The sequence below is a fragment of the Prauserella sp. PE36 genome (assembly GCF_003311655.1).
GTDB classification, from domain to species: domain Bacteria; phylum Actinomycetota; class Actinomycetes; order Mycobacteriales; family Pseudonocardiaceae; genus Prauserella_A; species Prauserella_A endophytica.
This window is the reverse complement of sequence record NZ_QEQT01000110.1, coordinates 56246-169086: the sequence shown is the minus strand read 5'-3', so window position 1 is coordinate 169086 and position 112841 is coordinate 56246. Positions and strand designations below refer to the sequence as shown.

Annotated in this window: 109 protein-coding genes, 2 pseudogenes and 1 riboswitch (2 of these 112 running past the window's edge); of the genes and pseudogenes, 56 read left to right on the top strand and 55 right to left on the bottom strand. The window is 71.0% G+C overall.

The genetic code is table 11. The annotated features are described in order from the left end of the window. Nucleotides 1–394 carry the 5' portion of an Ig-like domain-containing protein gene (locus tag DI005_RS36100; RefSeq protein ID WP_233520435.1) on the bottom strand. The gene continues 1013 nt to the left of window position 1, outside the view, so 394 of the gene's 1407 nt are visible here — the first part of the coding sequence; its start codon is at nt 392–394; its stop codon lies off the left edge, out of view. A 264-nt stretch (nt 395–658) separates the two neighbouring features. On the opposite strand from DI005_RS36100, the gene DI005_RS36095 reads away from it, so the two are divergent. Continuing rightward, complete coding sequence (locus tag DI005_RS36095; RefSeq protein WP_112270795.1) at nt 659–1477, top strand: Bax inhibitor-1/YccA family protein; 819 nt, start codon at nt 659–661, stop codon at nt 1475–1477. Nucleotides 1478–1617: 140 nt separating this feature from the next. Beyond that, nucleotides 1618–2412 (top strand): hypothetical protein, encoded by a 795-nt coding sequence (locus DI005_RS36090; RefSeq protein WP_113645009.1) that lies wholly within the window; start codon nt 1618–1620, stop codon nt 2410–2412. Here DI005_RS36090 and DI005_RS36085 read toward each other — a convergent pair. Then, nucleotides 2409–3629 (bottom strand): acetyl-CoA C-acetyltransferase, encoded by a 1221-nt coding sequence (locus DI005_RS36085; protein WP_113645008.1) that lies wholly within the window; start codon nt 3627–3629, stop codon nt 2409–2411. The genes DI005_RS36090 and DI005_RS36085 overlap by 4 nt on opposite strands. A gap of 131 nt (nt 3630–3760) precedes the next feature. Further along, nucleotides 3761–5605, bottom strand: coding sequence for a bifunctional UDP-sugar hydrolase/5'-nucleotidase (locus tag DI005_RS36080; protein ID WP_113645007.1), 1845 nt, complete (start codon nt 5603–5605; stop codon nt 3761–3763). A gap of 125 nt (nt 5606–5730) precedes the next feature. Between DI005_RS36080 and DI005_RS36075 the strand changes: the two genes are divergently transcribed. The 4 genes from DI005_RS36075 (at nt 5731) to DI005_RS36060 (ending at nt 10399) form a co-directional block, all read left to right on the top strand. Then, the gene (locus tag DI005_RS36075) at nt 5731–7110 is read left to right on the top strand and encodes a cystathionine beta-synthase (RefSeq protein ID WP_113645006.1); all 1380 of its coding nucleotides are present in this window, start codon (nt 5731–5733) and stop codon (nt 7108–7110) included. 127 nt (nt 7111–7237) lie between these two features. After that, nucleotides 7238–8647 (top strand): hypothetical protein, encoded by a 1410-nt coding sequence (locus tag DI005_RS36070; protein WP_158559948.1) that lies wholly within the window; start codon nt 7238–7240, stop codon nt 8645–8647. Nucleotides 8648–8717: 70 nt separating this feature from the next. Further along, entirely contained in the window at nt 8718–9221 is a 504-nt protein-coding gene (locus DI005_RS36065; RefSeq protein WP_112270805.1) for a hypothetical protein, read from the top strand. A gap of 20 nt (nt 9222–9241) precedes the next feature. Next, entirely contained in the window at nt 9242–10399 is a 1158-nt protein-coding gene (locus DI005_RS36060) for a cystathionine gamma-synthase (protein WP_113645005.1), read from the top strand. On the opposite strand, the gene DI005_RS36055 is transcribed toward DI005_RS36060, so the two are convergent. Further along, the gene (locus tag DI005_RS36055) at nt 10396–10659 is read right to left on the bottom strand and encodes a hypothetical protein (RefSeq protein ID WP_112270809.1); all 264 of its coding nucleotides are present in this window, start codon (nt 10657–10659) and stop codon (nt 10396–10398) included. The genes DI005_RS36060 and DI005_RS36055 overlap by 4 nt on opposite strands. Before the next feature lie 108 nt (nt 10660–10767). Here DI005_RS36055 and ilvA point away from each other — a divergent pair, with 108 nt between their 5' ends. Further along, nucleotides 10768–11973, top strand: coding sequence for a threonine ammonia-lyase (gene ilvA / locus DI005_RS36050; RefSeq protein WP_112271278.1), 1206 nt, complete (start codon nt 10768–10770; stop codon nt 11971–11973). Between the two features lie 62 nt (nt 11974–12035). Here ilvA and hppD read toward each other — a convergent pair whose 3' ends face one another. Continuing rightward, nucleotides 12036–13223 (bottom strand): 4-hydroxyphenylpyruvate dioxygenase, encoded by a 1188-nt coding sequence (gene hppD / locus DI005_RS36045; protein WP_113645004.1) that lies wholly within the window; start codon nt 13221–13223, stop codon nt 12036–12038. Nucleotides 13224–13343: 120 nt separating this feature from the next. Between hppD and DI005_RS36040 the strand changes: the two genes are divergently transcribed. Further along, nucleotides 13344–13811, top strand: coding sequence for an Lrp/AsnC family transcriptional regulator (locus DI005_RS36040; RefSeq protein ID WP_112270813.1), 468 nt, complete (start codon nt 13344–13346; stop codon nt 13809–13811). Nucleotides 13812–13925: 114 nt separating this feature from the next. Here DI005_RS36040 and DI005_RS36035 read toward each other — a convergent pair whose 3' ends face one another. The 3 genes from DI005_RS36035 to DI005_RS36025 all read right to left on the bottom strand — a co-directional run bounded on the left by DI005_RS36035 (nt 13926) and on the right by DI005_RS36025 (nt 15937). Beyond that, complete coding sequence (locus DI005_RS36035) at nt 13926–14732, bottom strand: MBL fold metallo-hydrolase (RefSeq protein WP_112270814.1); 807 nt, start codon at nt 14730–14732, stop codon at nt 13926–13928. 66 nt (nt 14733–14798) lie between these two features. Then, entirely contained in the window at nt 14799–15293 is a 495-nt protein-coding gene (gene greA, locus DI005_RS36030) for a transcription elongation factor GreA (protein WP_112271280.1), read from the bottom strand. Between the two features lie 173 nt (nt 15294–15466). Then, entirely contained in the window at nt 15467–15937 is a 471-nt protein-coding gene (locus tag DI005_RS36025) for a DUF4307 domain-containing protein (protein ID WP_112270815.1), read from the bottom strand. A gap of 203 nt (nt 15938–16140) precedes the next feature. Here DI005_RS36025 and mca point away from each other — a divergent pair, with 203 nt between their 5' ends. From mca to DI005_RS36010, 3 genes are read left to right on the top strand one after another with little or no spacing between them, the layout of a single operon-like run. Beyond that, nucleotides 16141–17001, top strand: a complete 861-nt coding sequence (gene mca, locus DI005_RS36020; protein ID WP_199543527.1) for a mycothiol conjugate amidase Mca — start codon at nt 16141–16143, stop codon at nt 16999–17001. Beyond that, nucleotides 16998–17321, top strand: coding sequence for a hypothetical protein (locus DI005_RS36015; protein WP_113645002.1), 324 nt, complete (start codon nt 16998–17000; stop codon nt 17319–17321). The genes mca and DI005_RS36015 overlap by 4 nt, the downstream gene beginning before the upstream one ends. Before the next feature lie 23 nt (nt 17322–17344). Then, nucleotides 17345–19354, top strand: a complete 2010-nt coding sequence (locus DI005_RS36010) for a thioredoxin domain-containing protein (RefSeq protein WP_113645001.1) — start codon at nt 17345–17347, stop codon at nt 19352–19354. 104 nt (nt 19355–19458) lie between these two features. Here the strand turns inward: DI005_RS36010 and DI005_RS36005 are convergent, their stop codons facing one another. The 3 genes from DI005_RS36005 to DI005_RS35995 form a co-directional block, all read right to left on the bottom strand. Continuing rightward, complete coding sequence (locus DI005_RS36005) at nt 19459–20658, bottom strand: CdaR family transcriptional regulator (RefSeq protein WP_112270819.1); 1200 nt, start codon at nt 20656–20658, stop codon at nt 19459–19461. Between the two features lie 127 nt (nt 20659–20785). After that, on the bottom strand, nt 20786–21262 hold the full coding sequence (locus tag DI005_RS36000) for a (2Fe-2S)-binding protein (RefSeq protein ID WP_112270820.1): 477 nt from the start codon (nt 21260–21262) through the stop codon (nt 20786–20788). 10 nt (nt 21263–21272) lie between these two features. Beyond that, entirely contained in the window at nt 21273–23597 is a 2325-nt protein-coding gene (locus tag DI005_RS35995) for a molybdopterin cofactor-binding domain-containing protein (protein ID WP_112270821.1), read from the bottom strand. Between the two features lie 273 nt (nt 23598–23870). Between DI005_RS35995 and DI005_RS35990 the strand changes: the two genes are divergently transcribed. After that, on the top strand, nt 23871–24428 hold the full coding sequence (locus DI005_RS35990) for a hypothetical protein (RefSeq protein ID WP_112270822.1): 558 nt from the start codon (nt 23871–23873) through the stop codon (nt 24426–24428). A gap of 43 nt (nt 24429–24471) precedes the next feature. Then, nucleotides 24472–26358 (top strand): acyl-CoA dehydrogenase, encoded by a 1887-nt coding sequence (locus DI005_RS35985; RefSeq protein WP_113645000.1) that lies wholly within the window; start codon nt 24472–24474, stop codon nt 26356–26358. Between the two features lie 51 nt (nt 26359–26409). Here the strand turns inward: DI005_RS35985 and DI005_RS35980 are convergent, their stop codons facing one another. Beyond that, nucleotides 26410–27048 carry a hemolysin III family protein gene (locus DI005_RS35980; RefSeq protein ID WP_112271282.1) on the bottom strand — a complete coding sequence of 213 codons (639 nt, stop codon included), beginning with the start codon at nt 27046–27048 and terminating at the stop codon, nt 26410–26412. A gap of 306 nt (nt 27049–27354) precedes the next feature. Here DI005_RS35980 and DI005_RS35975 point away from each other — a divergent pair, with 306 nt between their 5' ends. Next, on the top strand, nt 27355–28134 hold the full coding sequence (locus tag DI005_RS35975) for an isoprenyl transferase (RefSeq protein WP_112270825.1): 780 nt from the start codon (nt 27355–27357) through the stop codon (nt 28132–28134). Between the two features lie 64 nt (nt 28135–28198). On the opposite strand, the gene DI005_RS35970 is transcribed toward DI005_RS35975, so the two are convergent. Then, nucleotides 28199–28450 (bottom strand): hypothetical protein, encoded by a 252-nt coding sequence (locus DI005_RS35970; RefSeq protein ID WP_112270827.1) that lies wholly within the window; start codon nt 28448–28450, stop codon nt 28199–28201. A gap of 587 nt (nt 28451–29037) precedes the next feature. On the opposite strand from DI005_RS35970, the gene DI005_RS35965 reads away from it, so the two are divergent. Beyond that, nucleotides 29038–30432 carry a PhoH family protein gene (locus DI005_RS35965; RefSeq protein ID WP_112270829.1) on the top strand — a complete coding sequence of 465 codons (1395 nt, stop codon included), beginning with the start codon at nt 29038–29040 and terminating at the stop codon, nt 30430–30432. Between the two features lie 26 nt (nt 30433–30458). Here DI005_RS35965 and DI005_RS35960 read toward each other — a convergent pair whose 3' ends face one another. Then, nucleotides 30459–31898, bottom strand: coding sequence for a GuaB1 family IMP dehydrogenase-related protein (locus DI005_RS35960; protein ID WP_112270831.1), 1440 nt, complete (start codon nt 31896–31898; stop codon nt 30459–30461). An 11-nt stretch (nt 31899–31909) separates the two neighbouring features. Next, nucleotides 31910–32332, bottom strand: a complete 423-nt coding sequence (locus tag DI005_RS35955) for a helix-turn-helix domain-containing protein (protein WP_199543516.1) — start codon at nt 32330–32332, stop codon at nt 31910–31912. On the opposite strand from DI005_RS35955, the gene DI005_RS35950 reads away from it, so the two are divergent. Continuing rightward, entirely contained in the window at nt 32318–32707 is a 390-nt protein-coding gene (locus tag DI005_RS35950) for a DUF4440 domain-containing protein (RefSeq protein WP_112270833.1), read from the top strand. The genes DI005_RS35955 and DI005_RS35950 overlap by 15 nt on opposite strands. Here DI005_RS35950 and DI005_RS35945 read toward each other — a convergent pair. From DI005_RS35945 to DI005_RS35935, 3 genes are read right to left on the bottom strand one after another with little or no spacing between them, the layout of a single operon-like run. Next, a complete protein-coding gene (locus tag DI005_RS35945) occupies nt 32685–33308 on the bottom strand; it encodes an MBL fold metallo-hydrolase (protein ID WP_113644998.1) in 624 nt (207 codons plus the stop codon). The genes DI005_RS35950 and DI005_RS35945 overlap by 23 nt on opposite strands. A gap of 9 nt (nt 33309–33317) precedes the next feature. Further along, nucleotides 33318–34832, bottom strand: coding sequence for an ATP-dependent DNA ligase (locus DI005_RS35940; RefSeq protein WP_113644997.1), 1515 nt, complete (start codon nt 34830–34832; stop codon nt 33318–33320). Beyond that, nucleotides 34793–35737, bottom strand: a complete 945-nt coding sequence (locus DI005_RS35935) for a DMT family transporter (RefSeq protein ID WP_112270839.1) — start codon at nt 35735–35737, stop codon at nt 34793–34795. The genes DI005_RS35940 and DI005_RS35935 overlap by 40 nt, the downstream gene beginning before the upstream one ends. A gap of 72 nt (nt 35738–35809) precedes the next feature. Here DI005_RS35935 and DI005_RS35930 point away from each other — a divergent pair, with 72 nt between their 5' ends. Beyond that, nucleotides 35810–36385: a TetR/AcrR family transcriptional regulator gene (locus DI005_RS35930; protein WP_113644996.1), complete on the top strand. Its 576-nt coding sequence runs from the start codon at nt 35810–35812 to the stop codon at nt 36383–36385. On the opposite strand, the gene DI005_RS35925 is transcribed toward DI005_RS35930, so the two are convergent. Next, entirely contained in the window at nt 36369–36911 is a 543-nt protein-coding gene (locus DI005_RS35925) for a sigma-70 family RNA polymerase sigma factor (RefSeq protein WP_199543514.1), read from the bottom strand. The two genes, DI005_RS35930 and DI005_RS35925, sit on opposite strands and share 17 nt — an antisense overlap. A gap of 68 nt (nt 36912–36979) precedes the next feature. Between DI005_RS35925 and DI005_RS35920 the strand changes: the two genes are divergently transcribed. Next, nucleotides 36980–37687: a zf-HC2 domain-containing protein gene (locus tag DI005_RS35920; RefSeq protein ID WP_112270845.1), complete on the top strand. Its 708-nt coding sequence runs from the start codon at nt 36980–36982 to the stop codon at nt 37685–37687. Here DI005_RS35920 and DI005_RS35915 read toward each other — a convergent pair. Then, nucleotides 37657–38526 (bottom strand): helix-turn-helix domain-containing protein, encoded by an 870-nt coding sequence (locus DI005_RS35915; RefSeq protein ID WP_113644995.1) that lies wholly within the window; start codon nt 38524–38526, stop codon nt 37657–37659. The genes DI005_RS35920 and DI005_RS35915 overlap by 31 nt on opposite strands. A gap of 119 nt (nt 38527–38645) precedes the next feature. Between DI005_RS35915 and DI005_RS35910 the strand changes: the two genes are divergently transcribed. Beyond that, nucleotides 38646–39674, top strand: coding sequence for an aldo/keto reductase (locus DI005_RS35910; protein ID WP_113644994.1), 1029 nt, complete (start codon nt 38646–38648; stop codon nt 39672–39674). A 10-nt stretch (nt 39675–39684) separates the two neighbouring features. Here the strand turns inward: DI005_RS35910 and DI005_RS35905 are convergent, their stop codons facing one another. The 3 genes from DI005_RS35905 to DI005_RS35890 form a co-directional block, all read right to left on the bottom strand. Beyond that, nucleotides 39685–39876 (bottom strand): hypothetical protein, encoded by a 192-nt coding sequence (locus DI005_RS35905; protein ID WP_113644993.1) that lies wholly within the window; start codon nt 39874–39876, stop codon nt 39685–39687. Beyond that, the gene (locus tag DI005_RS35900; protein WP_112270853.1) at nt 39873–40175 is read right to left on the bottom strand and encodes a hypothetical protein; all 303 of its coding nucleotides are present in this window, start codon (nt 40173–40175) and stop codon (nt 39873–39875) included. The genes DI005_RS35905 and DI005_RS35900 overlap by 4 nt, the downstream gene beginning before the upstream one ends. Before the next feature lie 365 nt (nt 40176–40540). Next, nucleotides 40541–41938, bottom strand: coding sequence for a class II fumarate hydratase (locus tag DI005_RS35890; protein WP_113644992.1), 1398 nt, complete (start codon nt 41936–41938; stop codon nt 40541–40543). Between the two features lie 101 nt (nt 41939–42039). Here DI005_RS35890 and DI005_RS35885 point away from each other — a divergent pair, with 101 nt between their 5' ends. Further along, nucleotides 42040–43026, top strand: a complete 987-nt coding sequence (locus DI005_RS35885; protein ID WP_113644991.1) for an NAD(P)/FAD-dependent oxidoreductase — start codon at nt 42040–42042, stop codon at nt 43024–43026. Between the two features lie 3 nt (nt 43027–43029). On the opposite strand, the gene DI005_RS35880 is transcribed toward DI005_RS35885, so the two are convergent. The 6 genes from DI005_RS35880 to DI005_RS35855 all read right to left on the bottom strand — a co-directional run bounded on the left by DI005_RS35880 (nt 43030) and on the right by DI005_RS35855 (nt 47549). Then, on the bottom strand, nt 43030–43827 hold the full coding sequence (locus DI005_RS35880; protein ID WP_112270858.1) for a trypsin-like serine protease: 798 nt from the start codon (nt 43825–43827) through the stop codon (nt 43030–43032). Further along, nucleotides 43827–44885, bottom strand: coding sequence for a class II fructose-bisphosphatase (gene glpX / locus DI005_RS35875; RefSeq protein ID WP_112270860.1), 1059 nt, complete (start codon nt 44883–44885; stop codon nt 43827–43829). The genes DI005_RS35880 and glpX overlap by 1 nt, the downstream gene beginning before the upstream one ends. 107 nt (nt 44886–44992) lie before the next feature. Further along, nucleotides 44993–45262, bottom strand: coding sequence for an exodeoxyribonuclease VII small subunit (locus DI005_RS35870; RefSeq protein ID WP_112270862.1), 270 nt, complete (start codon nt 45260–45262; stop codon nt 44993–44995). 9 nt (nt 45263–45271) lie between these two features. Continuing rightward, nucleotides 45272–45694 carry a hypothetical protein gene (locus DI005_RS35865; protein WP_112270864.1) on the bottom strand — a complete coding sequence of 141 codons (423 nt, stop codon included), beginning with the start codon at nt 45692–45694 and terminating at the stop codon, nt 45272–45274. 2 nt (nt 45695–45696) lie between these two features. Further along, nucleotides 45697–46959, bottom strand: a complete 1263-nt coding sequence (gene xseA / locus DI005_RS35860) for an exodeoxyribonuclease VII large subunit (RefSeq protein ID WP_113644990.1) — start codon at nt 46957–46959, stop codon at nt 45697–45699. After that, the gene (locus DI005_RS35855; RefSeq protein WP_112270868.1) at nt 46956–47549 is read right to left on the bottom strand and encodes a lipid droplet-associated protein; all 594 of its coding nucleotides are present in this window, start codon (nt 47547–47549) and stop codon (nt 46956–46958) included. The genes xseA and DI005_RS35855 overlap by 4 nt, the downstream gene beginning before the upstream one ends. Nucleotides 47550–47668: 119 nt before the next feature. On the opposite strand from DI005_RS35855, the gene DI005_RS35850 reads away from it, so the two are divergent. Next, complete coding sequence (locus DI005_RS35850) at nt 47669–48706, top strand: 4-hydroxy-3-methylbut-2-enyl diphosphate reductase (RefSeq protein ID WP_112270869.1); 1038 nt, start codon at nt 47669–47671, stop codon at nt 48704–48706. 599 nt (nt 48707–49305) lie between these two features. Here the strand turns inward: DI005_RS35850 and DI005_RS35845 are convergent. Continuing rightward, nucleotides 49306–50310 carry a DUF6542 domain-containing protein gene (locus tag DI005_RS35845; protein WP_113644989.1) on the bottom strand — a complete coding sequence of 335 codons (1005 nt, stop codon included), beginning with the start codon at nt 50308–50310 and terminating at the stop codon, nt 49306–49308. A 141-nt stretch (nt 50311–50451) separates the two neighbouring features. Continuing rightward, the gene (locus DI005_RS35840) at nt 50452–51369 is read right to left on the bottom strand and encodes a DNA recombination protein RmuC (RefSeq protein WP_112270873.1); all 918 of its coding nucleotides are present in this window, start codon (nt 51367–51369) and stop codon (nt 50452–50454) included. A 171-nt stretch (nt 51370–51540) separates the two neighbouring features. On the opposite strand from DI005_RS35840, the gene DI005_RS35835 reads away from it, so the two are divergent. Both DI005_RS35835 and DI005_RS35830 read left to right on the top strand, forming a co-directional pair. Next, nucleotides 51541–52707, top strand: a complete 1167-nt coding sequence (locus tag DI005_RS35835) for an exonuclease SbcCD subunit D (protein ID WP_199543512.1) — start codon at nt 51541–51543, stop codon at nt 52705–52707. Continuing rightward, nucleotides 52704–55679, top strand: coding sequence for an AAA family ATPase (locus DI005_RS35830; protein ID WP_113644987.1), 2976 nt, complete (start codon nt 52704–52706; stop codon nt 55677–55679). The genes DI005_RS35835 and DI005_RS35830 overlap by 4 nt, the downstream gene beginning before the upstream one ends. A 28-nt stretch (nt 55680–55707) precedes the next feature. Here the strand turns inward: DI005_RS35830 and DI005_RS35825 are convergent, their stop codons facing one another. Together DI005_RS35825 and DI005_RS35820 are read right to left on the bottom strand one after the other, a co-directional pair. Continuing rightward, nucleotides 55708–56214, bottom strand: coding sequence for a methylated-DNA--[protein]-cysteine S-methyltransferase (locus DI005_RS35825; RefSeq protein WP_112270879.1), 507 nt, complete (start codon nt 56212–56214; stop codon nt 55708–55710). After that, a complete protein-coding gene (locus DI005_RS35820) occupies nt 56211–57749 on the bottom strand; it encodes a DNA-3-methyladenine glycosylase 2 family protein (RefSeq protein WP_113644986.1) in 1539 nt (512 codons plus the stop codon). Before DI005_RS35820 ends, DI005_RS35825 begins: the two co-directional genes overlap by 4 nt. On the opposite strand from DI005_RS35820, the gene DI005_RS38805 reads away from it, so the two are divergent. The 3 genes from DI005_RS38805 to DI005_RS35800 are packed head-to-tail and all read left to right on the top strand — an operon-like array spanning nt 57748 to nt 59528. Then, nucleotides 57748–58149: a hypothetical protein gene (locus DI005_RS38805; RefSeq protein WP_199543509.1), complete on the top strand. Its 402-nt coding sequence runs from the start codon at nt 57748–57750 to the stop codon at nt 58147–58149. The genes DI005_RS35820 and DI005_RS38805 overlap by 2 nt on opposite strands. Before the next feature lie 36 nt (nt 58150–58185). Then, a complete protein-coding gene (gene ychF / locus DI005_RS35805; protein ID WP_113644985.1) occupies nt 58186–59268 on the top strand; it encodes a redox-regulated ATPase YchF in 1083 nt (360 codons plus the stop codon). Nucleotides 59269–59297: 29 nt separating this feature from the next. Next, complete coding sequence (locus DI005_RS35800; RefSeq protein WP_199543507.1) at nt 59298–59528, top strand: hypothetical protein; 231 nt, start codon at nt 59298–59300, stop codon at nt 59526–59528. Between the two features lie 44 nt (nt 59529–59572). Here the strand turns inward: DI005_RS35800 and DI005_RS35795 are convergent, their stop codons facing one another. Next, nucleotides 59573–60208 (bottom strand): TetR/AcrR family transcriptional regulator, encoded by a 636-nt coding sequence (locus DI005_RS35795; protein WP_113644984.1) that lies wholly within the window; start codon nt 60206–60208, stop codon nt 59573–59575. Nucleotides 60209–60312: 104 nt separating this feature from the next. On the opposite strand from DI005_RS35795, the gene DI005_RS35790 reads away from it, so the two are divergent. Beyond that, nucleotides 60313–60858 carry a dihydrofolate reductase family protein gene (locus DI005_RS35790; RefSeq protein WP_113644983.1) on the top strand — a complete coding sequence of 182 codons (546 nt, stop codon included), beginning with the start codon at nt 60313–60315 and terminating at the stop codon, nt 60856–60858. A 459-nt stretch (nt 60859–61317) separates the two neighbouring features. Here DI005_RS35790 and DI005_RS35785 read toward each other — a convergent pair whose 3' ends face one another. Both DI005_RS35785 and DI005_RS35780 read right to left on the bottom strand, forming a co-directional pair. Next, on the bottom strand, nt 61318–61584 hold the full coding sequence (locus tag DI005_RS35785) for a hypothetical protein (protein WP_323808391.1): 267 nt from the start codon (nt 61582–61584) through the stop codon (nt 61318–61320). A gap of 78 nt (nt 61585–61662) precedes the next feature. Continuing rightward, entirely contained in the window at nt 61663–61953 is a 291-nt protein-coding gene (locus tag DI005_RS35780) for a 4a-hydroxytetrahydrobiopterin dehydratase (protein ID WP_112270888.1), read from the bottom strand. 32 nt (nt 61954–61985) lie between these two features. Next, a riboswitch (TPP riboswitch) is annotated at nt 61986–62097 on the top strand. A gap of 30 nt (nt 62098–62127) precedes the next feature. Here DI005_RS35780 and DI005_RS35775 point away from each other — a divergent pair. The 3 genes from DI005_RS35775 to DI005_RS35765 are packed head-to-tail and all read left to right on the top strand — an operon-like array spanning nt 62128 to nt 65824. Beyond that, nucleotides 62128–63180: a thiamine ABC transporter substrate binding subunit gene (locus tag DI005_RS35775; RefSeq protein ID WP_113644982.1), complete on the top strand. Its 1053-nt coding sequence runs from the start codon at nt 62128–62130 to the stop codon at nt 63178–63180. Continuing rightward, complete coding sequence (locus tag DI005_RS35770) at nt 63156–64811, top strand: iron ABC transporter permease (protein WP_112270890.1); 1656 nt, start codon at nt 63156–63158, stop codon at nt 64809–64811. Before DI005_RS35775 ends, DI005_RS35770 begins: the two co-directional genes overlap by 25 nt. Then, nucleotides 64811–65824: an ABC transporter ATP-binding protein gene (locus tag DI005_RS35765; RefSeq protein ID WP_112270891.1), complete on the top strand. Its 1014-nt coding sequence runs from the start codon at nt 64811–64813 to the stop codon at nt 65822–65824. The genes DI005_RS35770 and DI005_RS35765 overlap by 1 nt, the downstream gene beginning before the upstream one ends. Before the next feature lie 195 nt (nt 65825–66019). Here the strand turns inward: DI005_RS35765 and DI005_RS35760 are convergent, their stop codons facing one another. Genes DI005_RS35760 through DI005_RS35750 form a run of 3 tightly spaced genes read right to left on the bottom strand, consistent with a single transcriptional unit; the run spans nt 66020 to nt 68924 of the window. Further along, the gene (locus DI005_RS35760) at nt 66020–66895 is read right to left on the bottom strand and encodes an ABC transporter permease subunit (RefSeq protein WP_113644981.1); all 876 of its coding nucleotides are present in this window, start codon (nt 66893–66895) and stop codon (nt 66020–66022) included. Beyond that, nucleotides 66892–67881, bottom strand: a complete 990-nt coding sequence (locus DI005_RS35755; RefSeq protein ID WP_113644980.1) for an ABC transporter ATP-binding protein — start codon at nt 67879–67881, stop codon at nt 66892–66894. The genes DI005_RS35760 and DI005_RS35755 overlap by 4 nt, the downstream gene beginning before the upstream one ends. After that, nucleotides 67878–68924, bottom strand: a complete 1047-nt coding sequence (locus DI005_RS35750) for an outer membrane lipoprotein carrier protein LolA (protein WP_113644979.1) — start codon at nt 68922–68924, stop codon at nt 67878–67880. The genes DI005_RS35755 and DI005_RS35750 overlap by 4 nt, the downstream gene beginning before the upstream one ends. Before the next feature lie 139 nt (nt 68925–69063). Between DI005_RS35750 and DI005_RS35745 the strand changes: the two genes are divergently transcribed. From DI005_RS35745 to DI005_RS35730, 4 genes are all read left to right on the top strand, one after another. Further along, the gene (locus tag DI005_RS35745) at nt 69064–69768 is read left to right on the top strand and encodes a response regulator transcription factor (RefSeq protein WP_112270895.1); all 705 of its coding nucleotides are present in this window, start codon (nt 69064–69066) and stop codon (nt 69766–69768) included. Further along, a complete protein-coding gene (locus DI005_RS35740) occupies nt 69765–71105 on the top strand; it encodes a cell wall metabolism sensor histidine kinase WalK (protein WP_113644978.1) in 1341 nt (446 codons plus the stop codon). Before DI005_RS35745 ends, DI005_RS35740 begins: the two co-directional genes overlap by 4 nt. Nucleotides 71106–71116: 11 nt before the next feature. After that, complete coding sequence (locus DI005_RS35735; protein WP_233520434.1) at nt 71117–71524, top strand: (deoxy)nucleoside triphosphate pyrophosphohydrolase; 408 nt, start codon at nt 71117–71119, stop codon at nt 71522–71524. Nucleotides 71525–71590: 66 nt separating this feature from the next. Then, nucleotides 71591–71890, top strand: coding sequence for a YciI family protein (locus tag DI005_RS35730; RefSeq protein WP_112270897.1), 300 nt, complete (start codon nt 71591–71593; stop codon nt 71888–71890). Between the two features lie 10 nt (nt 71891–71900). Here the strand turns inward: DI005_RS35730 and DI005_RS38800 are convergent, their stop codons facing one another. After that, nucleotides 71901–72065 (bottom strand): hypothetical protein, encoded by a 165-nt coding sequence (locus DI005_RS38800; RefSeq protein ID WP_199543505.1) that lies wholly within the window; start codon nt 72063–72065, stop codon nt 71901–71903. Nucleotides 72066–72230: 165 nt separating this feature from the next. Here DI005_RS38800 and typA point away from each other — a divergent pair, with 165 nt between their 5' ends. Further along, nucleotides 72231–74135, top strand: a complete 1905-nt coding sequence (gene typA, locus DI005_RS35725; protein WP_113644977.1) for a translational GTPase TypA — start codon at nt 72231–72233, stop codon at nt 74133–74135. A gap of 198 nt (nt 74136–74333) precedes the next feature. After that, complete coding sequence (locus tag DI005_RS35720; RefSeq protein WP_233520433.1) at nt 74334–76121, top strand: ABC transporter family substrate-binding protein; 1788 nt, start codon at nt 74334–74336, stop codon at nt 76119–76121. An 81-nt stretch (nt 76122–76202) separates the two neighbouring features. Here the strand turns inward: DI005_RS35720 and DI005_RS35715 are convergent, their stop codons facing one another. The 5 genes from DI005_RS35715 to DI005_RS35695 form a co-directional block, all read right to left on the bottom strand. Then, nucleotides 76203–77252: an ABC transporter ATP-binding protein gene (locus DI005_RS35715; RefSeq protein WP_113644976.1), complete on the bottom strand. Its 1050-nt coding sequence runs from the start codon at nt 77250–77252 to the stop codon at nt 76203–76205. Next, the gene (locus DI005_RS35710) at nt 77249–78331 is read right to left on the bottom strand and encodes an ABC transporter ATP-binding protein (protein WP_112270902.1); all 1083 of its coding nucleotides are present in this window, start codon (nt 78329–78331) and stop codon (nt 77249–77251) included. The genes DI005_RS35715 and DI005_RS35710 overlap by 4 nt, the downstream gene beginning before the upstream one ends. Beyond that, a complete protein-coding gene (locus tag DI005_RS35705) occupies nt 78328–79272 on the bottom strand; it encodes an ABC transporter permease (protein WP_112270904.1) in 945 nt (314 codons plus the stop codon). The genes DI005_RS35710 and DI005_RS35705 overlap by 4 nt, the downstream gene beginning before the upstream one ends. Then, entirely contained in the window at nt 79265–80245 is a 981-nt protein-coding gene (locus DI005_RS35700; RefSeq protein ID WP_113644975.1) for an ABC transporter permease, read from the bottom strand. The genes DI005_RS35705 and DI005_RS35700 overlap by 8 nt, the downstream gene beginning before the upstream one ends. A gap of 164 nt (nt 80246–80409) precedes the next feature. Then, complete coding sequence (locus DI005_RS35695) at nt 80410–82164, bottom strand: ABC transporter family substrate-binding protein (protein WP_112270908.1); 1755 nt, start codon at nt 82162–82164, stop codon at nt 80410–80412. Nucleotides 82165–82589: 425 nt separating this feature from the next. Here DI005_RS35695 and mshB point away from each other — a divergent pair, with 425 nt between their 5' ends. The 3 genes from mshB to DI005_RS35680 are packed head-to-tail and all read left to right on the top strand — an operon-like array spanning nt 82590 to nt 84594. Continuing rightward, nucleotides 82590–83399: an N-acetyl-1-D-myo-inositol-2-amino-2-deoxy-alpha-D-glucopyranoside deacetylase gene (gene mshB / locus DI005_RS35690; protein ID WP_112271292.1), complete on the top strand. Its 810-nt coding sequence runs from the start codon at nt 82590–82592 to the stop codon at nt 83397–83399. Beyond that, complete coding sequence (locus tag DI005_RS35685; RefSeq protein ID WP_112270909.1) at nt 83396–83806, top strand: hypothetical protein; 411 nt, start codon at nt 83396–83398, stop codon at nt 83804–83806. Before mshB ends, DI005_RS35685 begins: the two co-directional genes overlap by 4 nt. A gap of 2 nt (nt 83807–83808) precedes the next feature. Continuing rightward, entirely contained in the window at nt 83809–84594 is a 786-nt protein-coding gene (locus tag DI005_RS35680) for a hypothetical protein (protein WP_113644974.1), read from the top strand. Here the strand turns inward: DI005_RS35680 and DI005_RS35675 are convergent. Continuing rightward, complete coding sequence (locus DI005_RS35675; protein ID WP_112271294.1) at nt 84575–85360, bottom strand: site-2 protease family protein; 786 nt, start codon at nt 85358–85360, stop codon at nt 84575–84577. The genes DI005_RS35680 and DI005_RS35675 overlap by 20 nt on opposite strands. A 241-nt stretch (nt 85361–85601) precedes the next feature. Between DI005_RS35675 and DI005_RS35670 the strand changes: the two genes are divergently transcribed. Next, nucleotides 85602–85925 (top strand): WhiB family transcriptional regulator, encoded by a 324-nt coding sequence (locus tag DI005_RS35670; RefSeq protein WP_110338284.1) that lies wholly within the window; start codon nt 85602–85604, stop codon nt 85923–85925. Between the two features lie 148 nt (nt 85926–86073). Next, nucleotides 86074–89421, top strand: coding sequence for a glycosyltransferase family 2 protein (locus tag DI005_RS35665; protein ID WP_113644973.1), 3348 nt, complete (start codon nt 86074–86076; stop codon nt 89419–89421). Here the strand turns inward: DI005_RS35665 and DI005_RS35660 are convergent. Continuing rightward, on the bottom strand, nt 89382–89849 hold the full coding sequence (locus tag DI005_RS35660; protein WP_199543502.1) for a metallopeptidase family protein: 468 nt from the start codon (nt 89847–89849) through the stop codon (nt 89382–89384). The two genes, DI005_RS35665 and DI005_RS35660, sit on opposite strands and share 40 nt — an antisense overlap. 84 nt (nt 89850–89933) lie before the next feature. Between DI005_RS35660 and DI005_RS35655 the strand changes: the two genes are divergently transcribed. From DI005_RS35655 to DI005_RS35630, 6 genes are all read left to right on the top strand, one after another. Next, nucleotides 89934–90287, top strand: a complete 354-nt coding sequence (locus tag DI005_RS35655; protein WP_110337578.1) for a DUF3499 domain-containing protein — start codon at nt 89934–89936, stop codon at nt 90285–90287. A gap of 83 nt (nt 90288–90370) precedes the next feature. After that, a complete protein-coding gene (locus tag DI005_RS35650) occupies nt 90371–91726 on the top strand; it encodes a phosphomannomutase/phosphoglucomutase (RefSeq protein WP_112270915.1) in 1356 nt (451 codons plus the stop codon). 36 nt (nt 91727–91762) lie between these two features. Then, entirely contained in the window at nt 91763–91999 is a 237-nt protein-coding gene (locus DI005_RS35645) for a Trm112 family protein (protein ID WP_112270917.1), read from the top strand. Continuing rightward, entirely contained in the window at nt 91989–93080 is a 1092-nt protein-coding gene (locus DI005_RS35640; RefSeq protein WP_112270919.1) for a hypothetical protein, read from the top strand. The genes DI005_RS35645 and DI005_RS35640 overlap by 11 nt, the downstream gene beginning before the upstream one ends. A 58-nt stretch (nt 93081–93138) precedes the next feature. Next, nucleotides 93139–94368 carry a mannose-6-phosphate isomerase, class I gene (manA, locus tag DI005_RS35635; protein WP_112271297.1) on the top strand — a complete coding sequence of 410 codons (1230 nt, stop codon included), beginning with the start codon at nt 93139–93141 and terminating at the stop codon, nt 94366–94368. 105 nt (nt 94369–94473) lie between these two features. Continuing rightward, nucleotides 94474–94989, top strand: a complete 516-nt coding sequence (locus DI005_RS35630; RefSeq protein ID WP_112271299.1) for a hypothetical protein — start codon at nt 94474–94476, stop codon at nt 94987–94989. A 1-nt stretch (nt 94990) separates the two neighbouring features. On the opposite strand, the gene DI005_RS35625 is transcribed toward DI005_RS35630, so the two are convergent. Then, entirely contained in the window at nt 94991–98029 is a 3039-nt protein-coding gene (locus tag DI005_RS35625) for an AfsR/SARP family transcriptional regulator (protein WP_113644972.1), read from the bottom strand. 96 nt (nt 98030–98125) lie between these two features. Here DI005_RS35625 and DI005_RS35620 point away from each other — a divergent pair, with 96 nt between their 5' ends. The 3 genes from DI005_RS35620 to DI005_RS35610 all read left to right on the top strand — a co-directional run bounded on the left by DI005_RS35620 (nt 98126) and on the right by DI005_RS35610 (nt 101513). After that, nucleotides 98126–99040 (top strand): cation diffusion facilitator family transporter, encoded by a 915-nt coding sequence (locus tag DI005_RS35620; protein WP_112270921.1) that lies wholly within the window; start codon nt 98126–98128, stop codon nt 99038–99040. 67 nt (nt 99041–99107) lie between these two features. Beyond that, a complete protein-coding gene (locus DI005_RS35615; RefSeq protein WP_112270923.1) occupies nt 99108–100619 on the top strand; it encodes an amino acid permease in 1512 nt (503 codons plus the stop codon). A gap of 144 nt (nt 100620–100763) precedes the next feature. After that, nucleotides 100764–101513: a hypothetical protein gene (locus tag DI005_RS35610; protein WP_112270925.1), complete on the top strand. Its 750-nt coding sequence runs from the start codon at nt 100764–100766 to the stop codon at nt 101511–101513. A 98-nt stretch (nt 101514–101611) separates the two neighbouring features. Here DI005_RS35610 and DI005_RS35605 read toward each other — a convergent pair whose 3' ends face one another. Continuing rightward, complete coding sequence (locus DI005_RS35605) at nt 101612–103930, bottom strand: hypothetical protein (RefSeq protein ID WP_113644971.1); 2319 nt, start codon at nt 103928–103930, stop codon at nt 101612–101614. A gap of 110 nt (nt 103931–104040) precedes the next feature. Between DI005_RS35605 and ahcY the strand changes: the two genes are divergently transcribed. Both ahcY and DI005_RS35590 read left to right on the top strand, forming a co-directional pair. Beyond that, nucleotides 104041–105522, top strand: coding sequence for an adenosylhomocysteinase (gene ahcY / locus DI005_RS35600; RefSeq protein ID WP_112270929.1), 1482 nt, complete (start codon nt 104041–104043; stop codon nt 105520–105522). A 146-nt stretch (nt 105523–105668) separates the two neighbouring features. After that, a complete protein-coding gene (locus tag DI005_RS35590; RefSeq protein ID WP_113644970.1) occupies nt 105669–106319 on the top strand; it encodes a dTMP kinase in 651 nt (216 codons plus the stop codon). Here the strand turns inward: DI005_RS35590 and DI005_RS35585 are convergent. The 6 genes and pseudogenes from DI005_RS35585 to DI005_RS35565 form a co-directional block, all read right to left on the bottom strand. Further along, nucleotides 106300–106580: pseudogene (locus DI005_RS35585) on the bottom strand (SRPBCC family protein); the annotation flags it as partial. The gene DI005_RS35590 and the pseudogene DI005_RS35585 sit on opposite strands and share 20 nt — an antisense overlap. A 159-nt stretch (nt 106581–106739) precedes the next feature. After that, on the bottom strand, nt 106740–107786 hold the full coding sequence (locus DI005_RS35580; protein WP_199543501.1) for an FAD-dependent monooxygenase: 1047 nt from the start codon (nt 107784–107786) through the stop codon (nt 106740–106742). Next, nucleotides 107783–108256: a GbsR/MarR family transcriptional regulator gene (locus tag DI005_RS35575; RefSeq protein ID WP_113644969.1), complete on the bottom strand. Its 474-nt coding sequence runs from the start codon at nt 108254–108256 to the stop codon at nt 107783–107785. The genes DI005_RS35580 and DI005_RS35575 overlap by 4 nt, the downstream gene beginning before the upstream one ends. Nucleotides 108257–108295: 39 nt before the next feature. Then, nucleotides 108296–108568: a hypothetical protein gene (locus DI005_RS39845; RefSeq protein WP_323808401.1), complete on the bottom strand. Its 273-nt coding sequence runs from the start codon at nt 108566–108568 to the stop codon at nt 108296–108298. Then, nucleotides 108451–108837, bottom strand: coding sequence for a hypothetical protein (locus tag DI005_RS38795; protein ID WP_369973657.1), 387 nt, complete (start codon nt 108835–108837; stop codon nt 108451–108453). Before DI005_RS38795 ends, DI005_RS39845 begins: the two co-directional genes overlap by 118 nt. A gap of 42 nt (nt 108838–108879) precedes the next feature. Continuing rightward, nucleotides 108880–109665, bottom strand: a complete 786-nt coding sequence (locus tag DI005_RS35565) for an IclR family transcriptional regulator (RefSeq protein ID WP_113644968.1) — start codon at nt 109663–109665, stop codon at nt 108880–108882. Nucleotides 109666–109829: 164 nt separating this feature from the next. Here DI005_RS35565 and DI005_RS39345 point away from each other — a divergent pair. The 4 genes and pseudogenes from DI005_RS39345 to mtrB form a co-directional block, all read left to right on the top strand. Beyond that, nucleotides 109830–110003: pseudogene (locus DI005_RS39345) on the top strand (Rieske 2Fe-2S domain-containing protein); the annotation flags it as partial. Between the two features lie 167 nt (nt 110004–110170). Beyond that, entirely contained in the window at nt 110171–110752 is a 582-nt protein-coding gene (locus DI005_RS35555; RefSeq protein ID WP_369973659.1) for an FAD-dependent oxidoreductase, read from the top strand. 132 nt (nt 110753–110884) lie between these two features. Next, complete coding sequence (gene mtrA / locus DI005_RS35550; protein ID WP_112270940.1) at nt 110885–111562, top strand: MtrAB system response regulator MtrA; 678 nt, start codon at nt 110885–110887, stop codon at nt 111560–111562. 7 nt (nt 111563–111569) lie between these two features. Beyond that, a protein-coding gene (gene mtrB, locus DI005_RS35545; RefSeq protein WP_113644967.1) for an MtrAB system histidine kinase MtrB crosses the window boundary here: on the top strand, nt 111570–112841 show its 5' portion. The gene runs 426 nt beyond the window's last position; the window shows 1272 of its 1698 coding nt (coding positions 1–1272); it begins with the start codon at nt 111570–111572; its stop codon lies off the right edge, out of view.

The window sequence follows — 112841 nt, the reverse complement described above, 5'->3', positions numbered from 1 at the left end:
AGTGCAGCAGGTGCGCGAGCGCGGCGGCCTCGTCGGCGCTCCGCGTGTCGCCGTAGCGCAGCAGCAGGTAGGAGATGTTGGCCGCGACCTCGGGGGAGAGCTTCTCGCCCCACTTCGTCAGCAGCTCGTCGCCTGGCCGGTACACCTCGCCGCTGTCGGGCGCCTTCAGCGCGAACGACACGCAGAACACCTGCTTGCCGCCGACCCGGTAGGAGCCGACCCAGTCGTAGGCGCGGTCGCGGCCGCCCCAGGACTGCCCAGGCGTGGTCCGGTGGCCCGCGCCCTCCTCGACGGCCGCCGACGCGGCCGGAGCCACGACGACCAGTGACAACGCGGCCAGCGCGCACGCGATCAACAGGCGCACGACGGTAGCCCGGCGTGTCGTCGAACCCACCAGTTCCCCCTTTGTGTGATCCATCCCGACACGCCTTCGGGCAAGATCGGGACACTGCTGGTGAGAATGTCCCGAAACGGGTGAGCAGGGCAATCGGCCGAGCGGTGGACGTCGCCGGACGGTAAAAGGCACAGAACATTTACGGTGTGTGCACGCGGCACGATCTCGATTGTGGGTAAAGTCGCCTTTACTGACCTACGGGAACCGGCCGGCGCACGCGGTCGTTAAGCCCAATGCAAGTGCCAGGAGATCCAGGAGGATCAGGTGCGAACCTCAAGCAACCCGGCGTTCCGAAACCTGCCGACGAGCACCGCGGCAGCTGGACCGTACGCCGGCTTCAACCAGCCGCAGGGCGGTGTGCCCGGTTACGGCACGCCGCAGGCCCCTGCGGGGTCCGCCGACCGCCCGATGACCGTCGACGACGTGGTGATGAAGACCGGCGCGAGCCTGGGGGTCACCCTGCTCGTCGGCATCGTCACCGCGATCTGGGCGCAGGGCCAGGCCGCTGCCGACGCGATGGGCCCGATCATGGGCGCCATGATCGGCGGCATGCTGGTCGGCCTCGTGCTGTCGCTGATCATCATCTTCAAGCAGATCGCCAGCGCCCCCATGACGCTCGCCTACTCGGCGGCCGAGGGCGTGTTCCTCGGTGCGATCACCGGCGTCTTCGAGCTCATGTTCCCTGGCATCGCCCTGCAGGCGGTTCTGGGCACCGCGGCCGTGTTCGTGGTGATGCTGGTGGTCTACAAGACCGGCGCCGTCAAGGTCACGCCGAAGCTCACCAAGTGGATCATCGGCGCGCTGGGCGGCGTGCTCGTGCTCATGCTCGCCAACCTGGTGCTCGGGCTGTTCGGCGTGAACATGGGCCTCCGTGACGGCGGCACACTCGCGATCATCTTCAGCCTCGTCTGCATCGGCATCGCGGCGTTCAGCTTCCTGCTGGACTTCGACATGGCCGACAGGGCGATCCGCGAGGGCGTTCCCGCCAAGTTCGCGTGGTACGTCGCCTTCGGTCTGATGACCACGCTCGTGTGGCTGTACCTCGAGATCCTGCGGCTGCTCTCGTACCTGCAGAGCGAATAGCGCGGACTCGGCTCCTGGACGAAGGGGCGCCCGGCCGGATCGGCCGGGCGCCCCTCGTTTTTGTCACCTGATCGTGGCCGTGGTGATCACGCCGTGTTAGATGGATCCGTCCAGTTCACGTGTCCGCAGTGAGGTGCCCGGTGACGGTTCCGCCCTACCCTGGCCAGCCGGAGCCGGGCAGGCCCAACCCCTACGCCCCGCCGCCCCAGGGGCGGCCCCCGGCGTACGGCCAGCCACCGCAGTATCCGCAGCAACCGGGCCAGCCGTACCCGCGGCAGCCCGGTCAGCCGCCGCAGTATCCGCAGCAGCCCGGGTACGGGCAGTACCCGCCGCCGGGCCAGCCGGGGTACGGCCAGCAGCCGGGGGCCTACGGCAGCACGCCGCTCCCACCCGCCCCGTTCGGCGAACCGCCACCCCCGCGGAAGAGGCGCGGGCTCTGGCTCCGCATCGGCGTGCCCGCCGCCGTGCTGGTGCTGCTCGGGCTCGGCGCGTTGGTCCGGAACCTTCCGCTGGGCGGCTGGACCGCCGAGGAAGGCGAATGCCTCAGCGTTCCCGAGTTCTCCACGACGGCGCAGGAGGACCCGGAGAAGGTCGACTGCGGTGATCCGTCGGCCAATGTCAAGGTGGCCGTGCGGCTGAGCGACGGCGGGGAGAGCTGCCCGCAGGGCGACTACGACTACCTCGCCACCGAGGACACCAAGCTCTGCCTCATGCTCAACGCGAAGAACGGCGAGTGCTGGGCCAACGTGACCTCGAGCACGAAGGGCTACGCGCGGGTGCCCTGCACGGACCCGTCCGCCGAGATACAGGTCGTCAAGGTCGTCGAGGGACAGACGGACCCGGCGAAGGCGTGCTCGGGCACCGAGGCGGCCACGGGAGCGGTCTACACACGACCGCCCACCGTGGTCTGCCTGGCACAGCCCAAGACCGTCTAGTTCAGCCGCTCGAGCACCATCGCCATGCCCTGGCCGCCGCCGACGCACATCGTCTCGAGGCCGAACTGCTTGTCGTGGTGCTGCAGTGAGTTGATCAGCGTCGACGTGATCCGAGCACCGGTCATCCCGAAGGGGTGGCCGACCGCGATCGCGCCGCCGTTCACGTTCAGCCGCTCGATGTCGATGCCGAGGTCGCGGTAGGACGGGATCACCTGAGCGGCGAACGCCTCGTTGATCTCGACGAGGTCGATGTCGCCGATGCTCAGCCCCGCCCTCGCGAGCGCCTGCCTGGAGGCCTCGACCGGGCCGTAGCCCATGATCTCCGGCGACAGCCCGGAGACGCCCGTGGACACGATGCGGGCCAGCGGCGTGACACCAAGCTCCCTCGCCTTCGTGTCGCTCATGATCACCACCGCGGCGGCGCCGTCGTTGAGCGGGCAGCAGTTGCCCGCGGTGACGCGGCCGTCCGGCCGGAACACCGGCTTGAGGCCGGCCACGCCCTCCAGCGTCACGCCGGGACGCGGCCCGTCGTCCTTCGCCACGACCGTGCCGTCCGGCAGTGTCACCGGCGTGATGTCCTTGGCCCAGAAGCCGTCGGCGATGGCCTTCTCGGCGAGGTTCTGCGAGCGCACGCCGAACTCGTCCATCTCCTCGCGCGTGACGCCCTTGAGCCGCGCCAGGTTCTCGGCGGTCTGGCCCATCGCGATGTAGACGTCCGGGACGTCGCCGTTCTCGCGCGGATCGGACCAGGTGTCGGAACCCTGCTCGGCGACCTTCGCGGTGCGCGCCTCGGCGTCGGCGAAGAGCGGGTTGTGCGTGTCGGGCCACGAGTCGGAGCTGCCCTTCGCGAAGCGCGACACGGTCTCCACGCCCGCGGAGATGAACACGTCGCCCTCGCCTGCCTTGATGGCGTGCAGCGCCATGCGCGTGGTCTGCAGGCTCGACGAGCAGTAGCGGGTGATGGTGCAGCCGGGGAGGTGGTCGTAGCCGAGCTGCACGGCCACGACGCGGCCCATGTTGAACCCGGACTCACCGCCGGGCAGGCCGCAGCCGAGCATCAGGTCGTCGATGTCGGCGGGGTCGAGCTGCGGGACCTTGTCCAGCGCGGCCCGCACCATCTGCGTGGCGAGGTCGTCGGGCCGCAGGTCCACCAGCGAACCCTTGCCGGCCCTGCCGATGGGCGAGCGGGCGACAGAGACGATCACGGCTTCGGGCATGGTGCGTACTCCTTTGCACGACGACGACTAAGCGGGCGCTCAGCTCACTTCCTCATCCTGCATCCTGACAGCGGGGAAGGCCACCCTGACTGCGTGCTTGAACACACAGCGGGTGGCCTTCACCGCGTGAGCTACAGAGCGACGATCCGGCCCGTGCCGCCCACCGGATACTGCGCCGAGGTGACCGCGCCGCCGAGGCCGTCGGTCAGGTAGGCCTGCAGCGCCTGCTGGTACGTCATGCCGACCGGCGTGAACGGCAGACCCTCGAACGGGTAGCCGTCGCCGCCGCGGGCGGAGAAGTCGTTCGTGGCGATCGAGACGGGCGGACCGTCCACCACCACGCCGTCCCGCACGATCACCGTGCCGTCCTCCAGCACGACGTCGCGCACCTGGTCGCCTGGCGTGACGATCGTGTTGGTGCCCTCCCGCACCACCTGCGCCGTGCGCGTGACGTCGTAGGTGAACGACACCCCGGACACCTGCATGAACTGGCCAGCGGCGCCCGGTGCCGCGGCGACACCGCGCTCGAGGAGCTGGCGGAACACCGCCCGCGGCACGTCGGGCACCACGGCCACGAAGTTCGCGAACGGCGCTACCTCGTAGGTGTTCAGCGCCGTGATGTCCCCGGCGGGCAACGTCGAGTCGTTGCGGATGCCGCCGCCGTTCTGGATGCCCACCTGCGGCGGCGTCACGCCGTACTCCGCCGCGCGCTGCTGACCGGCCCAGCGCAGGCTGTCGGCCACGAGGTTCCCGAGGTTGGTCTCCCGCGAGCGCACGTCGTTGCGGACGCCGTTGAGCGGCACCTCGGTGTTGGCCACCACCGTCTCGGCCAGTGACTCCACGTGCTCCGCGACCGGCTTCTCCACCTCGGCGCGCACGCGCGGGTCGCCCGCCACCGCGTCGGGGCCGACGCCGGACACGCGCACCGGGCCGCTCTGCTGCTCGTCGACGCCGACGACCTCGCCGCGCCGGTTGAAGTTGAGCACCAGCCTGCCGATGTACTTGTAGTCGCCCGTCGTGGTCACCACGGGCACCGACCGGCCGGTCTTGTCGTTCGCGTACAGCGGGAAGCCCCGCTCGGCGACGTCACCGGGGATCAGCCGGTCCTCGGGCCCCGCGAGGATCTCGCCGCCGCCCGCGCCCACCACCGCGTCGACGCCCGACAGCTGCGGCACGAGGGCCAGCTCGTTGTCGATGTCCTGCAGGTGGCTCACGAGAATGACCTTGTCGATGCCCCGCCTGGCGAAGTCGGCGGCGAGGCCGTTCGTGATCCCGGCGAGGTCACCGCTCACCTCGACGTCGCGGGGGCTGGAGATCGCGGGCAGCTCCGGCGTGGTCAGCCCGATCACGCCGATGCGCTGGCCCGAGGAGCGAAGAACCTTGCTGCGCACGATCGTCCCGTCCTGCGCGTACGCGTCGAGCGCGGGCTCGCCGGAGACGTCCAGGTTGGCGCTGACGAAGTCGAGTGAACCGCCGAAGCTCTCGATGAACTGGCCGAACACGTCGGGCCCGAAGTCGAACTCGTGGTTGCCGATCGCGCTGACGTCGTAGCCGATGCCGTCCACCGCGAGCGCGTCGTAGAACGGCACGCCGTTCTCGAGGCTCGCCGAGAACTCGGGTCCGGCGAGGAAGTTGTCGCCGCCGGAGAGGGTCACCTCGCCCCGCCGCGGCGCCTGGCCAGGCTTCGGCTTGCCGGTGGTGGCCTCCTTGCGGAGGTCGTCCATGAGCGTCGCGACGCGCGAGGGGCTGCCGTACGGGTTCGCCCCGCCATCGAGGATCGGGCCCTCGTCGGTGCCGTCGCCCGCGACGCCGAGCAGCGCGGACTCCATGTCGTTGGTGAAGAGCACGCTGAGCGTGAAGACCGGGAGCCGGTCGGGGCGCTCGGCTGAGGCCGGCGCGCCCGTGGTGACGAGCAGTGCGCCTGCGAGCGCGGCGGTGACCGCCGCCCGCACGCGGTGTTTCCGTAGGGATCTCACGGTGTCGCTCCTCGCGAGTTCACTCGAACGTATGACCTTGAGGAGCTAAGCACAGCGGTCCTATTCGGACAATGCGCCTCGCCCGCGCCGGTGTCGGGACTTCGCGCACTGTTTACGCTGATGACATGGAATACGCCGAACACGTCATCGACCTCGTTGGCGACACCCCGCTGGTCAAGCTGGGCACCCTGACCGAGGGCCTGAGCCCGCTCGTGCTGGCCAAGGTCGAGTACCTCAACCCCGGCGGCAGCGTGAAGGACCGCATCGCGCTGCGCATGGTCGCAGCGGCCGAGGCCTCGGGAGAGCTGCGGCCCGGCGGCACGATCGTCGAGCCCACCTCCGGCAACACCGGTGTCGGCCTGGCGATGGTCGCCCAGCGCAAGGGCTACAAGTGCGTGTTCGTCTGCCCCGACAAGGTCAGCGAGGACAAGCGCAACGTCCTCAAGGCCTACGGGGCGGAGGTGGTGGTGTGCCCGACGGCCGTGCCGCCGGAGCACCCGGAGTCCTACTACAGCGTGTCCGACCGGCTCGTCACCGAGATCGAGGGCGCCTGGAAGCCCAACCAGTACGCCAACCCGCAGAACCCGGAGAGCCACTACCTCTCGACCGGGCCGGAGATCTGGCGGCAGACCGACGGGAAGATCACGCATTTCGTCGCCGGCGTCGGCACGGGCGGCACCATCTCGGGAACCGGGCGGTACCTCAAGGAGGTCTCCCAGGGCAAGGTGCAGATCGTGGGCGCCGACCCCGAGGGCTCGGTGTACTCGGGCGGCACCGGCAGGCCGTACCTGGTCGAGGGTGTCGGCGAGGACTTCTGGCCGACGACCTACGACCGCGACATCGCCGACGAGATCATCGCGATCTCCGACGCGGACTCGTTCCACACCACGCGACGCCTGGCCAGCGAGGAGGGCCTGCTCGTCGGCGGCTCGTGCGGCATGGCGGTGGCCGCGGCGCTCCGGCTCGCGAAGCGCCTCGGTCCCGACGCGAAGGACGCCGTGATCGTGGTGCTGCTGCCCGATGGCGGCCGGGGCTACCTGGGCAAGGTCTTCAACGACGCGTGGATGTCGTCCTACGGCCTGCTGCCGCCCGACTCCTCCGGCGCGACGGTCGGCGACGTGCTGCGCCGCAAGAGCGGCAGCCTGCCCGACCTGGTGCACACGCACCCGAACGAGACGGTGGCCGAGGCGGTGTCGATCCTGCGTGAGTTCGGCGTCAGCCAGATGCCCGTGGTGAGCGCGGAGCCGCCGGTGATGGCGGCCGAGGTGGTGGGCGCCGTCAACGAGCGGGACCTGCTCGACGCGCTGTTCACCGGCAAGGCGGCACTCGCCGACCGGCTCGAGGCGCACATGTCGCCTCCGCTGCCGACGATCGGCGCGGGGGAGCAGGTCAGCTCCGCCATGAAGGCGCTGACCTCGGCGGATGGTGCGCTCGTCCTCGAAGGTGGCAAGCCTGCCGGTGTGGTGACGCGTCAGGACCTGCTCGCGTTCCTTTCCGGGCATTAAGAAGTCGGACAAGTCTCATCGTGCGCCGGATCTGGGGCGTTACGAGCGGTCCGGGGGCGCATCCGATAGCGTGTGCGCGAGCGAAAAACATCAAGCAAGGTCCGTGTCAAGGGGGTTCAAGACCCACATGAGTGCTCCGCAGCCACCGAACCAGCCCTGGGGCGGCGGGCAGCAGCCGCCGCAGGGCCCTCCAAGTGGCCCTAACCCACAACAAGACAGCCCGTTCGGTTCCTCGGAGCCGACTCAGGTCGTGCAGCCGGGGCAGCAGCAGCCCCAGCAGCCGGCCCAGGGAGATCAGCAGTTCGGTGAAGGCCCGGAGCCGACTCAGGTCGTCCAGCCGGTCCAGCAGCAGGGCGAAGGCCCCGGTGCCGAGTCGACCCAGCTGGTGCCGCCCGGCTCGCAGCCCCCTCCCGCCATCCCGTACGCGCCCCCGCCGAGCGCGGCCGACAACCCCGCCGCGGTGAACCCGCAGCAGGGCTTCGGGCAGCAGCCCGGCGGCTTCGGCCAGCAGCCGCAGCAGCCGGGTGGCTTCGGCCAGCAGCCGCAGCAGGGCTTCGGCCAGCCCGGCGGGTTCGACCCCGCTCAGGGCCAGGGCGGTTTCGGCGGGCCCCCGCCGCCCGGACCTTTCGGAGCCCCTCCGCCCGGTGCCGCGCCGTTCGGCGCTCCCACCGGTGGCGGCGGTGGCGGCAACAAGATGTACGCGTGGATCGCGGGCGGCCTGGTCGCCGTCCTCGGTATCGTCACGGCGATCCTGGCGATCACGCTGCTCTCCGACCTCAGCGGCGGCGGTGGCTCCGAGGACGACCTGGTGTCGATGTGCGTCGAGCAGAGCGGCCAGAGCGAGGACCAGTGCCGGCAGTACATCGAGCAGGCCGGTGGCGCTGACGCCGTCAACGCGCAGATCGAGAGCGCGGCCGCCGAGGTGCCGGGCCACATCACGTTCTACCTGATCATGATGCTGGTCGGTGGCGTCGTGGCGCTCGCCGCGGGCGTGCTCCACGCGCTCGCCGACCGGGTCGGCGCGAGCCTGAGGAAGCTCATTCCGTACCTGGCGATCGCGGGCGGTTTCCTGGCGCTGCTCTTCTCCATTCTCCTGATGACCGAGGGCGGCGACCCGCCGACGCGGATCATCTTCACCCTGATCATGGGCATCCTCATCCTGGCCGTCGGCGTTGTCGCGGTGCTGCCGCAGACGGCGCAGTACGTGGGCCTCGGTGGCGGTCCGGGCGGCCCCGGCGGCTTCGGCGGTCCCGGTGGCCCCGGCGGCTTCGGCGGTCCCGGCGGCTTCGGCCAGCCCGGTGGGTTCGGCCCGCCGAGCCAGCCCGGCGGCTTCCCGCAGCAGGGCCCGCCCGGTGGCTTCGGCCAGCCCGGCGGTCCGAACCCGTCCAGCGGTGGCTTCCCGCAGCCGGGTCAGCAGCCCGGCGGCTACGGGCAGCCCCCGCAGCAGCCGGGTGGCTTCGGCCAGCCCCCGCAGGGCCCGCCCCCCGGGCAGCCCGGTGGTTACGGCCAGCCCGGCCAGCCGCCGCAGCAGTGGTGACGAACTGAACTGAGGTTGATGCCCCCGGTCTCTGGCCGGGGGCATCTCCTTTGTGCGACCTTGGTTCGCGATGAGCCAGCAGAGCCTGCCGCAGTATCCGGGGCCGTACCCGAACGAGCCGTACGGCGATCCGCCGCAGCCGCCCGCACACCGCGGCACGGCCGTCGCCGCCTCCGTGCTCGCCCTGGTCGGCGCCGCCGTGCACCTGCTTGGCGTCCTCGCGCTGTTCAGCCGCATCGACGTGGTGGCCCGGTCTCCGTTCGCGCTCACCAGCCTGGCCGCCAACCTGGTGGTCGCGGGGCTCCTGCTGCCCGGCGCGATCCTGCTGCTGCAGCGCAGGGTCGCCGGACAGGTGCTCGTCGCCACCGGCGCGGGCTTCGCCGTCGTGTACTTCGCGTTCATGGTGCTCGCCGGGTTCGCCGCGCGCCTTTCGTTGAACGGCGAGCTTGACAGCAGGAGCGTGGGCTACAGCTCCGCACGGGTGCTGGTCGTGTGCCTGCCCGCGATCGCGACTCTCGTGCTGGCGGTCATCGCCCCCACCCGCAGGTGGGTACGCCAGCGGCGGGCCTGGTGACGCGGTCGTAGGCTGAGGGCATGGTTCACGACCCCGCCGGACTCGGCTTCGAGACCCGCGCCATTCACGCAGGCCAAGAGCCGGACCCCCGCACGGGTTCGGTGATCGTGCCGATCTACCAGACCTCCACCTACGCGCAGGACGGCGTGGGCGGCACCCGCGAGGGCGACTACGAGTACTCGCGCACCGCCAACCCGACGCGGACCGCGCTGGAGGAGGCGCTCGCGGCGCTGGAGGGCGCGCGGCACACCCTCGCCTTCGGCTCCGGCATGGCCGCCAGCGACGCCGTGTTGCGCGCGACGCTGCGCCCCGGCGACCACCTCGTGCTCGGCAACGATGTGTACGGCGGCACGTTCCGGCTCATCGACAAGGTCCTCACGCAATGGGGTGTCACCTACAGCGTCGCGCACCTTTCCGACCTCGACGAGGTCCGCGCCGCGCTGCGGCCGGAGACCAAGCTCATCTGGTGCGAGTCGCCCACCAACCCGCTGCTCGGCGTCTCCGACATCCCCGCGCTCGCACAGATCGCCCACGTGGGCGGCGCGCGGCTGGTCGTCGACAACACGTTCGCGACGCCGTACCTGCAGACACCCATCGAACTGGGCGCCGACATCGTGGTGCACTCAACGACGAAGTACCTCGGCGGGCACTCCGATGTCGTCGGTGGCGCCGTGGTGACCAACTCGGACGAGCTGCGCGAGCAGCTGTTCTTCCTCCGCAACGCGTCCGGGGCGGTGCCGGGCGCGTTCGACGCGTGGCTGACGCTGCGTGGCCTCAAGACGCTGGCCGTGCGCATGGAGCGGCACTGCGACAACGCCGAGCGCGTGGTCGAGGCGCTCGTCCGGCACCCCAAGGTCAGCCGCGTGTACTACCCGGGCCTCACCGAGCACCCCGGTCACGACGTCGCGGCGAAGCAGATGCGGCGCTTCGGTGGCATGGTCTCGTTCGATCACGCCGACGGCGAGCAGGCCGCGCTGGACGCGGCGGCGCGTACGAAGCTGTTCATCCTCGCCGAGTCACTCGGTGGCGTCGAGTCGCTCATCGAGCACCCGGGCCGGATGACACACGCGAGCGTGGCGGGATCACTGCTGCAGGTGCCCGCGGAACTGGTGCGGCTCTCGGTGGGGATCGAGGACGCCCGCGACCTCGTCGCGGACCTCGAGCAAGCCCTGGGCTAGGGGCGGAAGTTGTTGAGTTGCTGCGCACCGTCGGCGGTGGACGACTTCGCCCCGCCGGTGGTGGGCAGCTCACCACCATCGACGCAGCCACCGACGAGCTCGATGTGGTTGTCGTGGCGGATGTAGCGACCGGGGTCCCCGCAGTTCGCCTGCCCGACCGTGTAGACAGCGGCTCCCGTGAGTGCGAGCGCCGACGTGAGGCCTGCGAGCAACGGCACGAAACCGGAGCGTGAGCCCCTCGGCGTCGTCCCACTGGCCATGCTGTCTCCTGCTCTCGAGGTCGCTGCGCGAAGACCAGGATACCCAATCGTGATGCACACCATGCACGAACGGCACTGACTGTGGCCGAGGCCGTATCCTCCCTGCTCATGCGACTGGTGAGCGTGGAACGGATCCGGCGGGCGGCGCAGCTCCTCGAGGGTGTGGTGCGGCGCACGCCGATGGAGCACGCTCGCGATCTCGAGAAGGCCCACGGCGGCCCGGTTTCTCTCAAGTGCGAGAACCTGCAGCGCACCGGTTCCTTCAAGATCCGGGGCGCCTACACGAGGTTGCACGCGTTGAGCGACGAGGAACGGGCGCGGGGCGTGGTCGCGGCGAGTGCGGGCAACCACGCGCAGGGCGTCGCCCTTGCGGCGTCGTTGCTGGGCATCAAGGCGACGGTGTTCATGCCGGAGCGGGCGCCGTTGCCGAAACTGGCCGCCACGAAGGCGTACGGCGCCGAGGTGCATCTGCACGGCGCTGTGCTGGAGGAGGCGCTGGCCGAGGCGGTCGCGTTCGGCGAGCGGACGGGCGCGGTGTTCATCCACCCCTTCGACCACCCCGACATCATCGCGGGCCAGGGCACCGTGGGCCTGGAGATCGTCGAGCAGCTGCCCGAGGTGGCGACCGTGCTCGTCTCCACCGGGGGCGGCGGACTTGTCGGCGGCGTCGCGAGCGCGGTGAAGGCGCTGCGGCCGGGAGCGCGGCTGGTCGGCGTGCAGGCGGAAGCGGCGGCCGCGTTCCCGCCGTCGCTCGCCGCCGGTGAGCCGGTGCGGCTCGCCAACATGCAGACGATGGCCGACGGGATCGCGGTCGGCAGGCCGGGTCCCCTGACGTTCGCCCACGTCTCGGAGCTCGTGGACGACGTGGTGACGGTGAGCGAGGAGGGGCTCTCGCGGGCGGTGCTGAACTGCCTGGAACGCAGGAAGCTCGTGGTGGAGCCGGCCGGCGCCGCCGCGGTGGCGGCGCTGCTGGAGCACCCGGGAGCGTTCGAGCCGCCGGTCGTGGCCGTGCTCTCCGGCGGCAACGTGGATCCGTTGCTGCTGCTGCAGATCATCCAGCACGGCATGACCGCGGCCGGCCGCTACCTGTACCTGCGCCTGTGCGTTCCGGACCGCCCCGGCTCCCTGGCCGGGGTGCTGACCAGGGTGAGCGAGCTGGGCGCGAACGTCATCGACATCGAGCACTCGCGCATCGCGGGCAGGCTCGCGATCGGCGAGGTGGAGATCGCGCTGAAGCTGGAGACCCGGGGTCCTGCCCACTGCGAAGAGGTGACCCAAGAACTCCAGCGAGCCGGCTACACCGTGATGCCCTGACTGCCCCCAAGGCCACCTTTGGTGCGTTCAACGCACCAAAGGTGGCCTTGGGGGACGGACGCTCAGAGGTTGCCGCGGCGCTCTTGTTCCCGCTCGATGGCCTCGAACAGGGCCTTGAAGTTGCCCTTGCCGAAGCCCAGCGAACCGTGCCGCTCGATCAGCTCGTAGAACACCGTCGGGCGGTCCCCGATCGGCTTGGTGAAGATCTGCAGCAGGTAGCCGTCCTCGTCGCGGTCCACGAGGATCCGGTGCTCCTTGAGCGTCTCGATCGGCACGCGCACCTCCCCGATCCGCGCGCGCAGCTCGGGGTCGTCGTAGTAGGAGTCCGGGGTGTCCAGGAACTCCACGCCCGCCGCGCGCATGGCCGTCACCGTCGCGATGATGTCGTTCGTCGCGAGCGCGATGTGCTGGCAGCCCGCGCCCTCGTAGAACTCCAGATATTCGTCGATCTGCGACTTCTTCTTCGCGACCGCCGGCTCGTTGAGCGGGAACTTGACGCGGTGGTTTCCGTTCGAAACCACCTTGCTCATGAGCGCGGAGTACTCGGTCGCGATGTCGTCACCGACGAACTCCGCCATGTTCACGAAGCCCATCACCCGGTGGTACCAGTCGACCCAGTAGTCCATCTTGCCGAGCTCGACGTTGCCGACGCAGTGGTCGATGGCCTGGAAGAGCCGCTTCGGCGCCCCCTCCGGCCGGGTCACCGTGCTCTGCTTCGCGACGTAGCCGGGGAGGTAGGGCCCGGAGTAGCGCGAGCGGTCGATGAGGGAGTGGCGTGTCTCGCCGTAGGTGGCGATCGCGGCCATTCGCACGGTGCCGTGTTCGTCGGAGACGTCGTGCGGTTCCTCGAGGATCGTCGCGCCCTGCGAGCGCGCGTGCTCGACGCACTTGTCCACATCGGACACCTCGAGGGCGAGGTCGATGACGCCGTCGCCGTGCCTGCGGTGGTGGTCGAGCAACGGCGAGCCGGGCCGCACACCGCCGTTGATCACGAACCGCGCGGAGCCTGACTTGAGCACGAACGACTTGCGGTCGGGCTCGCCGGTCTCCGGCCCCGAGCACGCGACGAGCTGCATGCCGAAGGCGACCTGGTAGAACCACGCCGTCTGCGTGGCGTTGCCCGCGATGAACACCACCGCGTCCATCGCCTTCACCGGGAACGGGTCGGAGGAGGCGTCGTGGTCGACCAGGCCGACGAGCTGGCGGAGCTGGTCGTAGCTGACGTCGTCGAGAGCTGGGTTCGTCGTCATGCCCGAAGGATGCGCGCGACCATGCACCCTGAGCAACAGTCTGTGTTTTTGCTGATCAATCTGTACAGTGTCAAGGGGATAATGCTGATCAGATCGAGCACTTTGTGTAGGAGGTTGTGCGTGGCTCTCGACGCGCTCGACGCCCGGCTGCTGTTGCTGCTCACCGACGTGCCAAGGCTCGGCGTGCTCGAATGCGCGCGCAGGCTCGGCGTCGCGAGGGGCACGGTGCAGGCACGGCTCGACAAGCTCACCGCCGACGGCGTGCTGACCGGCTTCCCGCCCGAGCTCGACCTGGCCGCGATGGGTTACGGGCTCACGGCGTTCGCGGTGCTGGAAATCGCACAGGGCCGCCGAACCGAGGTGGCCTCCGCGCTGGCCGCGATCGACGAGGTGTGCGAGGTGCACGCCACGACCGGTCAGGGTGACCTGTTCGTGCGCATGGTCGCCCGCTCGAACGACGACCTGCAGCGCGTGATCGACGAGGTGGTCGGGGTGCCGGGCGTGCGGAGGACGTCGACGTCGATCGCGCTGTCGACGCCCGTGCCGCAGCGCGTGCGGCCCCTGCTGGAGCGCACCGCCAACCGCTGATCCCCACGTGCCCCCAAGGCCACCTTTGTTGCGTTCAACGCAACAAAGGTGGCCTTGGGGGACGTTCAGCTCGGAGGGTGGCGCGGCGTGCCGTGCGCATGGGCGCCTACTCGGCTAGCCGCTGACCTGCTCCAGGTACCGCTCGACGGAGTGCCGCACGACCTTCTTGGCGCCACCGATGATCACCGCGTCCCACCACGCGCCGTAGATGTCGTCGAAGTCGAAGCGTTCCAGCAGCTCCGCCGCGTGCCGCACGACGCTCGGCCGCTCCGGGATGTGGTTCGGGTAGCTGTACATGAACGCGACCAGGCTCCGGTTGGGCACCACCTGCACGATGTCGCCGCTGAACAGCGCGCCCCTGCCCTCCGCGCCGTCGCGCCAGTGCAGCACGGTCCCGCCCGCGAAGTGCACGCCGAGGTTCACGAGCGTGAGGTCGTCGGCGAGCCGGTGGGTCTGCCCGCTCCACAGCTGGATCCGGTCGCTCGGCCTGCCGATCCACTCGCGGTCCTTCTCGTGCAGGTACACCGGCACGTCGAACGTCTCGGCCCACTCGACCATGGTCGTGTAGTAGTGCGGGTGGCTGATCGCGACGCCGGTGATGCCGCCCAGCTCGTTCACCCGGCGCACCACCTCGTCGTCGAGGTAGGCGAAGCAGTCCCACAGGAGGTTGCCGGACTTCGCGGGCACGAGCAGCGCACGCTGCCCGATGCCGGCGCCGGGCCGGGCGCCGATGCCGAGCACGCCGGGGGCCTGCTCGCGCACGAGCACGGAGTGGTCACCCTCGCGCAGCTCGGCCAGGCTCGTCCAGCGTTGTCCGGAGGAGGGCACGTATTGACGTTCGTCTTCGCAGACGGGGCAGTCGGGTCTCGCTGCGGCGTACTGCATGGCGCACGTGGCGCAGATGGGAAGGTCGGCGGTCATTCCGCCAACACTAGAGCGTGGTGTGCGCGCTCACACCCGAATCGGTGGAGCGCGCAACCGTCCGCGTCAGCCGCCGTAGGGCACTGCCTTCACGAGGGTGACCTTCTGGGTGTTGCCGTTGGGGAGGCTGTACTCCCTCGACTCACCTTCCTTGGCGCCGAGCAGCGCCTTGCCCAGCGGGGAGTCGGGCGAGTAGATCTCCAGTGCGCCCTCGCCGCCCTCCTCGCGGGTGGCGAGCAGGAACTGCTCCTCGTCGTCGTCGCCCGCGTAGCGGACGGTGAGCACCATGCCGGGCTCGGCGACGCCACTGTTGGCGGGCGCCTCGCCGACCTTGGCCGTTCGCAGCAGCTCCTGGAGGTGCCGGATGCGGGCTTCCTGCTGACCCTGCTCCTCACGGGCGGCGTGGTAGCCCCCGTTCTCCTTGAGGTCGCCTTCCTCGCGGCTGTCGTTGATCTTCGCGGCGATGACCGGACGATTCTCGATCAGCTCATCGAGTTCGCTCTTGAGCCTGTCGTAGGCATCCTGGGTCAGCCAGGTCACCTTGCTGTCGCTCACGGTCACCATCTCCTCCTAGGGCCTGCCGAGCTTGGGTATACAAGCCGGCCGCCACGCTTGCGTGGCTGAGATAAAGGAAAAACACGGCCCGCAGGGGGCCGTGCCGGTAGACCAGGGTAACACGTTCGGCGCCCTGAATGCCGCTCAGTTCTCCGCTAAGCGGACATTCAGCGCGTCATTCACCCCGTTGGCCGCTCAGGGGTTGACAAGTATACAGGAACGCTGTACGAGCACCCGTACACATCAGCCGTCACGGGCCTGGTGACGCTGCGGACGACGGTGGAGAGGCGCTCTTCACCGGGTGGGACGTAAATCTCTTTCCGCCCGCTCTCCGCGCCCGAGATGTCGCGCACGCGTACGATGCACACCCCCGGTCGCTGGCTGTCGTCCCTGGCCACGTCGATCGTGATCTCCATGGCGTTGCCGGGCCGCTCCGCGAATCCCACCCGTTGGGCCTCGATCGGCGCGCTGCCGATGTTGTTGTACCCGATGTACGCCGCGCCGCCGCCGAAGAGCAGCACGAACACGCCGAACAGCCACTTCTGCCAGCTGCGGGGCGCCCGGCCCGACGGGCGGGCGGAGCCGTAGCGGCCCTCGGGGAGGGAGGGACGGCCCGGCCCGGTCGCCGAAGTGGCCTGTCCGGTGCTCAAAACCAGGCCTCCCGATCGGTCTTGTCGCAGGCGCGAGGAAGATGGACGACGTGCTCCGCGTTATGAGTATCCGCGGAGTCCGACCCAGGTGGGCCATGGGGGTCCGCAAGTCAACGAGCAACGCAGGTGCGAGAGGGGCCTAGCCGGTCATGTCGGTAACTGACGGACGCACGGTGACCGAGGCGGAGGGGCGGCTCCGCCTGATGGCGGTGCACGCGCATCCGGACGACGAGTCCAGCAAGGGCGCCGCCACGATGGCGCGCTACGTCGCCGAGGGACACGAGGTCATGGTCGTCACCTGCACCGGTGGCGAGGCGGGCAGCGTGCTGAACCCCGCGATGGACCGGCCAGAGGTGCACGCCAACATGACCGAGTTGCGCCGGGAGGAGATGGCCCGCGCGGCCAAGATCCTCGGCGTCAAGCACCACTGGCTGGGTTTCGTCGACTCCGGGCTGCCGGAGGGGGAGCCTCTGCCGCCGCTGCCGGAGGGCTCGTTCGGCACGGTCCCGCTCGAGGAGCCCACCGAGGCGCTCGTGCGGGTCATCCGCGAGTTCCGGCCGCACGTCGTCATCACCTACGACGAGAACGGCGGGTACCCGCACCCGGATCACATCCGGTGCCACGAGGTCTCCGTCGCCGCCTACGACGCCGCGCCCGACCCCGCGCGGTTCCCCGGCACTGGCGAGCCGTGGCAGCCGCTGAAGCTCTACTACTCGCACGGCTTCTCGCGCGCGAAGATGACCGCGTTCCACGAGGCCCTGCTCGAGGCGGGGCTCGACTCGCCGTACGAGGAGTGGCTCGGCCGCTGGGACCCGGACAAGGCCGACGTCATGGAGCGGGTCACCACGCGCGTGGTGTGCGACGACTACTTCGAGGTGCGGGACGAGGCGCTCAAGGCGCACGCCACGCAGATCGACCCGAACAGCCGCTGGTTCGCGGTTCCGCTGGAGATGCAGCGCCGGGTGTGGCCGACGGAGGAGTACGAGCTCGTGCGCTCGCTTGTGGACACCACGTTGCCGGAGGACGATCTGTTCGCGGGGGTGCGAGAGAAGGTGACCACATGATGCTTCCGGCATTCGCGACGGTGCCCGTGCTGACGGGCGCCGCCGCGCTCGCGCAGCAGCCGGGCAGCGGGGACAACGGCGGCCAGGGGGAGGACTTCGGCAAGTCGTCGCCGGTCGGCCTGCTGCTCCTGCTGCTGTTCCTCATCGCCGTGGTCTTCCTGGTGCGGTCGATGACCAAGCACCTCAAGCGGGTGCCCGCCAGCTTCGACGAGCCCGGACAGCAGGCCGCGGACGCGGGCGAGGAGCCCGCCGACAGCGGGACCGCCGAGCAGGAGAAGGACGACCGGGCCGAGGCGACGCCGAGGGGCGAGCGCACGTAGGGAAGGCATGCCACCCTGGAGGCATGTCGAACCGACTGGCCGCCGCGACGAGCCCATATCTGCTCCAGCACGCCGACAACCCGGTGGACTGGTGGCCGTGGTGTGCCGAGGCGCTCGAGGAGGCCGAGCGGCGGGATGTGCCGATCCTCCTCTCCATCGGCTACGCCGCGTGCCACTGGTGCCACGTCATGGCACACGAGTCGTTCGAGGACGACGACACCGCGGCGCTCATGAACGCCAACTTCGTCAACATCAAGGTCGACCGTGAGGAGCGGCCGGACCTCGATGCCGTCTACATGACCGCGACGCAGGCGATGACCGGCCACGGCGGCTGGCCCATGACCTGCTTCCTCACCCCTGACGGCAAACCGTTCCACTGCGGGACCTACTACCCGCCCGTGCCCGGGCACGGCATGCCCTCGTTCAAGCAGCTCCTCGCCGCCGTGACGCAGGCGTGGCACGAGCGCCCCGACGAGCTGCGAAAGGGTGCCGGCCAGATCGTCGACCACATCGCCCAGCAGACCTCGCCGCTGCGTGAGCACGCGGTGACCGAGCAGACGCTCTCCTCGGCGGTGTCGAAGCTGCGGCACGACACCGATCCCGGTCACGGCGGATTCGGCGGGGCGCCGAAGTTCCCGCCGTCGATGGTGCTGGAGTTCCTGCTGCGCCACTACGAGCGCACCGGGGCGCCCGAGGCGTTGTCCATTGTGGAGCTGACGGCCGAGGGCATGGCGCGCGGCGGGCTCTTCGACCAGCTGGCGGGCGGCTTCGCCCGGTACTCGGTGGACGAGGCCTGGGTGGTGCCCCACTTCGAGAAGATGCTGTACGACAACGCGTTGCTGCTGCGCTGCTACGCGCACCTCGCGCGACGCACGGGGTCGGCGTTCGCGCTGCGCGTCGCCGGGGAGACGGCGGACTTCCTGCTGCGGGACCTGCGCACCCCAGAGGGCGGTTTCGCGGCCTCGCTGGACGCCGACACCGAGGGCGTCGAGGGCCTCACCTATGTCTGGACGCCCGAGCAGCTCACCGAGGTGCTCGGTCCGGAGGACGGGCGGTGGGCGGCGGAGCTGTTCCGCGTGACCGCGGACGGCACGTTCGAGAAGGGCGCCTCGACCCTGCAGCTGCCCAGCGATCCGGACGACCCCGCCCGGTGGGTGCGGGTGCGGTCGACGCTGCTGGAGGCACGCGCGCGGCGTCCGCAGCCCGCCAGGGACGACAAGGTGGTGGCCGCGTGGAACGGGCTCGCCATCACCGCGCTCGCCGAGGCCGGCGTCGCGCTGGAACGGCCAGACTGGGTCGAGGCTGCCGTGGGTGCGGCGAGCCTGCTGCTCGACAAGCACCTCGTGGACGGCAGGCTGCGGCGCAGTTCGCGCGACGGCGTGGTCGGCGACGCGGCCGGTGTGCTGGAGGACTACGCGTGTCTCGCCGAGGGGCTGCTCGCGCTGCACCAGGCCACCGGCGAGTCGTTGTGGCTGGTCGAGGCGACCACGCTGCTCGACACCGCGCTCGCCCGGTTCGCCTCGGACACCCCGGGCGCCTTCCACGACACGGCCGACGACGCGGAGGCGCTGGTGCACCGGCCGTCGGATCCGACCGACAACGCGAGCCCTTCGGGTGCGTCCGCGCTCGCGGCAGCGCTGCTCGCGGCCTCGGCGCTCGCCGGTCCGGAGCGGGCGAGCACCTACCGCGAGGCCTGTGAACAGGCATTGCGCCGGGCGGGAGCGCTCGTGGAGCAGGCGCCCCGGTTCGCGGGCAACTGGCTGAGTGTGGCCGAGGCACTGGTCGCAGGCCCGTTGCAGGTCGCGGTGGTGGGGCAGGACGCGGTGGCGCGGGCCGAGTTGCTCGTTGAGGCCGCGCGGCAGGTGCACGGCGGCGCCGTGGTGCTGGCCGGGCAGCCCGAGGCCGAGGGCGTTCCGCTGCTGAGCGACCGGCCGCTCGTCGACGGCGAGCCAGCCGCGTACGTCTGCCGCGGCTACGTGTGCGAGCGCCCGGTGACCACCACCGACGACCTGGCGGTGGTGCTCGCCTCCTAGCGGCCCCCAACCGCAGTGAAGGCCACCTTCACTGCGTTCAACGCAGGCATGGTGGCCTTCACTGCGGGCGGCATCGTTCGCCGTGGCCTGCCCCGCGCAACGCGTCAGCCGCTGACCGCGCGGCGGGTGCCCTCGCCGAACATCGCCAGCGCCCGCAGTGCCGTGCCGAGCTCGGCGATGTCGGCCGGGTCGGACAGCGAGCGGTCGAGCACGTCGGTGATCCGCTTGAGCCGGTGGCGGACCGTGTTGGGGTGGCAGAACATGCGCTCGGCGGTGAGCTTCGTGGAGCCGCCGCCGTCGAACCACGCGCGCAGCGTCAGCAGCAGCGCCTCGCTTTCGGAGTCCGGCAGCTCCAGGATCGGCCGCAGCACCTGGCTCGCCAGCTGGGCCGACGCGTGCGGGTCGCTCGCCACCAACCCGGCCAGCGGCGACTCGGTGAACTGCGCGACGCCCTTCGTGCCCGGCTCCAGGCTGGACAGCGCCACGCGCGCCAGATGCAGCGCGCGCGCCGTCTCGCCGAGGCCCGTGAACACCGGGCTGACGCCGACCCGGCCGCGCGGGTCCTCCCGCAGCAGCGCCAGCACCGGTTCGGGGTCGCGCAGTGACACGACGCCGATCTGCAGGTCCGGCGTCAGCCGCCACGCCGAGGCGTGGTTGTTCCTGCGCAGGCGGATCTCGATCAACGGCAGGGACTCCCGGCCGAGTCCGGGGGTCTCCGCCGCGATCACCACGAACGTGCCGTCGAGCGGGAGGTCGAGCATCCTCGCGATCTCCCACAGCGTGCTCTCGGTCGCCGTGCCCCCGGTGAACAGGGCCTCCACGAGTGCGAGCCTGCGGTTCTGCCTGGTCCGGCTGATCTCGGCCATCGTCTCGCGGTACGTGGTGGTGAGCTCCTCGATGTAGTCGTCCATGAGGTTCCAGATCGCCGTGGTCGCGGAGACGAGCGCGGCGACGTCCTGGGACGGTGTGGTCAGCTCGACGAACCGCTGCCACACCTCGGTGAAGCCGATCCGGAACGCCTTCAGCAGCTCCGGCAACGGGGCGCCGAGCAGGGCCCGCTCGCGGCCGGTCGCGCGGGCCTTGGAAAGGTCGGGGGTGCCGGGCTCGGCGAGGGAGCGGAGCAGGAACTGGAGGTTGTCCCGGCACGAGGCCCGCAGCTCCTGGTGCGAGACGAACCGTTCCTCGCGGTAGACCGGCATGTCCGCGATGATCTGTTCGAAGGTGGCCGTGGTCATCTCCGGCAGGCGCGGCAACGCCAGCCTGGCCATCTCGACCACCGCGGGTTCGGCGCCCGTGTATCGCATGAGATGTCCGTCCTCCCCGTCGAGGGCTCGCGAGCAGACATCTAACACGAACGGTTCCCCCACCGCCTGACCTGGCGGACAAGCCCCGCAACCGCGGGGGTCACGGGGCCTTCCCGCCGCAGGTGCGTCACATCTTGGCGGCGGCGGTCCGGACCGCGTCGCGGATCCGGGAGTAGGTGCCGCAGCGGCAGATGTTGCGGATCTCGTCGAAGTCGGCGTCGCTGATCTCACGGCCCTCCGAGCGGGCCTGCTTCACCTTCGCGATGGCAGCCATGATCTGCCCCGGCTGGCAGTAGCCGCACTGTGCGACGTCCTGCTCCAGCCACGCCTCCTGCATCGGGTGCAGCGCACCGGTGGCCGGGTCGGCGATCCCCTCGATGGTCGTGATCTCGTCGTCGGGGCCGATCGCGGAGACCGGCACCGAGCAGGGGTTGAACGCCTTGCCGTTGATGTGCGATGTGCACGCCTTGCAGACATTGATGCCGCAGCCGTACTTCGGGCCGGTGATGCCGAGCAGGTCGCGCAGCACCCACAGCAGCCGCACCTTGTCGTCGGTGTCGACGGTCACCTGCTTGCCGTTGACCGTGAAAGTGTGTTGGGACAACGAAGGCTCCTCAGAACGTGTAGGCCAGGCCGTCGACCGGCGATTCGGGCACCGGCGGCACCTTCGGCTTCGGCTCGAAGCTCAGGGTGCCGTGGTTGATCGGGAACCGGGTCGGCATCTGGCCAACCGCCCGGCCGTAGGCGCACGCCGCCGCGGCGAAGGAGCTGGCGACGGCCAGCTCGCCCGCGCCGCCGGGCTCCCCGGTCGTGGCGGGCATGACGACGACCTCCAGCTCCGGCGGGGTGTTCCACTGCCGGGTGTAGAAGTAGTTGTCCCAGCTCGCCTCCAGCGGCAGGCCGTTGTCGATGTGCAGGCTGGAGGTGAGCGCGAGCGCGATGCCGTCGTTGACGCAGCCGATGGTCTGGGCCTCGAGTCCCCTGGGGTTGATCGGCAGGCCCGCGTCCACCACGGCGACGGCCCTGGTGACACGCGGCCCCGCCACCGCGTCGCGGATCTTGCGGTTGACCGTCTCCGGGCGGCAGTCGATCTCCATGAGCACCGCGCTGGCGCTCTTGTACTCCCAGTGGAACGCGATGCCCTGCGCCATGCCGTCGGGCAGCTCGCGGCCCCACTCGCCGACCTCGGCGGCCTTGTCGAGCACGGCGCGGAACCGGTCCTCCTTGAGGAAGCCGCGCCGGAACGTCAGCGGGTCCTGTCCCATCTTCGCGGCGAGCTGGTCGATCACGAGCTCGCGTGCGCACACCACGTTGGGCGAGTAGACGTTGCGCATGCTGGCGGTGTGGAACTTGAGCGGCACCTCGTTGAGCAGCTGTGTGGTGGCGCCGAAGTTGTACGGCATCGACTGGGACAGCAGGAACACCGTCTGCGAGAACCCGACGTCGCCCACCGGCAGCTTCGCGGCCACCGCGGTGAGGATCTCGCCGAGGCCGTGGCCGAAGTCGGTGGTGACGCTGGTGTGCCGCTGCTCGTAGCTGACCACGTTGCCCAGGGCGTAGTTGGCCCTGATCCGCGAGATCGACATCGGGTGCGTGCGGCCGTGGCGGGAGTCGTCGGCGCGGTGCCACATCAGTTTCACCGGCTTGCCCATCGCCTTCGAGACCTCGGCGGCCTCCAGCGCGGCGTCGGAGAACAACTTGCGGCCGAAGGAACCGCCGCCGGTGACCACGTGCACCTTCACCGCGGGGATCGGCAGGCCCAGCATCGCCGCGATCTGCTCCTGCGCCACGATCGGTGACTTGAGGCCGGACCAGATCTCCGCGCCGTCCGGTCGTACGTCGGCGATGGCGCAGTTGGTCTCGAGCGCGCTGTTGCTGGCGAAGGCGAAGACGAACTCGGCGTCGATCGACTGCGTCAGCACGGGCGGAACGGCCAGCGGAAGCGTCGCGGCGCGCAGCTTCTCCTCCACGCTGGCGTCCGTCTCACCGTCCACTGTGCCTGGTCCCCAGTCGACTCGCAGCGCGCGCACGGCGTCGATGCACTGCCCGAACGTGGCCGCGCGCACGGCGACACCGGAGGACACGGTGACGACGTCGGTGACGCCCGGCATCGCCGTCACCTCGGCGAGGTTGGCCACCGACCGGACCGTGCCGTTGATCGTCGGCGGGCGGCAGATCATGGTGGGCAGCGCGTTCGGCACCTGCAGGTCCAACGTGAACTGCTTGCGCCCGGTGACCGCGTCCAGCGCGTCGATGCGGGTGGTCGGCCTGCCGATGAGGGTGAACTCGGACGGGTCCTTCAGCGTGGCCGAGACCTCTTCGGTGCGAGGGCTGGCCGCGGCCTCAGCGAGGGAGCCGTAGGACGCGGTGTGGCCGGAGCGCGACCGGATCACGCCCTCGCTCATCGTGAGTGTGGCCGGGTCGACCTTCCACTGCTCGGCGGCCGTCACGAGCAGCCGGGCGCGGGCGACCGCCGCGGCGGTGCGCACCGGGTGGAACAGCGAGCGGACCGAGTTGGAGCCGCCGGTGAGCTGGTTGAACACCAGCTCGGGGCGGGCGTCGGCGAGGTTCACGCCGACCTTGCTCAGCGGGAGGTCCAGCTCCTCGGCGATGAGCATCGCGATGGTGGTGGTGATGCCCTGGCCGACCTCGGCCCTCGGCACGGCGAACGACACGCTGCCATCGCGGTTGAGCTGGATCGCGATGAGCCCGGAGGTGGGCGCTGCCGCGAGGGTCAGCGCGTCGCCGAGGTCGATGATGTCCGCCGGTCCGGGGAGGCTGGGGATCGCGGCCGAGGCGGGAGCCGGAGCCGCGAGGTCTCCGCCGAGCCGGGCCGCGACCGCCAGCGTCGGAGCCGCCAGCAGGTAGCCGAGAAACCGGCGCCGTTCGAGGGCGGGGCTCTGCTCGCCGGGCCGGCGCGATCGCCGTTGATGCGCCATGGGAAGTCCTTCCGAGATCCGCGTTGATCGCGGACACGATAGGAACGTCGCCGAAAGGGGGTCAACGATCCGTAGCCGTGTGGGCCCATGTCTGTGACGGGATGACAGTCTCGTGCCACGAAACTGTGACGCGGTAACAGCCGAACGTCGTACGAGGTTGCTCCGAACGGCCGCAGTCGCCCTCTGCTCGCAGCGAACACCCCTTCCACTACGCCCCATTCGGCGTAGCGTCTGTAGTGGTGTAATCAAGTAATCAACGCATTGGAGGCAGCCATGCGACACGGATGGCGTGGCCGAGGTGGCTGGCAGCAGGCCGATGTCCCCGACGTGGACGACGCACCCGCCTGGCTCAGCGGCCGGCTGCCCGACGACTGGTTCGTCGGCGAACCCGAGATCACCATCGACCGTGAGGAGATCCTCATCGTCGGCGAACTGCCGCAGCTCACCGGCGACTACGCCGATGACGCCGCGCGCTCGGCGGCGGAGTCCGGCCGGATCAGCCGGTTCCGCGAGGACACCAGGGAAGCACGCATCGAGATCGCCCGGCAGGCCGAGCACCGCTACCGGCGCAAGGTCGCCTGGGGCGCACGGATCGGTGGCACGAAAGAGCTGTTCACCACACTCTCGGTGCCGGTGATGACCCGGCTTCGCCAACCGGAGCGCCAAGTGCTCGACACGCTCGTGGCGGCGGGTGTCGCGCGGTCGCGCTCGGAAGCCCTTGCGTGGGCGGTGAAACTGGTCGGTCAGCACGCCGAGCAGTGGCTCACCGAGCTGCGCGAGGCGATGTCCACAGTGGACGACCTGAGGGCGAAGGGTCCGGACCTGGCCTGAACCTCGTCCTGCGACGTCGTCGCGGTTCCGGCAGGCTTCTGGCATGAACTCGCTGACGGACGTGCTGGACGGGCGCTGGGGCGACATCCGGCGGGACATCAGGGCGCAGGTCGCCGACGCGAAGTTCCGGGAGCCGATCGGCCTCGGCGTCGAGGAGCACTGCGCGCAGGTGCTGGAGCAGCTGCAGGAGCTGGCGAAGACCGGCAGGCCGAGGCTCGGCTTCCCCGAGGAGTACGGCGGCAGCGGCGACATCGGCGGCTCGGTGGTGTCGTTCGAGATGCTCGGCCTCGGCGACCTGTCGCTGATGGTGAAGGCGGGCGTGCAGTGGGGGCTGTTCGGCGGCGCCGTCGAGCTGCTCGGCACGCGCGAGCACCACGAGCGCCTGCTGCGTCCGATCATGGACCTCGACCTGCCGGGGTGCTTCGCGATGACGGAGTCGGGCCACGGCTCCGACGTGCAGCACCTGCGCACCACGGCGACCTACGACCCGGACGCGCGCGAGTTCGTGGTGGAGACGCCCGATGCCGGGGCACGCAAGGACTACATCGGAAACGCCGCGCGCGACGGCCGGATGGCCGTGGTCTTCGCCCAGCTCGTGACCAAGGGCGAGAGCCGGGGCGTGCACGCGTTCCTGGTGCCCATCCGCGACGAGGACGGCAACCCGATGCCGGGCGTGCGCATCGAGGACTGCGGCCCCAAGGCCGGGCTGAACGGCGTCGACAACGGGCGCCTGTGGTTCGACCGCGTGCGCATCCCGAGGACGTCGCTGCTCAACCGCTACGGCGACGTCGCGGAGGACGGCACGTACTCCAGCCCGATCGAGAGCGACGGCCGCCGGTTCTTCACGATGCTGGGCACACTGGTGCGCGGCCGGATCAGCGTCGCCGGTAGCGCGGGCAGCGCCACCAAGCGCGCGCTGACGATCGCCGTCCGGTACGGGGAGAAGCGCAGGCAGTTCCGCCGCCCCGGAGAGACCGACGAGGTCGTGGTGCTGGACTACCTGGCTCACCAGCGCAAACTCCTGCCCGCGCTCGCGACGACGTACGCGCTGCACTTCGCGCAGGAGGAGCTGGTCGCGTCGCTGCACGAGCTGCAGAGCGGCGGCGAGCCCGACGAGATCCGGCAGCGCGAGCTGGAATCGCGAGCGGCCGGCCTCAAGGCTGTGTCGACGTGGCACGCGACGAGCACGATCCAGGCCGCGCGGGAGGCGTGCGGCGGCGCCGGCTACCTCGCGGAGAACATCCTGCCCGCGTTGAAGGCGGACACCGACGTGTTCACCACCTTCGAGGGCGACAACACCGTGCTGCTCCAGCTCGTGGCGAAGGGCCTGCTCACCAGCTACAAGGACCAGTTCCAGGACCTGAGCCCGCTCGCGACCGCGCGGTTCGTGGCCGAGCAGTTCGTCGGCGCGGTGATCGAGCGGACCGCTGCGCGCAAGGTGGTGGAGCGCATCATCGACGCAAGCCCTGGCCGCGACGATGACGACGTGCTGTTCGACCGCGCGTGGCAGCTGAAGCTGTTCGAGGACCGCGAGGCCCATGTGCTCGACGGCGTCGCCCGGCGCCTGCGGCAGGCGACCGAGGAGAACGCGTTCGAGGTCTTCAACGCCGCGCAGGACCACGTGCTGCGCGCGGGCCGTGTGCACGTGGACCGCATGGTGCTGGAGGCGTTCGTCGCGGCCGTGGACCGCTGCGAGGACGGCGAGACGAAGGACCTGCTGAGCCGCGTGTGCGACCTCTATGTGCTCGCCAACATCGAAGCCGATCGCGCGTGGTTCCTGGAACACGGCAGGCTCACCAGCCCGAGGGGGAAGGCCGTGGTGGCAGCGGTGAACGACCTGTGCCGCGAGCTGCGCCCGCACGCGCGCACCCTCGTCGACGCGTTCGCGATCCCGGAGCAGTTCCTGTCGGCGCCGATCATCAGCGAGTGAGGTAGTAACGACACGGGACCGCATCGCGGCCCTCGTGCGTGACAACGCCTGCTAGGCGTACATGACCAGCCAGATCGCGATGTAGTGCGAGATCGCCGCCAGCACCGTGCACGCGTGGAAGAACTCGTGGTAGCCGAAGGTGTTCGGCCAGTAGTTCGGCCAGCGCGTCGCGTAGAAGATCGAGCCGAGCGTGTAGAGGAAGCCGCCCACCAGCAGCAGCACCAGCGCCGCGACACCGCCCGTGCTCGCCAGCTCCGGCAGCACGAACACCGCCACCCAGCCCAGCGCGATGTAGATCGGCACGCCCAGCCAGCGCGGCGCCCCCGGCCACAGCATCTTGAGCGCCACGCCCGCGATCGCGCCGCCCCACACGATGCTCAGCACGATGTATCCCGTCGGCTGCGTCATCGCCAGCAGCGTGAACGGCGTGTACGTGCCCGCGATGAACAGGAAGATCATGGAGTGGTCCGCACGCTTCATCCACGCGTACGCGCGCGGGCTCCAGATGCGCCGGTGGTACAGGGCACTGACGCCGAACACGCCAAGCACCGTCGCGCCGTACACGGAGGTCGCCGCCGCGGCGAGTCCCGACACGGTCGAGGCGGCCAGCGCGACCAGGGTCGCGCCCGCCACGAGCGCGCCGAAGAAGCTCCAGAAATGAATGTGTCCACGGAGGCGAGGACGGTTCATCGCGGCGGTCGGGTCCGGGCGGCTGTCTGTCGCGAGGCTCACGTCTTCTAGGTTACGGTTCCGTAGGTTCGCACGCACTCCGCTGTGTCGTTGCGGACATCCACGGGCACTCGCGCACGCCCGGCCAATACGTTGGCAACGATTGAGCCGAACCGAGGAGATCACTCGTGAGCAAGTCCAGCCCGCGCCCGTGGCGGTCCCGTCCGCCCGCGCCGACGCGGCCGGGCAAGCCGCCGAGAACCGCCCGTCGCTCGGTCGGTGGACGGCGCGAATGTCACTTTGTCGCCAGGCGTACGCTGCCGTGACGTGAGTCTTCGGTCGTTCGTATCCAAGGTCGTCTACAGCGTCTACTCGTGGCGCCTCATCCAGCAGGCAGGCGGCCGGCACCCGCGCCACATCGGGGTCATCCTCGACGGCAACCGGCGCTGGGCCAGGGAGGCCGGTTTCACCGACGTCAACGGCGGTCACCGCATGGGGGCCAAGAAGATCGCCGACTTCCTCACCTGGTGCCGAGAGGCCGATGTCGAGGTCGTCACGCTCTGGCTGCTCTCAACGGACAACGTGCGCACGCGCTCCAACGAGGAGGTCGCGGCGCTGCTGGAGATCATTCGTGACGTCGTGGACGAACTGGCCAAACCGGGCAACCCGTGGCGGCTCTCGATCGTCGGCGCGCTCGACATGCTGCCGACGGACATCGCCGCCCGGCTCACCGCCGCCGCGCAGCGCACCGACGGCCGCAACGGCATGGTGGTCAACGTCGCCGTGGGATACGGCGGCAGGCAGGAGATCGCGGATGCGGTCCGCAAGTTGCTGAAACAGCACGCGGACGAGGGGACGACCATTCACGAGCTCGCGAAGATTCTGGACGTCGACCATATCTCCGAGCATTTGTACACTTCGGGCCAGCCGGACCCGGACCTGATTATTCGCACATCGGGCGAACAGCGGCTATCCGGTTTCCTGCTGTGGCAGTCGGCGCATTCCGAGTTCTGGTTCACGGAGGCGTACTGGCCCGCTTTCCGGCGTGTCGACTTCCTCCGCGCCCTGCGCGACTACGCCGTCCGGCACCGCCGCTACGGCGCCTGACCCCGGACACGACGGTGGCCCGCGGAGCAACTCCGCGGGCCACCGTCATGGCGCTTGCCGGTGCTCAGTCACCGTCGTGGCTGAGGATCAGCCACGGGGTGCGAGCGATACCGGTGTAGGCGCCCGCGACCAGGGAGGCAGCGCCGTAGCCGAGCGCGGCGCCACCGTCGATGAACTGGTAGTAGGCGTCATCGAACGTGATGTCTTCGCTTGCCGACCTGGGGGCCGAGGTCTCTGCAGGCGCAGCGAACGCGGTACCGCCGACCATCAGCAACGCCGCTGTTGCAGCGGTCACGAAACCAGCCTTCTTCAGCACTTCGCACACACTCCTAGTTCGACTTCAGAACTGGGACTCGCCGCACACACCCGGCTTGTCCCGCAGCTGAAGTTACTGCAAATGGCCTAGTTCCGTTGGTCCACTTACACCATTGTGTAGTTTATTTTTCACGGTTCCCCCTGGAAGGGGATTCGTGTTGCTAATGGGCCTTCGGTGTGGAAGCTGTGAGCTGATAAGCGCCCTTTTCCGGTGAAGGTAATTCGAATGGGCGTGACCGCGCAGGGTGATCAACTACTTACCGTGATGTGATGAGCCGCTCCGGTGACCCAGCACCAACGGTGAGATGACCAATCGGCGAATCACCTACCTGGCTGCCTGCACGAAACGGCGCGCGCAGGTAGCTTCCGAAGTGACGGGTCACGAACCGATGTGGACCGTCGCGGGAGGCCCTGGTCGTGGGAGTTGTGGAGCGAACGGCGAAGCCGTTCTCGAAACGCACGAGGGGGCCGGCACCGGGCCCTCGTGGCCGCACCTGACGTTCCGGCGTCAGGAGAGCGACCTACCAGGGCAGTGCCCGGCCCAGCGAGTGCGGGCGTGGTGTCAACGCCCACGAGGGAGATGCCGTCGTGACTGCGCAGCGTTTGCCCCGAAAGGCCTCCGGCCGCTCATCGACCAGTGCCTCCGGCACTGAGGGATCCTCCGGTCAATCCGGTTCCTCACAGCGATGCACCTACGTTCTCGACACTTCGGTGCTGCTGTCCGACCCCTGGGCGATGACAAGGTTCGCCGAGCACTCGGTGGTCTTGCCGCTCGTCGTGATCAGCGAGTTGGAAGCGAAGCGACACCACCCCGAGCTGGGCTGGTTCGCCAGGGAGGCACTTCGCCTGCTCGATGACCTCCGGCGCACCCACGGCCGCCTCGACGCCCCTGTGCCGATCGGTGACGAGGGCGGGACCGTGCACGTCGAGCTCAACCACTCGGACCCGACGGTGCTCCCGCCCGGGTTCCGCACCGACTCCAACGACCACCGCATCCTCGCGTGCGCGCTGAACCTCGCCACCGAGCTGTCGTCCGTGACTCTGGTCACCAAGGACATTCCGTTGCGGGTCAAGGCGGGTGCGGTCGGCCTCGACGCCGACGAGTACCGCGCGCAGGAGGTGACTCCCTCCGGCTGGACCGGCATGGCCGACCTGGACGTGCCGCAGGAGGCGATCGACGCGCTCTTCTCCGGCAATGTCGTCGACCTCTCCGACTATGGCGTGCCCGAGGCCGCCGAGCTGCCCTGCCACACCGGGCTGCGGCTGCTCGCCGGTACCACGAGCGCACTGGCCAGGGTCACGCCCGAGAAGCAGGCGCGGCTCGTGCGCGGTGACCGCGAGGCCTTCGGCCTGCACGGGCGCTCCGCCGAGCAGCGCATCGCGCTGGACCTCCTGCTCGACCCGGACGTCGGGATCGTCTCGCTCGGGGGAAGGGCGGGCACCGGCAAGTCGGCGCTCGCCCTGTGCGCGGGGCTGGAGTCGGTGCTCGAACGCGGCCAGCACCGCAAGGTGGTGGTGTTCCGCCCGGTGTACGCGGTGGGCGGGCAGGACCTCGGTTACCTGCCTGGCTCCGAGAGCGAGAAGATGCAGCCCTGGGCGCAGGCCGTGTTCGACACGCTCGGCGCGCTGGTCAGCCAGCACGTGCTCGACGAGGTCTTCGACCGGGGAATGCTCGAGGTCCTGCCGCTCACGCACATCCGGGGCCGCTCGCTGCACGACGCGTTCGTGATCGTCGACGAGGCCCAGTCACTCGAGCGCAACGTGCTGCTCACGGTGCTCTCGCGCCTCGGCACGGCGTCGCGGGTGGTGCTCACCCACGACGTCGCGCAGCGCGACAACCTGCGCGTCGGCAGGCACGACGGCGTGTCGGCGGTGATCGAGAAGCTCAAGGGGCACCCGCTGTTCGCGCACGTGACCCTCACGCGTTCGGAGCGCTCGCCGATCGCCGCGCTGGTCACCGAGATGCTGGAGCACCACGGCTGACGCGGGAACTCCTCGGCCGGGGGCCGTCACCAGCCTGCGGGCAGGGGGCGGCCCTCGGCGAACCCGGCGGCCGACTGCACGCCGAGCACGGCGCGCTCGTGGAACTCCTCCAGCGTGCGGGCGCCTGCGTACGTGCACGCGGAGCGGACGCCCGCCGTGATCGAGTCGAGCAGGTCCTCCACGCCGGGCCGGGCGGGGTCGAGCGCCATCCGTGAGGAGGAGATGCCCTCCTCGTACAGGGCCTTGCGGGCCCGCTCGTAGCTGTTGTCCGCACGCGTGCGGGCGCCCACGGCGCGCTTGGAGGCCATGCCGAAGGACTCCTTGTACGGCCTGCCGTGCTCGTCGTAGCGCAGGTCGCCGGGCGACTCGTGCGTGCCAGCGAACCAGGAGCCCACCATCGCGGCCGACGCGCCCGCGGCCAGCGCTAGCGCCACGTCCCTCGGGTGCCGCACGCCACCATCGGCCCACACGTGCTTGCCCAGCTCACGGGCCGCGGCGGCACAGTCGAGCACGGCCGACAGCTGGGGGCGGCCGACGCCGGTCATCATCCGCGTCGTGCACATCGCGCCGGGTCCGACGCCCACCTTCACCACATCGGCGCCCGCCTCGATGAGGTCGCGCGTGCCCTCGGCGGTCACCACGTTGCCTGCCACGACGGGCACCGTCGGCGACACCGAGCGGACCGCCTTGAGCGCGGCCAGCATCTTCTCCTGGTGCCCGTGCGCGGTGTCGACCACCAGCACGTCGACGCCCGCGCCGAGCACGGCCTCGGCCTTGGCGGCGACGTCACCGTTCACGCCGATCGCCGCGCCGACACGCAGGCGCCCTTCGGCGTCGGTGGCCGGGCGGTAGATGCCCGCCCGCAGCGCGCCGACCTGGGTCAGCACGCCGGCGAGCCTGCCCTCGTCGTCGACGCCGAGCGCGAGCCTGCCGCCGTGCTCGTGGAGCCGGTCGAAGACCTCGCGGGGCGGTGTGGCGATCGCGACCGTGAGCGCCGCCGTGTCCACCACCTCGCCGAGCCGGGCGAACCGGTCCACGCCCGTGCAGGCGGCCTCGTCGACGATGCCGACGGGCTTGCCGTTCGCGTCCACCACCACGACGGCGCCGTGCGCGCGCTTGCCGACGAGGTTGAGCGCGTCGGCGACGGCGTCACCCGGGGTGAGCACGAGCGGGGTGTCCCAGACCGGGTCGCGGTCCTTGACCCACGTGGTGATGTCGGCCACCGCCACCGGGTCGACGTCCTGCGGCAGCACGACGAGCCCGCCCCGCCTGGCGACGGTCTCCGCCATGCGCCTGCCCGCCACCGCGGTCATGTTGGCGACGACGATCGGGATGGACGTGCCGGTGCCGTCCACGGTGGAGAGGTCGACGTCGAAGCGCGACTCCACCGCCGAGCGGTTCGGCAGCAGGAAGACGTCGTCGTAGGTCAGGTCGTGAGGGGGCCGCTGGCCATCCAGGAACTGCACGAGATCTCAGCTTACGGGTTGAATCCGGACAACGCGGCCCCGGTGCGGTACAGCTCCGCAAGCAGCGGCCGCAGCCGCAGGCCCGCGGCGGTCAGCCGGTAGGTGGCCCGTGAAGGGAAGCCGGGACGCACCTCCCGTACCGCGAGCCCCCGGTCCGTCAGCCCGCCGAGCCGCTCGGTGAGGACCTTCGCCGACAGCGTGGGCAACGCCTCGCGCAGCTCGCCGAACGAACGCGGCCCGCCCATCAGCTCGCGCAGCACGAGCGTCGTCCAGCGGCCGGAGATCGCGGCCAGCGCGATCTCCACCGGGCAGTCCGGCTCCGGCCGGTCGGTGGCGCCCCTCGCGTCGGGCACCAGCTCCGGATCGAACGAGCGGCTTACCGTTTGGTGACCCTCGGGCGGGCCCGCTTGGCTGGTGACATGAGCATCGAGCACGAGCCCAGTGTCCACCTGACAACCGACGCGGCCGAGCACCCGTTCGTGTTCGCCGCGGCGTTCAACGCGGGAACGCCCGAGATCGTCTACGAGGACGGCGCGGTCTTCGTGCGGCCCGACGGCGTGAGTGTCACCGGCGCGGAGGTGCACAAGGCCAACGCCGAGCTGCTCGCGCTCGGGTTGCCGATGGTCGTGCGGCCGCGTCGCGTCGAGGTCGCGGGCGACATCGCGCTACTGATCGTCGACTGGTCCATCGACGGCGACGGCGTGCACCTGGAGGGCACCGCCACCGACGTCGCGCGCCGTGGTGCGGACGGCCACTGGCGCTACGTGATCGACAACCCCATGGGTGTCAGGGCTTCTCCCAACCGGTAGCGCCCTGCTTCTCGGCGCCGATCGTGGTGTGCTCACCGTGGCCGGTGTGCACCACCGTCTCCTCGGGCAGCGGGAACAGGCGTTCGGTGATGGAGCCGACGATGGTCGGGTAGTCCGAGTAGGACCGGCCGGTCGCGCCGGGTCCGCCGTGGAAGAGCGTGTCGCCCGTGAAGACCGCGCCGAGGTCGGGCGCGTAGAGACACACCGCGCCGGGCGCGTGCCCCGGTGTGTGCAGCACGCGCAGGTCGGTGCCCGCGATGGTGAGCGTCTGCCCGTCCGCCAGCTCGCCGTCGGGTGCGCGGTCGGGGTGCGTGAGGTCCCACAGCACGCGGTCGTCCGGGTGGAGGAGGATCGGTGCGCCGGTGAGCCGGGCCAGCTCGGGAGCGGCGTTGACGTGGTCGTTGTGCGCGTGCGTGCTCACGATGGCCCGCACGGCGCGTTCGCCGACGGCCTCCGCGATGCGGGCGGCGTCGTGGGCCGCGTCGATCACGATCACCTCGGCGTCGTCACCCACGATCCACACGTTGTTTTCGACGTCCCAGCTGCCGCCGTCCAGCTCGAAGACGCCGGACGTGACCACGTTCTGCACAGTCGCTGCCATGCGGGAACCCTAACCGCCGGGCAGCATGGCACGCACGGCGTCGATGGTGTCCGCGTCACCCGCCTCCTTGTCCGGCCGGTAGCGCAGCACGCGTGCGAACCGCAGCGCCACGCCGCCCGCGTACCGCGTGCTGGTCTGCACGCCGTCCAGCTCGATCTCCACCACCAGCTCGGGACGCACGTACACCGTCCAGTCGTCGCGGTGGGTCTCCAGCTCGGGCAGGCGCTCGGTCTGCCAGGTGAGCAGCTGGTCGGTGAGGCCCTTGAACGTCTTGCCGACCATGATCGGCGGCCCGCCGTCGGGGTCGCGGGCACCGAGGTGCAGGTTGGACAGGTAGCCGGTGCGCCTGCCGTGGCCCCACTCTGCGGCGAGCACCACCAGGTCGAGCGTGTGTACGGGCTTGACCTTCAGCCACGCCCTGCCGCGCCTGCCCGCCGCGTACGGCGAGTCGAGGTCCTTGACCACCACGCCCTCGTGCCCGTCGGCGAGCGAGGCCGCCAGCAGCGCGTCGGCGTCGGCGGGCTCGCTTTCGCCGGGGATCATGTGCTCGCCGGCGACCCGGCGCAGCGCCGTGTTGCGCTCGCGCAACGGCGCGTCGAGCAGGTCGGTGCCGTCGAGGTGCAGGCAGTCGAAGAAGTACGGCCGCAGCAGCAGCGCACGCACCTGTTCCTCTCGGGTGCTGCCGAAGCGCGACATCGTCTCCTGGAAGGGGCGTGGCCTGCCGTCATCGGCCAGCGCGAGCGTCTCGCCGTCGAGCACCACCGACTCGCACGGCAGCGCGCGCACCAGCTCGGCCAGCTCGCCGACGTGCGCGGTGATCTCCCGCAGAGTCCTGGTGTAGACGTGCACCTCGTCGCCGTCGCGGTGCACCTGGATCCGCGCACCGTCCATCTTGTACTCCACGACGGCGGAGCCGAGCTCGGCCAGCGCCTCGCCGAGCGACTCGGCGGGGGAGGCGAGCATCGGCCGGATCGGCCTGCCCAGCTCGAGCCGGAACGCCAGCAGCGCCTCGGTGCCGCCCGTCATCGCGGCCATAGCCGTGGCCGGCAGCCTGCCGGAAAGCATGAACGCGCGGCGCACCGTCTCGCCTGCCACACCGGCGGCCTCTGCGATCGCGTCGACCATCACGCCCTCCAGCGCGCCCTGCCGCAGCTCGCCGGTCAGCAGCCGGAACAGGAAGTCCTGTTCGGCCTTGGTGGCGCGGGCGAGCAGGTCGCCGAGTACCTGCGCGCGGCGTTTCGCCGAGCCGCTGCCGCTGGTGTCCGCCACCTCGCCCAGCGCGGAGTCGACCTCGGCGACCGTGAGCCCCGGCTCGGCGGCGGGCTCGGTGCGCAGCTCGGCGAGCGTGCGCCAGCCCGCGCCGATCCGGCCCTGTGTCGGCTGCCCGGTGAGGAACGCGACCGCGGCCGCCAGCTCTTCCGGCCGCGCGGCGGTGAGCAGCCTGGCGAGCACAGCGGTCTTGGCCTTGCGCGAGCGCGTGGCCGTCAGGTCCGCGGAGGCGCTGACGACGTCGTGGAGGAGCATGCCGCCATCATCTCCCCCGGCGCCGACACTTTGCGTGGTGAGCGTGGTGAGCGGGGCGAACGGAGCACCAGCAGCACCGCGACGACGCAGACCCCGAGCCCCAGCAGGCCGCCCGCGGTGACCTGCTCGCCGAACATCACGAACGCCAGCACCATCGTGGTCGGGGGCGTGAGGTACAGCAGCGTGGAGGCCCTTGTCACCGAGCCGCGCCGGACGTTGAGCCAGTAGAAGCCGTAGCCGCCGAACGTCGAGAGCACCACCACCCAGGCGACCGCGAACCAGAACGAGCCGTCCGTGGGCGGGGTGAGCCCGCCGGTCAGCGCGGCGACCGCGGTGAACACCACGGCGCTGGCCCCGGATTGGATCAGCAGCGAGTCGCCCAGCGGCAGCTCGGACGGCAGCCTCCGCTCGGTGAACGTGGCCGCCACCAGCCCGGCCATCGCCAGGAACGGCAGCGCGTAGGCCAGTGCCGGAGCGGCGCCCGGCCGGGCGAGGTCGCCCGCGACCACCAGCGCCACACCGCCGAGGCCGAGCACGAGGCCGAGCCACTGGGACGCGGACGTGCGCTCGCCGAGCAGCGGCCCCGCCAGCGCGGCGGCGGCGATCGGCTGCAGTGCGGCGATCAGCGCGGCGATCCCCGCCGGCACGCCCAGCTCGGCCGACCACACCACCCCGGAGAGGTACACGCCCTGCGACAACAACCCCACCAGCGCGTGCACCGCCACCTCGCGAGCGGGCAACCGCCTGCGCCGGGTCAGCGCCCACCACGCGCCGAGCACGAGCACGACGATGAGGAACCGCCACGCGAGCAGGGTCTCCGAACCCGCCGAGGCGGTGCCGAGCACGGCGCCCACGAAGCCGGAGCTCCACATGAGCACGAAGCCGACCGCGAGCAGTGCACTCATCGGACCTCCGTTGCAGTAAACCGACCGGTATGTTTACTAGACGTACTAAACCGATCGGTATACTGTCAAGGGGTGAGTGAGGAGACGACGTTGACGCCGGCCGCCGAGCGCGTGCTCGAGGTGGCCGGGAAACTGTTCTACGACAACGGCATTCACGCTGTCGGCGTCGAGACGATCGCCAGCGAGGCCGGGGTCACGAAGAAGACGCTCTACGACCGCTTCGGGTCCAAGGACGCGCTCATCGCGCACTACCTGCGGCGCCGCGACGAGCGCTGGCGCGAGCACGTGATCCGCGTCGTCGAGCAGCGCGGACGCATCGCCCCGGCGCGGCGCCTGCTGCTCGTGTTCGACGCGCTGGAGCAATGGATCGCCGAGGAGAACCCGCGCGGCTGCGCGTTCGTCAACGCGCACGCGGAGCTGCCCGACGCAGCGCACCCCGGCCGGGACGTGATCCGCGAGCAGAAGCAGTGGCTGCTGGAGTACCTGCGCACCCTCGCGAGGGAGGCGGGCGTGCGCAACCCGCGCAAGCTCGCCACATCCCTGCTCGTGCTCATCGAGGGCGCCAACGTGACCTCGACGCTCGGGGTGGTGCCCGGTGCGGTCGGCAACGCGAAGGAAGTGGCCAAACAGCTCATCGAGTCGAGCTGACGGCCTGGTCCTCTTCCCCGCCGACGGCGCGGGTGAGTTCGTCGCGCGCCCGGAACACTCGCGAGCGGATGGTGCCGACGGCGCACCCGCACACCTCCGCGGCCTCCGCGTAGCTCAGGCCGAGCAGCTGCGTGAGCACGAACGCCTCCCGCCGCTCGGCGTCGAGCCCCGCGACCAGCGCGTGCAGCGCCACCAGCCTGCCGTGGTCGGGGGCGGTCGCCGCCGATTCGGGGACCGCCGTCGCGCTGGTCGGCGGCCTGCGCTTGCGGGCCCGCAGGTGGTCGGCCGCGACGTTGCGGGCGATCGCGAAGAGCCACGTGCGCGCGGGCGAACGGCCCTCGTAGCCACGCAGCGAGCCGAACGCCCTCAGGTACGTCTCCTGCACCAGGTCCTCGGCGGAACCGGGATCGGAGAGGTACGTCAGCAGCCGGTGGAGCGGGCCCTTGGTCGTGGCGACGAACCGTTCCGCGGCGTGCCGGTCGCCGTCGGCGGCCCGCACCGCGTACTGCGTGATCTCGTCGTCCACGGCGATCGACCCTAGAGCAGGGGCAGGTTGCCGGGAACTTTCCGGGTCCGGATGGCAACCTGCAGGGTATGGACTGTGTGACCGCGCGCGAGGCGATCTCCGCGACCCTCGACGGGGAGGAGCCCGGCGTCGAGCCCGCTGAACTGGACCAACACGTCAGCGGGTGCCCGGACTGCGCGGCGTGGCGCGAGCGCGCCGCCGAGGTGACGCGGTTCGCCAGGCTCGCGCCCGCAGTCGACGTACCGGACGTCACCGAGCGTGCGCTCGCCGGCTTCCGTCCCTCCCGCCGGGCGCAGTGGCGCACCGGCCTGCGCTGGGCCCTCGCCGTCACGGCGCTGTGCCAGCTGGGCGTGGTGGCCGGCCAGTTCCTCATCTCGGACCCCGCACACGGCACCGGGCACCTGCTGAACGAGACGGCCGCGTTCAACCTTGCCGTCGGCGTGGCGCTGCTGTGGGTCGCGGCGCGGCCGGGCCGGGCCCGCAGCCAATGGCCGCTGCTGCTCACCTTGTCGGCGGCGCTGGTGCTGCTGTCCGTGGTCGACGTCGTGCAGGGCCACGTCACCTGGCACCGGCTCGGCACCCACCTGCCCCTGCTGGCCGGTGCGCTGCTCACCGTGCTGCTCGGCGCCGCCGAGCGCGGCAGCCCGTGGCCGGGCGGCCGAGGGGACGAACGCCGCCGGTGGTTCGCCGGGACCGGGCCGGACACCGAACGCGCCGAGCGGTCCGAAGGCTCGCGGGAGGAGTATCAGCCCCCCGCCGCGCGCAGGGCCGCCTGAGCGGGCCGCTCGGCCACCCAGCTCGCGAGCAGCCGCAGGTTACGTTCGGACTCCGAGCCGGGCTCGGCGGTGTAGGTGATCAGCGCCTGCGTCGGGTCGTCTGGCAGCAGCAGCGTCTCGTACCGCAGCACGAGATCGCCTGCCACCGGGTTGCGGATGCGCTTCACGCCGTTCGCCTTCTCCTGCACCGAATGCGAGTTCCACAGCCCGCGGAACACGGCGCTGTGCGCCGACAGCTCGCCGACGAGCCTCGCCAGCTCCGGGTCGTCGGGATCGTGCCCGGCGGCCGCGCGGAGGTTGCCGACGACCTCCTCGGCCAGCTGCTCCCACTCCGGGTGCAGGCCACGCGCGGTCGCCTCCTCCAGGAAGAACAGGCGCGCGACGTTGCGCTCCTGCGGCGGCACACTCGCGAAGTCGAACGCGATCGCGCCGCCGAGCGCGTTCCACGCGAGCACGTCGCAGCGCCTGCCGAACACCATCGCGGGCACGCCCCGCATCGCGTCCAAGAGCTGGAGGATCTCCGGACGGACCCGCTGCGGCCTGCGCACCGGACGGCGTCGTTGGGACCTGGCGAGGTTGCGGAGGTAGGTCGTCTCGTCGGCGGTGAGCCGCAGCGCGCGGGCGAGCGCGTCGAGCACGGCGTCCGACACGTTGCGGGCGCGGCCCTGCTCCAGCCGGGTGTAGTAGTCCACGCTCATGCCCGCGAGCTGGGCGAGCTCCTCCCGGCGCAGCCCCGCGACCCGCCGCCGCGTGGCGCCCTCCGGCAGGCCCAGGTCGCGGGGGTCCAGCGCCGCGCGCCGGGCCTTGAGGAACGAGCCCAGGTCCGCTGCCTCGGTCATGATTCGAGTATCCCGGCGCCCGCAACCTGGTACTGCCGGACCTAGGGTCACGCGGGTCCTGGCAGCCGCACTCCGGGGTCGTGAACGTGGGAGTACCGATCACGACAGGGAGAACAGACATGCGAAGGCGAATTCTCGGTGGTACCGGCATCTCCGTCAGCGAGTACTGCTTCGGCGCGATGATGCTCGGCGCGTGGGGCACGACCGACCACGACGAGGCCGTGCGGATCGTGCACACCGCGCTGGACGCGGGCATCAACTTCGTCGACACCGCCGACATGTACTCCGACGGCGAGAGCGAGGTGATCGTCGGCAAGGCGCTGAAGGGCCGCCGCGACGACGTGGTGCTCGCCTCGAAGGTGCACTTCCCGATGGGCCCCGACGCCAACAACGGCGGCAACTCCCGACGCTGGATCACCAGGGCCGTCGAGGACAGCCTGCGCAGGCTCGACACCGACTACCTCGACGTCTACCAGCTCCACCGCTTCGACCACACGACCGACCTCGAGGAGAGCCTGTCCGTGCTGTCGGACCTCGTGCGCGCGGGCAAGGTCCGCGTGATCGGCTCCTCGGTGTTCGCCGCCGAGCGCATCGTGGAGGCCCAGTGGGTCGCCGAGCGCAGGGGCCACGTGCGGCCGAGGACCGAACAGCCGCCGTACTCGATCTTCAACCGCTCGATCGAGACCGCGGTCCTGCCCACCGCCGCGCGCTACGGCCTCGGCGTGCTGACGTGGAGCCCGCTCGCGGGCGGCTGGCTCTCCGGCCGGTACGAGAAGGCCACCGACGTCGACCTCACCACGGGCAGGCGCACGGTGCAGCGGCACAAGTTCGACCCGGCGTTACCGGCGAACGCCCGGAAGCTGGAGGTGGTGGCCGAGCTGCGCAAGCTCGCCGCCGAGCTCGGCAGTTCCCTGACGCACCTGGCGCTGGCGTTCGTGCGGGCGCATCCGGCGGTGACGTCGGCGATCATCGGTCCGCGCACCCACGAGCAGCTTACCGACCTGCTGGCCGGTGTCGATCTGGTGCTGGAGGACGACGTGCTCGACCGGATCGACGAGATCGTGCCGCCGGGCACCGACCTCAACCCGCTCGACGCCGACTACCTGCCGCCCTCGCTCGCCGATTCGGCACTCCGCAGGCGCCGGTAGCCGGCCGGGCTCACCGGCCCGCGGATGCCGACGCGGCCGGCGGTGTGGGCCGCGCGTCCGCGAGGCGAAGGCCCCAGTCGACGAGCAGCCAGCCGAGCCGCTCGCGAAGGGTACGCCTTCGATGCCTGCGCCTGCTTGCCGAGCGTCGCAGGCTCGCGCGTCTCTGGTGGACGAGCGCGTCGAGGAAATCGGGGTGGGTCATCGGTTTCTCCCCGCTCGTTTCTCCGGTGCCGCGGTGAGCGCCGTGAACAGCCGGACCTCGCGCGAGCCCTCCGGCCGCCGTTCCGGGTCCGTGAGCCGGTGCCGGTAGCGTTCGACGATGGCCATGATCTCGTCGCGCACCCGCGCCGCCTCGTCGGCGGTGAGGAACGTGTTCGAAGTGACGATCCCGGTCGCGCTCCGCCAGTTCTCGGGCTCGAGGTCGTGCGCCCGAATTCGGCTCCGCAGCACGGTCATCTCGTGTTCGAGGAAGGCATCGGCCGCTGCCTCGCCTGCGAGCACACCTTCCTTGTCCAGTTCGGACAGCCGGAAGTCCCGCTTCGCGCTGGTGGCGCGCCACGGCTTTCCCGAGTTCCCCCGAGGCCTCCTCGACGGAGCCTTACTTGGCCAGCATGTTCAGGTGGTAGGAGCAGCTCGCCACGCTCTCGCCGAGCACCTGGGCACACCGCGTGGCCGTCGCCGAGCGCTCCACCGTGAGCAGGTCGATCAGCTCCCAGCGCAGGGGGGCGCCAGTGCACGCAAACGCTTGGAATCGCGGATCAGCTCGTCGTCGGCCATGCATAACAAGGTGTCTTTAGAAGGAATCCTTTAGCAAGGTTTCTTGTCATGTTGGCAGGCGGACGGAGGCTCCTTCCGCTGGTGGCCTCCTACCTGCCGCCGCGCGCCATCCGCAGCACGTCGAGCGCCTCGTCGAGCTGCTCCTCGGTGAGCTTGCCGTCCCTGACGTGACCGCGCTCCAGCACGACCTCCCTGATCGTCTTCAGCTCCTTCAGCGCCTGCTTCGCGACGGCCGCCGCCTCCTCGTACCCCAGATACCTGTTCAGCGGCGTGACGATCGACGGGGAGCCCTCGGCGTAGGCCCGCGTGCGCTCGGTGTTGACGGTCAGCCCAGCGAAGACCTTGTCCGCCAGCAGCCGCGACACCGCGGCGAGCAGCCGCGCCGATTCCAGCACGTTGCGCGCGATCACCGGCAGGTTGACGTTGAGCTGGAAGTTGCCCTGCGCGCCCGCGAACGCGACGGCCGCGTCGTTGCCGATCACCTGCGCCACCACCTGAAGCGTGGCCTCCGGAATCACCGGGTTGACCTTGCCCGGCATGATCGAGCTGCCCGGCTGCAGGTCCGGCAGCGCCAGCTCCGCGAGGCCGGTGCGCGGGCCCGAGCCCAGCCAGCGCAGGTCGTTTGCGATCTTGTTCAGCGACACCGCGACCGTGCGCAGGTGTCCCGACGTCTCCACGACGCCGTCCTGTGCCGCCTGCGCCTCGAAGTGGTCGCGCGCCTCCGTCAGCGGCAGCCCGGTGACCTTCGCCAGCTCCCCGGCCACGGCCGAGCCGAAGCCGTCCGGCGCGTTGAGCCCCGAGCCCACCGCCGTGCCGCCGATCGGCAGCTCGCCGAGCCTCGGCAGGCCGCTGCGCAGCCGCTCGATGCCGAACCGGACCTGCGCGGCCCACGCGCCCGCCTCCTGGCCCAGCGTGATCGGCACAGCGTCCATCAGGTGCGTGCGGCCCGACTTCACGACGTCCTGCCACTCGGCTGCCCGCTGCTCGATCACGGTCGCCAGGTGGTCCAGCGCGGGCACCACGTCGGTCAGCACGGCCTCCGTGGCCGCGACGTGGATGGTGGTCGGGAACGTGTCGTTGGACGACTGCGACGCGTTGACGTGATCGTTCGGGTGCACGTCACGGCCAAGGGAGCGCGAGGCGAGCGTCGCGATCACCTCGTTGGCGTTCATGTTCGACGACGTGCCGGAACCGGTCTGGAACACGTCGATCGGGAAGTGCTCGTCGTGGGCGCCCTCGGCGACCTCGTCGGCTGCCTTCGCGATGGCGGCGGCCACGTCGCCGTCCAGCACGCCGAGCCGGGCGTTGACGCGCGCGGCGGCGGCCTTGAGCAGGCCGAGCGCGCGGATCTGGGCACGCTCGAGGCCACGGCCGGAGATCGGGAAGTTCTCGACGGCGCGCTGCGTCTGCGCGCGGTACAGGGCGTCGGCGGGCACCTTGACCTCGCCCATCGTGTCGTGCTCGATCCGGTATCGCTGTTCAGCCATAGCGCCAGTCTGGCCTAGCGCAAACCCGACCGCCCGGTGTCCTCGCGCACTAAGATCGGTTACGAGACTGCCACCCACCACGGCGGAAGGGCGGTGAGCCAATGGGCTCGCCCATGGAGTCCGGCGTCGACGTGCTGATCGTCGGGGCGGGGCCGACCGGCTTGTTCGCGGCCTACTACGCGGGTTTCCGCGGCCTGTCGACGGCGATCGTCGACTCGCTGCCGGAAGCGGGCGGACAGGTCACCGCGATGTACCCGGAAAAGCTGATCTACGACGTCGGCGGGTTCCCCGCCGTGCGCGGGCGGGACCTCATCAAGGGGCTCGTGGAGCAGGCGGGGCAGTGGGATCCCACCTACCTGCTCGGGCGTAAGGCGGAGGCGCTGACCACCACGGACTCGGGCCTGGAGATGACGCTCGACGGCGGCGAGGTCGTGCGTGCCGGCGCCGTGCTGATCACCGCGGGCATCGGCGAGTTCACCCCGCGCCCACTGCCGGCCGGCGACGGGTGGCTCGGCAGGGGCCTCGTGCACTTCGTGCCCGCGCTCGACGCGCACGCCGGGCAGGACGTGGTCGTGGTCGGCGGCGGTGACTCGGCGTTCGACTGGGTGCTCGCTCTGCAGCCCATCGCCAACAGCGTCGCGCTCGTGCACCGGCGGGCGAGGTTCCGCGCCGCGGAGTCGATCGTGCGCCAGGCCCGTGAAGGCGGTGCCCGCATCATCACCGACGCCGAAGTGACCGCACTGCGCGACCGCGACGGTGAGCTGGCCGAGGTGGAACTGGAGCTCAAGGGCGGCGAGCGCGTCGTGCTGCCCGCCCAGACCGTCGTGGCCGCGCTCGGCTTCACCGCCGACCTCGGGCCCATCGAGAACTGGGGCCTGAAGATCGATCACCGCGCCATCGCGGTGGACTCCACGATGGCCACCGCGCGGGACCGCGTCTTCGCCGCAGGCGACGTGGCCGCCTATCCCGGCAAGGTCAAGCTCATCGCCACCGGCTTCGGTGAGGCCGCGACGGCGATCAACAACATCGCCGTGACCCTCAACCCCGATGCGCACCTGTTCCCCGGCCACTCCAGCAACGCGGAGTGAGCCTCACGGTGCCGGTTCCGGCTCCTGAGGCGGTGGTGGCGCGGTCCGCTCGTTGATCCACTGCGTGTAGGCCACCGCCGACGTGTAGATCGAAGGGCCGGTGGCGCACTTCGCGTCGTCGTTGCCTGGGCGGCTGGAAACGCCGACCAGCTGCCAGCGCTCCTCGACCCGCACGAGCTGCGGCCCGCCCGAGTCGCCGTAGCACGCGCCCTTCGTGCCGCCGGGGTTGCCGGTGCACAGCTCCACCGCCGCGTCGAAGCCCGTGCAGCCCTTGCCATCCACGATCGTGGTGTCCAGCTGCTTCAGCATCGCCGGGTTCGGTCCGCAGTTCTGCTCAGGGCACGTCTGGCCCCAGCCGAGCAGACGGGTGGGAGTGCCCGCCCCGGCCTGCGTGCCCAGCTCGACCGGCACCGCCTTGACCGGCGTGGCCAGCCGCACGAGCGCGATGTCACCGCCCGGACCGGCCGGGTCGTAGTCGGGATGCACCACGATCTCGGCCGGCTTGGCGACCTCGCCGCCCTGGGTGCGGTCGTTGCTGCCGACCCTGGCCGTGAATCCGTCGAGCGTCCTGCCCTGCACGCAGTGCGCCGCGGTGACCAGCCAGCCGGGCCGGACCAGGGAGGCACCGCACAGGTGCTCACCGGAGGGCAGCTCCAGCGCGGTCATGAACGGGTAGTTCTGGTCGGCGTCGACCCCTCCGACGAGCAGTGGCTGCACCGCCGACGCCGGAGCGGGCCACGAGCACAACAGGACGACGGCGGCCGCGAGCACAGCCGCGAGTCGGCGCCGGACCACCCGCATCAGGGAATCGGCGGGACGACGTCGTCGGCGCCGCTGCCGTCGAAGTCGACCGACGAGTACGAACGCAGCTTGGTCAGCCGGTGGTAGCCGTCGATCAACCGCACGGTGCCCGACTTGGAGCGCATCACGATCGACTGCGTCGTCGCGCCGCCTGAGCGGTAGTGCACGCCGCGCAGCAGGTCGCCGTCGGTGACGCCGGTGGCGCAGAAGAACACGTTGTCGCCGCGCACGAGGTCGTCGGTGCCGAGCACGCGGTCGAGGTCGTGGCCGGCCGCGACGGCCCTCTCCCGCTCGGCGTCGTCCTTCGGCCACAGCCTGCCCTGCAGCTCACCGCCGAGGCACTTCATGGCGCACGCCGCGATGATGCCCTCCGGCGTGCCGCCGATGCCGAGCAGCATGTCCACACCTGTGGTGGGCCGCGCCGCCGCGATCGCGCCGGCGACGTCGCCGTCGCTGATGAACCGGATGCGGGCGCCCGCCTCGCGGACCTCCTTGACGATCCCCTCGTGGCGCGGCCGGTCGAGGATGCACACCGTGACGTCGGAAACCCCGCTGTGCTTGGCCTTCGCCACACGCCGGATGTTCTCCGCGATCGGCGCCGAAAGGTCCACCGCGCCCGCGGCCTCGGGGCCCACGGCGAGCTTCTCCATGTAGAACACCGCGGAAGGGTCGAACATCGCGCCGCGCTCGGCGACCGCGAGCACCGCGAGCGCGTTGGGCATGCCCTTGGACATCAGCGTCGTGCCGTCGATGGGGTCCACGGCGACGTCGCAGTCGGGCCCGTCGCCGTTGCCGACCTCCTCGCCGTTGTACAGCATGGGCGCCTCGTCCTTCTCGCCCTCGCCGATCACGACGACACCGCGCATCGAGACCGTGCCGATGAGCTGGCGCATCGCGTCGACCGCCGCGCCGTCACCGCCGTTCTTGTCGCCCTTGCCGACCCAGCGGCCGGCGGCCATCGCCGCGGCCTCGGTGACCCGGACGAGTTCCATCGCGAGGTTGCGGTCCGGAGCCTCTACGCGTCTCGTCGAGCTCGAGGACGTGTTGTCGGCGGTCATCTGCTGCCTCCCGGATGGCGTTGTCGACGCTGGCGTCACCTGCATACGGCCCGCCTCACCTTAACCAGGCGGCGTGCCGAATCGGACGCTCACAGTTGTCGCGGACGTCACTCCGAGTCGCGGCCGGCGGAGCCTTCGGCATCCTCGGTGGTCTCGGTGTCCGGCGCGTCCTCCACGGTAGCCAGGGCAGCCTCGATCCGCTCACGGGCGCCCTCGAGGTGTTTCTCGCACAGCCGCGCCAGCCGCTCGCCCTTCTCCCAGAGCGCGAGCGACTCCTCAAGGGAGAGGCCACCGGCCTCGAGGCCGCGCACCACCTCGATGAGCTGGTCGCGGGCCTGCTCGTAGCCGAGTTCGGCCGTGCCGTCTGGTTCGCTCACGCTGTTGTCTCACGCTCTCGATCGTTGGCGGGTGGTGCTCGCAGCGCACACTACCGCGCTGGCCATGGCGTGGTCGTAGCCGACGAAGGCCCTGGCGAACTCCCCGCCGTCACCGTCCGCGATCGCGTCCTCGATGGAGGACTGGGCGCCCGCGACGCGCCTGCGGTGCACCGACCCGTCGGCGAACCACCAGCGGGTGCCCGTGTAGAGGGACGTGGCCTCCGAGAGCCTGCGCAGCCGCGGCCCCAGCTCCCACCTGCCCGCCGTGTCGCAGCCTGCGAGCAGCGCGGTCCAGCAGTGCGCCGCGGCGGTCTCGACCTCGGCGGCCCGGTGCCGGACGACCCTCGCCCTGCCGTGCCGCTCACCGGTCGTGCTCCGGCAGAGGCGGGCGGCGGCATCGGTCGTCAGCGGGAGGAACGTGCAGTGCTGCATCCTCACTCCTCGGGTGCGAGGGCGGTCGCTCGGATCGCGCCGTCGGCAACGCGCACGCGCAGTGCGGCTCCTTCGGCAATCTGAGAGACCGATCGGAGCACCCTGAGGTTGCCTTCCTCGTCCGAGAACTGCACGACCGCGTACCCGCGTTCGAGCGTCGCCGAAGGCCCGAGCGCGGTGAGCCGCGCGCGAGCTGAGGTCAGCGCGCTCTGCTCGTGCGCGAGTGTGGTCAAGATCGCCCGCCTTCCGCGCTCGACGTTCAGCTCGACCTCGTCGGCCCTGCGCTCGATCGGTCCGAGCGGATCGGCCAGCGAGGGGCGGCTGCGGAGCTGGTCGAGCAGACGGCATTGCGTGTCGACCCAGCCGTGGAGCGCCCTGCGGCCCCGGTCGCGCAGCTGGTGCACCCTGGCGGTCTCCTCGCGCACGTCCGGCACCACGCGCTTGGCGGCGTCGGTCGGCGTCGAGCAGCGCAGGTCGGCGACGTGGTCGAGCAGCGGAGAGTCGGGCTCGTGCCCGATCGCGCTGACCACCGGCGTGCCCGCCGCGGCGACGGCCCGGCACAGCGTCTCGTCCGAGAACGGCAGCAGGTCTTCAACGCTGCCGCCGCCGCGAGCGATCACGATCACGTCCACCTCGGGGTTGGCGTCCAAAGTGGAAAGTGCGCGGACGATCTGCGGCACCGCGTTCACGCCCTGGACGGCGGTGTTGACGACGTGGAACTTGACGGCGGGCCAGCGGGCCTGCGCGTTCACCAGCACGTCGTGCTCGGCGGCCGACGCCCGGCCGGTGATGAGGCCTACCCCCTTGGGCAGGAACGGCAGCCTGCGCTTGCGCTCGGGCGCGAAGAGCCCCTCCGCGCCGAGCAGCTTGCGCAGCCGCTCGATGCGCGCGAGCAGCTCGCCGATGCCGACCGCGCGGATCTCGTTGGCCCGCAGGCTCAGCGTTCCCCTGCCCAGGAAGAACGTCGGCTTGGCGTGCACGACCACGCTCGCGCCGTCGCGCAGCGGCGGATCGATGGAGCGCAGCAGGCGCATCGGGCAGGTCACCGACATCGAGACGTCGGCGGCCGGGTCGCGCAGCGTCAGGAATGCCGTCGACGTGCCCGGCCGCGCGGAGATCTGGGTGACCTGGCCCTCGACCCAGACCGTGCCGAGGCGGTGGATCCAGTCCGCGATCTTGCGGGCGACCGTGCGGACCGGCCAGGGGCTCTCCGCGGTGGAGGCCTGGCCGGACGGCCGGGTGACGGGTTCGGTGCCGCTGCTCACCGTTCGGTCGTGTCCTCGGAGTCGCCTTCGGCCTGCTCGGCCCGCACGTTGCCGATGCGGCGGGTCAGCATGCCGGTGAACGAGGGCCGGTTGGCGTGGTCGCGCTCGTAGGCGAGCAGCTCCTCCAGCTGGGTCAGCGTGTACCGGCGCAGGCGCGCTCTGAGCTGCGGCAGCGTGAGCGAGTCGTAGTCGGTGACGCCCGCCGGTCCCGCGCTGGGCGCTCCCGGGCTGTCGAACTCGCCCTCGGTGTGCTCCTCGGCGAGCGCGCGCTCCTCGGCGCCCCACGGGTCGTCGAACGCCGTGGCGGGGCGGTGCCCGTTGGGCGCGGGAGTGCTCGGCGGTTCCTCCAGGTCCTCGTCGAACGTCGCCCAGCTCGGCGCCTCCTCGGCGGGACGCAGCGAGGACAGCGCGTCGTCCCCCTTGATCGCCAGCTCGGTGACGTGCTGCTGCACGCGCATCGAGGCCTGCAGCACCTGGCTGGCGACCGTCACCGGAAGCTCCGTGAGCTGCTTGGGAAGGTCGCGAACCCGCTCGGCGGTCGTGACCGCGAGCCCCGCGGCCACCCGGACGGGGAACGGGAGTTGCTTCATGTCCCTAAGCCTGCCGCACATGGTTCATCCTGCCCAGCCGAATGGGTTAACGCGTGTCGCGCATCCCAGGAAAGCGTCTCCCGGCTTGCCGGGCCTGTCGCACCCGTACCCTGGGTGGCATGAGTGCAGCGAGTCCCGGAACAGAGCCTGCTACCAGCGTATCGGTGCCGTCTGCCGACGACGCGTCCGTCTCCGGTGGTAAGCGCGTTCTGCTGGCGAAGCCGCGCGGGTACTGCGCCGGTGTCGATCGTGCCGTGATCACCGTCGAGAAGGCGCTCGAGATGCACGGCCCGCCGGTGTACGTCCGGAAGGAGATCGTGCACAACCGTCACGTCGTGGACACTCTGCGTGAGCGCGGGGTCGTGTTCGTCGACGAGACGTCCGAGGTGCCCGAGGGCGGCCTCGTGGTCTTCTCCGCGCACGGCATCTCCCCGGCGGTGCGGGCCGAGGCGGAGGAGCGGAACCTGCGCACGATCGACGCGACCTGCCCTCTCGTGACCAAGGTCCACAAGGAGGTCAACCGGTTCGCGCGCGACGACTACGACATCATGCTGATCGGCCACGCCGGGCACGAGGAGGTCGAGGGCACCTCCGGTGAGGCGCCGGACCGCGTGCAGCTCGTCGACACCGAGGAAGACGTCGAGAAGGTCCAGGTGCGCGACCCGTCCAAGGTCGTGTGGCTCTCCCAGACCACGCTGAGCGTCGACGAGACCATGGAGCGCGTCGACCAGCTGCGCGAGCGTTTCCCCGAGATCTCGGACCCGCCCAGCGACGACATCTGCTACGCGACCTCGAATCGCCAGGTGGCCGTCAAGGCCATGGCCGCCGAATGCGATCTGGTGCTCGTGGTCGGCTCGGCCAACTCGTCGAACTCGCAGCGGCTCGTGGAAGTGGCGCTCCAGGCGGGCGCCCGCGACTCGCACCTGGTCGACTACGCGCACGAGGTGGACGAGGCCTGGCTGGACGGCGTCGAAACGGTCGGTGTCACCAGCGGCGCCTCGGTGCCGGACGTGCTCGTGATGGAGCTCCTGGAGTGGCTCGCCGAGCGCGGCTGGGCCGATGTGCAGGAGGTCACCACGGCGAACGAGAAGATCTCCTTCGCCCTGCCGAGGGAGCTCCGGTCCGGCTCGGAGACCGCGCGCAGCAGCGTGCGCTGACCCCTCCGCCGGACCGCCGAGGCGGCTCGGCCGTGCTTGTTCCGAAGGTCCCCTTCGCCGCGGCGGAGGGGACCTTCGCGTTGGTGCCGGACCGTTGGCTCCGTGGTCCGGGGCGATCGGAGCCTCCGCGTCGGCGACGGTCCATGGTCCGAGCCCCGGCCGTGGTCCAGGCTTGCCCGTGCCGTGCCGTGCCGTGCCGTGCCGTGTTGGGCCATGTTGGGCTGGCCTTGCTGTGCCGTGCCTGCCGTGTTGGGCCGTGTTGGGTTGGGCTGGCCGTGCGTGGCTGCCGTGTTGGGCCGTGCCGGGCCCTGCCGCTCTGGGCCCGGCCGTGCCGTGCCGGGCCCTGCCGTGCCGGGCCCTGCCTTGCTGTGACCGGTTCATCGGCGCGAACGGAGTGGCCGCGCCGTCGGTGTGAACGGTGCCTTTCCGCCACATTCGAATGGATCTGCGGGGCGGCCGTGTGTACGGAGCCTCCACACCGTCGGCGCGAGCGGAGCTTCCCCGCCGGAAGCGAGCGGATCCTCCGGGGTGGCGCTGCGAACGGAACCTCCCGTCGTCAGCGCCAACGGAGCTTTCGCGTCGGAGACGCGAGTGCGGCGTCAGCCCCGGTCGCCGTCCCAGGGACGGTTGCGGCGGGGTGGCCGTTCGTCGCGCCCCGGCTCACGCCGGGGACCGCGGCCCCGGCCCGGCGGCTCGTCCGAAGGCGGCGGTGTGCGCCGTGGCCGCTTGGGGCCACGAATCGAGTCCGGCCACTCCTCGACGCGGCGTTTGCGCTCGGCGGCGTCCGGAGGAACGCGCGGCTGCCTCGGCCGCCCCGTCTGGTCCCGCGGCGGCTTGCCGCCCGGGCCCGCGTCGCGGTCGGCGGCCCTCTCCCGGCCACGTCGGGGCGCGTCCTCAGGACGCTGCCTGCGGCCACCCGCCGCGCCGGCAGCGGGACCGCCCTGTCCCGGTCCACGCCGCGGCGGTTCGCCACGGCCCTCGGGTGGCCGCTTGCCGGCCCGGTCCGCTCGTTCCGGACGATCGAGATGGTCGCCGTCTGTCTCTTTCGCACGCTTCGCCAGGCCGCGCTTGCGACCCGGGTCGCCCGCGCGCTTGTCCTCCGCCCGCGTGCCCTTGGCACGCACCTTCTCTGGCGCGTCGGGATCCCGCTCGCGGTACATGCGATAGAAGCCGAGCGCCACGGTCAGCCCGGTGGTGATCGCCATCATCGGGAACGCGTTGATCAGCGGGGTGCTGATCGCGAGCACCTTGGCCAGCGTGTCGCTGCTCGAGGGCAGTCCGGACGCCGTCAGCACCAGCACCGGGACCGTGAAGGCCAGGATCAGTGGCGGCTGCACCATCGGCCCGAACAGGTTCCGCCGCTGCACGGCGGCGACGGCCGCGAGCGAGCCGATCAGGAACATCACCTGGAACAGCACGCCCAGGTCGTCAGAGACCTGCAGGTCCACGATGGCGCCCACCACTGCCAAGCCGAGGGTGAGCAGCACCGCTCCCCACCAAGGCAGACCGCGCCGGGCGCCGAGGACGGCACGCTCATCCCACGGGATCTGCGCATCGTCATCTGCGGCGTCAGGATCGCTCCGGCGATCGCGTATGGCGGTCACGAGGCAACACCGTATCCCGTTTAGCCCCGAAACCCGCTACCACTCCGCGCCCTCGCCGCTCGCAACACCTGAGAGCGTGAGTTCAAGCACATCAGGGCGGTCACGGCCGGTAATGGTATGAACCAGCAGTTGAGAACTTCGTCAGGTTGTCGCTATTTCGTCCCCTTTCCGGATAGCGGGTACCGGAGCCGGGCTCGCTGCGGCCTCGGTGAGCGGTCCTACGCTCGCCCGGAAGCTCTCGAGCGCGTCCAGCTCCCGTCGCCGAGCCGACAGGAACCGTTGCAGGTGAGTGCTCGAGAGGTTGACCGCGTCGACGGCGTTGCCCGCCGCCCGGTGTGCCGACGCCGCGGACGAGCGCACCCGCTCGACGTCGTCGACGAGCGTCCGTTCCGTCGCCGCGAACATCGCGGCGGAGGCGATCACCGCGAAACCGGTTGGACCGCACAGGAACACGCGACGGTCGAGCATCCACCGCAGCAGCTCCGGGTCGGTGTCGAGTGCCGCGACCACGGCCGCGTCGGACGGCACGAACATGACCGTGCCGTAGATCGCGTCGGCCCACCGCTGGTAGCCCTTCGCCGCGAGTTCGGCCGCCCTCGACCGCAGGTTGCGGACGTGGACCCGCAACGCGTCGAGCCGCTCCTCGGGGTCGTCGGTCTCTACGGCCTCCGCCCAGCACGCCATGCTCGCCTTGGCGTCGACGGGGACGGACCGGTCCCCACCGACCCGCAGGACCATGTCCGGCTTCGCGGCTCCGCCGCCCGCGAGGTCGGTCTGCAGGGTGAAGTGGAGGCCCTCGCGCAGTCCGAGCGCGCGGGCGGTCTCGATCAGCACCTGCTCGCCCAGCTCGCCACGACCGCTGATCGAGGCGAACGCGACCTCGTAGCGGCGCAATGCCGTCTGCTGTTCGTCCACTCGCGCCCGTTCGACGTCGACCTGCCGCGCGGCCGCGTCGGCCCGGCGCATGCCGTCCTGGTACAGCCGCCACAACATGACGACCGCTCCCGCCAGCAGCAGGGCGACCACCACTGCCGCCGTGGCGAGCACCGTCGAACCCACGGGCGCGCTCCCTTCCTTCTCGTCGGGCCGATCCCGGCTCGTGATCGACTGAACGCATCATGGCGCACGCCACCGACAAAACCGGCCACGACCCGACTCGAACACACGTTCGAGTGACACGCCGGTCGTTTGTACCCCGTTCTGTCGGCCTGGCGTCCTAGCTTTGATCGCGTGCGGATGCTGCATACCTCGGACTGGCACGTCGGACGGACTTTCCACGGTGCCGACCTGCTCGCCGAGCAGGAGACGGTCCTGACTCACCTCGCCGACCTGGTGGCCGGCGAGGCGGTCGACGTCGTCCTCGTCTCGGGTGACGTCTACGACCGTGCGGTGCCGTCCGCCGAGGCTGTGCGCGTGGCCACTCGTGCGATGAAGCGGATCAGGGAAGCGGGCGCGCAGCTCGTCATCACGCCCGGCAACCACGATTCGGCGGCGCGGCTCGGTGCGTTCGCCGACTTCGCCGCGGCCGGTGGTCTGCACCTGCGCACGACGGCGGCCGAGCTGGCCGAACCGGTGGTGCTCGAAGACGACCACGGACCGGTCGCGCTCTACGGAATTCCTTATCTGGAACCGGAAATCGTCCGCCATGCACTCGGGGTGCCGCAGGCGCGCGGGCACACCGGCGTGCTCACCGAGGCGATGCGCCGGGTCACCGAGGATCTGGCAGGCAGGGAGCCCGGAACGCGATCGGTCGTGTTGGCGCATGCCTTCGTCACGGGCGGCGTCGGCAGCGACTCCGAACGCACCATCGCGGTCGGTGGTGTCGAACAGGTCCCCGGCTCCGTCTTCGACGGTGTCGACTACGTCGCACTCGGACACCTGCACGGAGCGCAGACGCTCGCGGAACACCTGCGTTACTCGGGAAGCCCGCTCGCGTACTCGTTTTCCGAGACGGCGCAACGGAAATCGGTGTGGCTCGTCGACCTCGACGCCGACGGACTCGCCGGAGTCGAACGGCGCGACCTTCCGGTGCCGAGGCGGCTTGCGACGATGCGGGGCCTGCTCGCCGACCTTCTCGAAGCCCCGGAGTACGCCGGGCTCGTGGACTGCTTCGTCTCCGCGACGCTCACCGACCGCGTGCGGCCGGTGGACGCCATGCGCAGGCTGCGAGAGCGGTTTCCCCATGCGGTGCACCTGGATTGGCAACCGGAAGGCGGCCAGGCGACCGTGCTCCGCTACGCCGAGGCCGTGCGCGGGCGGTCGGACTCCGAGATCGCGAGCGGCTTCCTCGACGACTGCCGGGGCGCCCCGCCGAGCGAGCGCGAACACGCACTGCTCACCGCGGCACTCGAAGCCGCGGGCAAGCGTGATCCCGAACAGGACGGTGATTCCCGATGAGACTCCATCGGCTCGAGGTCACGGCTTTCGGCCCGTACGCGCGGCGCGAGGTCGTCGACTTCGACGCACTCGGCGCGGACGGGCTCTTCCTGTTGCACGGCGACACGGGCGCGGGCAAGACCACGTTGCTCGACGCCGTCGCCTTCGCTCTCTTCGGCGCGGTGCCCGGAGCCAGGGGGGAGGTCAAGCGGCTGCGCTGCGACATCGCCGACAACGACACGGGTACCGAGGTGGTGCTCGAGCTGAGTGTGCAGGGATACCGGCTCCGGCTGGTGCGCAGCCCCGAATACCAGCGTCCGAAGCGGCGTGGTGACGGCTTCACCACCCAGCAGGCCACGGCGTCGCTGACGTGGCTCGGGGAGGCGCCGCACGGGCAGCCCGCCGAGGGCATCACGCGCATCGACGAGGTGTCCCGCACCGTGCAGCGCCTGCTCGGGATGAACGCCGAGCAGTTCTTCCAGGTCGTGCTGTTGCCGCAAGGAGAGTTCGCACGGTTCCTGCGGGCCGACACCACCGAGCGGGAACAGTTGCTGGAGCGGCTGTTCGGCACCCAGCGCTTCGCCGACGCCGAACGTTGGTTCCGCGAACTGCGCACGGCACGGGGACGGGAGCTCGACCGGCGCAGGCAATCCGTGCGCGAATGGCTCGCCCGCCTCGCGCAGGCGGCGCGCGAGGAGCCACCCGAGGGCGCGGGCGAGGAATGGGCGAACGTGCTCAGGCGGCGCGCGGCCGAGGCGGTCGCGGCAGCCCGCGAGGAGGAGCGGCTGGCGAGTGCGGCGCGCGAGCGCGCCGAGGCGAAGCTGCACGAGCGCAGGACCGCGGCGGAGCGCGTGCGCCGGGTGCGGGCGGCGCGGCAGCGGATCGCCGCGCTGGACGAGCAGGCGAACGAACGCGCGCGGTGGGCCGCCGAGCTGGCCTCGGCGCGGCGCGCCGTCACCGTCACGGGGCCCGCGGCCGAGGCCGACCGGCAGAACCAGCGGTTCGAGCGAGCCCGCGCCGCCGAGGCCACCGCGCGCGAGGCGCTGGTGGCCACCGGGTTCGCCGAACCGGACAGCCCCGTGGCGGTGTTGCGCGAGCGGGCGGGGTCGCTGCGGGAGGAGGCGGGCGCGCTGGCGGGGCTCGTCGCCGAGGCCGAGCAGCAGGAGCGGGACCGCAAGCGATTGCGGGACCTCGTGGAGACGGCGACCTACGCCACCGCGCAGGCCACGGCGCTCGGCGAGAAGCTGCAGGGCCTGCCCGAGCGCGCCCGGGAACTGCGGCTGCAGCGTGAGCAGGCGGCCGAGGCCGAGGTGCGGCTCGACGGCGTTCGGGCACGCGAGTCCGAGCTGGTCGGCGCCCTCGCCGATGCGAAGGAGGTTCCCGCGCTCGAGCGAGCCGCCGCGGGGGCCGTCCGCGCGGAACAGGAGGCCACCGACGCCTACAACACGGCCAGGACGGTGCTGCTGGACCTGCGGGAGCGGCGGCTCGCCGGGATGGCGGCCGAGCTGGCGACACGGCTCGGCGATGGCGAGCCCTGCCCCGTGTGCGGGTCCGCCGAGCACCCCGAACCGGCTACGGCGACGGCGGACTCCGTCGGCGAGGCGGACGAGGCCGCCGCGGCGGAGCGCGAACGCGCCGCCGAACAGCACCGCGCTGCCGCCCTCACGGCACGGCATCAGGCCGAGAGCACGCTCGCCGCCGTACGCGAGCGGCTGGGTGGGAGGACGCCGGAGGAGCTCACCGACGCACTCGCCACGGTGCGGACGGAGCTTGCCGAGCTGACCACGCTGGCCGACCGCAAGGCTCGGCTGGACACCTCCGTGCGGGCGGTCGAGGCCGAGTATGCCGAGTTGACGGCCCAGCGCGCTGAGGCCGAACGGTCGGCGGGCGCGGCCGAGGAGCAACGACGGACGCTGGCCGAACGCGTCGAGGAGCGTGAGCGCAGGCTCGACATCGCGCGCGGCAAGTTCGCCGATGTCGGTGAGCGCAGGAAGCACCTGGTCGCCGTGGTGGGCGCGCTCGACGCGCTCGCCGAGGCGCGGACGGTCAGGGCGACCGCGAAGGAACGGCTCGACGAGCAGCGGACCGCGCTCCGCGACGCGGTGCGGCAGGCCGGGTTCGCCACCGTGGAGGAGGCGCTCGCCGCCGCCCGCACCGAGGCCCGCGTCGCCGAGCTGGAGCGGGCGCTTGCCGACGCGGAGGCCGAGGAGAAGGCCGCCCGCGCAGTGCTCGCCGAGCCCGAGCTGGCAGGGGTGTCACCGGACGACGAGGTGGACACCGAGACGGCCAGGCTGGAAGCGGACGAGACGAGGGCGCGGGCCGAGGGCGCCGTCGCCACCCTGCGCGCGGCCACGCAACGGGCGGAGGAGGTGGACGGGCTCGTGGAGCGGTTCGCCGCCGCGCTCGCGGAACTTGCTCCCGCCGAGGAGGAGTTCGCGGAGCTCGACGCGCTCACCGATGTCGTGAACGGGCGCGGGCAGAACTCCCGCAGGATGTCGTTGCGGTCGTACGTGCTCGCGGCCCGGCTCGAGGAGGTGGCCGTGGCGGCGACGGTGCGCCTGCGCTCGATGAGCCAGGGGCGCTACTCGTTCGTTCACTCCGACGCCGCCGGTTCCCGTGGCACGCGAGGTGGCCTCGGCCTCGACGTGCTCGACGACTACTCGGGGGCGGTGCGGCCCGCCAAGACGTTGTCGGGTGGCGAGTCGTTCCTCGCCTCGCTCTCGCTCGCGCTCGGCCTCGCCGACGTGGTCGCCGCCGAGACCGGCGGGGCGCTGCTCGACACGCTGTTCGTCGACGAGGGCTTCGGCACGTTGGACGGGCAGACGCTGGACGTGGTGATGGACGTGCTCGACGAGCTGCGCGCGGGTGGGCGGGTCGTCGGGCTGGTGTCGCACGTCGAGGAGCTGCGCCAGCGCATTCCCACCCGGTTGCGGGTACGCAAGTCCCGAGCCGGATCCACGATCGAGCTGGGGGGAGGGATGACCGCTGCCTGATATCGCTTGGCTTCGCGGCCGGTGAGCCTCAGCCGACAGCCGCCTCGTGGTCGAGCAGCCAGCGTTTGACGTCGAGACCCCAGCGAAAGCCGCCGAGCGCCCCGCCGATCCGGTACACGCGGTGGCAGGGCACGAAGAGTGCCGCCGCATTGCGTGCGCAGGCCAGCGCGGCACCCCGGATCGCGGACGGTCTGCCCGCGAGTGCGGCGAAGTCGCTGTAGGTCTGTGGCTTTCCGGCCGGGATCGTGCGGAGGACGTCCCAGGCGTGCTGGAGGAACTCTCCGGAGCGCTGCCGGACGGGGATGAGGTCGATGGCGTCGAGTTCACCCCGGTGGTATCGGCGCACGGACCTGCTGACCGGGCCGAGGTCGCGCCGTCGGACCAGCTCGGTGGGCCTGAGCGCAGGGGAGATCCCGTCGACGAGCTCGCCGGGGTCGGCGGTCCAGCCGGAACCGAGCACGGCTCCGTCGGCCGCTACCACGGCCGTGAACGGGCCAATCGGGGTGTCCTGTGTGGACCAGTGGGCAGTGCTCATGGTGCTTGGCCAATGCCTTTCGTGCTGGTGGGGGCGCTCGCGCGCCAGAGGTACATGCCCGCGTAGGACCGCCAGGGCCGCCAGGCCTGCGCTCGTGCGGTGAGTGCGGCGGGCGTGCCGTCGAGGCCGAGTGCGGCCGCGCCCTTGCGGATGGCGAGGTCGCCGTCGAGCAGGACATCGGGCTGGCCGAGCACACGCATGAGCACGTAGTCGGCCGTCCACGGGCCGATGCCGGGTGCGGCCAGCAGCTCGGCACGCAGCTCGGCGGCTTCTCGGCCGACGTGGACGTCGAGGTCGCCGGAGGCGATCGCGGTGGCGACGTCGCGGATGGCCTCGATGCGCCTGAGCGGTCCGCGTAGTACCTCGGTCGCGTGCTCGGCGATCGCGGCTGCGGCCGGAAACAGCAGGCCGGGCTCGCCGTCGGTGGCTGTCACCGGCTCGCCCAGCTCGCTCGCGAGCCGTCCGGCGGCCGTGCGAGCGGCCGCGACCGAGACCTGCTGCCCGAGCATCGCGCGTAGGACGAGCTCCGTGCCGTCGACCGCGCCCGGTACCCGCATGCCCGGGATCGCGCTGACGAGCGGGGCCAATGCGGGGTCGGCGCCGAGGACCTGCCTCACGGCCTCCGGGTCGGCGTCGAGGTCGAGCAGCCTGCGGACCCGCGCGACGGCGTTGCCGAGGTCGCGGACGTCGGTCAGCCGCAGGTCGCACTGGACGTATCGCTCGGCCGGGGTCAGGCGGACGAGCCCGGTGCCGTGGGGCAGGCGCAACGTCCGGCGGTAGCCGTCGGTGACGTCCTCGACGCCGGGGACCGCGCGGGCGGCGAGGAACGCGAACAGGCCGTCGGCGTCGAACGGCTCGCGGAACGGCAGCCGCAGGGTCAGCCGGGCGCCTGCCGCCGACGGCTCGTCGCGGGGACCCGCCTGCTCGCGTTTGCCCGCCGCGGCCGCGCGCAGCTGAGTGGGCGTGGTGGCGAACACCTCGCGGATCGTGGTGTTGAACTGGCGCACGCTCGCGAACCCGGCCGCGAACGCGACATCCGTCAGCGGCAGCTCGGACAGCTCGATGAGGAGCCGGGCCGAGTGCGCGCGGTGAGCCCGCGCGAGCGCGAGCGGTCCTGCCCCGAGCTCGGCGGTGAGCACGCGGCCGAGCTGGCGTTCCGAGTAGCCGAGCCTGCGTGCGAGCCCTGGTACACCCTCGCGCTCGACGGTGCCGTCGGCGATCAGGCGCATGGCGCGCGCGGCGAGGTCGGCGCGGACGTTCCACTCCGGTGACCCGGGGACGGCGTCGGGCAGGCAGCGCCGGCAGGCACGGTAGCCACGCGACTGTGCCGCCGCCGACGTGGGGAAGAACTCGACGTTGCGGGCCTTCGGGGTCATCGCCGGGCACGAGGGACGGCAGTAGATGCCTGTCGTGCGCACGGCCACGATGAACTGCCCGTCGAAGCGGGCGTCACGCGACATCACGGCGCGATAGCACCGTTCGGTGTCGTGCCACAGGCTCTGGTTCGCTGGAACCGGAGCGATGAGCTGCGTCATGACCGCGATCCTGCCACCAGGTCAAAGCCTCGACTGGCGGAAATCGGACATTACCGCGCTGCATGCGGCGCGGGGCGTCCGTAATGTCGGGACCATGACGGTTCGATCTGGAAAGCGCCAAGTCCGCACTTTCGCCGCCATCGTCGCCGCCGTGGGGGCGATCGGCTTGGCCTCCGCGTGTGACGAGCCCGCCCAGGATGACGACGGTGGTACGCAGCAGGAGGAGAACGGCGGCCAGAACGGCGACGACGACGGCCAGGACGACAACAACGACAACGACGACAACAACGAGAACAACAACAACGACAACAACGACGACAACGAAGACGACGGCCAGGGCGGCAACGACGACAACAACGACGACCGCAACGAGAACGACGACGACAACAACGACGGCTGACGGGCGCCGGCCGGACGGCACGTACACTCCGTTGTCGTGAGTCTGACCCTCGGCATCGTGGGATTGCCCAACGTCGGCAAGTCCACCCTCTTCAACGCACTGACGCGCAACGACGTGCTCGCCGCGAACTACCCGTTCGCGACGATCGAGCCCAACGTCGGGGTCGTCCCCCTGCCGGACCCGCGCCTGGACAAGCTCGCCGAGCTGTTCTCCTCGGCGAAGACCGTTCCGGCGACGGTGTCCTTTGTGGACATCGCGGGCATTGTGAAGGGTGCGTCGGAGGGCGCCGGTCTCGGCAACAAGTTCCTCGCCAACATCCGCGAGGCCAACGCCATCTGCCAGGTGATCCGGGTCTTCGACGACCCGGATGTCGTGCACGTCGACGGGAAGATCGACCCGCTGTCCGACATCGAGACGATCAACACCGAGCTGATCCTCGCCGACCTGCAGACGCTCGAGAAGGCGTTGCCCAGGATGGAGAAGGAGGCGCGCACGAAGAAGGAGGCCCGGCCCGCCCTCGAGAACGCGCGGCGCGCGAAGGATGTCCTGGACTCCGGCCGAACGCTCTTCTCCGCGCAGAAGGAGATCGACGCCGAGGGCCTCCGCGAGCTGAGCCTGCTCACGACCAAGCCGTTCCTCTACGTGTTCAACGCCGACGAGGGCGTACTCGGCGACCAGGCCAAGCGCGACGAGCTGAGCAAGCTGGTCGCCCCCGCCGACGCCGTCTTCCTCGACGCCAAGGTCGAGGCCGAGCTGCTGGAGCTGGACGATGAGGAGGCCGTGCGCGAGCTACTGGAGTCGGTCGGCCAGGCCGAGCCCGGCCTGTACGCGCTCGCGAGGGCCGGCTTCCACACGCTCGGCCTGCAGACCTACCTGACGGCGGGGCCGAAGGAAGCCCGTGCGTGGACGATCCCGCAGGGCGCCACGGCGCCGCAGGCGGCTGGCGTGATCCACACCGACTTCGAGCGCGGGTTCATCAAGGCCGAGGTCGTGTCGTACGACGACCTGGTCGAGGCGGGCTCGATGGCGGCGGCCCGTGCGGCGGGCAAGGTCCGCATGGAGGGCAAGGACTACGTCATGGCCGACGGCGACGTGGTGGAATTCCGCTTCAACGTGTAGTCGAGTTCCGGTCACGGATCGAGACTGCCTTGGAGCCGTATCGCGACAGTCGCGCGATCCTGTCCTTCGACGATGCTGCCGCAGAGCAGTACGCGGATGTGCTCGTGGCACGCGAAGCGGCGGGCCTTCCGATCAGCACGGCCGATGCGCAGACCGCGGCGATCTGTCTGGCGCACGACGCTACTTGCGCGACGCGGAACCTCAAGGATTTCGCGCACACCGGTGTCGATCTGCTCGATCCGTGGAAACAGCAGCTGTGACCAGGTCGGCGATCGAGGTCGTCGCGCACGGCTCCGGCGGACGGTCAGGAGCGGGTCGCGGATGCCGCGTAGCGGGCGGCCATCGTTCGAGCCGCCTCGTCGATGACGCGGAGGACTTCGTCGTCACTGAGCGACCAGTTGGCATGGACCAGGCGTGGCCAGAAGACGACGGTGGCGATCATCCCGAGGAACTGCGGTGCTGCCACGTCCGGATCGTCGACGTTGGCGTTTCCTGCCGCGTTCTCGGCCTTGAAGTAGCGCTTCAGGGCCGCGAGGACGGGCAGGGTGCCGAAATCGAAGGTGCGCTCGCGCAGCTCCGGGAACCTCGGGGACTCGGCGATCACGAGCCGGATCAGGTCCGCCATCCGGGGGCGGGCCAGCAGTTCTGCGTACGCCATGCCCAGGGTGATCAACCCTGCCTGGAAGTCTCCTGGTGGAGGGTCGATGAGTTCCCCGTCCGGTGTGTCACCCGCTGCGAGCACGGTGGCCTCGAAGAGCTCCGACTTCGTCGGGAACTGCTTGAACAGCGTCGCCTTGGACACCCCGGCACGTTCCGCGACACGCGCCAGGGAGGTCCGGTCGTAGCCCGACTCGAGGAACAGGTCCGCGGCCGCATCGAGGATGGCCGCCCGGTTGGAGGCGGCGACCTGGCGGTGGTACGCCGAGATTTCTCGCGACATGTCCCCATTGTGCCACGGAGGTGAGTTGATTGACTCACCTCTCAGCGAGGCCTACCCTCGTTGAGGTGAGTCGATCGGCTCACCTCAATTGGAAGGTGCGGACAATGGCACGGGTGATCATCCACGCAACGGTGTCGCTCGATGGATTCATGGCCGACAGCGACGGCGGGACCGACTGGATGTCCGGCTTCCCCATCGCGCCCGAGGACGAGGAGCTCGTCGAGAAGGTCACGAAAGAGATCGGCGCGGTGGTCGGGGGAGCGAACAAGGCGCAGACGATCGAGGACGGAGAGGTTCCGTATGGAGGCAGCCTGCGGGTGCCGGTCTACCTCATGACTCACAGCGCTCACGAACCGGTCGAGAAGGATGGTGTCACCTACACCTTCGTCGTCGACGACATCGAGCGGGCGGTCGAGTTGGCCAAGCAGGCGGCCGGAGACGACAAGTCGGTGAGTCTCTTGGGTGGCAGCATCGCGAGGCAATGCCTGGCGCTTGGGCTGGTCGACGAGATTCAGCTGCACGTCGTGCCGATTCTGCTCGGCAAGGGCATCTCGCTATTCGCCGGCCTGGACAGGCGCGTCGACCTCGAGCGCGTCGAGACCGCCGCCTTTGCCGGCGAGGCGCACGTGCGCTACCGCGTCCGTTCCTGAGTGATCTCCGGAGAAACGGGGCCGGTCACTGCGGCGGCCTTCGGTGGCGACAAACGCCTGTCGCGGATGGCGCTCTCCGTGTTCCACGGCCTGAACGGCATCGATCACACCGCGCCGGAGCACGATTCGCGACCTCGTGGTCGGCGCCTCCACGGCGTCCTTCCGTGTCCCGAGATCGCGGCAGGTTCACCGCCTTGACGCGAGCACGCTAGCGCCGAGGCGCCGGGCGGACCGGGCGCCTCGGCTTCGGCGTGTGGTGGCTCAGCCCGCCGCGGCGAGCAGGATCACGAACAGAAGGGTGACGGTGACCGCGAACGCGGTCACGACGGCCTGCTGACCCGGTGAGAGAACGGGGGCGCGGTTCATGTGGTCCCCAAAATGACTGGTGGTGGGCGATTCACCCCTGACAGCGCCTGACCCGTCCCCGTTGTTAGCTTCGGCGGTGAACTGTGGGCCAATTCACAATCGACGGCCTTTCGCGGTGTAGAACAGCACCGCGCCCGCCAGCGCGATGATGAGTGCGAATGCCCCACCGCCCACCACGAGCGCCTGCGTGATGTCGCTGCCCTCTGCGGTGGCCGCTCGCTCCCGGGTCTCCGCTGCCGCGGGCAGCGCCCCGACGCCGAAGACCATCAGCATCAGCAGCCCCGAGACGATCGAGAGCCTGCGATGGGACGTGGCACCCGAGACTCCGGATGTGTTGACAGCGTTGCTCGAACGGCTCATCGCGCACTCCCTTCCACCCTCTTGCGGCTACCCGGACAACGCGCCACGACACACCGGAGGTTGCCATCCCGGCGGAGATCACATCTCGTCGATCACCCCGTCGATCTCGGCGGCGAGGGAGATGTCCTTCTCCGTGATGCCGCCCTCGGAATGGGTGCTGAGCCGGAAAGTCAGTGTGCGCCAACGGATGTCGATGTCCGGGTGGTGGTTCTCGTTCTCCGCGATCTCGGCGACGCGGTTCACCACCTGGATCGCCTGTGAGAAGGAAGCGAGCTTCGCCTCGCGCCGGATGGCGTCACCCTCGCGCTGCCATTGGGGCAGGTGCCCCAGCGCTTCGTCGATGCGTTCGTCGTTGAGTACGTCTGCCATGCGTCCATGGTGGTACCGAGGCGAGTACGCTGCACGTTTGCCACGGGAGTCCGGCGAAGGCCGGGCTGAGAGGTGGGCGAGAGCCCACGACCGTTCGCACCTGATCCGGATCATGCCGGCGCAGGGAGGCCCCACTCCTTGCCGGGACGACGCCGGTCACGACAAGGAGGGTTGATGAGGTTCCTTCGTGCGGCGGCCGCACTGTCACTGGCCGGGCTGCTGACCGCGGGTTGCACCCTGACGGGTGGGAACGACGACCAGGAGGCCGAGGGTCCCACCACGGTCACGCTCGTCACGCACGAGTCGTGGGCGGCCCCGCAGGAGGTGCTCGACGCATTCGAGCGGCAGTCCGGCATCCGCATCCGCGTGCTGAAGGAGGGCGACGCCGGTGAGCTGACCAACAAGCTCGTGCTCACCAAGGCCAACCCGATCGCCGACGTCGCCTACGGCGTCGACTCGACGTTCGCCTCACGCGCGCTCTCGGAGAACGTCTTCGAGCCCTACACCAGCCCGGAGGCCGACCGCGGCCCGCAGCGGTACTCGGTGGACTCGCAGCACCGGCTCTCCGCGGTCGACGTCGGCGACGTGTGCGTGAACATCGACACCGGGTGGTTCGCCGAGCGCGGCCTGCCGGAGCCCGCGACGTTCGACGATCTCGCCGACCCGAGGTACCGCGACCTGCTGGTGGTGGAGAACCCCGCGACGTCGTCGCCAGGGCTCGCGTTCCTGCTCGCGACCGTCGCCCGTTACGGCGAACAGGGCTGGACGGAGTACTGGCAGCGCCTGAGGGACAACGGCGTGCAGGTGGTGAGCGGCTGGACCGAGGCGTACACGCAGGAGTTCTCCGGCTCCTCGGGCCAGGGCCCGAGGCCGATCGTGGTGTCGTACGCGTCCTCGCCGGCCGCGGAGATCGGCGACGACGGCAAGCCGCGCACCAAGGCTCTGCTCGACACGTGCTACCGGCAGGTCGAGTACGCCGGGGTGCTCGCGGGCGCCAAGCACCCCGACAAGGCCGGCAAGGTCGTCGACTTCCTGCTCTCCCAGCAGTTCCAGACCACGGTCGCCGAGAACATGTACGTCTACCCGGCGCGGGAGGGTGTGGCGTTGCCGTCCGGCTGGGCGCAGGCCGCGCCGCTGCCGGAGGACCCCGCGTCGCTGCCCGGCGAGCAGGTGCAGGCGGGCCGTGAGCGGTGGATCGAGCAATGGCGCGCGCTGCTGGAAGGCTAGGAAGGCCAGGACTCCGCGCGGGTCCGCGAACCTCGGCCGCGGGCGTCACGGCGCTCGCGGTGGTGCCCATCGCGTTCCTCGTGGTCTTCTTCGCGTGGCCGGTCGTGGCGATCCTGCGGCTCGGCTTCACCGACGGCGGCGTCGCCAAGGCACTCGTCGAGGCGCAGACGTGGCAGCTCGCCGCGTTCACCGTGGCGCAGGCGGCCGCCGCGACCGTGGTCGCCGTCGTCCTCGGCTTCCCCGTCGCCTTCCTGCTGGCGCGCGTGCGCCTGCCTGGGACGGCGCTGGTCCGCACGTTCGTGCTCGTGCCCTTCGTGCTGCCGACCGTGGTGGTGGGGCTCGCGTTCCGGGCGCTCTGGCCGGACGGCGGAGTGACCACGATCGTGCTGGCCAACGCGTTCTTCAACGTCGCCGTGGTAGCGCGCACGGTCGGCGGCCTGTGGGCGCACCTCGACCGGCGGGCCGAGGACGCGGCGAGGGCGCTCGGCGCGTCGCCGTGGCGGGCGTTCCGCACGGTCACGCTGCCTGCGCTCGCTCCGGCCGTCGCGTCGGCGGCCGCGGTGGTGTTCCTCTTCTGCGCCACCAGCTTCGGTGTCGTCCTCATGCTCGGCGGGTCGCGCTACCGCACGCTGGAGACCGAGATCTACCTGCGCACGGTGAACCTGCTCGACCTCTCCGGCGCCGCCGCGCTATCGCTCGTCCAACTGGCCGCCGTGCTCGCCGCGCTGGCCATCGGGGCGCTGGCGCGCAGGCGCAGGGAGACCGCGGTGCGGCTGCGGTCGAAGGCCGAGACGGCGCGCCGCCCGGAGGGTCGCGAGTGGTGGGTCGTCGGAGCGGCGTTCGGGGTGCTCGCACTGCTGCTGGCACCGATCGTCGCGCTCGTGCTGCGGTCGGTGTCCTCACGCGACGGCTGGAGCCTTGCCGGTTACCGCGCGCTCGCGGGCAGCGGTGAGGACGGCACGCTCGGCGTCACCGGCTGGGACGCCGCGCTGAACTCGCTGCGCACGGCGTCCGACGCGACCGTGCTCGCGCTCGTGATCGGCGTGCTCGCCGCCGGGACCCTCGTGGCGCTGAGGCGCTCGCCGGGGCGGGGAGCGCGCGCGACGGGCGAGGCCATGGACGCCGCCCTGATGCTCCCGCTCGGGGTGTCGGCGGTGACGGTCGGCTTCGGTTACCTGATCACCCTCGGCGAACTGCCCGGTGACCTGCGGACCTCGCCACTGCTCGTGCCGTTCGCGCAGGCGTTGGTGATCATCCCGCTCGTGGTGCGGATGGTGCTGCCGGTGCTGCGATCGGTGGACGAGCGCCTGCGCCAGGCCGCGGCGACGCTCGGAGCGAGACCGGCCCGGGTGTGGCGCGAGATCGACCTCCCGCTGGCGGCCCGCTCGCTCGCCGCGGCCGCCGCGTTCGGCTACGTCGTGGCGCTGGGCGAGTTCGGCGCGACGAGCTTCCTCGCCAGGCCCGACGCCCCGACGCTGCCGGTGGCGATCGGGGCGCTCGTGAGCAGGCCGGGCGAGCTGAACAGCCAGCTGGCCTATGCCTCGTGCACGTTGCTGATGCTGGTGACCGTGCTCGTGGCGACGTTGATCGAGCGGTTGCGGGCGCCGCAGGCGCAGGTAGGGGAGTTCTGATGCTGACGGTCGACGGGCTGACGGTGACGTACGGGTCGTTCACGGCCGTGCGCGACGCCGCGCTGGAGATCGCCGACGGTGACGTGCTGGCCCTGCTCGGGCCATCCGGCTCCGGCAAGTCCACGCTGCTGAGGGCGATCACCGGCCTGGAGCCCGCGGCGACCGGATCCGTGCGCTGGGACGGCGCCGATCTCGGGCGCGTGCCCGTGCACCGGCGCGGCTTCGGACTGGTGTTCCAGGACGGGCAGCTGTTCCCGCATCGCGACGTCGCGGCCAACATCGCGTTCGGCCTGCGCATGCACGGCGTCGCCAAGCCGGCGCAGCGGCAACGGGTGCGCGAGTTGCTGGAGCTCGTGGGGCTCACGGGCTACGAGCGGCGCAAGGTCACCGAGCTCTCGGGTGGCGAGGCGCAGCGGGTGGCGCTCGCGAGGGCGCTGGCGCCGAGGCCAAGGCTGCTGTTGCTCGACGAGCCACTGTCGGGGCTCGACGCGGAGCTGCGCGAACAGCTCGCCCTCGACCTCGCCCAGGTGCTGCGTCAGGCCAAGATCACGACCCTGCTCGTTACCCACGACCAGGAGGAGGCGGTGACGCTCGCCGACCGGCTCGCCGTGCTCGACGGCGGGCGGATCCAGCAGATCGGCGACGTGCTCGACGTCTGGCGCCGCCCGGTCGACGAGCGGGTCGCCCGGTTCCTCGGCGTGACGACGGTGCTGCCGGGCGAGGCCGCGAACGGCACCGTCACCTCCGCGCTGGGCGAGGTGCGCCTGCCGTGGGCGCCGGACGGCGCGGTGTCACTCGGCCTGCGGCCCAACGCCGTGCGGGTGGCGGCCGACGGGGTGGGCGCCGAGGTGCTGAGCAGGGTGCACCGGCGCGATCACGTGCGCCTTTCGGTGCGACCGGACATGGGACCGGCGCCGCTGGACGCGGTGGCCCCGATGGCCGAGCCCGCGCGGGCAGGCGAACGCGTCCGGCTGGCGCTCGACCCCGACGGCGTGGCGGTCATCTCGAGGTAGGGCGCCCCGCGGGTGGCGCCGCGTCGTAGAGCCGGATCGCCGCTTCGACGCGGTGCAGAGATGAGCCCGGCCGCAGTAAAGGCCACCTTCACTGCGTTGAATCAGACTCAGCGGCGCGGAGCACCTCCGTCTGGGTGGTGGAGGGAGACGGGCGGGCGCAGGCAAGGTGGCCTTTACTGCGGTCAGCCGCACCGGTCAGCCGTCCTTGGTGCTGAGGCGGGCGTAGGCGAGCGACAGTGCGATCGCGATGTAGCACCCCGCCCGCAGGGCTCCCTCCGCCAGCGCTCCGCCCGGCATCGGGTCGCGCAGCACGTCGCCGAGGTCGGTCCAGGAGTGGTTGAGCAGGAACGGGTGCAGCCAGTCGAGCGCGTCGAGCAGACCGAGCACCGAGAACACGATCACGCCGCCGAGGACGGAGGCGAGCACCACCATCGGGTGCTCGGTCCACGCCGAGATCGCCAGCGCCACCGCGCCCACCGCCCACAGTTGCAGCGCGACCCAGCCCGCGGCGATGGCGACCTTGAGCAAGGCGGCGGGGAACGAGAGTGTGGTGCCCGACAGTGTGAACAGCGAGCCGGTTCCGTTGATCACCAGCCCGGTGAGCACACCGGTCAACGCCATCACCACCGTGGCCGTCACCGTGAAGACCGCGATGCCGATGGACTTGACCAGCAGAAGCCTGCCCCGGCTCACGGGTCCCAGCAGCCAGCCGCGCAGCGTGCCGTGCGCGCTCTCACCTGCCAGCGCGTCGGCACCTGCCATCGCCGCGCTCAGCGGCAGCAGCAGGCCCAGCGCCATCGCGAGCGTGCCGATGGGCAGCACGAGCGCGTTGCCGCCCGCCGTGGCGAGCAGGGACTCCCCGCCGCCGTCCCCGCCTCCCGGCGGTCCGGGAGAGTCGACCAGCGTCAGCGCGATCCCGACGATCACCGGGATCACCGCGAGCAGACCGAGCACCACGAGCGTGCGCGGCCTGCGGAAGATCCACCGCAGCTCGGCGCGCACGAGCCGCGCGAGCGACGCGTGCGCGCGCCCGGCGACCGGCACGGCGGGAGCCGTCGCGACCTCGGTCATGACCTGACCTCCCCCTGTGGCTCCTGCGTCAGCCGGGCGAAGAGGTCCTCCAGCCCGGTGCGGTCCCGGCGCGCCTCGTGCACGTCGACCCCGGCGTGCACGAGGGCCGCGACCACCTCCGGCGGCGTGGTGGCGGTGAGATCCACCCGCACGCCCCCCGGGGTCAGCCGAGACGGGATCCGCTTGCTCCGCAACGCCTCCATCGCGGCGGTGCCGTCCGGTGTGGACACGAGCAGCGCGGGAGAGCCGGACTCCAGCAGCTCGGCCAGCTCGCCCTGCGCCACGACGCTGCCCGCCTGCAGCACGGCGACGTGGGTGCAGGTCGCCTCGACCTCGGCCAGCAGGTGCGACGAGACGAGCACCGTGACCCCGGCCGCGTGCAGCTCGGCGATGATCGCGCGCACCTCACGGGTGCCCGCCGGGTCGAGCCCGTTGGTCGGCTCGTCGAGCACCACCATGCGCCTCGGCACGAGCAGCGCTCCGGCAAGACCCAGCCGCTGCTTCATGCCCAGCGAATAGCCGCGGTAACGGCGGTTCGCCGCGTCGGCGAGACCGACCCGCTCCAGCGCGTCGGCCACGGCGCCCGCGATGTCCGATGTGGCCAGTCGCGGTTCCGCCGCCGCCATGCGCAGCAGGTTCTCCCGGCCGGAGAGGAACGGGTGGAAACCGGGCCCCTCCACGAGCGCGCCGACGTCCGGCAGCGCGTGCCCGGCCTGTTCGGGGACCGGGTGGCCGAGCAGGCTGACCTGCCCCGCGGTCGGCCGGACGAGCCCGAGCAGCATGCGGATGGTGGTGGTCTTGCCGGAGCCGTTGGGGCCCAGCATGCCGAGCACCGCGCCCTCGGGGACGTCGAGGTCCACGTGGTCCACCGCGACCGTGCGGCCGTACAGCTTGCGCAGCCCCCTCGTTCGCGCGGCCAACGGCACGGGCGGTGTGGACGCCGCCTCTGCGACGTCCACACCGGTGACCTGGGTGGACGTGCTCACCGTTGCGCCAGCGCGTCCGTGAGCACCTGCTGGGGCACGGCGCCGACCGCGAAGCGGCCGTCGTCGGTGACGATCGCGGTGCCCACCTTGGTCTCGATCGCGTAGCCGGAGCCGAAGTCACCGCTCACGCGCTTGCCGAGCCGGTCGAGCAGGCTCTGCACGTCGCGGCCCTCGGTGTCCTGCGCGGCCGTGAGATCGGCGGGCACGGTGCCGGTGTACACGGTGTCCCAGCCCTCACCGGAGAACTCGCCGATCGCGCCGGCCGGCATCCGCTCGTCGTGGGCCCGCGGCCGCTCCTCGGTCACCGTCGCGCCCTGCGGGGGCGTGAACTGGAACAGGTTCGCAGGCTGCTGCCCGAAGTCGATGTCGGTGAAGCCGATCTCCAGCGCGGGCTCGGTGGTGCCGTTGGTCAGCACCGACATCCGCAGCGGCACGCGGGTCTCGGAGTCGACCGCGATCCGCACCTCCCGCAGGAGCGTGCGCTCCGACGGCTTCGGCGTGAGCACCAGCTCGTAGGCGGGGCGGTCGGCGACCGATGCGGTGCCGTCCACGCTGACCGTGCTGCTCTGCCGCACGTAGTCCAGCAGCTGTCCCGCCGCCGACGTCGGGTCCGAGAACCCTTCCTGTGCGTGTGCCCGGTGCTCCCGCGTCTCGGCGGGCACCGTCAGCTTCGTCGCGGAGTTCTCCGCGGAGTCGTAGGACCACACGGTGCCGCCGTTCTGCACCACCGTCAGCTCGCTGCTGCCCTGTTCCAGCGCGATGCGGCTGCCCTCGTCACCGTCGTGGTAGACCCGGGCCGACTCGACGTCGAGCACCGGCAGTCCCGGCATCGACGGCAGGCCGAGGTCGTTCTCGATCCGAACGTTGCCCGCCAGCGCGGGAATGTCGGCCCGCAGCACGGAGCTGACCAGTTCCTGCGCGCTGACCGGTGGGAGCTCCGGCGCCTCCCCCGCACCGGCCGGCATCGCCATGACGGCCAGCCCCGCCGCCCCGATCGCGGTGCCTGCCACGGCGACGGTCACTGCTCGCTTCTTCGGGTTCACTGCCCCTCCTGTGGTCAACGTAAAGTGTGCCCCTTTTTCCGCCACCGAGCCTGCGCTTCACGCACTGAGACCGGCCTGAGATGCTGAGAACCGGCTGAGAGCACGCGCACGGGACCGCGTAAACCGGCATCCTGAGAGCGTGAAGCCTCGAGTTCTGGTGGTCGACGACGAGCCCGGTGTGCGCAAGGCGCTGCAGCGGGGGCTCGGCGCCGAAGGCATGGACGTCGTCACGGCGGCGGACGGGCCGAGCGCGCTGCGGCTGGCCCAGACCGGCGCCTTCGACGTGCTGCTGCTCGACATCATGCTGCCCGGGCTCTCGGGCTACCGCGTGCTGCAGGCGCTGCGTGCGCAGGGAGTGCACACGCCGGTGCTGCTGATCTCCGCGAAGGACGGCGAGGTCGACCAGGCCGACGGTCTGGATCTCGGCGCCGACGGCTACCTGGTGAAGCCGTTCTCGTTCGTCGTGCTCGTCGCGCAGGTGCGGGCGGTGCTGCGCAGGGCCGCCGCGCAGGGTGTGCGCGGGCTGCTGCGGATCGGCGGGCTGACTGTGGACCGGGCAGCGCGCGAGGTGCGCTGGCACGACGATCCGGTGGCGCTGAGCCCGAGGGAGTTCGCGCTGCTGGAGGTGCTCGCCGGGCGGGCGGGCACGGTGGTGACCAAGGACGAGCTGCTGCGGGCCGTCTGGGGCGACGAGCAGGCGGCCACCCGCAACGTCGTCGAGGTGTATGTCGGCTACGTGCGGCGCAAGCTCGACGCCGCGGGTGCCGGTGCGTTCGTCCGTACCGTGCGCGGACACGGCTACGTCGCGTCCGACCCGGAGCTCGACCAAGTGACCACGGGGTGATCTCTCCACGCCGCTGGTGGCTGCGGCGGACGCTGCGGTTCCGGATCACCCTCGTGGCCACCACGATCACGCTGGCGTTGCTCTTCGGGCTGGCGTTGCTCGCGGGCAAGGCGCTCGGCCCGCTGCTGGTGAACTCCGTCGACGCGGAGCTGCACGCGGCGCTCGACACCGCGAGCACGACGGTCGAGCGGGGCAGGGTGCCCAGCGCTCCCGAGGGCATCGACGTGCGCGTGCTCGACACCGCGGGCGCCCCGGTGGACGGGGGAGAGCCGGTGCGGCTCGACGCCGGGGACGTGAGCGCGCTGAAGGCCGGGCTGCCGGTGAGCACCGAGTTCACCGGTGAGGTCACCACCAAGCTGCGCTGGCTCGGCGCCGTGGTGACGGCACCGGATGGCTCGCAACGGCTCGTGGCGGTCGGCACGGCGATGGTGGGCTCGGAGGCGGCCAAGACGAACGGCGCGCGCTGGCTGCTGCTCGTGGCGCTGGTCGGGGCGCTCGTAGCGACGCTCGCGACGTGGCTCGGGGTGCGCTCGGCGCTGCGCCCCGTCGGTCGGATGCGCCGCTCGGCGAAGGACCTGCCGCCGGGCGGCAGGCTCCCACTGCCGGAGGCGCACGACGAGCTGCGCGCTCTCGCTTCGGACTTCAACGCGCTGCTGGCGAGGCAGGAGGAGATCAGCGAGCGGCTGCGTCGCTTCACCGGCGACGCCGCGCACGAGCTGCGCTCACCCGTTGCGTCGATCCGGGTGCAGGCGGAGGTGGCCGTCACCAACCCCGATCCCGACCTGGCGCAGGAGACGCTCAGCGACATCCTGGAGGAGGCCGAGCGCCTCTCCGCGCTGCTCGACGGCCTGCTCGCGCTCGCGCGTTCCGACGCGGGCGAGGTGCCGCCCGCCGAGCCCGTCGAGCTGGTCACCGAGGCGCGCGACGCCGTGGCCAGGCTGCCCCATGGCTCGCCGTCGGTGCGGGTGAGCGCCGTGGTGCCGCAGGCGTGGGCACTCGCCACGCACGCCGAGGTGGAGCTCGTGCTCAACAACCTGCTGCGCAACGCGTGCCGCTACGCCGACTCACAGATCGTGGTGTCCGTGCTCGCCTCGCGCTCCCGCGTGCGCGTGGTGGTGGACGACGACGGACCCGGCATCGCGGCGGAGCACCGTGAGCGGGTGTTCGACCGGTTCTACCGGGTGTCCGACGACCGCGCGCGCACGTCCGGCGGCAGCGGGCTGGGCCTGGCGATGGTGGCCGAGGCCGCGCGCAGGCGCGGCGGACGGGTGACGGTGGGGGAGTCGCCGGACGGCGGCGCCCGGTTCCAGGTGAGCTGGCGCAGGCACGCACGCTAACGTCCTCCGGCGTGAAGCCCGTGGTGATCGTCGGAGCCGCCATCGTCCGTGACGGTGCGCTGCTCGCCCAGCAGCGCGCGTACCCGGAGGAGGCGGCGGGGCTGTGGGAGCTGCCCGGCGGCCGGGTCGAGGAGGGCGAGCCGGAGGAGGCCGCCGTGCGCCGGGAGTGCGCCGAGGAGCTGGGCGTCGCGGTGGAGGTGGGCGAGCGCGTCGGCGCCGACGTGCCGTTGCCGGGAGGGAAGGTGCTGCGGATCTTCGCGGCGACGCTCGCCGAGCCGTCGGCGCGGCCGCACGCCGTCGAGCACAGGGCGCTGCGCTGGGTGGGCACCTCGGACGTGGCCGGCCTCGACTGGCTGCCCGCCGACCGCGTGCTGGTGCCCGAGCTGGAGAAGTTGTTGCGCGACACCGGGTCCGCATGATCGAAAACGCAGGTCAACGGGCGGTTAACAGGTATCACCGAGGGCCTGCGGGCTTACCGTGAGGATATGTATGTCGTGCTGCTCACGTACACCGCGCCCCTGCCGGAGATCGACTACGTGCTGCCAGACCACGTCGAGTGGGTCGCGAGGCAGTACGACCACAACCACCTGCTGGCCTCGGGCCGCAGGGACCTGCACCTCGGTGAGGTGATGATCGCAAGGCCGATGGCCCGGCTGAAGCTCGACGCGATACTCGCCACGGACCCGCTGGCGGCCAGCCACCTGGCCCACTACGAGGTGGTGGAGTTCTCGGCCACCCGGACCTGCCCCGAGCTACGCCTGCTCAACGAGGCCATCCCGCGCTAGCGCGCCGTTCTCACGCGGCCTTGGTGATGTCGGCCTTGGCCTTCTTCAACGCGAGCACAGGACACTTCTTGCAGCGCGGCTTGGACTTGCAGCACTTCTTCTTGACCTTGCCCGACTTGATCAGCTTGCGGACGACGGCCTTGGGGTCGTCATCGCCCCCGTGCTTCTTGCCCACGGATCACACTCCACGCCGGTCGATTCCTCAAGTCAGGTTAGGTGAGCCTATCCTTGATCGAGGTGTGGCGCTGGGCACAATGGTAGCCCGGCTATCCTGGAGACGACCATCGTTGGCCTCGAGAGCCGATGGCCGCCCCCGTTCTCTTCCCACAGGAGTCGACGCGTGCCCGCAGTCACCGCCGAGAAGGTCCGCACGGACCTCCGAAACATTGCCATCGTGGCACATGTCGACCACGGCAAGACGACCCTGGTCGACGCCATGCTCCGGCAGTCCGGCGCGTTCACCGAACGCGCCGAGCCCGTCGACCGCGTCATGGACTCCGGTGAGCTGGAGCGGGAAAAGGGCATCACGATCCTGGCGAAGAACACCGCCATCCGCAGGCAGACGCCCGACGGCGCGGTGACCATCAACGTCATCGACACCCCCGGCCACGCCGACTTCGGCGGCGAGGTCGAGCGCGGCCTCTCGATGGTGGACGGCGTCGTGCTGCTGGTGGACGCCAGCGAGGGCCCGCTGCCGCAGACCCGGTTCGTGCTGCGCAAGACGCTGCAGGCCGGCCTGCCCGTGATCCTCGTGGTGAACAAGGTCGACCGCGCCGACGCGCGCATCGCCGAGGTCGTCGAGGAGACCCACGACCTGCTGCTGGACCTGGCCTCGGACATCGAGGACGCCGATCTCGACGCGGTGCTCGACCTTCCGGTGGTCTACGCCGCCGCGCGCGACGGCAGGGCCAGCCTGGAGCAGCCCGCCGACGGTGCCGTGCCCGACAGTGAGAACCTCGACCCGCTGTTCGAGGTGCTGCTCAACCACATCCCGCCGCCCACCGCCGACCCCGAGGCCCCGCTGCGCGCGCTGGTCACCAACCTCGACGCGTCGAGCTTCCTCGGCCGCATCGCCCTGGTCCGCATCCACGCGGGCAAGCTGCGCAAGGGCCAGACCGTCGCGTGGCTGCGTGAGGACGGCTCCGCCCAGTCCGTGCGCATCTCCGAGCTGCTGGTCACCGAGGCCCTCACGCGCGTGCCCGCGCAGGAGGCCAGCGCGGGTGACCTGGTGGCCATCGCGGGCATCCCGGACATCACCATCGGCGACACCCTCGCCGACGTCGACGACCCCGAGCCGCTTCCGAGGATCACGGTCGACGAGCCGGCGATCTCGATGACGATCGGCGTCAACACCTCGCCACTGGCCGGCCGCGGTGGTGGCGACAAGCTCACCGCCCGCATGGTCAAGGCGCGGCTCGACGCCGAGCTGGTCGGCAACGTGAGCATCCGCGTGCTGCCCACCGAGCGTCCCGACGCGTGGGAGGTCCAGGGCCGCGGCGAGCTCGCGCTCGCGATCCTCGTCGAGCAGATGCGCCGCGAGGGCTTCGAGCTGACCGTCGGCAAGCCGCAGGTGGTCACGCGCATCATCGACGGCAAGCTGCACGAGCCGTTCGAGCGGCTCTACGTTGACGCGCCCGAGGAGCACATGGGCGCCATCACGCAGCTGCTCGCGTCCCGCAAGGGCCGCATGGAGCAGCTGGACGGCCACGGCACCGGCCGCATCAAGCTCGAGTACGTGCTGCCCGCGCGTGGCCTCATCGGCTTCCGCACCGACTTCCTCACCGAGACGCGCGGCACCGGCATCGCCAACCACGTGTTCGAGGGCTACTTCCCGTGGGCGGGCGAGATCCGCACGCGCCACAGCGGCTCGCTGGTCGCCGACCGGTCGGGTCCGATCACCAGCTACGCGATGCTGCAGCTGGCCGACCGCGGCACGTTCTTCGTGGAGCCGGGCGCCGAGGCGTACGAGGGCATGGTCGTGGGTGAGAACCCGCGAGCCGAGGACCTCGACATCAACATCACCAAGGAGAAGAAGCTCACCAACATGCGGTCGTCGACCGGTGACGAGCTGGAGCGCCTCGCCCGCCCGCGCAAGCTGGGCCTGGAGGAGGCGCTGGAGTTCTGTTCCGTCGACGAGTGTGTCGAGGTGGCTCCGAACGTGGTGCGGGTGCGCAAGGTCACCCTGGACGTGTCGCAGCGGGCCAAGGAACGTTCGCGCGCGAAGAGCCGCGACAAGAACGCCTGACGCGCGGCCCGATCCCGGCGTGCCGGGAACCGCGTGGTTGGATCATGCCTCACCCAGGTGGCGGTATCTGGTCCAGTACCTCGGCTTGACGTCCGGTCTGGCAGTCTTCTGGTTCCGGCAGTGCTGAGGGTGCCGATCACGACAGGTTCGACGAGCAGGAGGGGCTGCGGCGTGCGCGCGACTGGCGGGAGAGCGAGAGTGCGGTTGCTGGCGCTCGTGTTCGCGCTGGTGACCGCTGTGCTCGCGGCGTGCACCAACACCCCGCCGCCACCCGTGGTCAGCTCGCCCGTCGCGGCGACGTCCACACCTCCGGCCGAGACGCCCTCGCAGATCGTGGTGAGCCTCGACGACATCACGGGCGGGTACAACCCGCACAACCTGGCCGACCTCTCCACGGTCACCTCGGCGCTGTCGCAGATGCTGCTGCCGTCGGTGTTCCGGCCCGCCGAGGACGGCGCGCTCGAGCTCGACGAGAGCCTGATGACCTCGGCCGAGGTGACCTCGCAGGAGCCGTTCACGGTCTCCTACCAGATCCGGCCCGAGGCGTCCTGGTCCGACGGCGCGCCCATCGCCGTGGAGGACTTCGCCTACCTCGCCGACGCGATGAAGAACCAGCCGGGAGTCGCCGACGCGGCCGGTTACCGGCTGATCACCGGCATCCAGCCTGGCGCGGGCGGCAAGCGGCTCGACGTGACGTTCAGCGAGCCGTACCCGGGCTGGCAGACCCTGTTCGACAACCTGCTGCCCTCGCACCTGCTCAAGGACGCCCCCGGCGGCTGGCGGGGCGCGCTCGCGGACAGCTTCCCCGCCTACGGCGGGCCGTTCTCGATCAAGACGCTCGACAAGGAGCGCGGCGAGATCGTGCTGGAACGCAACGAGCGGTACTGGGAGAAGCCCGCCGCGGTCGACCGGATCGTGCTGCGCAGCTCCGACCACTCCGGCATGGTCGCGGCGCTGCGCAGCGGCAACGACCAGTTCGCGCTCGCAGGCACCGACGCGACGGGGCTGGACCTGTTCTCCGAGCTGGGCAAGGACGTCGAGCTGCACACCGTCGCCAGGCCGTACCTCGCCTCGACGCTGCTGCGGCCCGTTGGCGTGCTGGCCGACGACCAGGTGCGCGCGGGCATCGCCGCGCTGCTCGACCGCGAGAAGCTGATCGCCGAGGGCACGCGCGGCGGTCCCTCCGAGCAGTTGCGGGCCGGTGCGCACGTGCTCCCGCCGTCGGCCAAGGACTACCAGCCCACGATCCCGCGGTCAGGCTCGCCGCTGACGCCCTCGCCGCGCAAGGCGGAGCAACTGCTCACCGCGGCCGGGTACACGCGGGAGGCGGGCACCTGGACCCGCGAGGGCGTGCCGCTGTCGATCGTGGTCGCCTCGCCGGGCCAGCAGGAGCCGTACGCGAGCATCGCGAGGGAGCTGAGCAGACAGCTGATCGCCGCGGGGGTCGAGGTGACGACCGTGAACCCGCCCGCCCGAGAGCTGTTCAACTCGCTGCTGCCGACGCCGGTGAGCGGCACCGAGGAGGAGCCTGAGGACGGCACCGAGGGCGCCGAAACACCCACCACCGAGCCCACCACGACGACGCCTGCCCCGCCGCCCAACGGCAACGTGGCGGTGGACATCGCGGTGGCGCCGCAGCCGGTGAGCTACGACCCCGCGTCTACGCTGGCGTCGACCTTCGGCTGCCCGCCCGGCTGGGACGCCGACCAGGAGGGCGAGTCCGCGCCGCGGGTGCCGGCCAACACGGCGGCGTTCTGCGACGAGGTGCTCCAGCCGACGATCGACGCCGCGCTGAGCGGAGCCGAGCCGCTGCGGGACAGCCTCGCCTCGGTGGAACCGGCGCTGTGGCAGAGCAACGTGTCGATCCCGCTCTTCCAGCTCGCCGACACGATGGCGATCGGTACCACCGTGTCCGGCGTGACCGCGGGCCCCGCCATGGCGGGCCCCTTCTCCAACGCCGTCAACTGGACCCGCGCCCCCCGCTAAAGGCATGCGCAGAGGCCCCCAAGGCCACCTTTGTTGCGTTCAACGCAACAAAGGTGGCCTTGGGGGCCGTTGGGGGGAGCCTCAGAGGAGCTGGGCGGATTCCGCGTAGTGGCAGGCCGATGGGTGGCCCTGGCCGCGGTCGACCAGCTCCGGCACCTCGTCGACGCACAGCTTGCGCTCGCCCTCGCTCAGCTCGTTCGCGAACTTCGGGCAGCGCGTGCGGAACCGGCAGCCGCTCGGTGGGTTGGCCGGGCTCGGCACGTCACCGGTGATGACGATCCGCTGCCGGGTGCGCTCCTTGCGCGGGTCCGGCACCGGGATCGCCGAGATGAGCGCCTGCGTGTACGGGTGTGCCGGCCGCTCGAACAGCTGCTCGGCCGGGGCGATCTCCACGATCCGGCCGAGGTACATCACCGCGATGCGATCGGCCACGTGCCGCACCACCGACAGGTCGTGGGACACGAACAGGTAGGACAGTCCGAGCTCGGCCTGCAGGTCCTGCAACAGGTTCAGCACACCGGCCTGAATGGACACGTCCAAAGCGGACACCGGCTCGTCGAGCACCAGCACCTTCGGCTCCAGCGCGAGCGCCCGCGCGACGCCGATGCGCTGGCGCTGTCCACCGGAGAACTCGTGCGGGAAGCGGTTGCCGTGCTCCGGGCGCAGGCCAACGGTGGCCAGCAGCTCACGCACGCGCTCCTTGCCGCCGTTCTCGTAGAGCCCGTGGATCCGCAGCGGCTCGGCGATGATCTCGTTGACCGGGATCCTCGGGTCGAGCGAGGCGTACGGGTCCTGGAACACGATCTGCATACTCCGGCGCAGCCGCCGCATCTCCTTGCCGCCGAGGCTGTTCAGGTTCTGGCCCTCGAAGGAGACCTCACCGGCGGTCGCGGGCTGCAGGTTCAGCACCACGCGCGCGGTGGTGGACTTCCCGCAGCCGGACTCACCGACGAGGCCCAGTGTCTCGTTCGGATAGAGATCGAACGAGACGCCGCACACCGCGTGCACGTCGCCGATCCTGCGCCGCAGGATCCCGCCGCCGTGCACGGGGAAGTGCTTCACGATGTCGCGAGCCGAGAGCACGGGCGTCCGGCTGGTCGTCGACTCCACGTCGAGTGCCGTCTCGGTCATTCGCGGACCTCTCCTTCGGTCGCGCCGGTCGGCAGCGGGTCATCCGCCGCCTGCCGGAACAGGTCGGCAGGCTCGTGGCCCTCGACCCGGTAGCTGAAATGGCAGGCCGCGAGGTGCTCGGGGTTCGACCCGGGCTCCAGTGACGGCTCCTCCTGGTCGCAGATGTCCTCCGCGAGCGGGCACCGGGGGCTGAACGGGCAGCCCGGTGGCATGTTGATCACCGAGGGCGGCGCGCCCGCGATGGGAGTGAGCCGGTCGGTCTTCACGTCGAGGCGGGGCAGGCTGCCGAGCAGGCCGAGGGTGTAGGGCATCCTCGGCGTGTAGAACACCTCGTCGGCGGTGCCCTTCTCCACGGGCTTGCCCGCGTACATCACCATGACCCGGTCGGCCTGGCCCGCGATCACGCCGAGGTCGTGGGTGATCAGAATCATCGCCGCGCCGGTCTCGTTCTGCGCGGTCCGCAGCGCCTCCAGGATCTGCGCCTGCACGGTGACGTCGAGCGCGGTGGTCGGCTCGTCGGCGATGATCACGTCCGGCTGGTTGGCCATCGCGATCGCGATCACCACGCGTTGCCGCATACCGCCCGACAGCTCGTGCGGGTACGCCTTCGCCCGCTGCTCCGGGTTCGGGATGTGCACGGTCTCCAGCAGTTCCACGGCCTGCTTGCGGGCCGCCTGCTTGGTGATGTCGTTGTGCACCAGGAGGGTCTCGGCGATCTGGTCGCCGATGGTGTAGACCGGGTTCAGCGAGGTCATCGGGTCCTGGAAGACCATGGAGATGCCCCTGCCCCGGACCCGGGAGAGCTCCTTGTCGCCGGACTCGAGCAGCTCCCGGCCGTTGAACCGCACGGAGCCGGACACGCGGGCCGTCTTGGGCAGCAGGCCCATCACGGCCAGCGACGTCACCGACTTGCCGGAGCCCGACTCGCCGACGATGCCGAGCACCTCGCCCCGGCGCAGCTCGTAGCTGACACCGCGGACGGCCTGGACCAGGCCCTCGTCGGTCGGGAACTGCACGGTCAGGTCCTCCACCTCGAGGACGGTGTCGCCCGTCGTCGCAGTGGGGTCTGTGGGGGTCATGCGCGTACCTTCGTCTGCTGGGGGTCGAACGCGTCCCGCAGTCCGTCCCCGATGAAGTTGATCGTCAGCGCGATCAGGATGATGAACAGGCCCGGGAAGTAGAACAGCCAGGGCCGCGTCGACACCGCGGTCTGGTTCTGGCTGACGAGCAGGCCGAGCGAGGTGTCCGGCGGCCGGACGCCGAAGCCGAGGAACGACAGCGACGTCTCGATCAGGATCGCGATGGCCACGAGCACCGTCGCGTTCACGATCACGGAGCCGAGCGCGTTGGGCACCAGGTGGCGGAAGATGATCCGGGCGTCGGTGGCGCCGAGCGCCTTCGCGGCCTCGATGAACTCCTTCTCCCGCAGGGAGAGCACCACGCCACGGGCGACGCGCGAGACGTAGGCCCAGTAGAGGCCTGCGATCACGACCGCGATGAGCCACCACGTGCCCTGGGTGTTGTGCCCGAGCACGGCGGCGACCGCGAGCAGCGGCAGGGTGAGCACCAGGTCGGCGACGCGCATGAGCACCGTGTCGACCCAGCCGCGGTAGAAGCCGGCCACCGCGCCCCAGATGGTGCCGACGATCGTGGCGAACAATGCCACGAGCACGGCGATGCCGATCGAAATCTGCGTGCCCCGCAGCACCTGGGCGAAGCTGTCGTGCCCGATCGCGTCGGTGCCGAACGGGTGTTCCCACGACGGCGGCTGCGAGTGGTCGCCGGTGAGGTCCTCGACGCCGTACTTCCACAGCCAGCCGCCGACGAAGGCGAGCAGGATGATCAGGATCAGCACGATCAGGCTGCCGACAGCCAGTTTGTGCTGCAGGAACCGGCGGAGGACCAGCTGGGCCTGGCTGCGCTCGGCAACGGTGAACTCGCGTTCGACGCGGGTCCGCTTCTCGGGTCCGCTCGTCCTGGTGGGCACGGGGGAGACGTCGCTGTTCGTGTTGTCAGGCATAGCGGATCCTCGGGTCGAGCACGCCGTAGAGCAGGTCGGCGACGAGATTGAGCACGATGATGACGGTCGCCGAGATCACGAGCCACGCCATGATCGAATAGACGTCGTCCTTGCGGATTGCCTCCAGCAGGAACGTGCCCGCTCCCTGCCACTGGAACACCGTCTCGGTCACGACGGCGCCGGAGATGATCGAGCCGAGGTCGAGCGCGGTCACGGTGGTGAGCGGGATGAGCGCGGTGCGCAGCGCGTGCTTGCGCATCACCTGCCCCCGCCGCAGGCCCTTGGCCCTGGCCAGCCGCACGTAGTCGCTGTTGAGCACTTCGAGCATCGCGGCGCGCTGGAACCGGCTCCAGGCCGCGAAGGACAGCAGCGCCAGCGAGATCGTCGGCAGGACCATGTGCCCCGCCGTGTCGAGCACTTTGTCCCAGGCACCGCCCGCCACGTACACGGAACTGTCCCCGATGGTGAACAGCACCTGCTCGCCGACGGCGTTGTTGAAGCTGATGCCGGCTTCCTTCAGCAGGATCGCGAACCAGAAGGTGGGCATCGCGAGGAAGAGGAAGCCGATGAAGGTGAAGGTGTAGTCGATGCCGGAGTACTGCTTCACGGCGCTCACGACACCGGCGATGATGGCGAGGATCAGCGCGAGGAGCATGGCGAGCAGCACGAGGCGCAGCGTGACCAGGTAGCGGCTCATCACCTCGTTGCCGATGTCCATCGTCGATTCGACGGAGGGGCCGAAGTCGCCCCGGAAGAGGCCGGTGAGCCAGTTCCAGTAGCGCTCGAAGATGGGCTGGTCGAGGTGCAGGCGCACGCGCTCGGCCTCGATGGTCTGTGGTGGGGGCGGCGGGCTGATCGCGAGGAGCCGGTTGAGCGGGTTGCCCGACAGCGCCGCCATCAGGAAGACGACGAAAGTCGAGGCGATGAAGATCGGCACCGAGATCAGCAGTCGGCGCAAGGAGTAGGCGAGCATGGAGGTCTTCCTGCTGGAACGGGTCAGCGAGCGGCGAGGCCGCTCGTGGCGGTACCGCCGATCAGGGTACGTTCGTGATCTTGTTCTCGCCCGATGGGGGAGGCCGCCGGTGAAAGGCGACCTCCCCCATCGGGACGTCGGATCAGGAGGTCACGCGCCGGGCATCAGCCCTGGCGAATGCCCCACTCACCGATGTTGTACACCGGCCCGTCCAGCGTCGAGTTGTTGCGCACGTTCGCGAGGTTGTCGTACGCGGCGATGAACGTCGGCTTCTGGTACAGCGGAAGCACGTAGGCGTCCTGGGCCATGATGCGGTTCGCCTCGTTCACCTTGGCGAGCGCGTCCTGGCGGTCGGTCGCCGCTGCCGCCTCGTTGAGCAGGCGGTCGACGTCCGGGTTGCTGTAGTTGCCGAAGTTGTTGCCCTGACCCGTGGTCCAGTTCTGGACCGCGTTCGCGAACGGGTACGGCGAGGCGACCCACGCGAACAGCATGATGTCGTACTCACCGCTCTCGAGCGTGCCGCCGAGGTCGTCGGTCGGCGAGACGTTCACGGTGACGCCGAGCTGCTTGGCGGACTGAGCGAACAGCTCGCTCGAGTCCTGACGGATCTGGTTACCCGTGGTGTAGCGGATGGAGAGCTCGGGAACGGGCTGGCCGTTCGGAGCCATCAGGCGGTCGCCCTGCTGCTTGTAGCCGGCGTCCGTGAGGATCTGCTTGGCCTTCTCGATGTTCCCAGAGCCCTGACCGGTCTCGCTGATGACGTCCTCGTAGCCCTCCTGCTGCGGCATGAAGTTGTTGCTGTTCAGCGGCTCCACCTTGTCGGTGAACTGGCCGACGGTGCCGTCGATCAGCGCCTGCCGGTCGACAGCGGTGAACAGCGCCTGACGCAGCGCCTTGTCCTTCAGTGCCGGGGTGTCCAGGTTGAAGTCGAAGTGCTCCCAGGTCAGGCCGAGGCCGACGTAGGAGGAGACGTTCGGGATGTTCCGCACCTGGTTCACGAGGTCCACCTGCGGCTGCGGGTAGATGATCTGGACCTCGTTGTTCTGCAGGGCCGTGGGCTCCTGCGCGGCGTCGGTGATGATCCGGAAGATGATGCGGTCCAGCTTCGGCTTCTCGCCCCACCAGCGCTCGTTCGGCACCAGGGTCAGCGACCGGTTCTTCTGGAAGTCCTCGATCTTGTACGGACCACCGGAGTAGGTCGGCATGTTGGCGCCGAACCAGTCGAACGCCGACTTCAGGCCCTGCGGGGTGTTGAGGTCACCGTGCTGCTTGGCGATGTGCGCGGGGTAGATCGGCTGGCCCGACTCCCACAGCTGCTGCCAGTCGGTGAACGGCTTCTCGTAGGTCACGGTCACGGTCTTGCCGTTGTCCGAGCCCTCGACCGAGCGCACCTGGTCGTAACCCGCCGTCGTGGCGACCGCGCAGTCCGGGCAGTCGCGGCCGTTCTGGGTCTTCCAGATGTAGATGAAGTCCTCGGCCGAGATCGGCGTGCCGTCCGACCACACCGCTTCCTGCTTGATCTTGTACTCGATCGTCTGCGGGTTGGTGTTGACCTGTTCCGCGGACTCGAGGACGTCCTCGTTCATCGCGAACTTGAGGTCAGGGTTGCTGACGAACGTCGAGGGCAGCACGCCCTTCAGGGCCATGCCGGTCTCGAAGACGTTGCCCTCGGAGGAGTTGAGGTTCCAGTTGGCGATGTCCTTCTCCAGCGCCATGGTGACCTCGCCGCCGTCCTGCAGCTGGTCGGCAGGCGCGGAGTTGCACTCGTTGGGGTTCGCATCGCACTCGGCGAAGATCTGCCCGGTCTGGGCACCATCCCCGTCGCCTCCGTCGTCGCCACCGCCGCACGCGGACAGGACGAGTGCCGCCCCTGCGACGAGCGCGGCCGCCCGCGCCGCGCCTGACTTACTTCTCAACATTGACTCTCCTTGCTGGACGCCATCGGGGTTCGAGGCGATCTCTCCCCTTGTCGGTGAGCCGTCGATGTGATCGATGGTGCTCGCCGTAACCGTGCACGCTAAGCACAGTTGCGGCGACCGTGCCGCTCCGGACAGCGATCGTGATCCAACGGTGATTACCCAACGATTACTCCGAACGAGTGATATGGAGCATACCCCCGGATCGGAGCGTCACTCCGTGTCGGTATCCCACCCGCTGTCTTCCCACCACCTCGACATGGCGCTATGCATGACGCCGGGAGAATAGCCCAGGTATCCCGGCATGTGGACACGACGAAAGGACTGAATGCCAATTGGTGACCTTTTGGCAGCCGATCGGTGAACTGGCTACGCCGTTAGGGGCAGTCCGGTGGTCGCGCGCCCGCCCGTAGGCTGGCGGCGTGAGGTTGCTGCTCGTGCACGCGCACCCGGACGACGAGAGCATCACCACCGGGGGCACCATCGCGCGCTACGCCGCGCAGGGAGCGGACGTCACGGTGGTGACGTGCACGCTCGGTGAGGAAGGCGAGATCATCCCGCCCGGTCTGGACCAGCTCGGTGCGTGGGCGGGCGACCAGCTCGGCGGCTATCGGGCGGGCGAGTTGTCCGCGGCGGGCGCCGAACTCGGCTGGAGCCGCCATCGGTACCTCGGCGGCATCGGCCGCTGGCGTGACTCCGGGATGGCGGGCACACCGTCGGCAGAGCACCCGCGCGCCTTCGTGCGCGGCTCCGTGGCCGAGCAGGCGGCGCAGCTGCTCGACGTGCTCGACGAGCTGCGGCCCGAGGTCGTCGTCACCTACGACTCCTTCGGCGGCTACGGCCATCCCGACCACATCCGCGCGCACGAGATCACCACGATGGCGGCGGAGCGGGCCGAGTCGGTGGTGCGCGTCTTCCACACGGTTTCCTCCGCGAGCGCCACCGCACGCGGGCTCGCGCGGCTGCGTGCCGAGGGCGCGCCCTTCCGCGTGCCCGGCGACGGCGAGCTGCCCACGGTCCCGGACGAGCGGATCACCACGACCGTCGACATCGGCTCCTACCGCGAGCGGAAACTCGCCGCCCTGCGTGCCCACGCGACCCAGGTGAGCGTCGGCGGGGACTGCTTCGCACTGTCCAACGGCATCGCGCAGCCGGTGCCCTCCGCCGAGTACTTCGTGCTCGCGCGCGGGCCGGCGGAGGGCGCGGAGACCGACCTGTTCGGAGGGCTCGGGTCGTGACCGGGTCCCTGCGGCCCGTCGACCGGGTCCTGCTCGTGGTGCTGGCGGTCGACGCGGCCCTGCTCGCCCTGCTGGAGATGTTCTTCCTGCCGTTGCGGCTCGACGGCCTGATCCTGCCGAGGGCGGGTGACGTGCCGCTGCCGCTGAGCGTGCTCGTCGCGCTGGTGACCACGCCGCTGCTGGTGTCGGCCGCCGCGCGGCTGGGAAACCGGAGGCTCGGGATCGTGCCGCTGGCGGTATGGATCCTGACGCTGCTCCTGGTGGGCGTGCAGGGTCCTGGCGGCGACGTGATCCTGACGCTCGACTGGCGGGCGCTGGTGCTGCTCGCCGCGGGGGCGTTGCCCGGTGCGCTGGCGGCCGGTTTCTCACTGGCAAGGCCGGGCCCGAAAGCGAGGAAGGGGAGCTGACGATGGCCGAGCCCATCTCCGACAAGCAGGTCGTCGGCGTGCTGCGCCCATTCGTGCGCGCCACCGGACCGGTGGTCGACGCGCTGCGGGAGGCCGACCCCTTCGGGTTCATCGCGGGCGAGCGTGAGCAGGCGGCGAAGGTGGAGCCGAAGCTGCGCCAGAAGCTGCTCGACGTCGCGAAGTCGATGAAGGTGCCCGGCACGCGCGCGTGGGCCGCGATGAACGTCGAGCAGCGCACGAACTGGTGGATCAACCGGGTCGGCCGGGTCACCTCACTCGTCACCGCGGTGCCGGGGCTCGGCGGCGCGCTCGCGGACCGGCTGCCGGTCCAGGACACCCTCGGCGCGGCGTCCCAGGGTCTGCTGCTGTGCGCGATCGCGGGCGAGCACGGGATCACCGGCACGGGCGACCGCGTCCGGCTGCTCGCGTGGGTGCTGTTCGAGCGCGAGGTGAGCCCGGAGCTCGCCGAGGGCACGGCCGCCGACCGCGCGGCGGAGGACGCCGAGACCGAGAAGCTCACGGAGGAGCTCGACGAGTCGTCCCGAAAGCACGGCAAGGTGACCTTCAAGGCCGTCGCCCGCACGCTCTGGCGGCTCGGCCGCTCCCTGCTCGCCGTGACCGACGAGCTGGAGAAGCGGCCCAGCGGCCGCTTCTACCACCAGGCGATCGGCATGCTGCCCGTCCTCGGCATGGTCGGCGACTATCTCGGCGAGCGCTCCGGGCTGAAGCGCGTCGCCAAGCGTGCCGGTAAGTGGTTCGCCAGCGAGGTCAGTAACGCCAGAACATGAAACCCATCTGACCGAAGTCCGACAGGACCTCGTCGCCGCCGACCGCGCCGAAGATGAAGTCGGTGAGGTCCCAGAGCGCCTCGGCGAAGGGGGGCACGGCGATGATCAACGCGAAGAGCACGAGCGGCGCCCACGGCCGCGCCTTCGCGCCGAACTCACGCGCCTGCGGCGAGAGGTACGGCTCGATCGCGCCGAAGCCGTCGAGGCCGGGCACGGGCAGGATGTTGATCACGAACGCGAGGATCTGCAGCGAGGCGAGGTACGACAGGCCCATGGCGAGGCCGACCGGCATCTCGACGAACACGACCACGATGGTGAGCACCACGCCGATCGCGAGGTTGCTCAGCGGACCGGCGAGCGACACCCACGACGCCACCGACCGGTTACGCAGCGCCCAGCGGTTGATCCACACCGCGCCACCGGGCAGCGGGATGCCACCGATCGCGAGGATGATCAACGGCAGCACGAGCGACATGACCGGGTCCGTGTAGCGCCGGATGTCCATCGACAGGTAGCCCTTGTGCGCCACCTCGTGGTCGCCGCCCCTGTACGCGACGATCGCGTGCCCGAACTCGTGCAGCGTGAGTGACAGCGCCCAGCCGCCGAGCACCAGCACGACGATGCCGAGCGTGCCCAGCGCGTCGCGTTCGAGCATGCCGGTGGTCGCCGTCCACGGCGCGACGAAGGCGGTGAGCACGCCACCCGCGATGGTGACCAGCAGGATGGCGTAGAAGAGCAGGCTGGGGCGAACCAGTGATCGTTGCACGGCCACAGTCTGTCCTATCCGTCGTGGGGTGCGTGTCCGGTGTTGTCGGATCCTCGTGAGCTTCTCTCGGCGTGTCCGCTTGCGCGCGGCGCCCAAAGTATCCCCCAACCTTGCTACTCGGCTTGACCTGGCCGCACTACACAGGTGTAATCACATTGATGTCATTCGCCGCCGTAAGGGGGGTGGTGATTGGCAGTTACACCGCCACAGCCTGGGAGTGCGTGAGAGCGAGGAGGCGGACGTGCGGTTGGACACTAGTGGAAGGGAATGGGGGCACGTCATGGATTGGGGTGGGCACCCGGAGGAGGATCTGGGCGCGCTCACTGATCTGCTCGACGTGACGGAGGAGCAGGACTGGCAGGAGCGCGCGCTGTGCGCGCAGACCGACCCGGAGGCGTTCTTCCCGGAGAAGGGTGGATCGACGCGGGAGGCCAAGCGGATCTGCCAGGGCTGCGAGGTGAAGGACGACTGCCTCGAGTACGCCCTCGCTCATGACGAGCGATTCGGCATCTGGGGCGGGCTGTCCGAACGAGAACGGCGCAAGCTCAAGAAACGCGCTGTGTGACACCGGTTTCGCATCCGGGCCGGGCCGCGATGGCGATCGCGGGCCGGGCCTGGGCAGCCTGGTCCGGGGCACGTCGGCGCTTCGCTGTGTCTCTCGTAGGGTGAGCGCACCCGCCCACCCGCGATTCGCCTGACACACGGAGAGGTCCTTGCCCCGCACACCCACGCCGCCCCCGGTCAGAACGGCACCGGTTCTCGCGATTCTGGTGTGCCACAACGGAGAAGACTGGCTGCCGCTGACGCTGTCGGCGCTGCGGCGCAGCACGATCAGGCCGAGGCACGTCCTCGCCGTGGACACCGGTTCCACGGACGGCACCGCCGCGTTGCTGGAAGCCGCGGCGGCGCAGAACCCGGAGAGCGCGGACGGCGCGGCGGGGCCGCCGGTTCTCGACGGCGTCATCACGCTGCCGGACACCACCGGGTTCGCCTCCGCGGTCGCGGAAGCCGTCACTCGGGCGAGTGAACGATGGGGCGATCCCGGGCAGTGGATCTGGCTCCTGCACGACGACAGCGCCCCGGAACCCGACTGTCTGGACCTCCTGCTGCGGGCCGCGGAGACCGCGCCCTCGGCGGGTGTGCTCGGCCCGCTCGCCGTGGACTGGGCCGATCCGAGGCTGATCGTGGAGGCCGGGCTCTCCACCGACGCGTCCGGACACCGGCAGCCCGCCGTTCCCCGAGGGCTCGGCGACGAGGAGTCGCCGGAGCAGAGCACGGAGGTGCTCGCAGTCCCGAGCGCGGGCTCGCTCATCCGGCGCACGACGTGGGAGGAACTCGACGGCTTCGACCGCGAGATCGCGTTGTTGCGCGAGGACATCGACTTCGGCTGGCGCGTCAACGCGGCGGGCGGGCTCGTGCTGTGCGTGCCGGTGGCGCGGCTGAGGCACGTGCGCGCGGCCGGCGCCGGCAGGCGGCAGCCGAGTGCGCTGCCCGGCTCGTTCGCCGGGATCGAGGAGGCCGACCGCGTCTACGGGCTGCGGACGTTCCTCGTCAACTGCTCCACTGTCTCCTGTGTACTCGGGCTGCCGCGCCTCGTGCTGTTGTGCGTGCTGCGCGGGCTCGGTTTCGCCTTGCTGCGCAACGGAATCCGCGCCAGGGCCGAGTTCGCCGCGGCGGGCTATCTGCTCGGCGGCACGAGCCGGTTGCGGGCGGCGAGGGCGGCCCGGCGGCACGGTACGGTGCGCGGGATGCTCACGAGCCGGTTCGCGCGGCTGCGGGGCGCTCTGCGCGGTGGCGTCGTGCATCTCGTGCGAAGGCGCGTCGAGAGCGAGGCGGCGCTCGGCAGACTTCCGGAGACGGCCGCGGACGACACCACGGCGTGGATCCCGCCCGAGGTCCGCTACTCGCGACCCGTCCCGGTGGGTCCGGACGCGTTGCCGGCCGGGGCGACCCGTGCACTGCGGTCGCGGGCGACCGGGCTGCGCAGGCCTGCCGACGTGGTGGCCGTGCCGTTGCCGGAACCGGAACCCGCGGAGCCGGAGCAGGAGACCGCCCAGCCGTCGCCCGGCGGCGAGGCGGCAGAGCGCGAGCTGGTGTTCGTGGAGGTGGACCGGCGCCGGATCCTCGCCGCGACGCTGTTCGCGCCACCGGTGGTGCTGCTGGTGGTGCTCACCGCGCTGGCCCTGGTGTTGAACGGCGGCAGGCTCGGGCTCGACCTCGCCGGTGGGAGCCTGCTGCCGGTCGGCGACCTCGCGCAGACGTGGTCGACCTACCTCGACTCCTGGCACGCCGTCGCGGGCGGCACGGCCAGCGCCGCTCCCGTGGCGCTGCCGGTGCTCGGCTTGCTGGGCGCTCCGCTCGCGCCGCTCGGCGGACCCGCCGCGCTCGTGTCGCTGTTGCTGATCGCCGACATCCCGCTCGCGGCGCTCGTCGCCTACGCGGCGACCCGGCGGTTGCGCGTGGACCGCTGGGTGCGGGCCGGTGCCGCCGCGGCGTACGCGCTGCTGCCCGCCGCCACCGCGTCGGTCGCGCAGGGCCGGATCGACGTCGTGGTGGTGCACATCCTGTTGCCCGCGTTGATCGCTGGCGTCGTCGCCGTGCTCACGCGCGCCGATGCGAGGTGGCTCAGCACGAGCGTGCTGTGCGCGCTGACGCTGGCCGTGGTGGGCGCGTTCTCCCCGCTCGCGCACGGGCTCGCGCTCGTGGCGCTCGTGCTCGGCTTCGTGGTGCTGCCCCCGCCGGGGAAACGGCCTGCCCGCGGTGTGCCCGCGGTGGCGATCGTCGTGCTGCTGCCGCTCGTGCTCCTGCTGCCGTGGCTGCCGACGCTGCTGACGAACCCGTCGCTGCTGCTGCACGGCCTCGGCGCCCCGGCTCCGTTCGCGGCGGGAGCCGACCTCGCCGGACTCGACCCCGGTGGGCCCGGCGGCTTCCCGTTCGGGCTCGTCGTCGTGGTCGCCGCGCTCGCCGCCGCCGTCGTGAGGCCGACGGCGCGGGTGGTGCCCGGGCTTGCGGTGCTCGTGCTCGGCGTGGTCGGCACCGGGGTGACGCAGCTGGTGGAGTTCGCACCGCCGAGGGGCGGCGAACCCGCCCCGGCGTTCGCGGGCGTGCCGCTGCTCGTCGCGGGAGCGGGCCTGCTGCTCGTGGTGCTCGGCACGTGTGCCGGCGGGCTCGGCACGGCGCCGAGGGCGCTCGCGCGGGTCGGCGCGCTCGGTGGCGTCGCGGTGCTGCTGACGCTCGCGGCCGGCGGAGTCGCGACCGGGCGCGAGGGCTCCGTGCGCGCCGGTGGTGGCTGGACGCTCGCCTCGTCACTGACCCAGGAGCTCGCCGACACCGGCCGCGGTGTGCTCGTGCTCGCAGGCCCCGGCGAGCCGGTGAGGCAGTCGGGCGGGCGGCTGCCCGCCTACGGCGACGACGCCCTCGTGCCCGTGCCCGGCACGCCCGAACGGCTCGACGCCTGGCAGCGCGACCTGCTCGGCGGCTCGCGCGAGGCTGTCACCTCGGCCGCGGCGGCGGGGGTGCTGTTCGTCGTGCTCCCACCCGGCGAGGAGGGCGCCCGGCTGCGGCAGGCGGCCTCGGACCTCGTCCGCGACGCGCCGACGACCAGCGACGGCCGCGTGGTGCTCCGGCTGACACCCGTGTCCGGACAGGTCACGCTCGTCTCCCCGGAGCAGGCGCGGCGTGCCGTCAGCGGTGAGCCGCCGAGCGGGGAGCTGATGACCGGCTCATCGGTGGCCGAGGTGGAGGCGCGGCTGCCGGACGTGCGAGTGCGGGTCTCCGACGGCCCCGACGGGCGCCTGCTGGTGCTGGCCGCCGAGCAGGAGGCGGGCTGGCGCGCGACCGTCAACGGCGAGCCGGTTCCGATCGTGCCCGCGTGGGGTCACCAGGTGGCGGTCTCGGTGCCACCGAGGCAGTCGGAGGTCACCGTCGAGTACTCGCCCGCGCTGCACAACGTGCTGCTGCTGGTGCAGGTGGCGGCACTGCTGTTCACGGTGCTCACCGCGATCCCCGGTCGTCGGGGGCCTCACTCGCCGTCGATGATGTCCGGCTCCACGCCGAGGTAGCTCGCGACCTGCTCGACGAGGACGTCGTGCACGAGGTCGGCCAGCTCGCTCGGGTCCTTGGCGCGGGCCTCGAGCGGGCGCCGGTAGAGCACGATCCTCGCCCTCGTCGGGAGCCCCGCCCTGTCGACGCCCGCCGGTACCAGCCTGGACAGCGGCACGGCGCCGTCGTGGAGCACACCCTCGGCCTGGGCGGGGGGCAGGTCCTCACGCACCTCGGGTACGTCGTCCACGGCGACGTCGAGCCTGGTCAGCTCCGTGCGCCAGCGGGCCTCGATGGGCTCCAGCGCGTCCAGCACGAGCGCGTCGAACTTCTCGGCGCGGCTCGCCGCGGCAGGCAGCGACGCGGGGTACAGCGGACCGCGCAGGCCGCGACCGTGCCGGTCGCGGCGCAGGCGCTGCCGATGCCGGGAACTGCGTGCCGTTGCCACGTTGGGAAGCCTAACGCGGCCGGGTGCGGGCAAGCCGGTGTGTCATCGGCGCGCCCGTGCGCCGAGGGGCTATCGTGATCAACCGTGCCGAGCGTACGGAAGTGTTCGCGGACGGGCTGCCTCGAGCCCGCAGTCGCCACGCTGACCTACGCCTACAGCGACTCCACCGCTGTGGTGGGACCTCTCGCGACGGCGTCGGAACCCCATTCGTACGACCTCTGCGAGGCCCACGCCCTGCGGCTCACCGCGCCGCGCGGCTGGGAGGTCGTCCGGCACGAGGGCGAGTTCGCCGCGCCGGAGCCCTCCAGCGACGAGCTGACCGCGCTGGCCGAGGCCGTGCGCGAGGCGGGCCGCTCCGATCCGCCGCCCGCTCCCGAACAGCCGGAAGCGACCTCGGGCAGGCGGGGTCACCTCCGCGTGCTGCCCGGCCGCGCCTGACTCTCCCCTCGACTGGGTAGGCTTCTCCCGAGTACCGAGGCTTGCGGAAAGCCGACCAATCGGACGACCACCGGGGAGAGGGCGTGTCAGACCTGTCGGGCATCGTGAAGGCCTACGACATCAGGGGCGTGGTCGGCGACCAGCTGAACGCCGACCTGGTCAGGGACTTCGGCGCCGCGTTCGCCCTGCTGATCAAGCCGGACTCACCGTCGGTGGTCATCGGCCACGACATGCGTGAGTCGTCGCCGGCCCTCGCCGCGGCCTTCGCCGACGGCGTGACGTCGCAGGGGCTCGACGTGGTCTCCATCGGCCTCGCCAGCACCGACCAGCTGTACTTCGCCTCCGGCAGGCTCAACATGCCCGGCGCGATGTTCACCGCGAGCCACAACCCCGCGCAGTACAACGGCATCAAGCTGTGCCGCGCCGGTGCCGCCCCGGTCGGTCAGGACTCCGGGCTCGCCGAGATCCGCGACACCGTCGAGCAGGGCGTGCCGGAGTTCGCCGGGCAGGCCGGCTCCGTGGTGGAGCGCGACGTCCTCGCCGACTACGCCGCCCACCTGCGCACGCTCGTCGACCTCACCGGCAGCAGGCCGCTCAAGATCGTCGTCGACGCGGGCAACGGGATGGGCGGCCACACGGTGCCGACCGTCTTCGAGGGGCTGCCCTTCGAGCTCGTGCCGATGTACTTCGAGCTCGACGGCAGCTTCCCCAACCACGAGGCCAACCCGCTCGACCCGAAGAACCTCGTCGACCTGCAGGCGAAGGTGCGCGAGACCGGCGCCGACGTGGGCCTCGCCTTCGACGGCGACGCCGACCGCTGCTTCGTGGTCGACGAGAACGGTGACCCGGTGTCGCCGAGCGCGGTCACCGCTCTGGTCGCCGTCCGCGAGCTGGCCAAGGAGCCGGGCGGCACGGTGATCCACAACCTGATCACGTCGAAGGCCGTGCCCGAGATCGTGACCGAGCACGGCGGCAACGCGGTGCGCACCCGCGTCGGGCACTCGTTCATCAAGACCAAGATGGCCGAGACGGGGGCGATCTTCGGCGGCGAGCACTCCGCGCACTACTACTTCCGGGACTTCTGGCGTGCCGACACCGGCATGCTCGCGGCACTGCACGTGCTGGCAGCGCTCGGGGAGCAGGACGCCCCTCTCTCCGAGCTGACCAGGGAGTACAGCCGCTACGCGGCGTCGGGGGAGATCAACTCGACGGTCGACGACCAGGTGGCGAGGCAGCTCGCGGTGAAGGATGCATTCGCGGGGCGCAACGGTGTCACGATCGACGAGCTGGACGGTCTCACCGTCGACCTCGGCGAGAAGGGCTGGTTCAACCTCCGGCCGTCCAACACCGAGCCCCTGCTCCGGCTCAACGTCGAGGCGCCCGATGAGGCCGCGGTCAAGGCGCTGACCGACGAAGTGCTGGCGATCGTCCGCCACTGAACCGACCGGGCCGACCGATCGTGATAAAGAGGAAAGATGGCTGTCACCCTTGATCCGCAGCTGCTGGAGATCCTCGCGTGCCCCTCGCCGGACCACGCGCCGCTGACGCCCGGCACGCGGGACGACCCGGCAGCCGACGCGCTGACCTGCACTTCCTGTGGACGGACGTATCCCGTTCGCGACGGCATCCCCGTCCTGCTGCTCGACGAAGCGACCCCTCCGACGGACGGTGAGCGAGACTCCCGTGACGAACCCAGTTCCGATGGTGCTTGACGACTCCCTCCTCGACGATCCCGCCCGGCTGACCGAGGCCGACGGCGCGGGCCTGTTGCGCTCCGCTGCGATGGCGGGCGCCCAGGTGCGCGCCACCATCGAGGCCGCCGCGGAGCTCGAGTTGTCCGACCGCCTGGACATCGGCCGCCCCCGGTCGGTGGTGCTCGTCGTGCGTCCGGGCGTGAGCCGCAGCGCGACACTGCTGCTCAACGCGCTGCTAGCGCCCGCGTGCCCGGTGCCGGTCGTCATCGCGGACAACGTGCCCGGCTGGATCGGCGCGCTCGACGTCGTGCTCGCCCACACCGACGATCCCTATGACAGCGACCTCGCCGCGTCGCTGGAGCGGGCGGCGCGCTACGGCGCGACCGTGGTGCTCTCGGCCCCGCCCGACGGGCCCGTGGCCTCGGCGATCGCGGGCCGCGGTCTGCTGATCGCGCCGAGGGTCCTGGTGCCGCCGGAGCTGTCCTTCGCGAGGGCGTTCACGGCGGGTCTGCTCACGGCCAACACACTCGGCCTGCTCGTCGCCGACGTCGAAGGGCTCGCCGACCGGCTCGACAGTGAGGCGGAGCGCGGCCATCCCAGCCACGAGTCGTTCGTCAACCCGGCCAAGGCGCTCGCGCTGCGCATAGCCGAGCACACGCCCCTGCTGTGGGGGCTCGACCAGGTGGGTGTCGCCGTCGCCCACCACGCGGCGTACGCGCTGGGTGCGCACGCGGGCGTCGTCAGTGACGCCGCGGACTTCCGGCAGGCGCTCGCGAGGCCCGCGTTGCACCGCGCGGCCGCGAGAAGTCTCGGAGAGCGCAACATCTTCGCCGATCCAGACGACTCATCTGCCGAAGGCCTTCCACCGAGGGTCTTCCTGCTCGCAGTCCGCACCGGCCCGGCGGCGGACGGCGCGCGGTACCGAGCGAACGAGATGCTGCCCTCAGCCGACCTGCTGGCGCCCGCCGACGAGATCACCGCCGACGACGCGGGTTGCGCGGCTGTACTTGCATTGCGGTTCGAGCTCGCGGCCGTCTACCTCGGCCTCGCGGCTGGAACCATCGGGGGAGCTGGCCGGTACACGCCGGCGACGGCGTAGGCCAGCGATCGAGGAAAGGCCGGTTACCGAGAACGGCCGGCGAGGAGTGGAGTTGACCGTGGAACTGCTGCGCAACGCCGTACGGCCATATGCGTGGGGGTCCCGAACCACGATCCCGGAGCTGCTGGGGCGTCCGGTCCCCGCTCCGCACCCGGAGGCCGAGCTGTGGATGGGCGCCCATCCCGGCGACCCCTCGCACGTGATCGGCCCCGACGGCACCGAGCGGAGCCTCCTCGAACTGGTGGAGACCGACCCGTTGGGCCAGCTCGGCGCGCGCTGCGCCGACCGCTGGGGCGGCAGGCTGCCGTTCCTGCTCAAGATCCTCGCCGCCGAGGAGCCGCTGTCGATGCAGGCGCACCCGTCGGCCGAGCAGGCCGCGGAGGGCTACGCGCGGGAAGAGGCCGCCGGCATCGCGCGCGACGCGGCCAACCGGAACTATCCGGACCCCACCGCGAAGCCGGAGTTGGTGTGCGCGCTAACCGAGTTCCACGCGCTCGCCGGGTTCCGCGACCCGCACCGGACCCTCGAGCTGCTGCGAGCCATCGACACGCCAGGGCTGACGAAGTACACCGAGCTGCTCGCCGCGCAGCCGGACCCCGACGGGCTGCGGGCGCTGTTCACCACGTGGATCACGCTGCCGCAGGGCGCGCTGGACGAGCTGCTGCCCGAGGTGCTCGACGCGTGCGTGCACCACGTCAAGGAGCACGGAGAGTTCGACACCGAGTGCCGCACGGTGCTCGGGCTCGGCGAGGCGCATCCGCGCGACGCCGGGGTGCTCGCGGCGCTGCTGCTCAACCGGCTCACCCTGCGGGCGGGCGAGGCGATCTACCTGCCCGCCGGGAACCTGCACCTGTACCTGCACGGCACGGCGGTGGAGATCCTCGCCAACTCGGACAACATCCTGCGGTGCGGGCTCACCCCGAAGCACGTGGACGTGCCCGAGCTGCTGCGCGTGGTCGACTTCGCGTGCGGTGACATGCCGGTGCTCTCGGGCGAGGCCACGGGCCGGACCGCCGTCTACCGCACGGAGACGCCGGAGTTCGAGCTGTCCAGGGTCGAATGGACGGTTGAGGACCGAGGCGAGCTGGACGTCCACGGCACCGGCCCCGAGATACTGCTGTGCACGGCGGGGGAGCTCCTGCTGTGCTCCGACGACGGCACGAAGCTCGAACTGCGGAGGGGCGAGTCGGTGTGGCTGCCCGCCTCCGACCCCGGCGTGAAGGTGCGGCCGGTCGGTCACGAGCCGGCTCACCTGTTCAGGGCAACGGCGGGGACCTGTCTCGACTGAGCTCCACACACTGTGTTCGCTCCGTGTGGTGCTGTTCTCCATAGTCCTCTGTACGGGTGACGAACTTCGTCATCCACAGGGGATCGATTCAAGGAGAACAACGCAGTGACATCGCAAACCGCGGCCGGTTCGGTGCAGGCGGCCCCGGCCGTCAGCCGTCCCGGCACGCTGCTCGCCGCGATCGTCGTGGCGGTCGCAGGGGGACTCGCCACTGTCGTCAACGGCATTCTCATGGCTACCGGCGGCGACGACCTGGCCATCGACATCCTCGCGTCGGCCCTCGGCGAACCGGCCGAGTCCATCCGCGCGGCCGGTGCCGACTTCGTCGTCGCCGAGGTGGCCGACACGCTGTCCGGCCGCGGCACAATGGCGCTCGCGTTCGGCGGCGGGCTGCTCGTCTTCGGTCTGCTGCTGGCGCGCGCGGCCCTGTGGGCGCGCATCCTGGTGACGATCTTCGCGCTGCTCACGGTGCTGATCGCGGGTCGCGTGGTCACCGACGACGGCACGGGCACACTGATCGCGCTCGGCGTCGCGGGGTTGCTCTGCGCCCTCGTCACCATCGTGCTCGCGTGGTTGCCCGCCAACGGCCGCTACGCCAAGGCGTTGAAGAACGCCCGCTGACTCACGGGCGCTGACCGGGGGTGATGCCGGGCGCGTGAGGGCTCCCCGTGAGCGCGCGTCCGGCATCCCGGGTCAGCTCCAGCAACAGACCGGCCAGGGTGGCCGCGCTCGCGTCCCTCGGGTCGCCGAGCCGGTCGGCCTCGGCCAGCGCTTCCTCCGCGCGGGCACTCTCACCGACGGCCTCGTACGCCGCCGCCAGCACCCGCAGCGAGATGACCGTCGACGCCACGCTGCCCATCGAACGGAACTCGGCGAGCCCGCTGCGCAGCAGCGGAATGGCCTGGTGAGCCTTGCCCTCACCGACCAGGCTCGCCGCGATGGCCCTCGCGCAGGACAGCTCCCTCGGTCGCTCGTTGAGCGACCTCGCGAGATCGTGTGCCTCGGTGTAGGCGGCCACCGCGGCCTCGCGGCGTCCCAGCCCCGCGTTGATCGCGCCGAGCGTGCGCAGGCAACGGGCCAGCGCCGAGCGCGTCGGCAGCTGCCGCAGCAGCGCGACGGACTCCTCGGCGGGCTCCCGCGCCGCCTCCAGCTCACCGGCCAGCGCGAGCGACCAGGCCAGGTCGCTCAGGGCCAGCGCGATCGCGGCGGGATCGCCGGACAGCCGTGCCGCGGCCAGCGTCCGCCGGGTCACGCGCACCGAGTCGCCCAGCCTGCCGAGCCGGTTGAACGCCTCGGTCCTGATCCGCTCGACGTGCTGCAGCGCGGCCTGGTCCGGCTCTCCGTCCAGCAACGCCAGTGCCTCGTCGGCCACCTCGAGCGACTCGCCGGGCCTGCCGAGCCCGATCAGGCACCGGGCGAGGTTCGCGGTGACCCACGCGGCCGACCGCCGTTCCCCGAGCTCGGTCAGCTCTCGCGTGCACGCCCGGTAACGCCGTTCGGCCTCCTCGTGTTCTCCCCTCGCGTGCACGATCACCGCGAGGTTCGCCTCGGCCCACGCCGCGACCCGCGACAGCCCGGCCCGCTGCGCGAGCTGCCGCAGGCTCTCGTGGCAGGCCCGCAGGTCGGCGTACTGGCCGTGCAACCACAGGTAGCCGGTCAGCCGCTCCAGCAGCAGCACGGCCTCGCGGTGCCAGCCGATGCGGAAGATCGAGCCGACCACCGTGACCAGGTTGGCCTGCTCGGTCGCGAACCACGCGTGCGGGTCGTCGACGAGCCGGGCGACGGTGTCGCGGGCGAGCGACTGGTCCGGCGGGTCGGCGGGCCACCTCGGCAGCGGCACGGTCCACGGCAGCTGCTGCCCGGCGGCCTCGGCGAGCCCGACGGCGGCGTGCACCAGCGTCCGGATGCCCGGCGAGGGGCCCTCCTGTTCGCGGGCGAAGACCCGGACCAGATCGTGGAGCCGGTAGCGCGGCTCGCCGGTCGGGTCGGTGCCGATCGGGGCCAGCAGGCTCGCCTCGATCAGCTCCTCGACGGCTCCGTCCGCGCCGGGGTCGTCGATCAGCACCGCGATGGCCCACGCCGGTGCGCTGATGTCCCCGCACAGCGCGAGCGCCCGCACGCCCGCGCGGGCGAGCGGGCTCAGCGCGTGGAAGCTCAGCGCGATGCTCGTGCGGACCTGCCGGTCACTGACCGCGAGCTCGTCGAGCCGGTTGCGTTCGTCGTCGAGCCGGTCGGCGAGCGTCGCGAGCCGCAGGTCCGGGCGGATCGCCAGCCGCGTGCCCGCGATGCGCAGCGCCAGCGGCAGGTTGCCGCACGCGGCGGAGATGCGGGCGGCGGCTCCGCGCTCGCCGTCCACCCGCGCCGTGCCGACGATGCGGGCCAGCAGCGCCACCGCGTCGGCATCGCTCAGCGGGCCGAGCGGCACCCGGTGGGCGCCGTCGAGCGCGCTGAGCCTGCGGCGGCCGGTGACCAGCACCGCGCAGCCCGGCGTGCCGGGCAGCAGCGGCAACACCTGTTCCACGGAGGCGGCGTCGTCGAGCACCACGAGGACCCTGCGGTCGGTGAGCCTGCCCCGGTAGGCCGCGGCCCGCGCGTGCGGGTCGTCGGAGATCGCCGGGCCGGTCACGCCGAGTGCACGCAGTAGATCGGCGAGCACGTCGGCCGGGTCGCGTGGCTTTGACGAACCGCTGAGCTGCACGAACAGCTGTCCGTCTGGAAACTCCGACCGCACCCGGTGGGCGACGCGCACGGCGAGCGTGCTCTTGCCCGCCCCGGGCTCACCGCTGAGCACGGTGACCGGAACGGCGCCGGAAGCGCCGGTGATCGACGCGGCGACCACGTTCACCTCGTCCTCGCGGCCGGCGAAGTCGGCGAGATCGGGCGGCAGCTGGCAGATCGGCCAGACCGCCGTGGCCTGCGCCGGATGCGTCTCCTCGCCGCGCAGCACGGCCGCGTGGGCGCGGCGCAGCTCGGCACCGGGGTCGACGCCCAGCTCGTCGCGCAGCGCGGCGCGAGTCCGGCCATAGAGGGCCAGCGCGTCGGCCTGCCGCCCCGCCCGCTGCAGCGCGCGCATCAGCAGTGCCGCCGCCCGCTCGCGCAAAGGGTTGGCGAGCAGAAAGCTCTCCAGCTCGGCGACGAGCTCGCCGGGCACGTCCGCCGCCAGCTCGGCCTCGGCGCGGTCCTCGAAGACGGTGAGCCGCTCGGCGTCCAGCCTCGCCGCGATCGGCGCGAGCAACGGCACGTGGACGTCGGCGAGCGCGGGCCCCCGCCACTGGGCGAGCGCGGTGCGCAGGTGGGCCGCGGCGGCCACGGGGTCGCCCGCCCGCGTGGCGCGGCGGCCCTCGGCCACCTCGGTCTCGAAGCGCACCAGGTCGCTCTCGGCCGGTCCGGCCGCGAGCCGGTAGCCGCCCGCGCCGTGCTCGATGGGCACCGCGAGCCGCTCGCGCAGCCGCGAGACGTAGGTGTGCAGGTTCGAGGCGTACGACTTGGGCGGTGGCACGTCCGGCCACAGGGCCTCGACCAGCTGGTCGACGGGAACGGCGGAACCGGGGTGGGTCAGCAGCATCGCGAGCAGCGACCGCTGCCGCTCGCCCCGCAGCCGCACGGGCCGCCCCTCGGGATCGGTGACGAGCAGTGGCCCGAGCACACCGAAACTCGTCATCACGTCCTTCCCCAGGCCGGAGGGACATCTTACGCAGCGATGGGAGGAGCCCTCTAAGCTGCACGCCGTCACGCAACCAGTCCCAAGGGGGTAAGGGTGGCAGCAAGCGGTGGCACCAAGGCGATCCTGGCCGCGCTCGGCGCCAATGCCGGAATCGCCGTTGCCAAGTTCGTCGGCTTCCTCATCACGGGTTCGTCGTCGATGCTCGCCGAGTCGGTGCACTCCGTGGCCGACACCTCGAACCAGGGCCTGCTCCTGCTCGGACAGAAGACCTCGAAGCGCAAGGCCACGAGGGAGCACCCGTTCGGCTACGGCCGTGACCGCTACTTCTACTCGTTCATCGTGGCGCTGATGCTGTTCACGCTCGGCTCGGCGTTCGCGCTGTACGAGGGCATCCACAAGGTGCAGCACCCCGAGGAGCTGACCTCGCCGATGGTGGCCGTGGTGATCCTCGTCGTGGCGATCTGCCTGGAGATCTACAGCTTCCACACCGCGATCGTCGAGTCGAAGAAGATCAAGGGCGACAAGACGTGGTGGGGCTTCATCCGGCAGTCCAAGACCCCCGAGCTGCCCGTGGTGCTCCTCGAGGACGCCGGGGCGCTGTTCGGCCTCGTCTTCGCCCTCATCGGCGTCGGGCTCTCCGTGGTCACCGGCAACCCGGTGTGGGACGGCGTCGGCACGATCATGATCGGTGTGCTGCTCGGCGTCATCGCGGTGACGCTGATCATCGAGATGAAGAGCCTGCTGATCGGGGAGGGCTCCGGCGAGCGGGAGCTGGAGACCATCGTCAGCGAGCTGACCTCCGGCGATGTCGAGCGCGTGATCCACATCCGCACGCAGTACATCGGTCCCGACGAGCTGCTGGTGGCCGCGAAGCTCGCGCTCCGCAGCGGCCTGCCGATGGCCGAGGTCGCCAGGGCCATCGACGAGGCCGAGCGGCGCGTCCGCGAGAAGGTGCCCGTCGCGCGGCTCATCTACCTCGAGCCCGACCTGGACCGGACCTTGGCCTGACACCGTCCGGGCCACGGGTTAGGGTTCCGAACCGGTCCTGCAACCCAGGCGTTTCAAGGAGGAGACCGTGCCGGGAACCGGTATGTGGCGAACGAAATCCGTCGAGCAGTCGATCGCGGACACCGACGAACCGGACACCCGGCTACGCAGAAATTTGAGCGCGTGGGATCTGACGGTCTTCGGTGTCGCCGTGATGATCGGCGCGGGGATCTTCACGCTCACCGCGCGCACCGCCGGCGACCTGTCGGGTCCCTCGGTGTCGGTGGCCTTCGTGCTCGCCGGCATCGCGTGTGCGCTCGCGGCGCTCTGCTACGCGGAGTTCGCCTCCACCGTGCCCGTCGCGGGCAGCGCCTACACGTTCTCCTACGCGACCTTCGGCGAGTTCCTCGCGTGGATCATCGGCTGGGACCTCATCCTCGAGTTCTCGGTGGCCGCCGCCGCCGTGGCGAAGGGCTGGTCGGTCTACCTCCAGGAGGTCCTCGTCGCGGCCTTCGGTGAAGGGGTCTCGACGACCGTGGACCTTGGCGGCATCAGCTTCGACTGGGGCTCGCTGATCCTGGTCGCCGTGCTGGCCGCGCTGCTGACGGCGGGCACCAAGCTGTCCTCGCGCTTCAGCCTGGTGATCACGGCGCTCAAGGTCGTGATCATCCTGTTCGTGATCATCCTGGGCATCGCCTACATCAGCCCCGACAACTACACCCCGTTCGTGCCGCCCGCGGCCGAGGGCGGTGAGTCGGGCGCCGGTGTCGAGCAGTCGCTGTTCTCCGTGCTCGTCGGCGGCTCGAGCAGTGTCTACGGTGCGTTCGGGCTGCTGGCAGGCGCCTCGCTGGTGTTCTTCGCGTTCATCGGCTTCGACATCGTCGCCACCACCGCCGAGGAGACCCGCAACCCGCAGCGCAACGTGCCGCGCGGCATCCTGGGCTCGCTGGCGATCGTCACCGTGCTCTACGTCGCGACGTCGCTCGTGGTCGCCGGGATGGTGCCCTACACCGAGCTGGCCACCGACGCCGAGCCGGAGGGCCGCAAGACGCTGGCGACGGCGTTCTCGCTCAACGGCGTCGACTGGGCCGCGCACATCATCTCCATCGGTGCGCTCGCCGGTCTCACCACAGTGGTCATGGTGTTGCTGCTCGGCCAGCAGCGCGTGCTGTTTGCCATGTCGCGCGACGGTCTCCTCCCGCGCAAGCTCGCGAAGACGGGATCCCGCGGCACCCCGGTGCGCGTCAACATTCTCGTCGGCGTCGTCGTCGCGATCGCCGCGACCTTCTTCGACGCGAGCAAGCTCGAAGAGATGGTCAACGTCGGCACGCTGTTCGCGTTCGTGCTGGTGTCGGCCGGTGTGCTGGTGTTGCGCAAGAAGCGGCCGGACCTTCCGCGCGGCTTCCGAGTCCCGTGGGTGCCGGTGATCCCGGTCGTGGCGATCATCGCCTGCGTGTGGCTGATGCTGAACCTGACCGTGCTGACGTGGCTGCGCTTCCTCGCGTGGATGGCGCTCGGCGTGCTCGTGTACTTCGCGTACGGCAAGCGCCACTCGCTCCTCGGGAAGGGTGAACAGCAGAAGGTGTCCGCCGAGGAATGACGCGGCGTGATCACCGGAAGGAAACGAAACGATCACTAGCATGAGGTCGGCGTAAGGCCATCCCCCGGCCGGGGTACTGTCCGTGCGGTTCGTATGCCGAGAGCGGCGTTTGTCCGTTACCTCCCACCTCGTACGGAGTACCGCATGCCTTTGACTCAGAGATTGCCCCATCGCGCTGTCGTCGTCGCCGCGCTGACGGCCGGCCTGCTGGTCGGCTCGGCCGTCAGCGCTTCCGCGACTGCCCACGAGGACCCGCGCGCCGAGATCGGCGAGGGCAATGCCACCACCTGTGAGCACGCCGGTCTCGATGGAGACCTGATCGACAAGGGCGTCCTCACCTACGAAGGCGGCAAGCACAACGTCGACCAGTACGTGACTATCACCGACGTGCCCGGCAACGTCACGGTGACCGGCATCGTCGTCAAGGGCGGCGACAGGCACAACGTCTACGAGCCCGGAAAGCGGGGCCTGCCCACCACGCCTCCGTGGACGGACCTTCGTTCGCCGCTGAACAAGGGCGGCAACATCCCGGCGATCAGCCACTGGTACGTGTGCGGCGTCGAGACGACCACGACCACGACCACAAGCACGACCACCACCGAGACCTCGACGACCGAGACCACCACCTCGGAGACCTCCACGACCACGTCGGAGTCCAGCTCGACCGAGACCACCACGAGCGAGTCCGGGGACACCGCCACCACGACCACCACGTCGTCCGTCGCCGGTGGAGCCGGCACCTCCACCAGCGCGGCTCCGGTCTCGCCCGCGGGTGACAGCGGCGACCTGGCCTCGACCGGCTTCGGCGGGGCATGGCTCATCGGCCTCGGCGCCTTGCTGCTCGTCGGCGGCGGCGCTCTGGTCTTCCTGACCCGGCTGCGGCGCAGTTCCTAGCGGGATCGCCACCCGCAGTGAAGGCCACCTTCACTGCGTTGAACGCAGTGAAGGTGGCCTTCACTGCCGCGGTAGGGGCCACGGACGCGCCGTAGGCCCTAGCCTTCCCTGACGCGCGGCTGGCCGAGCAGGCCCTCGAAGAGGGGCACCTGTTCGGCCAGCCGCGCCGTCATGTCGGCCCGTTCGAGGCCGGCGGCCAGCACGACGGCGCGGTCCCACTCCGGGTCGGCGACGTAGTCCGCGTGCCTGCGCACCCCGGCCACCCAGCGCCTGCCGTTGATGGGCTCGCGCAAGGGATCCGGCAGCCAGTGGTCGCCGCCGAGCACGAGCGCCCCGGTCGGGCCCTGCACCGCGGGCTCCAGCGCGCCGACGCCGCCGTCGGGCAGGTAGCCGATGCCGAGAAGCTTGTCCTCGGTGACCTGATGCCGCCACGTCGTGGCGCCGCCGCCGAACGTGTCGGTGCCCCGGCACAGCCCGCGCCAGCGCCCGTCGAGCTGCCCGTAGAGGCGGGCGAGCGAGTCGTGCGGGAACACGGCCGGGAACGCGCGCTGGTAGCCCCACTGCAGGGGCGCCCCCGCCGTCACCACGCCGACTCGTTCGCGGTCGGCGGCGGGCAGCTCGGCCGCCAGCCTCGCCGCGCTCATCACCGCGAGCAGCCCGCCGACGTGGTATCCGGCGAGCACCACGCGCGCGCCGGGCTCGGCAAGGTGCTCGCGTGCCCGCTGGGCCAGCTCCGGCACCACCTTGAGCGCGTACGACGGCGGTACGGCGGGATGCGCCGCCCTCGGCCAGAAGCACACGAGGTCGGAGAACGCGCCGAGGTGACGGCTCCGCTCCGGCCCGGTCGCCGCCGTGTAGACCACCCGCAGCAACCCGGCCGCGAGCCCGCCGAGCGTGAGCACGCCGACGCCGGAGAGCGGGTTCAGCGCGGTCGGCACCGAGCCGAAGCCCAGCCGCACCGCGAGCAGCGCGGCCACACCCACGGCGAGCACGAAGACGATCGTGAGCACGATGCGGTGCAGGTACTTGCGCTCCCAGCTCGACCGCGCCCACGCCGTGGCCGCCTCCTCCTCGTCCTCCTCACGCGTCTCCATGAGCCGGACGACGTCGGGGATGCCACGGCGAGCGCGCCGCAGCGGCACCGCGACCGCGAACCCGAGCACGGCGAGCAGCGCGCCGACCGCGAGCCCAGCGCCCCACAGCAGCGTGATGAGCGTGTAGCTCTCCGGCAGCCGCAGACCACGGGTGCCGACGAGCTCGCGCAGGGCGATCGCGAGCCCAGCGCCGAACCCGCCGCCGAGCAGCCCGGCGAGCGCGAGCGCTGGCGCCGCGGCCCAGCCACCAGCCCACGGCCGCAGCCGCCTCGGCAGCGTGGCCCACGCCGGCCTCGCCAGCAGCGCGGCCGGGATCAGCAGCAGCCCGAACAGCACACACACGACGAGCAGCGCGGCACCGATGCCCTCGACGGTGTCGTCGGTGCCGGTGAGCGTGACCGGCAGCGGTGTCCGCACCACGGCGGCCGCGACCGCGAGCCCCGCCGCGAGCGCCAGCAGCGCCGTCCGCGGCACGACCGGGAGCAGCCGGTGCGCGCGCACCATGGTGGCGAGCACCGCGATGCCCAGTAGCCCGAGCGTGGCGAACCACAGCACGGCGTCGGCGGTCCGCTCCGGCACCCGCAGCGGGCCACCGAGCAGCAGCAGCGCGACGCACGCGAGCGCGGCGACCGTGTGCAGGCAGCGCAGCATCGCGGTGTCGGCGCCGTCGACCAGCTCGTCACCGGGCAGTCCCTTGCCGGGGAGCGGGCGTCGTTCCGGCGCGCTCACCTTCCACTTCGCCGACGACACCCGGAAGAGCACGAACACCACCAGCAACAGGGGCACCACGCCGAGCGCCATGCGCACCCCGTCGACGTCCCGCACCCAGGACGGCGCGGCCGTGAGGCATCCGCTGCCCGGCGCCAGGCACTGCGCGGCGAACAGGTCGAGCGTCACCACGGCGAGCTGGCTCACCAGCAGCATCGTGAGCAGCAACGCGGCGAGGCGCAGCAGGCCCCGGCACAGCACGCCGAGCACCGAGGGCAACCGCTTGCCCTCGGGCACCGGCGGCAGCATCCAGTGCGCCACGTTGGCTAGTGAGAACGGGAACAGCAGCGCCCACGTGGCCTTCGCGGCGCCGCCCGAGGTCATCCGGCTCCACAGGTAACCCTCCAACGTGCGCGGCACCGACCGGCCGAGCGCCTGCAGGACCGGGCCGGGCGCGGGCCTGCGCAGCCGGTCGGAGGGGCGGATCACGCGGCCGACTCCGTCACCGGCCACGTCGACCGTGCCGACGGAGTCGAGCAACGACTCGCCACTCGTACCTATCAGCCCCGGAACGCGCAGTTCGACGACGCGGGCATCGGGGCCGGGGAGGGGCACCTGGGGATCTCCTCGCTGGTTGGCAGGACGACGAACGAACAAACAACGGTAATGTGCAGGTGTCGGTCCGTCCGGTTGGCGGCACAGCGAGTCTGGAGGATTGTTCCGAGATGGCCCCTGAAAGCGTTGCTTCTCTGCACCAGACGCGAAACGGTGTGGAGTTCGCGGTCGCCGATCTGGCGCTCGCGGAGTTCGGTCGCAAGGAGATCCGGCTGGCCGAACACGAGATGCCGGGGCTGATGGCGCTGCGCAGGGAGTACGCCGACGTGTACCCGTTGCGGGGCGCGCGGGTGTCCGGCTCGCTGCACATGACCGTGCAGACGGCGGTGCTGATCGAGACGCTGGTCGCCCTCGGCGCTGAGGTTCGCTGGGCCTCGTGCAACATCTTCTCCACGCAGGACCACGCGGCCGCCGCCGTGGTGGTGGGCCCGCACGGGACGCCGGAGGAGCCGCGGGGCGTGCCGGTGTTCGCGTGGAAGGGTGAGTCGCTCGCCGAGTACTGGTGGTGCACCGAGCGGATGCTGACCTGGGACGGCAGTGATGGTGCCGGTCCGAACATGATCCTCGACGATGGCGGCGACGCCACGATGCTCGTGCACAAGGGCACCGAGTACGAGCGCGCCGGCGTGGTGCCCGCTGCCGACGACAACGACCCCGACGAGTGGAAGGTCTTCCTGCAGCTGCTGCGGGACTCGCTGGCCGCCGACACCGGCAAGTGGACCAAGATCGGCGAGGGCATCCGGGGCGTCACCGAGGAGACCACCACCGGCGTGCTGCGGCTGTACCAGCTCGCCGCGGCCGGCGAGCTGCTGTTCCCGGCCATCAACGTCAACGACTCGGTGACCAAGAGCAAGTTCGACAACAAGTACGGCATCCGGCACTCGCTGATCGACGGCATCAACCGCGGCACCGACGTGCTCATCGGCGGCAAGGTCGCGGTGGTGTGCGGGTACGGCGACGTCGGCAAGGGCGCCGCCGAGTCGCTGCGCGGGCAGGGCGCGCGCGTGGTGGTCACCGAGATCGACCCGATCTGCGGGCTGCAGGCCGCGATGGACGGCTTCCCGGTCAAGACACTGGAGTCGGTGCTGCCAGAGGCCGACATCGTGATCACCACGACGGGCAACAAGGACGTCGTGATGGCCGAGCACATGGCCCGGATGAAGCACCAGACGATCGTGGGCAACATCGGCCACTTCGACAACGAGCTGGACATGGCCGGTCTCGCGCGTTACCCCGGGATCCGCAGGGAGAACATCAAGCCGCAGGTCGACGAGTGGACCTTCCCGGACGGTCACTCGATCATCGTGCTCTCCGAGGGGCGCCTGCTGAACCTCGGCAACGCCACGGGGCACCCGAGCTTCGTGATGTCGAACAGCTTCTCCAACCAGGTCATCGCGCAGGTGGAGCTGTTCACCAAGCACGAGGAGTACGACAGGGAGGTGTACCGGCTGCCGAAGAAGCTCGACGAGAAGGTCGCCAAGATCCACCTCCAGGCCCTCGGTGGAGAGCTGACCAAGCTGACCAAGGAGCAGGCCGAGTACATCGACGTCGACGTGGAGGGCCCGTACAAGTCGGACCACTACCGCTACTGACGCACCAGGGCCGCATCTCGCCGTGGCGCCGCACGACACGGCGGCACTCGTCGGCGGTGAGCCGGTGATGTTCGTGACACGGGACGAACGGCAGGGCGACGTGGCGAAGGCGAACGGCCTCGAGGTGCGCTGACTACAGTGGCCACGTGGGTCGACTGGTGGTCATCGAAGGTCTCGACGGGGCGGGCAAGCGCACGCTGAGCGACGCGCTGACGAAGGCGCTGCACGACCTGGGCTCGAGCGTGGCGACGCTCGCGTTCCCCCGCTACGGCGAGAGTGTGCACGCCGACCTCGTCCGGGAGGCGCTGCACGGCGAGCACGGGGACCTCGGCGAGTCCGTGTACGGCATGGCGCTGCTGTACGCGCTCGACCGGCGCGACGCCGCCGAGGCCATCCGCGCCGACCTGCGCACCCACGACGTCGTGCTGCTCGACCGCTACGTCGCCTCGAACGCCGCCTACCAGGCCGCCCGCCTGCACGAGGGCGCGGACAGTCCCGTGGTGGAGTGGGTGCGGCGGCTGGAGCTCGACCGCTTCGGGCTGCCCGTCCCCGACGCGCACGTCCTGCTGCGCGTCTCGCCGGAGGTCGCCGCCGCCCGCGCCGAGAGCCGGGCGCGGGCGGACGCCGACCGCCGCAAGGACGCCTTCGAGTCCGACGACGACCTGCAGGCCCGGTGCGCAGCCGTATACGACGAGCTGGCCGCGCGCGACTGGCTCTCGCGCTGGCACGTCGTCGACGGCGCCGAGCGGGTCGACGCCGCCGCGCTCGCAGAGGCGATCACCCGGCCAGGCGCTTGAGCAGCCAGTCGTGAAACTCGCCGATGTGGTGTTCGGAGGGGGCGAGCACGCCGCCGTCCGCGTAGGAGCTTGAGTTCATCGCGGGCCGGCAGCACTCGCACGCCGCGAAGTCCTGCTCGTTCACGCGGTGGAACAGTTCCATCGACGGGGAGATGTCCCGTCCCGACCCGACGACCTCCGGTGAGTCCAGCCAGTCGCACTCGACCACCTGCGGTCGGCGGCGAGCGGGAACATCCGGTGCACGATCACGTGGTCGGGCAGGGGCTGCCTGTGCGTGCTCGGATGAACTTGTGGTCGAGGGCAGGCGCCTGGCTCAGTGAGGTGGGGCCGGTGATCGCAGGCGCGGGGGTTGCCATCGCCAGGTGGGGTTGCCGTTGGCAGCGATACCTTTGCGCCACAAGGGTGCGGGCATCAGCCGGATCATGGTGACCATGGCTCGGTGGGCGGTTCTGGAGGTGGTGCGTCGGCCGTCGGTGCGGGCCCCCGGGCGGTGGCTTGGGTTCGCGGGCGACGTTCGGTGTCGTAGCGGAAGAGGGCCGTCTCGATCGCGTTCTCGTCGGCGAGGGCGGCGGCGAGAACGACGGCGTCCTCAATGGACTGCCCGGCGCCCTGGCCGCGGTCCGGGCTCATCGCGTGGGCGGCGTCGCCCAGTAGCGCTACCCGACCGTGGACGTAGGTCGGCAACGGGTCCAGGTCGTGGATGTCGATGTGGATGATCCGCTCGTCCGGGGTGGCGTCGATCAGCTGCGGGATCGGCTCGTGCCAGGTGGCGACTCGGTGGGCTACCTCGACCTTGTCGTGGTCGTAGCGGAGGCCGGGCTCGTCGGCGGTGGTGACGTGGGCCCAGTACGCGCGGCCGCGGGCGATGGGGTGGATGAGGAAGTAGCCGCCTGGACCGAGCGTCATGCTGCCGGGCAGGTCTGCGATCTCGGCGATGCCCAGCCATGCGGTGCGGCCCAGGAAGCGAGGTGGCGGCGCGTCCGGCCACAGCAGCCGGCGGACGGTGCTGCGGATGCCGTCGGCGGCGACGACCAGTTCGGCGTTTAGCTCGGTGTCGCCGCACGCGACGGTTACCGAGCTGTCGTCCTGCCATACCGCGGTGACCTCCGCATCCGTGCGGACCCAGCCGGTAGGCAGCGCATCGAGAAGCACCTGGTGCAGGTCGGCGCGGTGGAAGGCCAGCAGCGCGGTGGTGTCGGAGGGTCGGGCGCGTTGCAGGTAGCGCCCGTCGGGCCGGCGGAGGTTGCCGGAGGCGTGGGTAGGCACTCCGACCGACCGGGCTTGCTCCTCGACACCGAGTTCGGTCAGCGCGCGCAGGGCGTTGGGGGACTGGGACATGCCCGCGCCGATTTCGCCCAGTTCGGGTGCGCGCTCGAGCACGGTGGCCTGCCAGCCGATCCGGTGCAGGGCCAACGCGGCGGCCAGTCCGCCGATGCCGCCGCCGACCACGATCGCTTGCCTGGTCATGCTGTCTCCCCGCCGGTCGGGTCGTCGGTGTGCAGGGGTGGCGCGTTGTCGAACACCGCGGCCATCCATTCGAAGGTGGCGTGCGCCTCGCGAACGCGCCCGGCGCGGCCGTCGTCCGGGCCGACCAGGTCCAGGCCCTTGCGGGTGATGTCGAGGAATGAAGTGATGCCAGCGATCTGCCTGCGGACTACGACCGCCCAGGCTCCTTCCGCCATCCGGTAGTAGACCGTCCGCTCGCCCGGCCGGGTCCGGCTGGTCAGAAACCCCATGCTGGACAACACCCGCAGGTTCGAGGTCAACGAGGCGCGACTGGCGCCGATGGCTGCGCTGATCTGCCCGGCGGACTGCTCCGGCGGGTCGCAGACCATCAGCCAACCCAACACCCGCCCGGCGATCGGCGGCACACCGTCGCGCGCCAGGTACATCGCGACCTGCTCCACCCACTCCAGCAACGCCTTTTGCTCGCTCACGCGACCCACTTCCTACAGCAGTTTCAGCATAAGCTAAACTCACTGTAACACTCGACGAACTCGTGGGGCGTACCAAGGGAGAGCCGGGAAGTGCTGTTCGAGGCCGAGCACCCGCTGCCCGCGCTCGGCGACATGGGCCGCGGCGCTGCCCATGTCGCCGAGCCCGATCACGTCGTACGCCACCTCGTTCCCCCTCAGGACCGCACCGCCACCTTCGGCGGGCAGCCACGCGTAGGCGATGTTGAGCCCGGCCTCCCACAGCAGGCGCCCGAGGTCGGCCGTGGTGTAGAGCTCCCAGCCCAGTTCGCCCACATAGGACAGTCGCAGCGCGGTGCGGGCGCGTTGCCCACGAAGGTCTCCGCGCCCTTGAAGTAGCCGAGCACCTTGGGAGAGAGGTCCGTTGTGGACAGAGGCTGGAGCATGTCGCGTGCCTTCGGCCCCCACAGCCCGGCGCAGCACGTGCCGGAGGTGATCTCGCGCAGGCTCACCGCGCCGTCGCCGGGCAGCGGCCTGCGCAGCCAGTCGATGTCGAGCGGACTGTTGAGCCCGACCTGGAAGCGTTCCGCGTCGAGCCGGGCCACGGTCAGGTCATTCCACGTGGCAAGCCCGTTCTGGCAGGTGGGTTACGCGGGGAAGTGGCCGAGCTGGCCGGACAGTTCCGCGGCCGCCGCGGTCATGGGCCGGACGAGCTGACGGATCCGCTGCCGGGAGAGCCGGTAGGACGGCCCCGACGCGCTCATCGCGGCGATCACCTCGCCGCCGTTGCCGTAGATCGGCACGGCGACGGCATGCAGGCCGAGTTCGAACTCCTCGAAACAGGCGGCGTAGCCGTCGTCGGCGACGCGTTCCAGCTCGGCGGCCAGCTCGCCCGGCGCCGTGAGGGTGCGCGGGGTGAACTCCTCCAGCCTGCGGTGCAGCACCTTGCGCCGCTCGGCGCTGTTCATGAAGGCCAGCAGCACCTTGCCGCTCGAAGTGGCGTGCAGGGGGGTCCGCCTGCCGGTCCAGTTCTGCGCGGCGACCGAGGCGGTGCCAACGGCCTGGCTGATGTTGATCGCGATCCCGCCGTCGGCGACGGCGATGTTCACGGTCTCGCCGAGGGAATCGGCGAGCGACTGGCAGGTCTGCGTGCCGAGTCTGGCGAGGTCCATGCGCCCGGTCGCGGCGCCCGCGAGCCGCACGATGCCGAACCCGATGGCGTACTTTCCGCGTTCTCCGAGTTGTTCGACGAGGTTTCTGTTCTCCAGCGCGGCCACGAGTCTCGACGCGGTCGACTTGTGCACGCCCAGTTCGTCCGCGATCTCCGTGATCCCCGCTTCGCCGTTGCGGGCGAGCAGTTCGAGCACGTTGATCGCCCGGTCCACGGACTGGACCGGGCTGGCGGCTCCCTTGGCCTCATCGGAGTTCCGCATGGCGCAACACTAACTCTTGAACGCAAGACCACTGCGCCGTCCGGGCGACATCGGCGCGTTATAAGCAGGTGAACTCCTCGACGGGTGAGGTCCTCGGCGCGGGTTGTTGCGTATTGCGATGTTGACCGCATAATACGCAACAGGTCGTTTCTCGGAGGTCAGGAATGATCCGAGCCTGCGATGTCGCGGACCTTCCCGAGGGGGAGGCCGTGCGCGTCCTCGCGCACGTACCGATCGCCGTCTTCAACGCCGAGGACGGCTACTACGCCGTCGACGACACCCGCACCCACCAGGACGCCTCGCTCGCCGACGGCTGGGTGGAGGGGTGCTTCGTCGACACGAACGTCCGGAAGGGGTCGCATGAGGACGGTCGGGGTCGTGGGCACCTCGCTCGCCTGGCTGCGCGCCGCGCAGGAGCTGCGGGCGCAGGGCTGCTCCGGACGGCTCCGACGGCGTCGTCGCCACCACCGGCGCCACGGCGAAAACCCTTGCGGGCACAGCAGAACTGCTCGGTGTCCACGCCCTGCGGACCCTCGACGACGCGCTCTCCCTGCGGGCGGAGCTCACCGACGGCGCGCGGGTCGTGGTGATCGGAGCCGGGTTCATCGGCGCCGAGGTGGCTTCGGCGTGCCACGCGCTCGGCTGCGCCGTCACGGTCGTGGAGGCGGCTCCCGTGCCGCTGGCGGGGGTCCTTGGCGAGCGGATGGGCGCCGTCGCCGCGGGGCTGCACAGCGACAACGGCGTCCGGCTGCTCGCGGGCACCGGAGTGACCGGAGTGACGGCGGCGAGCGGCCGCGTCACGGGCGTCTCGCTCGCCGACGGGTCGTGGCTGCCTGCCGAGGTGGTCGTGACCGGTATCGGGAGTACACCCGCGACCGAATGGCTTGCCGGTTCGGGACTCGCCGTCGGCCACGGGGTGTGCTGCGATCCCGGCTGTGTCACGAGCAATTCCCGCGTGGTCGCCGTCGGCGACGTCGCAGGCGGTGAGCACTGGACGACCGCGAGTGAACAACCCCGCATCGCCGTGCGGAATGGTTCGTCGCGACCTACCACCGCGAGGGCCTGCTCACCGGGGTGCTCGCGATGAACCGGCCGAGGCCGTTCCTGCGGCTGCGCAAGCGCCTGGAACACGACGCGGCGATCGTCCAACTGGGCTAGTCTCGGCGCCAGATGGCCGGGTCATGCGAAGTGGCGTGCGAAGTGGTGCGAATATGTGCTCATGAAGGCACGTGTGCTGGTCGTCGACGACGACCCCGCCCTGGCTGAGATGCTGACCATCGTGCTCCGCGGCGAGGGGTTCGACACCGCCGTGGTCGCCGACGGTTCGCGCGCGCTGCCCGCGCTGCGCGAGCTGAAGCCGGACCTCGTGTTGCTCGACCTGATGTTGCCGGGCATGAACGGGATCGACGTCTGCAAGGCGATCAGGGCCGAGTCCGGGGTTCCGATCGTGATGCTCACGGCCAAGAGCGACACCGTGGACATCGTGCTCGGCCTCGAGTCCGGTGCCGACGACTACGTCGTCAAGCCGTTCAAGCCCAAGGAGCTCGTCGCGCGCGTGCGCGCCCGCATGCGCCGCACCGAGTCGGAGCCCGCCGAGAGCCTCACCATCGGAGACCTGGTCATCGACGTGCCGGGGCACGAGGTCACCAGGGAGGGCAAGGCCATCCCGCTCACGCCGCTGGAGTTCGACCTCCTCGTCGCGCTGGCCCGCAAGCCCCGCCAGGTGTTCACCCGCGAGGTCCTGCTGGAGCAGGTGTGGGGCTACCGGCACGCCGCCGACACGCGCCTGGTGAACGTCCACGTCCAGCGCCTGCGGTCCAAGGTGGAGAAGGATCCGGAGCACCCGGAGGTCGTGCTGACCGTGCGCGGTGTGGGTTACAAGGCCGGCCCACCATAATCGAGCCATGAGACAACGACTGGCCTCCTTCGGCTGGTCGGCGATAGCGCTGGCCCGTCGCGCGGCGACGTACGGCCGGCGCAAGGTCGTCGCGTTCGGCGAGCTCTGGCGGCACTCGGTGCAGTTCCGCGTGACCGTCTCGACGCTTGCCCTGTCGTCGGCCGTGGTGTTCGTGCTCGGCATGGTGTTGCAGAACCAGATCACCGAGCGGCTGATGGACACCAAGGAGCGGGCCGCGATCGCCCAGCTCCAGGTGGTCGTGCAGACGGCCGAGAGCGAGCTCGTCGGTGACGCGGGCCAGGACGAGGCACTGCGCAACCGGCTGAACAACGCGATCAAGAAGATCACCAGCAGTTCGACGGCGACCCAGGACACCGCCAGCTCGGCGGCGGGCGCGTTCGAACCTGTGCTCGCCGCTGGCGACCCCGACGAGACCTCCGAGCACGCGGTCTACGCGGGGCCCTACGACAAGGTGCCGGGCGGGCTGCGCAACTTCGTCGAGAACAACTCGCAGGCCAAGCAGATCCACACCGCGGAGGGCATCACCTACCTCGTCGTCGGCACCCCGGTGACCACGACGACCCGGCCGCTGCAGCTGTACCTGCTGTTCCCCCTCACCACCGAGCAGAACACCGTCGCGACGGTGCAGAACACGCTGCTCGTCGGTTGTCTGGTCCTGCTGCTCCTGCTCGCCGGCATCACGAACATGGTCACCCGCCAGGTCGTCCGGCCGGTCCGCCGTGCTGCCGAAGCCGCTGAGCGCTTCGCCGAGGGCGAGCTCGACCGCAGGCTCGATGTGGTCGGCGAGGACGATCTCGCCAAGCTGGCGCTGTCGTACAACGAGATGGCGGCGAGTATCCAGCGGCAGATCCGGCAGCTGGAGGAGTTCGGTCAGCTGCAACGCCGGTTCACCTCGGACGTCTCCCACGAGCTGCGTACCCCGCTCACCACGGTCCGCATGGCCGCCGACGTCCTGCACGCCTCGCGCGAGCAGTTCCCGGCCGGCCTCGCCCGGTCAACGGAGCTGCTGGTCGACGAACTCGACCGGTTCGAGACGCTGCTGGGGGACCTGCTGGAGATCAGCAAGCTCGACGCGGGCGTCGAGGAGCTGTCGGCGGAGCTGATCGACGTCCGCCCGATCGCGCGCCGGGCCGTCGAGCAGGTCAAGGTCATCGCGGGCACCGCGGGCAGCGACATCGAGCTGGACCTGCCGGAGGAGGAGGTCACCGCCGAGGTCGACGCCCGCAGGGTCGAGCGGATCCTGCGCAACCTGCTCGCC

Coding starts and splice junctions, on each gene's coding strand:
- DI005_RS35850 (WP_112270869.1), top strand. CDS start 47,669: ATGAGTGCAGCGAGTCCCGGAACAGAGCCTGCTACCAGCGTATCGGTG.
- DI005_RS36035 (WP_112270814.1), bottom strand. CDS start 14,732: ATGACCGCCGACCTTCCCATCTGCGCCACGTGCGCCATGCAGTACGCC.
- DI005_RS36055 (WP_112270809.1), bottom strand. CDS start 10,659: ATGGCCAGTGGGACGACGCCGAGGGGCTCACGCTCCGGTTTCGTGCCG.
- DI005_RS35705 (WP_112270904.1), bottom strand. CDS start 79,272: ATGCCTGACAACACGAACAGCGACGTCTCCCCCGTGCCCACCAGGACG.
- DI005_RS35645 (WP_112270917.1), top strand. CDS start 91,763: ATGGCTGTCACCCTTGATCCGCAGCTGCTGGAGATCCTCGCGTGCCCC.
- DI005_RS35730 (WP_112270897.1), top strand. CDS start 71,591: ATGTATGTCGTGCTGCTCACGTACACCGCGCCCCTGCCGGAGATCGAC.
- ahcY (WP_112270929.1), top strand. CDS start 104,041: ATGGCCCCTGAAAGCGTTGCTTCTCTGCACCAGACGCGAAACGGTGTG.
- DI005_RS35915 (WP_113644995.1), bottom strand. CDS start 38,526: ATGACCGAGGCAGCGGACCTGGGCTCGTTCCTCAAGGCCCGGCGCGCG.
- DI005_RS35700 (WP_113644975.1), bottom strand. CDS start 80,245: ATGCTCGCCTACTCCTTGCGCCGACTGCTGATCTCGGTGCCGATCTTC.
- DI005_RS35935 (WP_112270839.1), bottom strand. CDS start 35,737: ATGAGTGCACTGCTCGCGGTCGGCTTCGTGCTCATGTGGAGCTCCGGC.
- DI005_RS35715 (WP_113644976.1), bottom strand. CDS start 77,252: ATGACCGAGACGGCACTCGACGTGGAGTCGACGACCAGCCGGACGCCC.
- DI005_RS36075 (WP_113645006.1), top strand. CDS start 5,731: ATGGAATACGCCGAACACGTCATCGACCTCGTTGGCGACACCCCGCTG.
- DI005_RS35830 (WP_113644987.1), top strand. CDS start 52,704: ATGAGACTCCATCGGCTCGAGGTCACGGCTTTCGGCCCGTACGCGCGG.
- DI005_RS36060 (WP_113645005.1), top strand. CDS start 9,242: ATGGTTCACGACCCCGCCGGACTCGGCTTCGAGACCCGCGCCATTCAC.
- DI005_RS35790 (WP_113644983.1), top strand. CDS start 60,313: ATGGCACGGGTGATCATCCACGCAACGGTGTCGCTCGATGGATTCATG.
- DI005_RS35990 (WP_112270822.1), top strand. CDS start 23,871: ATGCGACACGGATGGCGTGGCCGAGGTGGCTGGCAGCAGGCCGATGTC.
- DI005_RS35890 (WP_113644992.1), bottom strand. CDS start 41,938: ATGGCTGAACAGCGATACCGGATCGAGCACGACACGATGGGCGAGGTC.
- DI005_RS35920 (WP_112270845.1), top strand. CDS start 36,980: ATGGACTGTGTGACCGCGCGCGAGGCGATCTCCGCGACCCTCGACGGG.
- glpX (WP_112270860.1), bottom strand. CDS start 44,885: ATGACCGCCGACAACACGTCCTCGAGCTCGACGAGACGCGTAGAGGCT.
- DI005_RS35995 (WP_112270821.1), bottom strand. CDS start 23,597: ATGGCGCATCAACGGCGATCGCGCCGGCCCGGCGAGCAGAGCCCCGCC.
- DI005_RS35580 (WP_199543501.1), bottom strand. CDS start 107,786: ATGACCAGGCAAGCGATCGTGGTCGGCGGCGGCATCGGCGGACTGGCC.
- DI005_RS35905 (WP_113644993.1), bottom strand. CDS start 39,876: ATGACCCACCCCGATTTCCTCGACGCGCTCGTCCACCAGAGACGCGCG.
- DI005_RS35820 (WP_113644986.1), bottom strand. CDS start 57,749: ATGACGCAGCTCATCGCTCCGGTTCCAGCGAACCAGAGCCTGTGGCAC.
- DI005_RS35780 (WP_112270888.1), bottom strand. CDS start 61,953: ATGGCAGACGTACTCAACGACGAACGCATCGACGAAGCGCTGGGGCAC.
- DI005_RS35940 (WP_113644997.1), bottom strand. CDS start 34,832: ATGCTCCTCCACGACGTCGTCAGCGCCTCCGCGGACCTGACGGCCACG.
- DI005_RS35770 (WP_112270890.1), top strand. CDS start 63,156: ATGGCGCGCGCTGCTGGAAGGCTAGGAAGGCCAGGACTCCGCGCGGGT.
- hppD (WP_113645004.1), bottom strand. CDS start 13,223: ATGACGACGAACCCAGCTCTCGACGACGTCAGCTACGACCAGCTCCGC.
- DI005_RS35795 (WP_113644984.1), bottom strand. CDS start 60,208: ATGTCGCGAGAAATCTCGGCGTACCACCGCCAGGTCGCCGCCTCCAAC.
- DI005_RS36085 (WP_113645008.1), bottom strand. CDS start 3,629: ATGCCCGAAGCCGTGATCGTCTCTGTCGCCCGCTCGCCCATCGGCAGG.
- DI005_RS35885 (WP_113644991.1), top strand. CDS start 42,040: ATGGGCTCGCCCATGGAGTCCGGCGTCGACGTGCTGATCGTCGGGGCG.
- DI005_RS36015 (WP_113645002.1), top strand. CDS start 16,998: ATGATGCTTCCGGCATTCGCGACGGTGCCCGTGCTGACGGGCGCCGCC.
- DI005_RS35985 (WP_113645000.1), top strand. CDS start 24,472: ATGAACTCGCTGACGGACGTGCTGGACGGGCGCTGGGGCGACATCCGG.
- DI005_RS35950 (WP_112270833.1), top strand. CDS start 32,318: ATGAGCATCGAGCACGAGCCCAGTGTCCACCTGACAACCGACGCGGCC.
- DI005_RS36070 (WP_158559948.1), top strand. CDS start 7,238: ATGAGTGCTCCGCAGCCACCGAACCAGCCCTGGGGCGGCGGGCAGCAG.
- DI005_RS36065 (WP_112270805.1), top strand. CDS start 8,718: ATGAGCCAGCAGAGCCTGCCGCAGTATCCGGGGCCGTACCCGAACGAG.
- mtrA (WP_112270940.1), top strand. CDS start 110,885: ATGAAGGCACGTGTGCTGGTCGTCGACGACGACCCCGCCCTGGCTGAG.
- DI005_RS35910 (WP_113644994.1), top strand. CDS start 38,646: ATGCGAAGGCGAATTCTCGGTGGTACCGGCATCTCCGTCAGCGAGTAC.
- DI005_RS35565 (WP_113644968.1), bottom strand. CDS start 109,665: ATGCGGAACTCCGATGAGGCCAAGGGAGCCGCCAGCCCGGTCCAGTCC.
- DI005_RS35785 (WP_323808391.1), bottom strand. CDS start 61,584: ATGAGCCGTTCGAGCAACGCTGTCAACACATCCGGAGTCTCGGGTGCC.
- DI005_RS36005 (WP_112270819.1), bottom strand. CDS start 20,658: ATGCGATACACGGGCGCCGAACCCGCGGTGGTCGAGATGGCCAGGCTG.
- DI005_RS35825 (WP_112270879.1), bottom strand. CDS start 56,214: ATGAGCACTGCCCACTGGTCCACACAGGACACCCCGATTGGCCCGTTC.
- ilvA (WP_112271278.1), top strand. CDS start 10,768: ATGCGACTGGTGAGCGTGGAACGGATCCGGCGGGCGGCGCAGCTCCTC.
- DI005_RS35865 (WP_112270864.1), bottom strand. CDS start 45,694: ATGCAGCACTGCACGTTCCTCCCGCTGACGACCGATGCCGCCGCCCGC.
- DI005_RS35610 (WP_112270925.1), top strand. CDS start 100,764: ATGCCTTTGACTCAGAGATTGCCCCATCGCGCTGTCGTCGTCGCCGCG.
- mca (WP_199543527.1), top strand. CDS start 16,141: ATGGCGGTGCACGCGCATCCGGACGACGAGTCCAGCAAGGGCGCCGCC.
- DI005_RS35680 (WP_113644974.1), top strand. CDS start 83,809: ATGGCCGAGCCCATCTCCGACAAGCAGGTCGTCGGCGTGCTGCGCCCA.
- DI005_RS35945 (WP_113644998.1), bottom strand. CDS start 33,308: ATGGCAGCGACTGTGCAGAACGTGGTCACGTCCGGCGTCTTCGAGCTG.
- DI005_RS35760 (WP_113644981.1), bottom strand. CDS start 66,895: ATGACCGAGGTCGCGACGGCTCCCGCCGTGCCGGTCGCCGGGCGCGCG.
- DI005_RS35710 (WP_112270902.1), bottom strand. CDS start 78,331: ATGACCCCCACAGACCCCACTGCGACGACGGGCGACACCGTCCTCGAG.
- DI005_RS36010 (WP_113645001.1), top strand. CDS start 17,345: ATGTCGAACCGACTGGCCGCCGCGACGAGCCCATATCTGCTCCAGCAC.
- DI005_RS35625 (WP_113644972.1), bottom strand. CDS start 98,029: ATGACGAGTTTCGGTGTGCTCGGGCCACTGCTCGTCACCGATCCCGAG.
- DI005_RS35765 (WP_112270891.1), top strand. CDS start 64,811: ATGCTGACGGTCGACGGGCTGACGGTGACGTACGGGTCGTTCACGGCC.
- DI005_RS35880 (WP_112270858.1), bottom strand. CDS start 43,827: ATGCGGGTGGTCCGGCGCCGACTCGCGGCTGTGCTCGCGGCCGCCGTC.
- DI005_RS35855 (WP_112270868.1), bottom strand. CDS start 47,549: ATGAAGCAACTCCCGTTCCCCGTCCGGGTGGCCGCGGGGCTCGCGGTC.
- DI005_RS38805 (WP_199543509.1), top strand. CDS start 57,748: ATGACCGCGATCCTGCCACCAGGTCAAAGCCTCGACTGGCGGAAATCG.
- DI005_RS35695 (WP_112270908.1), bottom strand. CDS start 82,164: ATGTTGAGAAGTAAGTCAGGCGCGGCGCGGGCGGCCGCGCTCGTCGCA.
- DI005_RS35640 (WP_112270919.1), top strand. CDS start 91,989: ATGGTGCTTGACGACTCCCTCCTCGACGATCCCGCCCGGCTGACCGAG.
- DI005_RS35980 (WP_112271282.1), bottom strand. CDS start 27,048: ATGAACCGTCCTCGCCTCCGTGGACACATTCATTTCTGGAGCTTCTTC.
- DI005_RS35775 (WP_113644982.1), top strand. CDS start 62,128: ATGAGGTTCCTTCGTGCGGCGGCCGCACTGTCACTGGCCGGGCTGCTG.